At 69.3% G+C, this 110451-nt stretch carries 104 protein-coding genes and 1 pseudogene; 51 read left to right on the forward strand and 54 right to left on the reverse strand.

Going from position 1 to position 110451, the window contains the following annotated elements; all coding sequences use genetic code 11:
• Window positions 1–113 precede the first annotated feature (113 nt).
• On the reverse strand, window positions 114–1427 hold the full coding sequence (locus SGCZBJ_RS11545; RefSeq protein WP_101718152.1) for a M20/M25/M40 family metallo-hydrolase: 1314 nt from the start codon (window positions 1425–1427) through the stop codon (window positions 114–116).
• A gap of 151 nt (window positions 1428–1578) precedes the next feature.
• Between SGCZBJ_RS11545 and SGCZBJ_RS11550 the strand changes: the two genes are divergently transcribed.
• Window positions 1579–2085, forward strand: coding sequence for a hypothetical protein (locus SGCZBJ_RS11550; protein WP_101718153.1), 507 nt, complete (start codon window positions 1579–1581; stop codon window positions 2083–2085).
• A 38-nt stretch (window positions 2086–2123) separates the two neighbouring features.
• On the opposite strand, the gene SGCZBJ_RS11555 is transcribed toward SGCZBJ_RS11550, so the two are convergent.
• The 4 genes from SGCZBJ_RS11555 to SGCZBJ_RS11570 all read right to left on the reverse strand — a co-directional run bounded on the left by SGCZBJ_RS11555 (window position 2124) and on the right by SGCZBJ_RS11570 (window position 9072).
• On the reverse strand, window positions 2124–2849 hold the full coding sequence (locus SGCZBJ_RS11555) for a response regulator (RefSeq protein ID WP_165799306.1): 726 nt from the start codon (window positions 2847–2849) through the stop codon (window positions 2124–2126).
• An 8-nt stretch (window positions 2850–2857) separates the two neighbouring features.
• A complete protein-coding gene (locus tag SGCZBJ_RS11560; protein ID WP_101718155.1) occupies window positions 2858–6097 on the reverse strand; it encodes an autotransporter outer membrane beta-barrel domain-containing protein in 3240 nt (1079 codons plus the stop codon).
• Window positions 6098–6519: 422 nt separating this feature from the next.
• The gene (locus tag SGCZBJ_RS11565) at window positions 6520–8040 is read right to left on the reverse strand and encodes an aldehyde dehydrogenase (NADP(+)) (protein ID WP_101718156.1); all 1521 of its coding nucleotides are present in this window, start codon (window positions 8038–8040) and stop codon (window positions 6520–6522) included.
• 111 nt (window positions 8041–8151) lie between these two features.
• Window positions 8152–9072 carry a Gfo/Idh/MocA family protein gene (locus SGCZBJ_RS11570; RefSeq protein ID WP_101718157.1) on the reverse strand — a complete coding sequence of 307 codons (921 nt, stop codon included), beginning with the start codon at window positions 9070–9072 and terminating at the stop codon, window positions 8152–8154.
• Window positions 9073–9521: 449 nt separating this feature from the next.
• Between SGCZBJ_RS11570 and SGCZBJ_RS11575 the strand changes: the two genes are divergently transcribed.
• Complete coding sequence (locus tag SGCZBJ_RS11575) at window positions 9522–11321, forward strand: IlvD/Edd family dehydratase (RefSeq protein ID WP_101718158.1); 1800 nt, start codon at window positions 9522–9524, stop codon at window positions 11319–11321.
• 485 nt (window positions 11322–11806) lie between these two features.
• On the opposite strand, the gene SGCZBJ_RS11580 is transcribed toward SGCZBJ_RS11575, so the two are convergent.
• The 3 genes from SGCZBJ_RS11580 to SGCZBJ_RS11590 all read right to left on the reverse strand — a co-directional run bounded on the left by SGCZBJ_RS11580 (window position 11807) and on the right by SGCZBJ_RS11590 (window position 14097).
• Entirely contained in the window at window positions 11807–12967 is a 1161-nt protein-coding gene (locus SGCZBJ_RS11580) for an MFS transporter (protein WP_101718159.1), read from the reverse strand.
• Between the two features lie 77 nt (window positions 12968–13044).
• The gene (locus SGCZBJ_RS11585) at window positions 13045–13590 is read right to left on the reverse strand and encodes a helix-turn-helix transcriptional regulator (protein WP_101718160.1); all 546 of its coding nucleotides are present in this window, start codon (window positions 13588–13590) and stop codon (window positions 13045–13047) included.
• 45 nt (window positions 13591–13635) lie between these two features.
• Window positions 13636–14097 (reverse strand): Lrp/AsnC ligand binding domain-containing protein, encoded by a 462-nt coding sequence (locus tag SGCZBJ_RS11590; RefSeq protein ID WP_101718161.1) that lies wholly within the window; start codon window positions 14095–14097, stop codon window positions 13636–13638.
• Between the two features lie 443 nt (window positions 14098–14540).
• Here SGCZBJ_RS11590 and putA point away from each other — a divergent pair, with 443 nt between their 5' ends.
• The 5 genes from putA to SGCZBJ_RS11615 all read left to right on the forward strand — a co-directional run bounded on the left by putA (window position 14541) and on the right by SGCZBJ_RS11615 (window position 21066).
• A complete protein-coding gene (putA, locus tag SGCZBJ_RS11595; protein WP_101718162.1) occupies window positions 14541–17630 on the forward strand; it encodes a bifunctional proline dehydrogenase/L-glutamate gamma-semialdehyde dehydrogenase PutA in 3090 nt (1029 codons plus the stop codon).
• Between the two features lie 37 nt (window positions 17631–17667).
• A complete protein-coding gene (locus SGCZBJ_RS11600; protein WP_101718163.1) occupies window positions 17668–17925 on the forward strand; it encodes a ribbon-helix-helix protein, CopG family in 258 nt (85 codons plus the stop codon).
• On the forward strand, window positions 17922–18203 hold the full coding sequence (locus SGCZBJ_RS11605; protein WP_101718164.1) for a type II toxin-antitoxin system RelE/ParE family toxin: 282 nt from the start codon (window positions 17922–17924) through the stop codon (window positions 18201–18203). Before SGCZBJ_RS11600 ends, SGCZBJ_RS11605 begins: the two co-directional genes overlap by 4 nt.
• A 57-nt stretch (window positions 18204–18260) precedes the next feature.
• The gene (locus tag SGCZBJ_RS11610; RefSeq protein WP_101718165.1) at window positions 18261–19649 is read left to right on the forward strand and encodes an alpha/beta hydrolase family protein; all 1389 of its coding nucleotides are present in this window, start codon (window positions 18261–18263) and stop codon (window positions 19647–19649) included.
• 85 nt (window positions 19650–19734) lie between these two features.
• A complete protein-coding gene (locus SGCZBJ_RS11615; RefSeq protein ID WP_101718166.1) occupies window positions 19735–21066 on the forward strand; it encodes a glycoside hydrolase 5 family protein in 1332 nt (443 codons plus the stop codon).
• Here the strand turns inward: SGCZBJ_RS11615 and SGCZBJ_RS11620 are convergent.
• The 4 genes from SGCZBJ_RS11620 to SGCZBJ_RS11635 form a co-directional block, all read right to left on the reverse strand.
• Window positions 21063–21419, reverse strand: coding sequence for a hypothetical protein (locus SGCZBJ_RS11620; protein WP_205685375.1), 357 nt, complete (start codon window positions 21417–21419; stop codon window positions 21063–21065). The two genes, SGCZBJ_RS11615 and SGCZBJ_RS11620, sit on opposite strands and share 4 nt — an antisense overlap.
• A 118-nt stretch (window positions 21420–21537) precedes the next feature.
• Window positions 21538–21657 carry a cytochrome bd-I oxidase subunit CydX gene (gene cydX, locus SGCZBJ_RS11625; RefSeq protein ID WP_058347708.1) on the reverse strand — a complete coding sequence of 40 codons (120 nt, stop codon included), beginning with the start codon at window positions 21655–21657 and terminating at the stop codon, window positions 21538–21540.
• Window positions 21658–21673: 16 nt separating this feature from the next.
• A complete protein-coding gene (cydB, locus tag SGCZBJ_RS11630) occupies window positions 21674–22816 on the reverse strand; it encodes a cytochrome d ubiquinol oxidase subunit II (RefSeq protein ID WP_101718168.1) in 1143 nt (380 codons plus the stop codon).
• 13 nt (window positions 22817–22829) lie between these two features.
• Window positions 22830–24398, reverse strand: coding sequence for a cytochrome ubiquinol oxidase subunit I (locus SGCZBJ_RS11635; protein ID WP_101718169.1), 1569 nt, complete (start codon window positions 24396–24398; stop codon window positions 22830–22832).
• Window positions 24399–24522: 124 nt separating this feature from the next.
• On the opposite strand from SGCZBJ_RS11635, the gene cydD reads away from it, so the two are divergent.
• From cydD to fixJ, 4 genes are read left to right on the forward strand one after another with little or no spacing between them, the layout of a single operon-like run.
• Entirely contained in the window at window positions 24523–26166 is a 1644-nt protein-coding gene (cydD, locus tag SGCZBJ_RS11640) for a thiol reductant ABC exporter subunit CydD (RefSeq protein WP_101718170.1), read from the forward strand.
• Window positions 26163–27809, forward strand: a complete 1647-nt coding sequence (locus tag SGCZBJ_RS11645) for an amino acid ABC transporter ATP-binding/permease protein (RefSeq protein WP_101718171.1) — start codon at window positions 26163–26165, stop codon at window positions 27807–27809. The genes cydD and SGCZBJ_RS11645 overlap by 4 nt, the downstream gene beginning before the upstream one ends.
• 5 nt (window positions 27810–27814) lie before the next feature.
• Entirely contained in the window at window positions 27815–29308 is a 1494-nt protein-coding gene (locus SGCZBJ_RS11650) for a PAS domain S-box protein (protein ID WP_101718172.1), read from the forward strand.
• Window positions 29308–29910, forward strand: a complete 603-nt coding sequence (fixJ, locus tag SGCZBJ_RS11655) for a response regulator FixJ (protein ID WP_101718173.1) — start codon at window positions 29308–29310, stop codon at window positions 29908–29910. Before SGCZBJ_RS11650 ends, fixJ begins: the two co-directional genes overlap by 1 nt.
• A gap of 31 nt (window positions 29911–29941) precedes the next feature.
• Here the strand turns inward: fixJ and SGCZBJ_RS11660 are convergent, their stop codons facing one another.
• The 3 genes from SGCZBJ_RS11660 to SGCZBJ_RS11670 form a co-directional block, all read right to left on the reverse strand.
• Window positions 29942–30361 (reverse strand): hypothetical protein, encoded by a 420-nt coding sequence (locus tag SGCZBJ_RS11660; RefSeq protein WP_101718174.1) that lies wholly within the window; start codon window positions 30359–30361, stop codon window positions 29942–29944.
• Window positions 30358–31209 carry an aldose 1-epimerase gene (locus SGCZBJ_RS11665; protein ID WP_101718175.1) on the reverse strand — a complete coding sequence of 284 codons (852 nt, stop codon included), beginning with the start codon at window positions 31207–31209 and terminating at the stop codon, window positions 30358–30360. Before SGCZBJ_RS11665 ends, SGCZBJ_RS11660 begins: the two co-directional genes overlap by 4 nt.
• A gap of 82 nt (window positions 31210–31291) precedes the next feature.
• A complete protein-coding gene (locus SGCZBJ_RS11670; protein WP_240621488.1) occupies window positions 31292–31921 on the reverse strand; it encodes a YitT family protein in 630 nt (209 codons plus the stop codon).
• Between the two features lie 229 nt (window positions 31922–32150).
• Here SGCZBJ_RS11670 and infC point away from each other — a divergent pair, with 229 nt between their 5' ends.
• Both infC and SGCZBJ_RS11680 read left to right on the forward strand, forming a co-directional pair.
• A complete protein-coding gene (infC, locus tag SGCZBJ_RS11675; RefSeq protein ID WP_101715116.1) occupies window positions 32151–32672 on the forward strand; it encodes a translation initiation factor IF-3 in 522 nt (173 codons plus the stop codon).
• A 66-nt stretch (window positions 32673–32738) separates the two neighbouring features.
• Window positions 32739–33479, forward strand: a complete 741-nt coding sequence (locus SGCZBJ_RS11680; RefSeq protein WP_101718176.1) for a 2OG-Fe(II) oxygenase — start codon at window positions 32739–32741, stop codon at window positions 33477–33479.
• Here SGCZBJ_RS11680 and SGCZBJ_RS11685 read toward each other — a convergent pair whose 3' ends face one another.
• Both SGCZBJ_RS11685 and SGCZBJ_RS11690 read right to left on the reverse strand, forming a co-directional pair.
• Window positions 33480–34472: a GlxA family transcriptional regulator gene (locus SGCZBJ_RS11685; protein WP_101718177.1), complete on the reverse strand. Its 993-nt coding sequence runs from the start codon at window positions 34470–34472 to the stop codon at window positions 33480–33482.
• A complete protein-coding gene (locus SGCZBJ_RS11690) occupies window positions 34469–35014 on the reverse strand; it encodes a cysteine hydrolase family protein (protein WP_101718178.1) in 546 nt (181 codons plus the stop codon). Before SGCZBJ_RS11690 ends, SGCZBJ_RS11685 begins: the two co-directional genes overlap by 4 nt.
• 217 nt (window positions 35015–35231) lie before the next feature.
• Between SGCZBJ_RS11690 and SGCZBJ_RS11695 the strand changes: the two genes are divergently transcribed.
• The 10 genes from SGCZBJ_RS11695 (at window position 35232) to SGCZBJ_RS11740 (ending at window position 43681) form a co-directional block, all read left to right on the forward strand.
• Window positions 35232–35420, forward strand: a complete 189-nt coding sequence (locus SGCZBJ_RS11695; RefSeq protein ID WP_058347695.1) for a hypothetical protein — start codon at window positions 35232–35234, stop codon at window positions 35418–35420.
• A 40-nt stretch (window positions 35421–35460) separates the two neighbouring features.
• Entirely contained in the window at window positions 35461–36267 is an 807-nt protein-coding gene (locus tag SGCZBJ_RS11700; RefSeq protein ID WP_101718179.1) for a transglutaminase-like domain-containing protein, read from the forward strand.
• Window positions 36268–36326: 59 nt separating this feature from the next.
• Window positions 36327–37547, forward strand: a complete 1221-nt coding sequence (locus SGCZBJ_RS11705; protein ID WP_338065456.1) for an MFS transporter — start codon at window positions 36327–36329, stop codon at window positions 37545–37547.
• Window positions 37548–37694: 147 nt separating this feature from the next.
• On the forward strand, window positions 37695–37895 hold the full coding sequence (rpmI, locus tag SGCZBJ_RS11710) for a 50S ribosomal protein L35 (RefSeq protein WP_018061454.1): 201 nt from the start codon (window positions 37695–37697) through the stop codon (window positions 37893–37895).
• Window positions 37896–37910: 15 nt separating this feature from the next.
• Complete coding sequence (gene rplT, locus SGCZBJ_RS11715; RefSeq protein WP_101718180.1) at window positions 37911–38267, forward strand: 50S ribosomal protein L20; 357 nt, start codon at window positions 37911–37913, stop codon at window positions 38265–38267.
• A 122-nt stretch (window positions 38268–38389) separates the two neighbouring features.
• Window positions 38390–39463, forward strand: coding sequence for a phenylalanine--tRNA ligase subunit alpha (pheS, locus tag SGCZBJ_RS11720; RefSeq protein WP_101718479.1), 1074 nt, complete (start codon window positions 38390–38392; stop codon window positions 39461–39463).
• Window positions 39463–39834 (forward strand): hypothetical protein, encoded by a 372-nt coding sequence (locus SGCZBJ_RS11725; RefSeq protein ID WP_101718181.1) that lies wholly within the window; start codon window positions 39463–39465, stop codon window positions 39832–39834. The genes pheS and SGCZBJ_RS11725 overlap by 1 nt, the downstream gene beginning before the upstream one ends.
• On the forward strand, window positions 39831–42269 hold the full coding sequence (gene pheT / locus SGCZBJ_RS11730; RefSeq protein ID WP_101718182.1) for a phenylalanine--tRNA ligase subunit beta: 2439 nt from the start codon (window positions 39831–39833) through the stop codon (window positions 42267–42269). Before SGCZBJ_RS11725 ends, pheT begins: the two co-directional genes overlap by 4 nt.
• A gap of 88 nt (window positions 42270–42357) precedes the next feature.
• Entirely contained in the window at window positions 42358–42630 is a 273-nt protein-coding gene (locus tag SGCZBJ_RS11735) for a GNAT family N-acetyltransferase (RefSeq protein ID WP_101715107.1), read from the forward strand.
• A 172-nt stretch (window positions 42631–42802) separates the two neighbouring features.
• On the forward strand, window positions 42803–43681 hold the full coding sequence (locus SGCZBJ_RS11740; RefSeq protein WP_101718183.1) for a 3-hydroxybutyryl-CoA dehydrogenase: 879 nt from the start codon (window positions 42803–42805) through the stop codon (window positions 43679–43681).
• An 88-nt stretch (window positions 43682–43769) separates the two neighbouring features.
• On the opposite strand, the pseudogene SGCZBJ_RS26520 reads toward SGCZBJ_RS11740, so the two are convergent.
• From SGCZBJ_RS26520 to SGCZBJ_RS11760, 4 genes and pseudogenes are all read right to left on the reverse strand, one after another.
• Window positions 43770–44078 (reverse strand): annotated as a pseudogene (locus tag SGCZBJ_RS26520) (type II toxin-antitoxin system VapC family toxin); the annotation flags it as partial.
• A 101-nt stretch (window positions 44079–44179) separates the two neighbouring features.
• Complete coding sequence (locus tag SGCZBJ_RS11750; RefSeq protein WP_101718185.1) at window positions 44180–44377, reverse strand: hypothetical protein; 198 nt, start codon at window positions 44375–44377, stop codon at window positions 44180–44182.
• A 110-nt stretch (window positions 44378–44487) separates the two neighbouring features.
• Complete coding sequence (gene feoB, locus SGCZBJ_RS11755) at window positions 44488–46371, reverse strand: ferrous iron transport protein B (protein WP_165799319.1); 1884 nt, start codon at window positions 46369–46371, stop codon at window positions 44488–44490.
• On the reverse strand, window positions 46368–46679 hold the full coding sequence (locus SGCZBJ_RS11760) for a FeoA family protein (RefSeq protein WP_101718187.1): 312 nt from the start codon (window positions 46677–46679) through the stop codon (window positions 46368–46370). The genes feoB and SGCZBJ_RS11760 overlap by 4 nt, the downstream gene beginning before the upstream one ends.
• A gap of 199 nt (window positions 46680–46878) precedes the next feature.
• Between SGCZBJ_RS11760 and tipF the strand changes: the two genes are divergently transcribed.
• The 6 genes from tipF to SGCZBJ_RS11790 all read left to right on the forward strand — a co-directional run bounded on the left by tipF (window position 46879) and on the right by SGCZBJ_RS11790 (window position 52103).
• Window positions 46879–48147, forward strand: a complete 1269-nt coding sequence (gene tipF, locus SGCZBJ_RS11765; protein WP_101718188.1) for a flagella assembly cyclic-di-GMP phosphodiesterase TipF — start codon at window positions 46879–46881, stop codon at window positions 48145–48147.
• A 133-nt stretch (window positions 48148–48280) separates the two neighbouring features.
• Window positions 48281–49003 carry a methylated-DNA--[protein]-cysteine S-methyltransferase gene (locus SGCZBJ_RS11770; protein ID WP_101718189.1) on the forward strand — a complete coding sequence of 241 codons (723 nt, stop codon included), beginning with the start codon at window positions 48281–48283 and terminating at the stop codon, window positions 49001–49003.
• Window positions 49000–49686 carry a 2OG-Fe(II) oxygenase gene (locus tag SGCZBJ_RS11775; protein WP_101718190.1) on the forward strand — a complete coding sequence of 229 codons (687 nt, stop codon included), beginning with the start codon at window positions 49000–49002 and terminating at the stop codon, window positions 49684–49686. The genes SGCZBJ_RS11770 and SGCZBJ_RS11775 overlap by 4 nt, the downstream gene beginning before the upstream one ends.
• Window positions 49687–49803: 117 nt before the next feature.
• Window positions 49804–50664 carry a TIGR01459 family HAD-type hydrolase gene (locus SGCZBJ_RS11780; protein ID WP_101718191.1) on the forward strand — a complete coding sequence of 287 codons (861 nt, stop codon included), beginning with the start codon at window positions 49804–49806 and terminating at the stop codon, window positions 50662–50664.
• A 60-nt stretch (window positions 50665–50724) separates the two neighbouring features.
• Entirely contained in the window at window positions 50725–51147 is a 423-nt protein-coding gene (locus SGCZBJ_RS11785) for a MaoC family dehydratase (protein WP_101718192.1), read from the forward strand.
• Window positions 51148–51161: 14 nt separating this feature from the next.
• Window positions 51162–52103: a bifunctional riboflavin kinase/FAD synthetase gene (locus SGCZBJ_RS11790; protein ID WP_101718480.1), complete on the forward strand. Its 942-nt coding sequence runs from the start codon at window positions 51162–51164 to the stop codon at window positions 52101–52103.
• A gap of 177 nt (window positions 52104–52280) precedes the next feature.
• Here SGCZBJ_RS11790 and SGCZBJ_RS11795 read toward each other — a convergent pair whose 3' ends face one another.
• Window positions 52281–53585 (reverse strand): acyl-CoA dehydrogenase family protein, encoded by a 1305-nt coding sequence (locus SGCZBJ_RS11795; RefSeq protein WP_101718193.1) that lies wholly within the window; start codon window positions 53583–53585, stop codon window positions 52281–52283.
• Window positions 53586–53752: 167 nt separating this feature from the next.
• Between SGCZBJ_RS11795 and SGCZBJ_RS11800 the strand changes: the two genes are divergently transcribed.
• From SGCZBJ_RS11800 to SGCZBJ_RS11810, 3 genes are all read left to right on the forward strand, one after another.
• Window positions 53753–54343, forward strand: a complete 591-nt coding sequence (locus tag SGCZBJ_RS11800) for a GNAT family N-acetyltransferase (RefSeq protein WP_101718194.1) — start codon at window positions 53753–53755, stop codon at window positions 54341–54343.
• 157 nt (window positions 54344–54500) lie between these two features.
• Window positions 54501–55802: a hypothetical protein gene (locus SGCZBJ_RS11805; protein ID WP_101718195.1), complete on the forward strand. Its 1302-nt coding sequence runs from the start codon at window positions 54501–54503 to the stop codon at window positions 55800–55802.
• Window positions 55803–55937: 135 nt separating this feature from the next.
• Window positions 55938–57134 (forward strand): hypothetical protein, encoded by a 1197-nt coding sequence (locus tag SGCZBJ_RS11810; RefSeq protein ID WP_101718196.1) that lies wholly within the window; start codon window positions 55938–55940, stop codon window positions 57132–57134.
• Between the two features lie 3 nt (window positions 57135–57137).
• On the opposite strand, the gene SGCZBJ_RS11815 is transcribed toward SGCZBJ_RS11810, so the two are convergent.
• Complete coding sequence (locus SGCZBJ_RS11815; protein WP_101718197.1) at window positions 57138–57539, reverse strand: VOC family protein; 402 nt, start codon at window positions 57537–57539, stop codon at window positions 57138–57140.
• Between the two features lie 99 nt (window positions 57540–57638).
• A complete protein-coding gene (gene mutL / locus SGCZBJ_RS11820; RefSeq protein ID WP_101718198.1) occupies window positions 57639–59606 on the reverse strand; it encodes a DNA mismatch repair endonuclease MutL in 1968 nt (655 codons plus the stop codon).
• A gap of 145 nt (window positions 59607–59751) precedes the next feature.
• Here mutL and SGCZBJ_RS11825 point away from each other — a divergent pair, with 145 nt between their 5' ends.
• Complete coding sequence (locus SGCZBJ_RS11825; RefSeq protein WP_338065452.1) at window positions 59752–60750, forward strand: TraB/GumN family protein; 999 nt, start codon at window positions 59752–59754, stop codon at window positions 60748–60750.
• A gap of 26 nt (window positions 60751–60776) precedes the next feature.
• Window positions 60777–61742 carry a TraB/GumN family protein gene (locus SGCZBJ_RS11830; RefSeq protein ID WP_101718199.1) on the forward strand — a complete coding sequence of 322 codons (966 nt, stop codon included), beginning with the start codon at window positions 60777–60779 and terminating at the stop codon, window positions 61740–61742.
• A gap of 10 nt (window positions 61743–61752) precedes the next feature.
• Here the strand turns inward: SGCZBJ_RS11830 and SGCZBJ_RS11835 are convergent, their stop codons facing one another.
• Window positions 61753–62835, reverse strand: coding sequence for a S1C family serine protease (locus SGCZBJ_RS11835; protein WP_101718200.1), 1083 nt, complete (start codon window positions 62833–62835; stop codon window positions 61753–61755).
• A gap of 80 nt (window positions 62836–62915) precedes the next feature.
• Entirely contained in the window at window positions 62916–63938 is a 1023-nt protein-coding gene (locus SGCZBJ_RS11840) for a hypothetical protein (protein ID WP_101718201.1), read from the reverse strand.
• A gap of 301 nt (window positions 63939–64239) precedes the next feature.
• On the opposite strand from SGCZBJ_RS11840, the gene SGCZBJ_RS11845 reads away from it, so the two are divergent.
• Complete coding sequence (locus SGCZBJ_RS11845; RefSeq protein ID WP_101718202.1) at window positions 64240–64767, forward strand: methylated-DNA--[protein]-cysteine S-methyltransferase; 528 nt, start codon at window positions 64240–64242, stop codon at window positions 64765–64767.
• Here SGCZBJ_RS11845 and SGCZBJ_RS11850 read toward each other — a convergent pair.
• The 3 genes from SGCZBJ_RS11850 to SGCZBJ_RS11860 all read right to left on the reverse strand — a co-directional run bounded on the left by SGCZBJ_RS11850 (window position 64735) and on the right by SGCZBJ_RS11860 (window position 66399).
• Window positions 64735–65499 (reverse strand): TlpA family protein disulfide reductase, encoded by a 765-nt coding sequence (locus SGCZBJ_RS11850; protein WP_133149237.1) that lies wholly within the window; start codon window positions 65497–65499, stop codon window positions 64735–64737. The two genes, SGCZBJ_RS11845 and SGCZBJ_RS11850, sit on opposite strands and share 33 nt — an antisense overlap.
• Before the next feature lie 69 nt (window positions 65500–65568).
• Entirely contained in the window at window positions 65569–66006 is a 438-nt protein-coding gene (locus SGCZBJ_RS11855) for a DUF4345 family protein (RefSeq protein ID WP_101718204.1), read from the reverse strand.
• Window positions 66007–66399 (reverse strand): VOC family protein, encoded by a 393-nt coding sequence (locus SGCZBJ_RS11860; protein ID WP_101718205.1) that lies wholly within the window; start codon window positions 66397–66399, stop codon window positions 66007–66009.
• Between the two features lie 217 nt (window positions 66400–66616).
• Between SGCZBJ_RS11860 and groES the strand changes: the two genes are divergently transcribed.
• The 5 genes from groES (at window position 66617) to SGCZBJ_RS11885 (ending at window position 70876) form a co-directional block, all read left to right on the forward strand.
• Complete coding sequence (groES, locus tag SGCZBJ_RS11865) at window positions 66617–66907, forward strand: co-chaperone GroES (RefSeq protein ID WP_058347663.1); 291 nt, start codon at window positions 66617–66619, stop codon at window positions 66905–66907.
• A gap of 63 nt (window positions 66908–66970) precedes the next feature.
• Entirely contained in the window at window positions 66971–68614 is a 1644-nt protein-coding gene (gene groL, locus SGCZBJ_RS11870) for a chaperonin GroEL (RefSeq protein WP_101718206.1), read from the forward strand.
• Window positions 68615–68780: 166 nt separating this feature from the next.
• A complete protein-coding gene (locus tag SGCZBJ_RS11875) occupies window positions 68781–69635 on the forward strand; it encodes a TonB family protein (RefSeq protein WP_101718207.1) in 855 nt (284 codons plus the stop codon).
• Window positions 69636–69666: 31 nt separating this feature from the next.
• Entirely contained in the window at window positions 69667–69978 is a 312-nt protein-coding gene (locus SGCZBJ_RS11880) for a hypothetical protein (protein WP_101718208.1), read from the forward strand.
• Between the two features lie 214 nt (window positions 69979–70192).
• A complete protein-coding gene (locus SGCZBJ_RS11885; RefSeq protein WP_101718209.1) occupies window positions 70193–70876 on the forward strand; it encodes a Fe2+-dependent dioxygenase in 684 nt (227 codons plus the stop codon).
• Window positions 70877–71020: 144 nt separating this feature from the next.
• Here SGCZBJ_RS11885 and SGCZBJ_RS11890 read toward each other — a convergent pair whose 3' ends face one another.
• From SGCZBJ_RS11890 to SGCZBJ_RS25380, 4 genes are all read right to left on the reverse strand, one after another.
• Window positions 71021–72550: a tryptophan halogenase family protein gene (locus SGCZBJ_RS11890; RefSeq protein WP_101718210.1), complete on the reverse strand. Its 1530-nt coding sequence runs from the start codon at window positions 72548–72550 to the stop codon at window positions 71021–71023.
• Between the two features lie 38 nt (window positions 72551–72588).
• The gene (locus SGCZBJ_RS11895) at window positions 72589–74127 is read right to left on the reverse strand and encodes a tryptophan halogenase family protein (protein WP_101718211.1); all 1539 of its coding nucleotides are present in this window, start codon (window positions 74125–74127) and stop codon (window positions 72589–72591) included.
• Window positions 74128–74293: 166 nt separating this feature from the next.
• The gene (locus SGCZBJ_RS11900) at window positions 74294–77437 is read right to left on the reverse strand and encodes a TonB-dependent receptor (RefSeq protein WP_101718212.1); all 3144 of its coding nucleotides are present in this window, start codon (window positions 77435–77437) and stop codon (window positions 74294–74296) included.
• A gap of 171 nt (window positions 77438–77608) precedes the next feature.
• Entirely contained in the window at window positions 77609–77962 is a 354-nt protein-coding gene (locus tag SGCZBJ_RS25380) for a hypothetical protein (RefSeq protein WP_133149238.1), read from the reverse strand.
• Between the two features lie 142 nt (window positions 77963–78104).
• Between SGCZBJ_RS25380 and SGCZBJ_RS11905 the strand changes: the two genes are divergently transcribed.
• From SGCZBJ_RS11905 to SGCZBJ_RS11920, 4 genes are all read left to right on the forward strand, one after another.
• The gene (locus SGCZBJ_RS11905) at window positions 78105–79142 is read left to right on the forward strand and encodes a LacI family DNA-binding transcriptional regulator (RefSeq protein WP_101718213.1); all 1038 of its coding nucleotides are present in this window, start codon (window positions 78105–78107) and stop codon (window positions 79140–79142) included.
• 56 nt (window positions 79143–79198) lie between these two features.
• A complete protein-coding gene (locus tag SGCZBJ_RS11910; protein WP_101718214.1) occupies window positions 79199–81466 on the forward strand; it encodes a beta-glucosidase family protein in 2268 nt (755 codons plus the stop codon).
• A gap of 258 nt (window positions 81467–81724) precedes the next feature.
• Window positions 81725–82468: a hypothetical protein gene (locus SGCZBJ_RS11915; protein ID WP_101718215.1), complete on the forward strand. Its 744-nt coding sequence runs from the start codon at window positions 81725–81727 to the stop codon at window positions 82466–82468.
• Between the two features lie 29 nt (window positions 82469–82497).
• Window positions 82498–82893, forward strand: a complete 396-nt coding sequence (locus SGCZBJ_RS11920; RefSeq protein WP_101718216.1) for an OsmC family protein — start codon at window positions 82498–82500, stop codon at window positions 82891–82893.
• Window positions 82894–83100: 207 nt separating this feature from the next.
• Here the strand turns inward: SGCZBJ_RS11920 and SGCZBJ_RS11925 are convergent, their stop codons facing one another.
• Genes SGCZBJ_RS11925 through petA form a run of 3 tightly spaced genes read right to left on the reverse strand, consistent with a single transcriptional unit; the run spans window position 83101 to window position 85831 of the window.
• A complete protein-coding gene (locus SGCZBJ_RS11925; protein ID WP_101718217.1) occupies window positions 83101–83955 on the reverse strand; it encodes a cytochrome c1 in 855 nt (284 codons plus the stop codon).
• Between the two features lie 5 nt (window positions 83956–83960).
• The gene (locus SGCZBJ_RS11930; protein WP_101718218.1) at window positions 83961–85280 is read right to left on the reverse strand and encodes a cytochrome b; all 1320 of its coding nucleotides are present in this window, start codon (window positions 85278–85280) and stop codon (window positions 83961–83963) included.
• A gap of 5 nt (window positions 85281–85285) precedes the next feature.
• On the reverse strand, window positions 85286–85831 hold the full coding sequence (gene petA / locus SGCZBJ_RS11935) for a ubiquinol-cytochrome c reductase iron-sulfur subunit (RefSeq protein WP_101718219.1): 546 nt from the start codon (window positions 85829–85831) through the stop codon (window positions 85286–85288).
• Between the two features lie 201 nt (window positions 85832–86032).
• Between petA and SGCZBJ_RS11940 the strand changes: the two genes are divergently transcribed.
• On the forward strand, window positions 86033–86509 hold the full coding sequence (locus SGCZBJ_RS11940) for a tRNA (cytidine(34)-2'-O)-methyltransferase (protein WP_101718220.1): 477 nt from the start codon (window positions 86033–86035) through the stop codon (window positions 86507–86509).
• Window positions 86510–86629: 120 nt separating this feature from the next.
• Here the strand turns inward: SGCZBJ_RS11940 and SGCZBJ_RS11945 are convergent, their stop codons facing one another.
• From SGCZBJ_RS11945 to prmC, 8 genes are all read right to left on the reverse strand, one after another.
• Entirely contained in the window at window positions 86630–87208 is a 579-nt protein-coding gene (locus SGCZBJ_RS11945) for an OmpA family protein (protein WP_101718221.1), read from the reverse strand.
• Between the two features lie 430 nt (window positions 87209–87638).
• Window positions 87639–90224 carry an ATP-dependent chaperone ClpB gene (clpB, locus tag SGCZBJ_RS11950; RefSeq protein ID WP_101718222.1) on the reverse strand — a complete coding sequence of 862 codons (2586 nt, stop codon included), beginning with the start codon at window positions 90222–90224 and terminating at the stop codon, window positions 87639–87641.
• A gap of 100 nt (window positions 90225–90324) precedes the next feature.
• Entirely contained in the window at window positions 90325–91074 is a 750-nt protein-coding gene (locus SGCZBJ_RS11955) for a M48 family metallopeptidase (protein ID WP_101718223.1), read from the reverse strand.
• A gap of 197 nt (window positions 91075–91271) precedes the next feature.
• Entirely contained in the window at window positions 91272–91865 is a 594-nt protein-coding gene (locus tag SGCZBJ_RS11960; RefSeq protein WP_101718224.1) for a DUF4893 domain-containing protein, read from the reverse strand.
• A gap of 63 nt (window positions 91866–91928) precedes the next feature.
• Window positions 91929–92267, reverse strand: a complete 339-nt coding sequence (locus tag SGCZBJ_RS11965) for a response regulator (RefSeq protein ID WP_101718225.1) — start codon at window positions 92265–92267, stop codon at window positions 91929–91931.
• Window positions 92267–93298: a sensor histidine kinase gene (locus tag SGCZBJ_RS11970; protein WP_101718226.1), complete on the reverse strand. Its 1032-nt coding sequence runs from the start codon at window positions 93296–93298 to the stop codon at window positions 92267–92269. Before SGCZBJ_RS11970 ends, SGCZBJ_RS11965 begins: the two co-directional genes overlap by 1 nt.
• Before the next feature lie 85 nt (window positions 93299–93383).
• Entirely contained in the window at window positions 93384–94514 is a 1131-nt protein-coding gene (locus SGCZBJ_RS11975; RefSeq protein WP_101718227.1) for a DUF4167 domain-containing protein, read from the reverse strand.
• 252 nt (window positions 94515–94766) lie between these two features.
• Complete coding sequence (gene prmC / locus SGCZBJ_RS11980; RefSeq protein WP_101718228.1) at window positions 94767–95636, reverse strand: peptide chain release factor N(5)-glutamine methyltransferase; 870 nt, start codon at window positions 95634–95636, stop codon at window positions 94767–94769.
• Window positions 95637–95736: 100 nt separating this feature from the next.
• Here prmC and SGCZBJ_RS11985 point away from each other — a divergent pair, with 100 nt between their 5' ends.
• Both SGCZBJ_RS11985 and SGCZBJ_RS11990 read left to right on the forward strand, forming a co-directional pair.
• Entirely contained in the window at window positions 95737–95991 is a 255-nt protein-coding gene (locus SGCZBJ_RS11985) for a type II toxin-antitoxin system ParD family antitoxin (protein WP_101718229.1), read from the forward strand.
• Entirely contained in the window at window positions 95988–96278 is a 291-nt protein-coding gene (locus SGCZBJ_RS11990; protein WP_101718230.1) for a type II toxin-antitoxin system RelE/ParE family toxin, read from the forward strand. Before SGCZBJ_RS11985 ends, SGCZBJ_RS11990 begins: the two co-directional genes overlap by 4 nt.
• Here the strand turns inward: SGCZBJ_RS11990 and SGCZBJ_RS11995 are convergent.
• Entirely contained in the window at window positions 96275–97039 is a 765-nt protein-coding gene (locus SGCZBJ_RS11995; RefSeq protein ID WP_101718231.1) for an MOSC domain-containing protein, read from the reverse strand. The two genes, SGCZBJ_RS11990 and SGCZBJ_RS11995, sit on opposite strands and share 4 nt — an antisense overlap.
• Window positions 97040–97125: 86 nt before the next feature.
• On the opposite strand from SGCZBJ_RS11995, the gene SGCZBJ_RS12000 reads away from it, so the two are divergent.
• Both SGCZBJ_RS12000 and SGCZBJ_RS12005 read left to right on the forward strand, forming a co-directional pair.
• Complete coding sequence (locus SGCZBJ_RS12000; RefSeq protein ID WP_101718232.1) at window positions 97126–98373, forward strand: YihY/virulence factor BrkB family protein; 1248 nt, start codon at window positions 97126–97128, stop codon at window positions 98371–98373.
• 155 nt (window positions 98374–98528) lie between these two features.
• On the forward strand, window positions 98529–99056 hold the full coding sequence (locus tag SGCZBJ_RS12005; protein WP_101718233.1) for a GNAT family N-acetyltransferase: 528 nt from the start codon (window positions 98529–98531) through the stop codon (window positions 99054–99056).
• 145 nt (window positions 99057–99201) lie between these two features.
• Here the strand turns inward: SGCZBJ_RS12005 and prfA are convergent, their stop codons facing one another.
• Window positions 99202–100263 carry a peptide chain release factor 1 gene (gene prfA, locus SGCZBJ_RS12010; RefSeq protein WP_101718234.1) on the reverse strand — a complete coding sequence of 354 codons (1062 nt, stop codon included), beginning with the start codon at window positions 100261–100263 and terminating at the stop codon, window positions 99202–99204.
• A 194-nt stretch (window positions 100264–100457) separates the two neighbouring features.
• Here prfA and SGCZBJ_RS12015 point away from each other — a divergent pair, with 194 nt between their 5' ends.
• Window positions 100458–100985, forward strand: coding sequence for a DUF1993 domain-containing protein (locus tag SGCZBJ_RS12015; protein ID WP_101718235.1), 528 nt, complete (start codon window positions 100458–100460; stop codon window positions 100983–100985).
• Window positions 100986–101038: 53 nt separating this feature from the next.
• On the opposite strand, the gene SGCZBJ_RS12020 is transcribed toward SGCZBJ_RS12015, so the two are convergent.
• The 4 genes from SGCZBJ_RS12020 to SGCZBJ_RS12035 form a co-directional block, all read right to left on the reverse strand.
• Window positions 101039–101881 carry an alpha/beta hydrolase gene (locus tag SGCZBJ_RS12020; RefSeq protein WP_101718482.1) on the reverse strand — a complete coding sequence of 281 codons (843 nt, stop codon included), beginning with the start codon at window positions 101879–101881 and terminating at the stop codon, window positions 101039–101041.
• A 59-nt stretch (window positions 101882–101940) separates the two neighbouring features.
• Window positions 101941–102417, reverse strand: coding sequence for a molybdopterin-binding protein (locus SGCZBJ_RS12025; protein ID WP_101718236.1), 477 nt, complete (start codon window positions 102415–102417; stop codon window positions 101941–101943).
• A 55-nt stretch (window positions 102418–102472) separates the two neighbouring features.
• Window positions 102473–102712, reverse strand: coding sequence for a hypothetical protein (locus tag SGCZBJ_RS12030; RefSeq protein ID WP_101718237.1), 240 nt, complete (start codon window positions 102710–102712; stop codon window positions 102473–102475).
• 68 nt (window positions 102713–102780) lie between these two features.
• Window positions 102781–103449, reverse strand: a complete 669-nt coding sequence (locus SGCZBJ_RS12035) for a LysE family translocator (RefSeq protein WP_101718238.1) — start codon at window positions 103447–103449, stop codon at window positions 102781–102783.
• A 96-nt stretch (window positions 103450–103545) separates the two neighbouring features.
• Between SGCZBJ_RS12035 and SGCZBJ_RS12040 the strand changes: the two genes are divergently transcribed.
• Window positions 103546–104928, forward strand: coding sequence for an aminotransferase-like domain-containing protein (locus tag SGCZBJ_RS12040; protein WP_101718239.1), 1383 nt, complete (start codon window positions 103546–103548; stop codon window positions 104926–104928).
• Between the two features lie 9 nt (window positions 104929–104937).
• Here SGCZBJ_RS12040 and SGCZBJ_RS12045 read toward each other — a convergent pair whose 3' ends face one another.
• The 4 genes from SGCZBJ_RS12045 to ptsP form a co-directional block, all read right to left on the reverse strand.
• The gene (locus tag SGCZBJ_RS12045) at window positions 104938–105501 is read right to left on the reverse strand and encodes a YajG family lipoprotein (RefSeq protein WP_101718240.1); all 564 of its coding nucleotides are present in this window, start codon (window positions 105499–105501) and stop codon (window positions 104938–104940) included.
• 99 nt (window positions 105502–105600) lie between these two features.
• The gene (gene ispG, locus SGCZBJ_RS12050) at window positions 105601–106740 is read right to left on the reverse strand and encodes a flavodoxin-dependent (E)-4-hydroxy-3-methylbut-2-enyl-diphosphate synthase (protein WP_101718241.1); all 1140 of its coding nucleotides are present in this window, start codon (window positions 106738–106740) and stop codon (window positions 105601–105603) included.
• Window positions 106741–106813: 73 nt separating this feature from the next.
• A complete protein-coding gene (locus tag SGCZBJ_RS12055; RefSeq protein ID WP_101718242.1) occupies window positions 106814–107896 on the reverse strand; it encodes a helix-turn-helix domain-containing protein in 1083 nt (360 codons plus the stop codon).
• Window positions 107897–108052: 156 nt separating this feature from the next.
• The gene (gene ptsP, locus SGCZBJ_RS12060) at window positions 108053–110317 is read right to left on the reverse strand and encodes a phosphoenolpyruvate--protein phosphotransferase (RefSeq protein WP_101715050.1); all 2265 of its coding nucleotides are present in this window, start codon (window positions 110315–110317) and stop codon (window positions 108053–108055) included.
• Between the last annotated feature and the right edge of the window lie 134 nt (window positions 110318–110451).

A 110451-nucleotide genomic window follows, 5' to 3' on the forward strand; every position in this document is an offset into this window, starting at 1 on the left:
GGGAGGTGTCCGCGAAGCGGACGGAGGGGGGCCGTTTTCAGCTCTCGAGGCGTCGGAAAGTCTCCCCCCACCGATCGCTGACGCGATCGCCTCCCCCACAGGGGGAGGTTCGACTACTCCACGCCCGCCACGGCCAGCAGCGCGGCCAGGCCCACCTGCATGCCCTTCAGGGTCGGGGCCTTCTCGATGTCGATCCATTCGTCCAGGGCGTGGGCGCGGCCGCCCTTGCCGCCGGCGCCGATGGTGATGGCCGGGACGCCCAGGCTCATGGGCAGGTTGGCGTCGGTCGACGAGGCCTCGTGCTCGGGCGTGAAGCCCAGGGCCGAGATCGCCGCCGCGGTCGCCGTGACGATGGTCGCCTTCGGATCCGTGCCCCCGGCCGGGCGCTCGCCGATCACCTTGGCGTCGTAGGAGACTGCCCCCGGCTTGGTCGAGCGGGCGGCGTTCTCGCCGGCCACGGCCTTGTCGAGGATGCCGATGAAGGTCTGGTCCAGCTTGGCCAGTTCGGCGGCGCTTTCCGAGCGCATGTCGAACTCCAGGAAGATCTGGTTGGGGATCGAGTTCACCGAGGTGCCGCCGCCCACCACGCTGGCCGAATAGGTGGTCTTGGGATCGGCCGGCGGCTTGACGGCATAGAGGTCGACCACCGACTGGGCCATGGCCGTCATCGGGTTGACCACGCCGAACGCGCCGTAGCTGTGGCCGCCCGGGCCCTTGAAGGTGACGCGATAGCGCTTGGAGCCGACGCCGCGGTCTACGATCCGCGACGGATCCGAGCCGTCCATCGAGAAGAAGGCGCTGATCCGGCCCTGGTACTTGCCCTTGGTGAAGAGGTGCTTGACCCCGCGCAGGTCGCCCGGCCCCTCCTCGCCCACATTGCCGACGAACAGGATGTCGGCCTTGGTCTTGATCTTGGCCGCATCCATGGCCCGCACATAGGCCAGCAGCACGGCCAGCGAGCGGGTGTCGTCGCCGATGCCGGGGGCCGAGAGCTTGGTCCCCTCGCGCTTGACCTTCACGTCGGTGCCTTCGGGGAAGACGGTGTCGAGGTGGGCGGCGATGACCACGAACGGACCCTTGCCCTTGGTCGCCGTCCCGGCCCGCACGCCCATGACGTTGCCCTCGGCGTCCATCTCGACGTCGGTCAGGCCCACGGCCTTGAGCATCTCCAGATAGGCCTTGGCGCGCTGCTCTTCCTTGAACGGCGGCGCGGGGATCTCGGTCAGGGTGACGATGTCGGCGACGGTGCGGTCATAGTCGGCGTCCAACTGCCTGACCGCGGCCTTGAAGCCCGGGCCGCCGACGATCTTCTGCACGGCCTTGACCGAGGTGTCGGTCTTCTCGGCGGCGTCGGCCTCGGGGCCGTAGAGGGCGCCGGCCGCGAACAGCGAGGCGGCGAACAGCATCGAACGCGACAGACGGCGCATGGGCGAAGGCTCCGATTCCAGGTGGCCCCGACCAGAACGGCGCGGCCGCCTGCTTGGCAATCCCCAAATGATCTGGCGACCTCCTCTGGACGAACGCTGCTCGCGACCCGACATTGACCCTTCGTAAGCCACCCCGTCCGGAACCCACGCCATGGCACATCTCAAAGCCGCCGCCGCGCTCGCGGGCCTTGGCCTGCTGCTGGCCGCCGCCCCCGCCCTGGCTCAGGCCCCCGCGCCCGCCACCGGCCCGCTGGGCGTGGCCGGCAAGTGGACGCTGGACCTGTCGCGCTCGCGCTTCAACGAGGCCCTGACCGGGACCGCGCCGATCAGCGGCGAACTCGACATCACCAAGGACGACGGCAAGGCGATCGCCTGGACGCTGGTCGAGGAGGACGACGAGGGCGTGGCCGCCATCCAGTTCGCCGACGCGGCCATGGACGGCTCGCCGACCCGGGCCGTGGTCAACTTCAACTTCGTGACCCTCAGCGTCGAGCGCACCGGTCAATCCAGCGTGGCGGTGATGACCCACGGCCAGACCGGCCGGCGCCAGAGCATGCGCGTCGGCGTCACCGCCCCCGACACCATCCTGGTCGAGCAGGACATCGACGGGAAGCCGGGCCCGCCGGACCAGAGCCTGGTCTTCGTGCGGAAGAAGTGACTTGGAACCTCCCCCACAGGGGGAGGTTCCTCGGGCATCTAATCCGCGTGCACCCGGTCGACCCGCGGCGCGAACATGTAGCCGGCATGGCGCACGGTGCGCACCATCTGGGCCCCGCCCTCGGCGCGGCGCAGCTTGCTGCGCAGGCGGCTGATGGTGACGTTGATCTGCTGCGGCGGGGCCTTGCTGCGGGCCTCGGGCGGGCCCTGCTGCAACTGGTCGCGGGTCAGGATCTGCTGGGGCTTGGCCACCAGGGTCCACAGCACCAGGAACTCGGCCGAGGACAGGTTCACCGAGTCGCCGCGCGGGTCGAACAGCTCGTGGGTGGCCACGTTCAGCCGCCAGCCGCTGAACTGGTAGACCGGCGGGGCGGCCACCGGCTCGGGCGCCCGCCAGGCCTGGCGGCGACGCACCGCGGCGCGGATGCGGGCGGCGGTCTCGCGCGGCCGGAACGGCTTGGCGATATAGTCGTCGACGCCCATCTCCAGGCCCACGACGACGTCGCTCTCGTCATCGACGGCGCTGACCACCACCACGCCAGGCGCGGGATTGAGGCGGCGCAGCCGCGCGCAGACCGACAGGCCGGCCTCGTCTGGCAGCAGGATGTCCATGACGACCAGTTCGATCTGGGTGCGGCCCAGGATCTGGTCCATCTCGCGGGCCGAGGCGGCCTCGAGCACTTCCAGGTCGAACCGGCCCAGCAGGGCGCTGATGGCGGCGCGGGAGTCGACGTCGGGGTCGACGATGAGCAGGCGGGGTCTCACGGGCGTTCTCAGAACATCGCCCGGCCGACGAGCCGGGCCGAATAACGGGTCTGGCGACGCGAGGCCTCGGCCCCGCCCTCCAGGGCGAAATAGGAAAGGTCGGAGCCGGCGCGCAGGGCCAGGTTCAGCGTCACCGCATCGGTGCGGGCGGCGTTGCCCAGGATCGTGAACGGCGTGCCGCCGGAGTACCAGGCCGTGGTGTCGGCGTACTTGCCGGCCAGGGTCTTGCGATAGCCGACGCGGACCTCGGGGCGGACCCAGACCTCCTTGCCGAACTCGCGGCCGAAGGCGACGCCGATGTCGCCCGACAGGTTGTCGAACTTGCGCGAGGCCACCGTCTGGTCGAAGCCCTCGCCGCCGCCGTGCTCCTTGCGCTCGCCTTCCCACAGATAGACGTAGTCGAGGCGCGCCTCAGGGCGGATGTAGTTGCGGCCGAACTTGTGCTCGTAGCCGACGCCGGCGAAGGCGTTGGCGGTGAAGCCGTTCCACGAGGCGGTATTGGTGATCGAGACGTCCGAATAGCCGTCGCTGTCGACGTCCTCGCTGATGAAGCTGCGGTCGCCGTTGAAGCGGATGTAGCCGAGGCCGCCGCCGAGGTTGAAGCGCCAGCCGCCGACCGACCGGCGCCAGTAGGTCCCGGCCTGGAACAGCGAGGCGGTGGTCTCCTCGCCGACCTTGGCGGCGGTGTCCTTCTCTTCGATGCTGGCGAAGGCCAGCGTGACGCCCAGGGCGCCGCCGGCGTCGCCCATGGCCTCATAGCCGGCGACCAGGCCCGTGGCCTTGGTGTCCGAGCCCAGGTTCTCGCCGTCCTCGATCCGCACCAGGCTGTTGATCTCCTGCACCCAGACGCTGTCGGGGCCGTAGCGGTCCTGGCCGTCCGGGCGGATGGCGGTCGAGGCCGAGATCTGCTGCTGCACCGCCTGCAGGGTCGAGAACATCCCCTCGCCGGTGCTGGGCAGCATCTGGTTGTAGAGATTGTAGAAGCCGTCGCTGCTCGACTGGCTCAGAAAGGCGCTGGCGATGTCCTCGTTGGCGCTCAGCGCGGCGAAGGTCGCGTCATAGGCAGCGGTCTGGCCGGTGGTCATGCCGGCCTCCGCGGCCGTGCGGCGGCGCACGTCGATCAGGACGTCGTTGTCCTGGGTGCGGGCCGCGGCGACATAGAGGTAGGGCGCGTCGCCCAGCAGGTCTTGGTCGATCTCGCCGGCGGTCAGCGTCCCGGCCGAGATCACCTTGAAAGTGCTGGCGTCGGTCAGGAGGTTATTGAAGACGAGGCCCAGATTGGCGCCGCTGGCGATGGTGGCGGTGTCAACCACCAGCTGGGTCGAGGTCCCGGCGTTGGGATCGACCGTGAACACCAGGGTGCTGTCCGAACCCAGGTTCAGGCTGGTGGCCTTGATGGTGTCGGTGTTGGTGATCAGCAGGCCGCCGTTGCCGACGTTGATCGTGAGCTTGCCGTCACTGTCGTAGAGGCCGCCGATCGCATAGGCCGTGCCGTCGATGTTCAGGGTGTCGGCGCCGTCGCCGAACGACATGTCGCCGTACAGCGTGCCGTTCAGCAGGTTCAGGGTGTCGTCGCCCGATCCCAGCAGCACCTGGCCCACGATCGAGGGCTCGTCGGCGTCGTCCACGCCGTCGCCGTCGGTATCGGTGTCAGCCACCCCGTCGTCGCCGTCGTCGCCGTCGTTCACCCCGGTCTGGGTGATGGTGACGCCGGTCGTGTTGGCCTTCAGGTTGATGGCGATCGCCTTGCCGGTGACCGTCTCGTTCGTGGCGTCGGTGTCGCTGTCGTCGGTGTCGTAGTCGTCGTCGGTGGCGACCACATAGGCGGCGATCGCGCCCGTGTTGGTGATGCTGGTCAGAGTGCCGGAATTGTCGACGATGGCGTTGGCGTTGCCCGTCTCGCCCGACAGGGTGGCGACGATGCTGCCGCTGTTGACGACCGAGTTCATGGTCGCCCCGGCGTCGATCAGCAGGGCGTAGGCGTTCGAGCTGCCCTCGGCCTCGACCGAACCGCTGAGCGCGCCGCTATTGTTGAGGATCGAGGCGATGGCCCCCGAGGTCAGATGCAGGCCCATGGCGTCGGCCTCGTAGGCGCTGGCCGAGATCGAGCCTTCCAGGTTGATCCCGTTGGTGACCAGGGTCTCGTAGCCGGCCGAGCCGCCGATCTGCACGCCCGTGGCCGTGACGCCAGCGTGCACGCCGTACGCGCCGACCGAGCCACGGATCACCAAGCCGTAGTCGTAGATCCCCTCCCCGGCCGAGCCGAGGGTGACGGCCTGGCTGTCGGAGCCAATCTGGATCGCCGGCGCGCCGCCATAGACGTAGACGGCCGCCGTGCCCTCGTCGCTGTCGGTGACGCCGTCGCTGTCCTCGTCGTCGGAGGTGTCGTCGTTGGTGTCGGTGGGCGGGGCGTCCAGCACCAGGCCCTTGGAGACGTTGCTGGTGATCTTGATGGCCGAGCCGCCCTGCAGCAGGTCGTCGGCGTCCAGCAGCGCCTCGTCGTCCGGATCGGTGTAGCGGCTGGTGTAGCGATAGCCGGTGGCGGTGATCGTGCCCTGGACGATGACCGAGCCGTCGACCTCCCCGTCGACCGCCAGGCCGACGCTATTGGCGCCCAGCACGCTGATCGAGCCGTCGCTGACGATGTCGCCCGTCACCTTGGCGGTGTTGCGGACGCCATAGCCGTTGTCGCCGGTCACCGAGATCGAACCGGAATTGAGGATGTCGCCGATCACCGACGATTCCAGCATGATCCCGCCCGAGCTGTTGCCCTCGATGGTGATCGTGCCGGTGTTCTCGATCGTGCCGGTGTAGTCGCCCGAGCCGGTCAGACGGACGCCGTAGCGGTTGGTCCCCAGCGCGAACTGGCCGTCATAGTCGCCGTCGCTGTCGCTATCGACGTAGTCATAGTCCTCGGTCAGGCTGATCGTGCCGCCGTTGGTCACCGTCGAGGTGACGCCGCCGTTGATCAGGACGCCCGTCGAATTGGAGACGTCCGTGCTCTTCAGCGTGCCGTTGTTGGTCAGGGTGTTGCTGCTGTCGACCGTCGCGATCGCGCCTTCGGACGCATAGGTGATCACCCCGTCGGTGGTGACCTTGACGTCGTCGGCCGCGCCGCTGGCGGCCGTCGAGGTGGCGATCGGCGTCGTGCGGCTGCTGCTGGTGACTTCCGTCTCGGCGGCCGCTTGGGCGGCGTGCAGCAGCATCGGCAGGGCGGCGGCCGAGAGGATCAGAAGCTTACGCGACATGGAGGACCCGCTTGAAGGAACCTCCGAGGCTTAGGGGCCCTGCATGGCCCAGGCGTGTCTCGCAAATTTCCGCGCGGCTACGGCGAGCGCCTCACCGATACACTTCCGTTTCAAAGCGGCCGGAAGGTTGACGCCAGCGTTCAGGCTCGCCCGCCAAGTGTTACGCCCGATGGGCGAAACCGACGATTTAGACGTCGTCGCAAGAATGTTCACGGCGGAGCGGCCGCGTCCAAGCCCCCGATTCCGCGATCGGCGATGATGGCTCCATCGACCAAGGAGCCCCGCCATGGGCAAGGTGCTGATCCCCGCCTCGTGTCTCGCCTTCAGCGTCTGGCTGCTGGCCGAGCGGCTGTTCTGACAAAGAAAAAGCGCGCGGGATTTCCCCCGCGCGCTCTCCGTTGATCCCGAGGGATCGGTCTTTCTTACAGCACGCCGTCGATGGCGCGCTTGATACCCAGCGGGTTGGCTTCCTTCAGCGCCGCCGGCAGCAGCACGTCGGGCAGGTCCTGGTAACAGACCGGACGCAGGAAGCGCTCGACGGCGCGGGTGCCGACCGAGGTCGAGCGGCCGTCCGAGGTGGCCGGGAACGGGCCGCCGTGGACCATGGCCGGAGCCACTTCCACGCCGGTCGGCCAGCCGTTGGCCAGGATGCGGCCGGCCTTGCGCTCGAGGATCGGCAGCAGGCCGCGAGCGGCTTCGGCGTCTTCCGCGTCGAGGTGCAGGGTGGCGGTCAGCTGGCCTTCCAGGCCTTCCAGCAGGCCGGCCAGGGTGGCGACGTCCGGGCAGCGGACGATCACCGACGACGAGCCGAACACTTCGTGGCTGAGGGCGGGGTCGGCGGCGAAGGTCTCGGCCTCGACCACGAACAGGGCGCCCTGGCCCTGGTTGCAGCCTTCGCCGACCAGGCCGCGGGCGGCCACGGTGACGCCGGGACGCGAACCCAGCTTCTCGACGCCCTGCTCGTAGGCGCCGAAGATGCCGGGGGTCAGCATGACCTGCGGATGGGCGCCGGCCAGGGCGGCCGAGGCCGAGGCCACGAACTTGTCGAAGTCCGGACCGGCCAGGGCGAAGATCAGGCCCGGGTTGGTGCAGAACTGGCCCGAACCCATGGTCAGCGAACCGACGAAGGCCGCGCCCAGGGCCTCGGCGCGGGCGGCCAGGGCGTGCGGGAACAGGATAACCGGGTTGACGCTGCTCATCTCGGCATAGACCGGGATCGGCTCGGGGCGCTCGTTGGCGATCTTCATCAGCGCGACGCCGCCGGCGCGCGAGCCGGTGAAGCCGACGGCCTTGATGCGGCTGTCACGGACCAGGGCGCCGCCCAGCTCGTGGGTCTGGCCGGTCAGCAGGGTGAACACGCCGGCCGGCAGGCCCGCCTTGTCGACGGCCTTGCTGATGGCCGCGCCGACCAGGGCGGCGGTGCCGGGGTGAGCCGGGTGGCCCTTGAACACGACCGGGCAGCCGGCGGCCAGGGCCGCGGCGGTGTCGCCGCCGGCGGTCGAGAAGGCCAGCGGGAAGTTGCTGGCGCCGAACACGGCGACGGGGCCAAGGCCGATGAAGCGCTGGCGCAGGTCGGCGCGCGGCAGCGGCTTGCGCTCCGGCAGGGCCGGGTCGATGCGCGCGCCCAGGAAGTCGCCCTGGCGGACGGTCTTGGCGAACAGGCGCAGCTGGCCGGTCGTGCGGCCACGCTCGCCTTCGAGGCGCGGACGCGGCAGGCCGGTCTCGGCCATGGCGCGCACGATCAGGTCGTCGCCGATGGCTTCGATCTCGGCGGCGACGCCTTCGAGGAAGGCCGCGCGGGTCTCGAGATCGGTCTCGCGATAGATGTCGAAGGCGGCGTTCGCGGCGGCCAGCGCCGCCTCGATCTGCTCCGCGGTCGGTTCGGGGAAGACCTCGCCGAAGTGCTCGCCGGTGGCGGGGTTCAGGCTGCGGAGTTCAGTCATGGGCGGGCGCTCGCGTTGTGGCGGACGGGAATGGCCCGCATATAGGCCGTTCCGCGTCCGGTTGTCAGTCCAATGTTAGCGCAACCAATGCTTAATTTGCATGGGTATGGGCTATTCGATGAAGGCCGGCGCCGTAACCCGTTCGCCCAGCAGGAACGCATCCGCCACGTGGCGCAGCGGGCTGACGTCGACGTCCGAGCCGCCGGCCGCGATCAGGCGGGCGAAGGCGTCGTAGAGGCCCGGATATTCCTCGTCCGGCCCTTCGTGCTTCAGCTCACCATCGACCCACAGGCGCGAACCGCCATGCGACAGCTTCAGCTCGCCGCCGTCGGTGTCGATGATGATGTCCCAGCTCTGCTCGCCGGTCTGCAGGAAGTCGAAGTCGGCCTGGACCGGCGCGCCGGTCACGGTGCGGAAGGTCAGTTGCGCCTCGACCGGCGACTGGCAGTTCTCCGGCACATGCAGCGTCGCCTTCTCCAGGAAGAAGGCCGGCAGCACGACGGTGGCGATCGACAGGGCGTTGATGCCGGGGTCGAAGACGCCCAGGCCGCCGGCCTGCCAGATCCAGGTCTGGCCGGGGTGCCACACGCGCACGTCTTCCTTCCAGTTGATCTGGACCGACTTGATGGTCTTGCCCGACAGCCAGGTCTGGGCCGGGGCCACGGCGGTGGCGTAGCGCGAGTGCCAGGTGGTCTGCAGGGTCACGCCCTTGGCCTGGGCGGCGGCCTTCAGGTCCTCGACCTCGCTCAGCGTCGCGCCCGGAGGCTTTTCCAGCATCACGTGCTTGCCGGCGTCGATGGCCTGGCGGGCGATCGTGTGGCGCACCTGCGGCGGGGTGCACAGGGCGACGGCGTCGAACTGCACGTCCGAGGCCAGCAATTCGGAAAGGTCGGTGAAGTGCGGGACGCCGTCGACGCCGGCGCTGCGGCTGGCCACGGCCGCCAGTTCGAAGCGCCCGTCCTTCTCCATGGCCGGCAGGTGCTGGTCGCGGGCGATCTTGCCCAGGCCGACGATGGCGATGCGGATGGTCATCTGGACGGACACCTGACGATGGCTCGGGCCGCGCCGCGCGACCTCTGTAAGATTAGTCCGACAAATAACGCCCTCCCCGCCCCTGTCAAACAGGACCGCGAAAACGGGCCACTAACGCCGTCCGCAAGGAACCTCGCCCTGGCCGCGCTGGCAAGAACCGGCTTGCCCGCTCGACCTCGGCGCGTAATGGTCCTACATATTCCGCGTTGGGCGAACATCGTCGTGGATGGCGCGGCTCGTCGACCAACGATAGAATGTGAGCGCTATCATCGGCGTTCAAGCGCTCTTTCGCCTCTTGCGATCGGCTCGCAAGACCTTGAAGGCGTGTGACGTTTCCGCGCCATGGCGGTCGTTGACGCTCCGCCCTCGCCGGTATAGTCAGACAAATAGTATAAACCTCGCCCGGCGAGGCGATCCGGTTGGATCGATCGAGGAAAAACAGGACCGACATGACCACCAAGTCCGCGCCCAGCACCCTTCGTTCGCGGGCCTGGTTCGACAATCCCGACAACGTGGACATGACGGCGCTCTATCTCGAGCGCTATCTGAACTACGGCCTGACGCTTGAAGAGCTGCAGTCGGGCAAGCCGATCATCGGCATCGCCCAGACCGGTTCGGACCTGTCGCCCTGCAACCGCCACCACCTGGTGCTGGCCGAACGCGTGCGTGAAGGCATTCGCACCGCCGGCGGCATCGCCATCGAGTTCCCGGTCCACCCGATCCAGGAAACCGGCAAGCGCCCGACCGCGGGCCTGGACCGCAATCTCTCTTACCTCGGCCTGGTCGAGACCCTGTACGGCTATCCGATCGACGGCGTCGTGCTGACCATCGGCTGCGACAAGACCACCCCGGCCTGCCTGATGGCCGCCGCCACCGTGAACATCCCGGCCATCGCCCTGTCGGTCGGCCCGATGCTGAACGGCTGGTACAAGGGCGAGCGCACCGGCTCGGGCACCATCGTCTGGAAGGCCCGCGAGATGCTGGCCGCCGGCGAGATCGACAACGCCGGCTTCATCAAGCTGGTGGCTTCGTCGGCTCCCTCGACCGGCTTCTGCAACACCATGGGCACGGCGACGACGATGAACTCGCTGACCGAGGCGCTGGGCATGTCGCTCACCGGCTCGGCCGCCATCCCGGCCCCCTACCGCGACCGCCAGGAAAACGCCTACCTGACTGGCCTGCGCATCGTCGACATGGTCAAGGAAGACCTCAAGCCGTCCGACATCCTGACCCGCGAGGCGTTCCTCAACGCCATCGTCGTCAACTCGGCCATCGGCGGCTCGACCAACGCCCCGATCCACCTCAACGCCCTGGCCCGCCACGTCGGTGTCGAACTGACCGTCGACGACTGGCAGGAGAAGGGCGAGGACGTGCCGCTGCTGGTCAACCTGCAGCCGGCCGGCAAGTACCTGGGCGAGGACTACTACCACGCCGGCGGGGTGCCCGCGGTCACCGCCCAACTGATCAAGCAGGGCCTGATCCACGAAGACGCCATGACCGTCTCGGGCCAGACCATGGGCGACGCCTGCCGCGACGCGACCATCGAGGACGCCGACGTCATCCGCACCTTCGACAACCCGCTGGTCGAGCGCGCCGGCTTCGTGGTCATGCGCGGCAACCTGTTTAACTCGGCGATCATGAAGACCAGCGTGATCTCGGGCGAGTTCCGCGACCGCTACCTGTCGAACCCCGAAGACCCGGACGCCTTCGTCGGCGACGCCGTGGTGTTCGACGGTCCTGAAGACTACCACCACCGCATCGACGACCCGTCGGTCGGCATCACCGAGAACTCGATCATGTTCATGCGGGGCGCCGGTCCCGTCGGCTACCCCGGCTCGGCCGAGGTGGTGAACATGCGGGCCCCCGACTACCTGATCAAGCGCGGCGTCAAGCAGCTGCCCTGCATCGGCGACGGCCGCCAGTCGGGCACCTCGGGCTCGCCGTCGATCCTCAACGCCTCGCCGGAAGCCGCCGTCGGCGGCGGCCTGGCGCTGCTGAAGACCGGCGACCGCGTCCGCTTCGACCTGCGCAAGTCGCGTGTCGACGTGCTGATCAGCCCCGAGGAAGTGGCCGAGCGCCGCAAGGCCCTCGAGGCCGCCGGCGGCTACAAGTACCCGGAAAGCCAGACCCCGTGGCAGGAAATCCAGCGCGCCATCGTCGGCCAGATGGAAACCGGCGCGGTGCTGGAACCGGCCGTGAAGTACCAGCGCATCGCCCAGACCAAGGGCCTGCCGCGCGACAGCCACTAAGGCTTCGGCAGCACTGAAATGAAGAAGCCGCCCGGGGCGACCCGGGCGGCTTTTTCGCGCCCTGGATCGTCATGCTCCCCGGAACCGGGGCCCGACCTCTAGCGACCGCGCCCCAGTGAGCAGACGCCATCAGTGTCCGCAATGGGCGGGAAGCGGAAATCAGATCCCTCTCTCATGGAGAGAGGGAGGGGCCCGCGCCGCAGGCGTGGGAGGGTGAGTGGGTAGGCGAAGCCCCTGGACGATCTCAGCGCCGTTGCGGGCGACCGGCCGGCACGCCGGCTGAGGGTGTAACCACTCACCCTCCCATCGCTACGCGATGGGTCCCTCCCTCTCTCTAAGAGAGAGGGATTCCGGACGGCGCCAACTTCCGCAACGGGTCGTGAGCCGAAAGAGCGGATGGGGCGGATCGTCGACGATCCGCTTGCACTTCCCGTGCGGGCGGAAACAGGGGTTCTCGCCACGGGGACGAGAATGACGGAAGAATATTAGACGGCCTCACGCGCCATCCGCTCAGCCGCCAGCATCGCCGCCAGCATCGCCACGGCCAGGATCGCGATGAGCGGCCCCAGGGCCTCCCAACCGAACCGGCCGACGACGAGACCGCCCAGGGGCGGGCCGATCAGCGCCCCGCCGGCCCCGAACTGGGTCAGCAGGCCGTTGGCGGCGGCGATGCGCGGACCGTCGGTCCCGCCGGCCAGCGCCGGCAGGCGGGCGAAGACCAGGGGCGAGGCGATCCCGCTCAGCAGCACCACCAGGAAGGCGACGCCGGCCACCAGCAGGGCCTTGGCCGACAGGAAGACGAAGGGCGCCACCACCGCCGTGGCCAGCAACGCCGGGACCACCACCCGCGTCATGCGCCGCCGGTCCAGCGGCGCGGCGTGCAGCAGGCGGATGGCGATGGCCGAGCCCGGCAGGGCCGCCAGCGAGACGAGGCCGGTGGCGATGCTGGCGCCGGCGACGCCCGCACCGGCCTTTTCGATCAGGAAGCTGGGCAGCAGCATGGTCAGGGCGCAGATGAAGACGGTGTAGAGGCCAAAGCCGAGGGTCAGCACCCAGGCGGCCGGCGGCGGCAGGGCGATGCGGGCGCCGTCCGACAGACCCTTGGGCTGGCGCAGGGCGACCAGCAGGCCCAGCGCGCACAGCACCGCCCACACCAGCATGGCCCCGCGCGGACCGCTCAGCGCCATGGCGAAGCCGGTGACGCCGCTGCCGACCGCCACGCCCACGGCCACGAAGGTGCTCCACAGCGCCAGGGCCGGCCCCCGCGCCTTGTCGGAGGCGACGGCGGCGATCATGGTCGGGGCGGCGATGACCACCAGCAGATAGGCCACGCCCTCCAGCGCCCGGGCGGCGAACAGCACCGCGACATTGGGCGCGAAGGCCTCGACCAGGCTGGCCGCCAGCAGGCCGACCAGGCCGATCGCCATGAAGCGACGGCCGCCGAACCGTCCCAGGGCCAGGCCCGCGACGATGCCCAGGCTGGCCCCGCCGATCTCCAGCAGCGACACCAGGAGACCCGCCTGGGCCAGCGACAGGCCAAGCTCCTGGCGCAGCACCGGGACCAGCACGGCGATCTTGGGAAGCTGGGCGGCGGCCAGCACGCCGATGAGCCACAGGGCGATGATGTTGGACCAGGAACGCAGCATGGCGCCGCCCTAGACCGATGCGCCTTCGCGCGACACGAAAAACTTATGCGTGGGCGCGCCCGCCCGCTGGAAGATCGTCAGTCAATGGTGGTGGTCAGCCGGCCCACCCGACCGTCGGCCAGCGGGATCGTCTCCCATTGCAGCAGGCCGGGCACGACCGGAATCTCCGGGCTGCCGTTGCCGCCGGTCTCGAAGCGCACCTGCTGGTAGGGCCGCTCGAACCAGCCCGACCGCGCCAGCCCCGCCTCGGCCTGCGCGATCTCGGGACTGGCGAAGCGCCACAGAGAGTCGCCGAGATAGTCGCTGGCGTCCACCTGCCACGAGGCAAGCCGCGAGGGCGAGGCGGCCAGCAGCCGATGGGTGGCGTCGCACACCAGGTGCACGGCCTGGGACGAGGTCTCGACCAGCCGCCGGATCGCCGCGTCGCTCCCCTCGCCCGCCCGCGCGGCGATCAGGGCCGCGATCCGCTCACGATGGACCTCGTCGGGCTCGTGCTCGCCGCTTTCCCAGCGCGACACCGTGCCCTGCGAAACGGCCAGCATCTGCGCCACGGCGCCCTGCTTGACGGCGTTCAGCCGCCGAAAGCGCCGCAGAGCCAGTCCGATGGGCAGGTCGTGGATCATGGGTGTCAGTTTAGCGGGAATGGGCGAGCATGGGGAGCCGGCGCCTCAGAGCGGCAGCTGCACCGTGCTCTTGACCTCCTCGAGCACCGCATAGGTCCGCGTCTCGCGCACGCCCGGCATCTTGACCAGGATGTCGCCCAGGAAGCTGCGATAGGCGTCCATGTCGCGCACGCGGGCCTTGATCAGGTAGTCGAAGCCGCCCGCCACCATGTGGCACTCCAGCACTTCCGGCGCGCGGCGGATGGCGGCGGCGAAGTCATCGAACACCTCGCCCGTCGTGCGGTCCAGCACCACCTCGACGAAGATCAGCAGGGCGCGATCGACCTTGGCCGGATCCAGCAGCGCCGCATAGCCGGTGATGAAGCCGCGCTCGCGCAGGCGCCGCACCCGGTCGAAGGTGGCGGCCGGCGAAAGGTTGCAGCGCTTGGCCAGCTCGGCGTTGGTGATCCGCCCATCGGCCTGCAGCACGCGCAGGAGCCGGCGGTCGGTGTCATCTAGAGCGGACATGGATTTTCGTCACTTTCAGCGAAGATTGTTCTGATAATAGCGATAACAAACAAAGCACCTTCGGCGCGAAGAGGACTAAACCCTCAATCGTCCTAGCGAAGCTTCCCCCACGCCGCATCCCCCAGTCGGCGCGCTTCGCCAAGGGCCTCCCGCTCGGCGGGAAAGCTCGCCACGCATCCCCCAGCGTCGGCGACGAGCGGAAGGGACGCGCGAGTCCCCCCGAGACGCGTCCCTTCCAGTGCTCCCCTTCCCCTCCTAAGCTAACGTCCTGGGCTTGACGCCCACGCGCCGCGACGCCCTGTCGCGGGGCTTTTTGAACGCCTGGAGCAGACAACGTTTTTCGACGTTTACGCCGAACAGGATACGGAAGCCAGAGCCAACAAACGAAGCACCTTCGATCAGACCCAGGCTAATCCGACGATAAATCATTAGCGAGGCGCATCATGGCCGATTGGGACTCCCTGGACGACGGCAAGTACCGTGACGAGAAGGCGGTGATCGCCGACCTGCTGGCCGCGGGGCCTCTGTCCAGCGAGGATCGCGCCGCCGTCCGCGCCGAGGCCGAAGCCCTGGTGCGCGGCGCCCGCCGCTCCGTGCGCAAGCAGGGCGTGGTCGAAAGCTTCCTGCAGGAGTTCAGCCTGGGCACCCGCGAGGGCCTCGCTCTGATGTGCCTGGCCGAAGCCCTGCTGCGCACCCCCGACGACGAGACCCGCGACCGCCTGATCGCCGAAAAGATCGGCTCGGCCGACTGGGCCAGCCACCTGGGCGGCTCCGATAGCCTGTTCGTCAACGCCTCGACCTGGGGCCTGATGCTGACCGGCAAGATCGTCGAGCCCGACGATGAGGCGCAGAAGGACCTGCCGGCGTTTATCAAGAAGATCGCCGGCCGCCTGGGCGAGCCGGTGATCCGCGCCGCCGTCGGCCAGGCCATTCGCATCATGGGCGAGCAGTTCGTGCTGGGCCGCACCATCGAGGCGGCCATCAAGCGCGCCGCCAGCGAAGACACCATGTGCTCGTTCGACATGCTGGGCGAAGGCGCCCGCACCGCCGCCGACGCCGCCCGCTATGAAAAGTCCTACGCCGACGCCATCGAGACCGTCGGCAAGCTGTCGAACAAGGCTGGCCCCGAGGCCGGCCACGGCGTGTCGGTGAAGCTGTCGGCCCTGTGCCCGCGCTATGAGGCCACGCACGAAGACCGCGTGTGGGAAGAGCTCTATCCCCGCACCCTGCGCCTGGCCCTGATCGCCGCCAAGTACGACATCAACTTCACCATCGACGCCGAAGAGGCCGACCGCCTGGCCCTGTCGCTGAAGCTGCTCGACAAGCTGTGCCGCGAACCGGCCCTGGGCGAGTGGAAGGGCCTGGGCCTGGCCGTGCAGGCCTACCAGAAGCGCTGCGGCGAGGTGATCGCCCGCCTGAAGGCGCTGTCGGAAGAGACCGGCCGCCGCCTGATGGTGCGCCTGGTCAAGGGCGCCTACTGGGACAGCGAGATCAAGCGCGCCCAGGTGGCCGGCCGTCCGGACTATCCGGTCTACACCACCAAGCCCGCCACCGACCTGTCGTACCTGGTCAACGCCAAGGCCCTGATCGGGGCCGCGCCGCACCTCTACGCCCAGTTCGCCACCCACAACGCCCACACCCTGGCGGCCGTGGTGCGCATGGCCAAGAACGCCGGCGTCCGCATCGAGCACCAGCGCCTGCACGGCATGGGCGAGGCGCTCTACAAGGCCGCCGACGACCTCTATGACGGCATCACCCTGCGCGCCTACGCCCCCGTCGGCGGGCACGAGGACCTGCTGCCCTACCTGGTCCGCCGCCTGCTCGAGAACGGCGCCAACACCAGCTTCGTGCACGCCCTGCTCGACGAACGGGTGCCGGTCGAGAAGGTGGTCACCGACCCGATCGACGTGGTCGAGGCCCATCCCGACCGCCACGCCAAGATCCCCACGCCGATCGACGTCTATGGCGAGGGCCGCAAGAACAGCGCGGGCCTGGACCTGTCGACCCGCGCCGACCGCTTCCGCCTGTCGGCCGCGGTGACGGTGCTGGACGCCGCCCCACTGCAGTCGGGCCCGCTGGTCGGCGGCAAGATGGAAGCCGGCGGCCCGCCGCTGCCGGTGGTTTCGCCCGTCGACGCCGGCCGCGTGGTCGGCGCCGTTTCGGAAGCCCAGCTGCCCCAGATCGACAAGGCCTTCAAGCTGGCCCGCGCCGCCCAACCGGCCTGGGACCAGGCCGGCGGCCCGGCCCGCGCCAAGGTGCTGCGCGCCATGGGCGACGCCCTGGAAGCCAATATCGAGCGCCTGATCGCCATCCTGTCGCGCGAAGCCGGCAAGACCCTGTCGGACGGCATCGCCGAGGTGCGCGAGGCGGTCGACTTCTGCCGCTACTACGCCGTGCTGGCCGAAAAGCAGTTCGGCGAGCCCGAGGTGCTTAAAGGCCCGGTCGGCGAGACCAACACCCTTGGCCTGGCCGGTCGCGGCGTCTTCGTCTGCATCAGCCCGTGGAACTTCCCGCTGGCCATCTTCACCGGCCAGATCGCCGCGGCCCTGGCCGCCGGCAACGCCGTGGTCGCCAAGCCGGCCGAGCAGACGCCGATCATCGCCTATGAGGCGGTGAAGCTCTATCACGCCGCGGGCCTGGATCCGCGCTTGCTGGCCCTGCTGCCGGGCCGCGGCGAGACCGTCGGCGCGGCCCTGACCGCCCACGAGGATCTGGACGGCGTCGCCTTCACCGGCGGCACCGACACCGCCTGGCGGATCAACCAGACCCTCGCCCGGCGCCAGGGCCCGATCGTGCCGTTCATCGCCGAGACCGGCGGCCTCAACGGCATGTTCGTCGACACGACGGCGCAGCGCGAACAGGTGATCGACGACGTCATCGTCAGCGCCTTCGGTTCGGCCGGCCAGCGCTGCTCGGCCCTGCGCCTGCTGTTCCTGCCGACCGACACCGCCGACCACATCATCGAGGGCCTGAAGGGCGCCATGGACGCCCTGGTCGTCGCCGATCCGGCCGACGCCTCGACCGATGTCGGCCCGGTGATCGACGCCGACGCCAAGGACGCGCTCGAAAAGCACCTGGCCCGCCTCAAGCACGAGGCCAAGGTGCTGCATGCGCTGGAGACCCCGGCCGGCGGCACCTTCTTCGGCCCGGTCCTGGCCGAGATCCCCGCGGCCGACTTCCTCGAGCGCGAGGTGTTCGGCCCGATCCTGCACGTGGTTCGCTACAAGCCCGAGGACCTGGAACAGGTGGCCGGCGCCCTGGCGGCCCGCCGCTACGGCCTGACCCTGGGCGTGCACTCGCGCATCCAGGCCTTCGCCGACGAGGTGGTGCGCCTGGTTCCGGCCGGCAACGCCTACATCAACCGCACCATGATCGGCGCGGTGGTCGGCGTGCAGCCGTTCGGCGGTGAGGGCCTGTCGGGCACCGGCCCCAAGGCCGGCGGCCCCCACGCCCTGCTGCGCTTCGCCGTCGAGCGCGCGCTCAGCGTCAACATCACCGCCCAGGGCGGCGACCCGGCGCTGCTGAATCTCTGATCTTGACCTCTCCGGCCATGGGCGAGACCCTTCGTCCATGGCCGACGGCTTCGACATCCATATTGAACCTGAGCAGGCCGCCCGATTGAGGGCGGCGGCCGAGCGGCTGGGCGTTTCGCCTTCCGAGTATGCGAGGGAACTGATCGAGGCCGGGCTAGACGACCTGCCGCCCAGGACGATCGATCCCGATCCCGCCATCGACGAGGCGATCGCCGACGCCGTCGAGGCCGGCGAGGAAGAAACCATCTCCCTAGAGGAGTTTCGCGCCCAGCTTCGCAGCTTCGGCCGTCGGTGACCTACAAGGTCGCGGTCACCCGCCGAGCGAGCCGGGACGCCGCACGACTGGATGCTCACCTTAGAGCGCGAAACCCACGTGCAGCCGACAAACTGAGCGACCAAATAGCCCAAGCAGCCACAAGCTTGGAAGAGAGCCCTCTTCGCGGCCGCGCCGTCGGCGCGACCATTCGCGAGATCAACATCCCCTTCGGTCGCAGCGCCTACATCGTTCGCTATCGCTTCAAAGGCCGGCACGTGACCATCACCCGGATCTGGCACGGCCTGGAGCAGCGGTAGACGGCCGCTCGCCGACATGCACAATCTCCGGTGCAGTTTCTCGGGGAGCTTCAAGCCATGCGTTTCCTGCCGTCCGCCGTGATCGCCGCCGCCCTGCTGGCGCCCGCCGTCGCCGCCGCCCAGGTCGAGCCGCTGGTCGGCGAGTGGTACGGGACCTTGCAGGCGGGACCGACCAAGCTGCCGCTGGTGTTCCACGTCCAGGCCGACGGAACGGCCAAGGTCGACAGCCTGGCCCAGGGCGCTATGGGCCTGAAGGCCACGGCCAGCCTCGCCGACGGCAAGGCGCGCCTGACCCTGATCTACCCCCCGGCCAGTTTCGAAGGGCAGCTGTCGGCCGACGGCAAGAGCCTTACCGGCCAGTGGCTGCAAGGCGGCGCCAGCCTGCCGCTGGCCATGAGCCGCACCCCGCCGGCGGCAGCCCCGGCCAATCGCCCGCAGACGCCCAAGCCGCCATTCCCCTATCGCGCCGAGGAGGTGTCGTACGTCAATCCGGCCTCGGGCCTGAAGCTGGCCGGGACCCTGACCCTGCCGCCGGGCGAAAGCCCCTTCCCCGTCGCCCTGCTGATCACCGGCTCGGGCGTGCAGGACCGCGACGAGACCCTGTTCGAGCACAAGCCCTTCCTGGTGCTGGCCGACGCCCTGACCCGCAAGGGCGTGGCCGTGCTGCGGGTCGACGACCGCGGCGCCGGCGGCTCGGAGCGCGGCGAGCTGAAGGCCGCCACCAGCCTGGACTTCGCCACCGACGTGGAGGCGGGCGTGGCCTTCCTGCGCGGCCGCAAGGACGTCGATCCGGCGCGTATCGGCCTGATCGGCCACAGCGAAGGCGGGCTGATCGCCCCGATCGTCGCGGCCAAGGACCCCAAGATCGCCTTCGTGGTGCTGATGGCCGGCACCGGCCTGCCGGGCGCCAAGGTGATGCAGAGCCAGAGCCGCGACATCGCCCTGGCCGGCGGCGCCCCGCAGGCGATGATCGACCAGCAGGTCAAGCTGATCGCCAAGGTCAGCGACATGGTCATCGCCGAGCCGGACGCCAGCAAGCTCAAGCCCCGCCTGGCCTCGCTGCTCGCCGAGCAGGGCATGCCGCCCGAGGCGGCCGAGGCCGGGTTCGGGCGCTTCGCCACCCCATGGTTCAAGACCTTCCTCGGCCTCGATCCGGCCGGCTACCTGAAACAGGTCAAGGCGCCGGTCCTGGCCGTCAACGGCGAGAAGGACGTGCAGGTCTCGGCCGCCGAGAACCTGCCGGCCATCAAGGCCGCCCTTGCCGGCAACAGGGACGTGACCATCCTGCCGCTGCCGGGCCTGAACCACCTGTTCCAGACGGCCACGACCGGCGCGCCTTCCGAATATGCCGAGATCGAGGAGACGCTGGCGCCGTCGGCCGTGAACGCGATCGTCGACTGGACCGTGGCCCACGCCGCCAGGCCCGCCCAAAAGCACGCCGATTAACTTCATCAATTTTATTTAATCGCTGGACCGCGCCCGCCAGGCTCCGCTAACGTCCCCGCAAATCACAAGTGGGGAGACACCGGGAATGCTTTCGCGACGCGCGATCCTGGCCGCCGGCGCGGCCGGCCTGACGACGGGCCTGGCCGCCCTTCCGGCCCTGGCCGCGACCCGCAAGGGCTTCGTCAAGGTCGAGAACGGCCGCCTGAGCCTCGACGGCAAGCCCTATCGCTTCGTCGGCGCCAACCTCTGGTACGGCGCCTGGCTGGGGGCCCCGGCCGCCTTCGGCGACCACGCGCGCCTGGCCCGCGAACTCGACAAGCTGCAATCCCTGGGCGTCACCAACCTGCGCGTCCTGGGCGCGGGCGAACGCTCGCCGGCCAAGGTGGCGATGGACCCCACCTTCCGCGGCCCGGGCGAGGACTACGACCAGACCCTGCTGACGGGCCTGGACGTATTGCTGGCCGAGATGGGCAAGCGCGGCATGAAGGCCGTCATCTACGTCAACAACTTCTGGGACTGGTCGGGCGGCATGCCGGCCTATCTGAACTGGACCGGCAACGGGACCTGGTTCCAGCAGGGCGACCCGGCCCACCCCTGGCCCGCCTTCGCCGACTACTCGGCCCGCTTCTATGCCGACGAAAAGGCCAACGACCTCTTCCGCCACTATGTGAAGACCCTGGTCGGCCGCACCAGCACCGTCACCGGCAAGCCCTATCGCGACGATCCCACGATCATGGCCTGGCAGCTGGCCAACGAGCCGCGCCCGGCCGGCAGCGAGGAATTCGGCAAGGCCAACCGCCCCGCCTACGACGCCTGGATCGACGGCACCGCCCGCTTCATCAAGTCGATCGACGCCAACCACCTGGTGTCCAGCGGCAGCGAGGGCGACATGGGATGCCTGGGCAGCGAGGCCTGCGTGGTCGAGAGCCACAAGACCCCCGCCATCGACTACCTGACCCTGCACGTGTGGCCCAACAACTGGAGCTGGATCTCGATGACCGACCAGCCCGCGACCTACGAGGCCGGAGCGGCCCGGTCGCGCGACTACATCCGCCGCCACATCGCCCTGGCCAAGTCCATGGGCAAGCCGCTGACCATCGAGGAGTTCGGCCTGATCCGCGACGGCCGCGCCTTCGCGCCCGGCTCGCCGGTCACCTTCCGCGACCGGTTCTACAGGATGGTGTTCGACGAGGTGGAGGCCGACATGAAGGCCGGCGGCCCGACGGCGGGCGTCAACTTCTGGGCCTGGAACGGCGAGGGCCGCGCCCAGCACGCCGACGCCTGGTTCAAGAAGGGCGATCGCTCTTACGTGGGCGATCCCCCGCAGGAAGAGCAGGGCCTGTTCGGCGTATTCGACGCCGACGCCTCGACCCTGGCCATCATCCGCGACCACGCCAAGGCGGTGAAGGCGCTCTAGCGTCCTATCGCCCGCCTCAACCAGGTCCAGGCGCCGCCCTTGCGGTGATCCCGCGCCACGCTGGCCTCGAAGTCGTGGCGGGCGTCGATCGCCCGGCGCAGCACCTCGCGGTGGGCGTCGAGCATGCGCTCGTAGGCCTTGAGCGTCTGCGCGGCGTCGGCCACGCGGGCCATGTCGAGGTCGAGGCCCGCCAGATAGGCCTCGGGCAGCCTGCGGATGTCGAAGTCGCGCCCGCCGCCCTCGGCGTCGTGGTCGGGCGCCAGGGCGTACCACCAGGTCAGGGCCCGCCCCCCCTTCCAGCTGTGATAGATCCTCACGCCGTCGTGGCTGAGCATCAGCTTGCGCCTGTTCACCATGAGTCCTCCTGGAGGACGATCTGGCGGCGCCGTTTGCGACAGCCGCAACCACGCAACGCAAAACCGCCGCCCCGGGGCCGGGACGGCGGTCAGCGCTTTCACGCGGTCGGCGAGATCAGGGTTCGGAGAGACCCGTATCGCCCTCGTCGGTCAGGTTGAACTCGTACCAGACGCCGTTGAGGACGCCGAAGGCGAGGGCGAGGCCAAGGCCGAGAACCCAGGTGAAGTACCACATGATCCAGGTTCCTTTCTCAGTAGAGGGCGGGGTCGGTCTTAAGGGCGGCGCTGCTCGTGCGGCCCCACAGCACCCGGTAGACGAAGGCCGTGTAGGCCAGCACCACCGGCATCAGCACCACCACCACGACCAGCATGATGAACAGGGTCGTGTGGCTGGACGAGGCGTTCCACACCAGGAAGCTGGAATGGGCGTCGACCGTGCTGGGCAGGATGAACGGGAACATCGACAGGCCGCTGGTGGCGATGATGCCCGCGGCCGAGGCTGAGGAGCCGCCGAAGGCCAGGCCTTCCTGCCGCTTCCACAGGCCGAAGGTCGCAAAGGCGGCCCCGACGAAGCCCAGCACCGGAGCGATGGTCATCCACGGATAGCGGCCGAAGTTGTCGAACCAGGCGCCCGGCGCGGCGACGACCGTGGCCCGCAGCGGATTGGACGGACCGGCCGGATCGACCACCCCCTCGACCCGGAAGCCCAGGCGCATGGCCAGCAGGCCGCCCAGGGCGAACAGCACGATGCTGGCGATCCCGGCGACCAGGCCGAACTTGCGGGCGCGGTCGACGATCGGGCCCTTCTCGGCCTTCACCGCCAGCCAGGCCGAGCCGTGCAGCACCAGCATCGCGGTCGACAGCAGGCCGCAGACCAGGGTGAAGGGCGTGAACAGTTCGAAGAAGTGGCCGTGGTAGGTGCTGCGCAGGTCGCTGTCGAGGTGGACCGGCACGCCTTGCAGAACGTTGCCGACGGCGACGCCGAACACCAGGGCCGGCACGAAGCTGCCGACGAACAGCGACCAGTCCCAGAACGAGCGCCACTTGGCCTCCGGCCGCTTGGACCGATACTTGAAGCCCACCGGCCGCATGATCATCGCCGACAGCACCAGGAACATGGCCAGGTAGAAGCCAGAGAAGCTGGCGCCGTACACCATCGGCCAGGCCGCGAAGATCGCCGCCCCGCCGGTGATGAACCACACCTGGTTGCCTTCCCAGGTCGAGCCGATGGTGTTGATCACCGTGCGCCGCTCGTCGTCGTTGCGGCCGATGAAGGGCAGCAGGGCGCCGACGCCCATGTCGAAGCCGTCGGTCAGGGCAAAGCCGATCAGCAGCACGCCCAGGAGGCCCCACCAGATCAGGCGGAGGGTCGGGTAGTCGAGGGGGAGTTCCATCTAGCTGTCTCCTTTAGGCGACGGCTTCGGCGACGACAGGCGCGCCGGATTCCGGGGGGAAGGCGTCCTGTTCGGCGAACGGGCCCTTCTTGATGGTCTTCAGGATCAGCCCGACCTCGACCACCGCCAGGGCGCCATAGAGCAGGGTGAAGCCGACGATGCTGGCGATCAGCTGGGGAACGCTGAGGCTAGAGGGCGCCAGGAAGGTGGGCAGGACCCCTTCCACGGCCCAGGGCTGACGCCCGACCTCGGCCAGCACCCAGCCCAGCTCCGTGGCGATCCAGGGCAGCGGGATGGCCAGCACCGCCAGGCGCAGGAACCACTTGGTCTCGTGCCTGCGCAGGGTGACCAGCACGAAGGCGGTGGCGAAGAGGGCGATCATCAGGAGGCCTGTGCCGGCCATGATGCGGAAGGCCCAGAACATCACCGGTACGTTGGGCACGGTGTCCCAGGCGGTCTTGGCGATCAGCTCCTTGGAGGCCGTGCGCGGGTCCTCGACGTGGCGCTTGAGCAGCAGGGCGTAGCCCAGGTCGCGGCGGTTCGCCTCGAAGACGCCCCGGGCGGCCAGGTCCTGCGGATTGGCCTTCAGCTTCTCCAGCGCGTCATAGGCGACGACGCCGCGCTCGATGCGATCCTCGGCCGTGGCCACCAGTTCGAAGATGCCTTCGACCGGCTTGTCGACGCTGCGGGTGGCGATCAGGCCCAGCACGTAGGGGATCTTGATCTCGGCGTGGGTCTTGCGATCGGCCAGGCTGGGGATGCCGATGGCGGTCAGGCCGGCCGGCGCGGGCTCGGTCTCCCACATGGCTTCCAGGGCCGCCAGCTTCATCTTCTGGTTGTCGGTGAGGGCGTAGCCGCTCTCGTCGCCCAGGACGACGACCGACAGGGCGGAAGCCAGGCCGAAGGCGGCCGCGACGGTCATCGAGCGCTTGGCCACGCCCGTCCACCGGCCCTTGAGCAGGTAGAAGGCCGAAACGCCGAGCACGAAGACGGCGGCGATGGTGTAGCCGGCGCTGACCGTGTGCACGAACTTGGCCTGGGCCACCGGGTTGAAGATCACCGCCTTGAAGTCGGTCACCTCCATCCGCATCGTGTCGGGGTTGAAGGCCGCGCCCACCGGGTTCTGCATCCAGCCGTTGGCGACCAGGATCCACAGGGCCGACAGGTTGGTGCCCAGCGCCACCAGGAAGGTGACGAGCAGGTGGGTCACCGGCTTCAGCTTGTCCCAGCCGAAGAACATCAGGCCCACGAAGGTGGCTTCCAGGAAGAAGGCCATCAGGCCCTCGATGGCCAGCGGGGCGCCGAAGATGTCGCCCACATAATGCGAGTAGTACGACCAGTTCATGCCGAACTGGAATTCCATGGTGAGGCCCGTGGCCACGCCCAGGACGAAGTTGATGCCGAACAGCGCGCCCCAGAACTTGGTAACCGTGCGCCAGATCGGGCGCTTGGTCATGACGTAGACCGCCTCCATGATGAACAGCATGAAGGACAGCCCCAGCGTCAGGGGCACGAAGAGGAAGTGGTACAGGGCCGTGAGGGCGAACTGCAGGCGGGATAAATCGACGACGGCGGGATCCATGCGTAGCTCCGGTGTCGGACGGCGATCGGTCGCGCCGCACGAGCATCTCGCCTTAGGCGTGTTTCCGATAGGGGTCTTTGATGCGGATCAAGGCCTTTGCACGATGGAGCGCTAAAGCCTGGCCATGACCGTTCGGACCCCCGTCGAGACCGAGATCCTCACGCTCGCGCGCCCGTGGCTGCGAAGCTTGAACAGGACAACCTCCGCGTTCAGCCGCGCCGCGGCCGCCTGGCGGCTGGCCGACGTGGCCGGGGCGGCCGGCTTCGCCGCCGGCCTGGCCTTCGGGATCGACGCCCTGACCCGAAGCCTGGCCGAAGCCCTGCCCTTCCTGGCCCTGGCCCTGGTCTCCGCCCTGGCGCGCGGCTTCCTGGCGGCCAAGGCGGCCCGCGCCGGGGCCGAGGCGGCCGCCCGGGCCAAGGCCCACGCCCGCCGCCAGGCCGCCGCATCGCTGCTGGCCCCCGGCGCGCCGCGCGGCGGGGCGGCCGTCACGGCAGTGATGGACGGCGTCGAGGCGCTGGACGGGCACTTCTCGCGCTTCGCCCCGGCCCGCAGCGCCTCGGCCGTCGCGCCGCTGCTGCTGATCGGCCTGACCGCCATCGCCAGCCCGGTCTGCGCGGGGATCCAGCTCTTCACCCTGGCGCCGTTCATCGCCGCCATGGCCCTGGCCGGCATGGCCGCCGCCGACGCCTCGCGCCGGCAGTTCCTGGCCCTGGAGCGGCTGTCGACCCTGTTCCTCGACCGCGTGCGGACCCTGCCGGTGGTGCTGGCCTTCCAGGCCGAGAGCCGGGTCACGGCGGGCCTGGCGCAGGCCGCCCACGACCTTTCCAGGCGCACCCAGGCGGTGCTGCGGGTGGCCTTCTTCTCGTCGGCGGCGCTGGAGTTCTTCGCCGCCCTGTCGGTGGCGCTGGCGGCGGTCTATTGCGGCTTCAACCTGCTGCGCCTGCTGCCCTTCCCCGTGCCCGAAACCCTGGACCTGAAGCGGGCCTTCTTCGCCCTGGCCCTGGCGCCGGAGGTCTACGCCCCGATGCGCCGGCTGGCCGCCGCCTATCACGACCGCCAGGCCGCCGAGACGGCCGCCCTGACCCTGGCCCGCCTGCCCGTCCCCGCCCCGGCCGCCGCGCCGCTCGCCATGCCGGGCGCGCCGGAGATCCGCTTCGAGGGCGTGGGCGTGACCTATCCGGGCGGCGGGGCGGCGGTGTTCAACGGCCTGGGCCTCGTCGCCCCGGCCGGAAAGATCACCGCCCTGCTCGGCCCCAGCGGCTGCGGCAAGACCACCCTGCTGAACCTGCTGACCGGCCTTGCCCCGCTGAGCGCCGGCGAAGTGCGCGTGGGCGAGGCCAGGCTCTCCGAGGCCGGCGCCTTCGCCGCCGACCTGGCCTGGGCCGGACAGTCGCCCCTGCTGCTGGCCGGAACCCTGGCCGACAACCTGGCCCTGGCGCGCCCCGACGCCTCGCGCGACGACCTGAAAGCCGCCGCCCGCCGCGCGGGCCTGTCGGACCTGCTCGACCGCCGCGGCGGTCTCGATGCGCCCCTGGACGAACGCGGCGGCGGCCTGTCGGGCGGCGAGCGCCGGCGCTTGGGGATAGCCCGAGCCCTGCTGAAACCCGCGCCGATCCTTCTGCTGGACGAGCCGACGGCCGATCTCGACGCCCAGGCCGAGGCGGCGATGATCGCCGCCATACGGCTGGCCGCCGCCGGCCGCACGACCCTGATCGCCACCCATTCCGAGGCCCTGGCGGCCGTCGCCGACCAGGTGGTGCGCCTGTGAGCAAGAGCCCGCTTTCCAAGCTCGTCGCCGAGCAGCGTCGCCGCCAGGCCGCTCCCCTGATCACCGCCGCGATCGCCGCCGCCGTGGTCGGGGCCGGCTCCACCGCCCTCCTGGGCCTGTCGGGTTGGTTCATCACTGGCGCGGCCCTGGCCGGCGTCGCGGGCCTGGCTGCCGCCCAGGCGTTCAACGTGCTGCTGCCCAGCGCCACGATCCGCCTGCTGGCCATCCTGCGCACCGTCGCCCGCTACGGCGAGCGCCTGCAAGGCCACGCCGCCGCGCTGGACGCCCTGGCCGCCATCCGCCCCCGCCTGTTCGCCGCCCTGGCCGCCGCCCCGCCGCGCGAGGCCCTGGCGATCTCGCGCGGGGAAGCCGCCGCTCGCCTGGTGCAGGATGTCGACGCCGTCGAGACCCGCTTCGTGCGCCTGTCCGCGCCGTGGGGCGCCGGCGCGGGGATCGGCATGGCCGTGGCCCTGGCGGCCCTGGCCGGGATCGGACCGGCCTTGGCCATACTGGTCGCCGTCGCCGCTCACCTCGTCCTCGCCCGCATCCTGACCCGACGGCTCAGCGCCCCGGCCGGGGCGGCGATCCAGGCGGCGGCGGGGGAACTGAAAGAAGCCCTGGCCGCCTTCGCCGCCGCCGCGCCGGAACTGAGGGTCTATGGCGCGGAGGGACCCGCCCTCGACCGCATCGCCGTGCTCGGCGGCCGACTGGACGCCCTGAAGGTCCGCGCCGCCCGGGCCCAAGGGATCCTCGGCCTGTCGGAAGGGGCGCTGACAGGCCTGGCCGTCGCCGCCGTGCTGGCCCTGGCCGCCCCGGCCTCGGCCCCGCTGGCGGCCCTGGCCGCGCTGGCGGCCGTCATGGCCATCGAGGCCGCCGCCCCGATCGCGCGCGCCTTCGAGCAGGACGGCGGGGCCGAGGCGGCCGGCGAGCGGCTGGACGCCCTGCTGCGCCATACGCCCCAGGAGGCGCCGCCGGCCAAGGCCGGCCGCCCCGCCCTGCGCCTGCAAGGCCTGGATCTGCCCCCCGGCGCGCGCCTGGCCCTCACCGGCCCCACCGGCTGCGGCAAGACCACCCGGCTGGAACAGCTGGTCGGCCTGCGCTCGGCCCCCACCGGCGCCTTCGCCCTGGACGGCCAGGATGGGGCAAGCCTGCCGCCCGCCGCCCTGCGCCCAGCCTTCGCCTATGCGCCGCAGGACGCCGCCCTGCTGGCCGGCACGGTGCGCGAGAACCTGAAGCTGGCCGCGCCGGCGGCCACCGACGAAGCCTTGTGGGACGCCCTCGACGACGCCGTCCTGGCCGACCGGGTCCGCGCCCTGCCCCAGGGCCTGGACGCCTGGGTGGGCGAGGCGGGCGAGCGGCTGTCGGGCGGCGAGCGCCGGCGCCTGTCGCTGGCCCGCGCCCTGCTGCGCGACGCCCCCTGGCTGTTGCTCGACGAGCCGACCGAGGGCCTCGACGCGGCCACCGAGGCCCAGGTGATCGCGCGGCTGGACGCCCGCCTGCGCCGGACCGGGCAAGGCCTGGTGCTGGTCAGCCACCGGAAGGCTCCGCTGGCGCTCTGCGAACGGACACTGGCGGCGGAAACGGTGTCGCGCCCCGCCGGGTCGGTTATAAGCCGGCCCATGACCGAACCGGCGAAGCCTTGAGGCCCATGGCCGCTCCCCCGCGTGCTCCCGGCCCGCTGCACAGCGAGCTGCGCCCCGGCGTGTTCCTGGCCTCAGCGACGATGATCGCCGCCTGCGCCCTGCTGTTCTTCGCCCTGCCCAGCCGCTACCCCGCCCCGGCCGCCTTCCTGCTGTTCGTGCCGGCGGTGCTGGTCAGCGCCGCGCTCGGCGGCCTGGCGCCCGGCCTGATCTCGACGGTCGCGGCCTCGGCCATCGTCTGGTTCCTGACCTTCTCGCCGCATCCGGATCAGGCGACGGCGGTGTCGAGCATCGTGTTCCTGATGATCGGGGTGGGCATGTCGATCGGCGGCGGCTGGTTCCATGCCGCCCGCCATCGCACCGTGGCCATGACCAGCCACCTGCGCTCGATCCTCGACACCGTGCCCGACGCGGTGGTCGTCATCGATCCGCGCGGGATCATGACCTCGTTCAGCCCGGCCGCCGAGCGCCTGTTCGGCTGGACCGCCGCCGAAACCGTGGGGCGGAACGTCAGCATGCTGATGCCCGAGCCGCACCAGAGCGCCCATGACGACTATCTGTCGCGCTACGAACAGACCGGCGAGAAGCGGGTGATCGGCGTCGGCCGCGTCGTCACCGGCCTGCGCCGCGACGGCACGACCTTCCCCATGGAGCTGGCCGTCGGCGAGACCAAGGGCCCGACCCGCGCCTATACCGGCTTCATCCGCGACCTGACCGAGCGCCACGCCACCGAGGCCCGCCTGCAGGAGCTGCAGGGCGAGCTGGTCCACGTCTCGCGCCTGACCGCGATGGGCGAGATGGCCACCACCCTGGCCCACGAGTTGAACCAGCCGCTGTCGGCCATCGCCAACCTGCTGACCGGCTCGCGCCGGCTGATGGACCGCGGCCGTCCCGAGGACCAGGCCAAGGTCCGCGACGCCATCGACCGCGCCTCCGACCAGGCGCTGCGGGCCGGCGACGTGATCCACCGCATGCGCGAGTTCGTGCGCCGCGGCGCCACCGAGCGCGATGTCGAGAGCCTGTCGGAACTGGTCGACGACGCCCGCGCCCTGGCCCTGATCGGCGTGCGCGAGGGCCAGGCCGAGGTTCGCATCGCCCTGGACGAGGCCTGCGACGCCGTCTTCGCCGACCGGGTGCAGATCCAGCAGGTGCTGGTCAACCTGATCCGCAACGCCCTCGAGGCCATGGACGGCCAGGCCGTGCGACGCCTCACCGTCGCCAGCCGCCGGCTGGAGGACGGCAAGGTCGAGGTGTCGGTGGCCGACACCGGCGCCGGGGTCGACGACGAGTTCCGCGAGCGCCTGTTCCAGCCGTTCATGACCACCAAGGCCGAGGGCATGGGGGTGGGCCTGTCGATCTCGCGTTCGATCATCGAGGCCCACGGCGGCCGCATCTGGGCCGACGCCAATCCGGGCGGCGGCACGGTGTTCCGCTTCACCCTGCCGCCCGCCCCAACCCCGACCAAGACCCGCACGCCCGCAGCCGACCAGGAGACGATTTGATGAGCGACGCCGTTGTGCACGTGGTCGACGACGACGCCGACGCCCGCGACTCCCTGGCCTTCCTGCTGGAGACGGCCGATTTCCGCGTGCGCACCTACGCCAGCGCCCTGGCCTTCCTGTCGGACCTCTCCGAGGTCGAGCCCGGCTGCGTGATCACCGACGTGCGCATGCCCGGCATGACCGGCCAGGAGCTGGTGCGCCGCCTGAAGGCCGAGGGCTCGGCCCTGCCGGTGGTGATGATCACCGGCCACGGCGACATCCCCATGGCCGTCGAGGCCATGCACGACGGCGTCGTCGACTTCATCGAAAAGCCGTTCTCCGAAGCGCGAATCCTGGCGGCTCTCGAACGCGCACTGGCCGCCGCGCCCCAGCCTGCGGTCAGCAACGACCAGGCCCAGGTGCTGGCCCGGATGGAGACCCTGTCCGAGCGCGAGCGCCAGGTGCTGGACGGCGTCGTGGCCGGCCACCCCAACAAGATCATCGCCCGCGACCTGGGCATCAGCCCGCGCACGGTCGAGATCTACCGCGCCAAGCTGATGAGCAAGATGCACGCCGACAACCTGGCGGCCCTGGTGCGGATGACGCTATCGGTGCGGAACTGAAGACCCTCTCCCCGAAGGGGGAGGGTCGAGCCTACGCCCCGACCGCCTTCCTCACCTGTACGCTCAGCGCATCCGTGATCAGCGGCTTGTGGGCGACGCCGGCCCAGAGGGCGTCGGTGACGGTCAGGTCGACGGGACCTTCGGCCACCAGCACGGCGGGGGTGCGCACGCCCTTGCCGCGCAGCGAGGCCAGGGCCAGCAGGTCGACGTCCAGCACCAGGCAGTCGGCGGCGATCAGTTCGGCCAGCGGGACCTCGGCCACCCCGGCGAAGGCGCGCGGCCAGTAACCCTCGGTCTCCAGGGCGAAGGCCAGGGCCTCGCGCAGGGCCTCGTCGGGCTCGACGATGATCACCAGCGGGCGAGCGGGCGAAGGGGCGCACATGGCGCCATTCAAGCCGGTGTCGGTCCAGCGCGCCTTGATACGGCGCAAATCGAGCAGGTCGGCGATCATGCGGTCGTCAGGGTCATCCAGACCGACGCCTTCTCGCCCGGGGCCAGGGCGACGATGCCGGTCTCGCCTTCACCGAACGGGTCGGGACGGCTGGAGGTCGGCTCGACGCAGACGAAGTCGGCGCCCGGCGGCGAATAGACATGGGCCCAGCGGCAGTTGTCCGAGGCCTCGATGATCGTCGAGGTTCCTTCCGGGGCAGACAGCACGGCCTTGCCGCCAAAACCCGTCCAGCAGTTGTCGATCAGGCTGTCTGCGGCGGTCGGCGCGCCCGCGGTCCAGTCGCGCATCCACGGTCCCTGGTGGTGGACGGTCGGCAGGACGTCGGCGTCGACCATCCAGACGCCGTCGACGTCCATCTTCAGCGCCTCGCCCGGGCGAGCGGCGAAATAGGGATGCAGGCCAAGGCCGGCCGGCATGGTCTCGGCGCCCGTATTGGTCACCGACAGCTCGATGCGCAGGCCTTCGTCGGACAGCACCAGGATCTGCTCGGCGCGGTAGGCCCAGGGCCAGTCGGACGGGGCGTGGTCGTAGGTCAGCACGGCGCGGGTGTCGGACAGGCCCGTCACGGTCCAGGCCCCGCGCCAGCCCTGGCCATGCAGCGGATGCGGATGGCCGCCGAGGTTCGGGGCCAGCGCCACCTCGCGCCCCTGGAAGGCGAAGCGGCCATTGGGGATGCGGTTGCAGAACGGCACGAGCGGGAAGCAGCCGACGTTGAGGGCGTCGGTCGCGCCTTCCGGCGTTGGGCGCAGCACGTCGCGGCCGTCGAACACGAAGCGACCGATCGAACCGCCCACCTCGGGCAGCAGTTCGACGCGGGCGCGGGCGGTCGCCAGGACGGGACGGGTCATGCGGAACTCCTGGTAGCGCTAACGCACGCTACGTCGCGCGTCGTATGCCAGCTTGGCCCCACAGGGGCAATGAACATGGCCGTCAATAGCCGGCGTAGCGGCCCGGCTTGTGGTTGGCGATGATGACGATGCTCAGCGCCACGGCCGACAGGACCGACAGCAGCAGCTTGTCGAGGCTGACAACCATGAAGGCCGCCCCCACCACCAGGACGTCGGTCCCCATCTGCACCTTGCCGGCGCTGATCCCGTGCTTTTCCTGCAACCACAGGCCCAGCACGCCAATGCCGCCGACCGAGGCGCGGTGGCGCGCCAGGGCGAGAATGCCCATGCCGATGATGGTGCCCCCGAACACCGCCGCGAAGATCGGGTCCACGCCCTTCAGCTTCAGCCAGTGCGGCAGGGCCAGGGTCAGGCTGGTCAGGGCCACGTTCACCGCCAGGGTCTTGAACGCGAAGGTCCAGCCCAGGGCCCGCTGGGCGAAGATGTAGAACGGCAGGTTCAGCACGAAGAACACCACCCCTACCGGCCAGCCGCCGAGATAGGAGACGATCAGGGCGATCCCGGCGATGCCGCCGGTCACGAGGCCGGCGGTCTTCAGCAGGGTCAGGCCCACGGCGATGAAGCTCGTGCCGATCAGCAGCGCATGGACATCTTCGATGATCGTGTGGCGCGTGGCGGGCATGGGCGAAATGGAGGCGGCGGCGGCGTTCAAGGGCGTCGAATCGTCGTCTGGAGGGATGGGAAACGGCCGCCCGTCCCGATCACGTTCCCGCCCTGTCGCCCCTTCCGCCGCCGATCCTCGGCCGCGTGGAACGTTCTTGTCGCGCCAGACGCTTGATAGCGTCCGTGTCTAGCGTCATATATCATCTCAACGCGACGCCCCATGGGCGCCGCGCGAAATCCTCTACAACAATTCCGGAGCCGCCCCTATTCGCCGTCCCATGCAAGCGCCGCCCGTCAAGGATGGACCGCGTATCAATGATGAAATCCGCGTCCCCCGCGTGCTGCTGATCGACCAGAACGGCGAGAAGCAGGGCGAGATGCCGACCGCCTCCGCCATGGAAGCGGCCGAAGAAGCTGGCCTGGACCTGGTTGAAATCGTTCCGAACGCGAACCCGCCTGTCTGCAAGATCTTGGACTACGGCAAGTTCAAGTTCCAGGAGCAGAAGAAGAAGAACGAGGCCCGCAAGCGTCAGAAGGTCGTCGAGCTCAAGGAAATCAAGCTCCGTCCGAACATCGACAAGCACGACTATGACGTTAAGGCCAAGTCGATGTTCCGCTTCTTCGAGGAAGGCGACAAGGTGAAGGTCACCCTGCGCTTCCGCGGTCGCGAAATGGCGCACCCGGAACTCGGCATGAAGCTGCTGCAGCAGGTCAAGGCCGACTTCGACGAAGTCGCCAAGGTCGAATACGAGCCTCGCATGGAAGGCCGCCAGATGATCATGATCCTGGCGCCCCGCTAAGCTTAGGCCCTATCTTCGAAGACGCCCCGGCCTCGCCGGGGCGTTTTTCGTTTCTGGTTCGCCCCGATGTCACAGCCCGCCGCCAAGCAAGCTCCCCTCTCCCTCGACCCCGGTCTGACGCCCAAGGCCTGGCGCGGGGCCTTCTCCGCCAACGGCCGGCTGCACTTGCCAGGGTTCCTGACGGCCGACTCGGCTTCGCGCCTGCACGCCGCCCTGGCCATCGACACGCCCTGGAGCGGCGTGGTCGGCGTGGGGACCAAGCTCTGGAACCTGCCGCTGAACGGCCCCGGCGCCCTGTCGGCGGCCGACGACGCCGCCCTCGACCGCCAGGTGGCCGAGGAGACCCGCGCCGGCTTCGGCTTTCGATTCGACAATTTCCGGGTCAGCGACGAGGTCGAGGCCGGCAGGCGCGAGGGCCGACTGCTGGAAGCCGCCTACGACCTGATCAACGGCGAGGCCTTCCTCGGCTTCGTGCGCGACCTGACGGGCGATGATCGCCCCGAATACTGCGACTGCCAGGCGACGCGCTATCGACCCGGCCACTTCCTGACCGAGCACGACGACCACGCCGACGGCAAGAACCGGCTCTATGCCTACGTCCTGAACCTGACGCCGCAGTGGCGCGGCGACTGGGGCGGCCTGCTGCTGTTTCTCGACGGCGACGGCCACGTGGCCGAGGGCTACACGCCCAGCTTCAACGCCCTGAACATTTTCCGCGTGCCGCAGAAGCACGCCGTCAGCTACGTCACGCCGCAGGCGGCCGGGCCGCGCCTGTCGCTGACCGGCTGGATCCGTACGCGCGGCTGATCAGCGCGCCGCCCGCGCGGTCTTGGGCGGGGTCGGGTTGTGTCGTCGCCAGACGCGGCGCAGTTGGCGGGTCGAGGCGAAGCCGGCCCGCTCGGCGACGCTTTCCATGTCCAGCCGGGTCGCCGACAGCATCTCGCTGGCCAGGGCCAGCCGCAGGCGGTTGACGTAGTCGGTCAGGTTCATGCCGGCATGGGCGTTGAACAGCCGCGACAGGTGGCGCGGACTGGCGGCCGCCAGATCGGCCAGCATCTCCAGGCTCCAGTCGCGGGTCGGGTCGGCGGCGACGGCGTCCTGCACGCGGTGGACGGCCGGGTGTACGTGGTTGCGCCCCTCCAGCCAGGGCGACAGCTGCGGATCGGCGGGCCCGCGCCGCAGATAGACCACCATCTGGCGGGCGATCGACACCGCCAGGGCCGGCCCGCGCAGCCGCGCGACCAGATGCAGCATCATATCGACGCCCGAGGTGACGCCGGCGCTGGTCAGCCGCTCGCCGTCCTCGACGAACAGCCTGTCCTCCAGCACCCGGGCGCTGGGCGCCAGGCGCGTCAGGTCCTCGATGCAGACATGGTGGGTGGTGCAAGCCTTGCCGGCCAGCAGTCCCGCCCGCGCGGCCAGCAGCGCGCCCGAGCAGATGCAGGCCAGGGTCACGCCCGGTCGCACCACCCGGGCCAGCCAGCCGACGATGGCGTCCTCGTCGGCGGCGTCCTGGTCCGTCGGGCCGGGACCGCCCAGCACCTGGTCGACATTGCCCGAGACCACGACCATCGCTCCATCGGGCAAGACCTCCGGGAGCGGCGCCAGGCCGGCCAGCGCCAGGCCGACCGAGCTGTCGATCGTCGACCTGGCGGCGACATAGCGGACGGAGAAGCCCGGCGCGCCAGGCTCCATCGCCGCCCGCCGCAGCACCTCCATGGGTCCGGCCACGTCGAGCAGCAGGGTGCGCGGCGGCAGGACGACATAGACGGGGATGACGGCGGGCGACGGGTCGGTCATGCGGCCTCGAGAGCCTCCTCCACGGTGGCGATGCGGGCGAAGCGCTCGTGCAGCACCAGTTCGGTGCGGGCCTTGATCTCGTCGACGGTAAAGACCCGGCCATGGCGGTCGGTCATGTCGAAGGTCAGGGTGGCCTCGGTGACGTAGTCGACGGCGAAGCCCAGATCCGAGGCGTGACGGGTGGTGGTCTCGCAGCACTGCTCGGTGCGGATGCCGCTGACGATGACCCGGCCGATACGGTTCTGGATCAGCCAGACCAGCAGGCCCGTGCCGACCAGGGCGCTGTGGCTGGGCTTGTGGAAGGTGACGTCGGGCGCCAGCGACAGCCCCTCGACCGTGCGTACGTGACCCGAGGCCAGGCTGAAGATCCCCTCGGCCTCGACGTGCAGGATCTGCACGACCGGCAGGCCCTTGGCCTTGGCCCCATCGATCAGCGCCTGCTGGCGCTCGAGGTAGGCGCCGGCGATCGCGGGGTCCCACGAAGCCCTCTGGCGAAAGGAGTCCTGGGCGTCGACGACGATCAGGGCGGTGGCGGCGGACATATTCGGTAGCTCCGTGGCGATGAAGATGCCGCAGGCTAGGCCTCGGGTTCAAGCGGGATAAGCGAGGCGACGGACGAAGAACGGACAGAAAAAGACATTCATGGTTCAATGCGCTGAAGGCCTTGCCCAGCCCCGAATTCGCAATCACCCCGCCTCATCCCCATATGATGCGCGTGAAGCCCGCCCTGGACTTTGCCTTCGGCAGGAGCTTCCCCCCTTGAGACATCCCTTTCGCGCGCCGGAGTACCGCGCGCTCGCCGCCACGGCCCTGGAGGCCGCCGGCGCAAGTTCGCTGCCCCACGTCCAGGCCAAGCACGAACAGGCCGCCCGCACGTGGAGCGAACTGGCCGACGCCGAGGACGCCCGCATGGCGGCCCGGGCCCAAACGCCGCCGTCGGGCGTTTAGGGACGCCGCCCTCACGCTGTCCTCCTTTGGAACCCGCGCCATGCGTCTCTCTATCGACTGTCGCCTGCGCTACGACGTGCGCGCGCCCACGAGCTTCATCCTGGCGATCCAGGCCGCCGACGGCGCCGATCAGGACGTTCACGACGAGACCATCCTGCTGCCCCCGGGGATCACGGCGGATTTCTTCGTCGACGCCTTCGCGGGCAATCGCTTCATCCGCTTCCTGGCCCAGCCCGGACCGCTCGACATCGGCTATGTCGCCGAGGTCGAGCGGCGCTCGGTCGTCGACCAGCGCGACTTCATCGGCGGCGAGGTGGTCAACGACCTGCCGCTCACGGTGCTGCCCTATCTCAATCCCAGCCGCTACTGCCCGTCCGATCGCCTGACCGCCTTCGCACGCCAGACCTTCGGGACCCGCCCCCAGGGCCTGGGCCAGGCGCAGGCGATCACCGACTGGATCGCCGCCTCGATCGCCTATGAGGCCGGAACCAGCAGCGGCGCCACCAGCGCCCTCGACACCCTGGTCGATCGCGTCGGCGTGTGCCGCGACTTCGCCCACCTGGGCGTGACCCTGTGCCGGGCGCTCGACATGCCCGCGCGCTTCGTTTCCTGCTACGCGCTGGATCTGCGGCCGGCTGACTTCCACGCGGTGTTCCAGGTCTATCTCGGCGGCGCCTGGCGCACCTTCGACCCGACCCGCCGCGCGCCGCTGGCCGGCCTCGTCCCCATCGGCTTTGGCCGCGACGCCGCCGACGTCGCCTTCGCGGCGACTTTCGGCGACGCCCGCTTCGAGGCCAAGTCCATCGCCATCCGGCAGTTGGAAACATCCTCCGCACCCGGAAACTGAAATTTCAGTCGCTTTTTCGGACCATCGGGCGTAGAGGAGCCGCCTTGAAGGTTCCCGTCATGCCCATGCCTGCTGCTCCGGCCACGCCGCCGGCGCCCGTCCACAGTTCCCGCGCCCTCTATGTCCTGCTGCTGGTGGTGTTCATCAACCTGGTCGGGTTCGGCCTGGTGATCCCGCTGCTGCCCTTCTACGCCAAGGCGCTGAACGCCAGCCCCTGGCAGGTGACGGCGCTGTTCTCGGCCTATTCGCTGGGCCAATTCCTGGCCGAGCCGTTCTGGGGACGCCTGTCCGACCGCATCGGCCGCCGGCCGGTGCTGATCGTCACCATCCTGGCCAACACCGCCTCCTACGTGGCCCTGGCCTTCGCCCCGACCATCGCGGCGGCCTTCGTCATCCGCTTCCTCAGCGGCGCGGCCAGCGGCAACATCTCGACGATCCAGGGCTACATGGCCGACGTCACCCCGCCCGAGAAGCGGGCCGCGCGCATGGGCCTGCTGGGCAGCGCCTTCGGGGCCGGCTTCGTGGTCGGCCCGGCCCTGGGCGGCCTGCTGGCCCATCCGGACGCCGGACGGCTGGGCTTCCAGCTGCCGTTGCTGGTGGCCGCGGGCCTGGCCGCCACGGCCGCCCTGGGCGTCTTCCTGTTCGTGGTCGAGAGCCGCGCGCCCCGCAAGGACGCCCCGCCCCCGCCGCCCCGTCGCGAGGCCCTGAAGGCCGCCTTCGCCCATCCGGTGCTGTCGCGGGTGCTGATGGTCACCTTCGTCTCCACCGCCGCCTTCTCGGGCATGGAGGCCACCTTCGGCCTGTGGACCCAGGCGCGGTTCGACTGGACGCCCCAGCAGGTGGGCCTGTGCTTCGCCGTCATCGGCGTGGTCGCCTCGCTGGGCCAGGGCGTGCTGACCGGACGCCTGGCCCGTCGATTCGGCGAGCCCAAGGTGCTGACCGCGGGCCTCTTGATCATCTGCGTCTCGATGGCCTCGACCCCGTTCGTGCCCAGCGCCGCCTACGTGCCGCTGTTCGTGGGCTTCACCGCCTTTGGCCAGTCGCTGGTGTTCCCGTGCATCGCGGCGCTGATCTCGCGCGCCACCCCGCCCGACCAGCAGGGCGCGATGCTGGGCCTCAACATGGCCAGCGGCTCTCTGGCGCGGATGAGCGGCCCGATGCTGGCCGGTCCGCTGTTCGGCCTGGCCACCGGCGCGCCCTACTGGGTGGGCGCCCTGCTGACGGTCCCGGCCGTCGTGCTGGCGGTGACCGTGGGCCGCCGGGCCAAGGCCGCGCCCTGATCGGACTTAAGAGTCCGTCGGGCCTTGCTTTTCTCCCGGGGCTCCAGTATTCACCCCGCCTTTCCGGAACCGCCTGGCCAATTTGGCATGCCATGGCGGTTCGTCTCGCTATCCAGAGGACGGGGCCGTTAAACGCTCCGACGCGAAATGCCTAAGCTGAAGACGAAGTCGGGCGCCAAAAAGCGCTTCAAGATCACCGCCACGGGCAAGCTGAAGGCCGGCGTCGCCGGCAAGCGCCACCGCCTGATCGGCCACAACGGCAAGTACATCCGCCAAAACCGCGGAACGAAGGTGATGAGCGAGGCTGACGCCAAGACCATCCGTTCGTACCTGCCCTACGGCCTTTAAGAGGAGCGCTGACACATGGCTCGCGTTAAACGTGGCGTCGTCGCCCACGCCAAGCACAAGAAGGTTCTTGAACAGGCGAAGGGCTTCTACGGCCGCCGCAAGAACACCATCCGTACGGCCAAGGCCGCGGTCGACAAGGCCGGTCAGTACGCCTACCGCGACCGCAAGGTGCGCAAGCGCGCCTTCCGTTCGCTGTGGATCCAGCGCATCAACGCCGGCGCCCGCACCGAAGGCTTCACCTACTCGCAATTCATCCACGGCCTGGACGTGGCGGGTATCGTGATCGACCGTAAGGTCCTGGCGGACATCGCCGGCAACGACGCCGTTGCGTTCAAGGCCATCGCCGACAAGGTTCGCGCTGCCCTGGCCTAAGGACATCTGAGCCTCACCGCTCACCTATCCTTTGAAAAGCCCTTCGGCGCGAGCCGGAGGGCTTTTTGCTGTGCGTTATCCGGTTCCACCAAGCGTCAAAACCGCCTAGACGGATGCCCGTCATGACCGATCTCAACACCCTCGAATCCGACGTCCTGGCCCAGGTGGCCGGCGCGGCCGACCTTTCAGCGCTCGACGCCGTCCGCGTGGCGGCCGTCGGCAAGACCGGCTCGATCTCGGGCCTGCTCAAGACCCTGGGCGCGATGAGCCCCGACGAGCGCAAGGAACGCGGCGCGGCGATCAACGCCCTGCGCGACCGCGTGCAGTCGGCCATCACCGAGAAGAAGGCTTCGCTGGAAGCCGCCGAGCTCGACGCGCGCCTCGCCCGCGAGACCCTCGATCTCACCCTGCCCGGCCCCTACCGCCGCAAGGGCTCCGTCCATCCGACCATGCAGGTCATGGACGAGATGGTCTCGATCTTCGCCGACATGGGCTTCGCCGTCGCCGAAGGTCCCGACATCGAGGACGACTTCCACAACTTCACGGCCCTGAACTTCCCCGAGAAGCACCCGGCCCGCGAGATGCACGACACCTTCTTCTTCGAGCCGAAGGAAACGGGCGAACGCATGCTGCTGCGCACGCACACCAGCCCCGTGCAGGTGCGCACCATGGTCTCGCAGAAGCCGCCGATCCGCATCATCGCGCCGGGCCGCACCTATCGCTGCGACAGCGACGCCACCCACACGCCGATGTTCCACCAGGTCGAGGGCCTGGTGATCGACAAGGGCATCCACATGGGCCACCTGAAGTGGACCCTGGAGACCTTCATCGCCCGGTTCTTCGAGACCGACGCGGTGACGACCCAGTTCCGCCCGCACCACTTCCCGTTCACCGAGCCGTCGGCCGAGATGGACGTGCAGTGCGACCGCTCGGGCGGCGAGATCAAGATCGGTCAGGGCTCCAGCTGGCTCGAGATCCTGGGCTGCGGCATGGTCCACCCGAACGTGCTGCGCGCCTGCGGCATCGATCCGGACGAGTACCAGGGCTTCGCCTTCGGCATGGGCGTCGATCGCCTGGGGATGCTGAAGTACGGCATGCCGGACCTGCGCGACATGTTCGCCTCGGACAGCCGCTGGCTGGCTCACTACGGCTTCTCGGGCTTCGCCGCGCCGAACCCGGCCTCGGGGCTGTCGTGATGAACGCCCCGCGTCCGACCATCGACGGTTCGGCCAAGGTCTTCGAGAACCTGGAGATCTCGCTGATCGACCTGTTCCGCGCCCAGCTCCAGGGCGGCGTGAACATGGTCAGCGGCCGCACCTTCAAGAACTGCCGCCTGCACGGGCCGGTGGTGATGCTGGCGCTCGAAGGCGTGACCTTCGACTCGACCAACTTCGGCTTCCACGGCGGAGACATCGCCAACCTCGTGCTGCGCCCCGCCGGTGAAAAGGTCATCGGCGCCCTACCTTTCAAGGATTGCGCCTTCATCGGCTGCCAGTTCTTCGCGGTCGGCTTCACCGGCCCCGAGACCTTCCTGCAGCAGATCCTGGCGTTGGAAACCACGCAATGAAGTTCACCCTTTCCTGGCTCAAGGATCACCTCGACACCGAAGCGACCGCCGCCGAGGTGGTCGCCGCCATGACCATGGCCGGCCTCGAGGTCGAGCACGTCACCGACCCGGCCGCCAAGCTGGCCGCCTTCAGCGTCGCCAAGATCGTGGAGGCCGTTCAGCACCCGAACGCCGACCGCCTGCGCGTCTGCCAGGTCGACACCATCGACGGCCGCAAGGAGATCGTCTGCGGCGCCCCGAACGCCCGCGTCGGCCTGACCACCATCTACGCCCCGATCGGCGCCTACGTGCCCGGCCTGGGCGTCACCCTGGTCGAGAAGCCCGTCCGCGGCGTCGTCTCCAACGGCATGCTGTGCTCGGGTTCGGAACTGGAGGCCGACGACGGTTCGGAAGGCATTCTCGAGCTGTCCAGCGACCTCGCGGTCGGCACGCCCGCCGCCGTGGCGCTGGGCCTGGAAGCCGTTATCGACTTCGAAGTGACCCCCAACCGCCCCGACTGGCTGGGCGTCGCCGGCATCGCCCGCGACCTGGCCGCCGCGGGCCTGGGCAAGCTGAAGGACCTGTCGATCGCCCCGGTCCCGGGGACCTTCCCCTGCCCGATCACGGTCGCGGTGGACGGCGAGGCCTGCCCGGTGTTCTCCGGCCGCCTGATCAAGGGCGTCAAGAACGGCCCCTCGCCCAAGTGGCTGCAGGACCGCCTGAAGGCCATCGGCATCAATCCGAAGTCGGCCCTGGTCGACATCACCAACTACGTCTCCTACGACCGCGCCCGGCCGCTGCACGTCTATGACGCGGCCCTGCTGTCGGGATCGAAGATCGTGGCGCGCTTCGGCCATCACGGCGTCCATGGCGACGAGCACCTGATCGCGCTCGACGGCAAGACCTACGAGCTGACCCCCGCCATGAGCGTCATCGCCGACGCCGAAGGCGAACGTCCGATCGGCATCGGCGGCGTCATGGGCGGCGAAAGCACCGGCTGCTCGGAAGCCACCGTCGACGTGTTCCTGGAAAGCGCCTGGTTCGAGCCGATCCGCATCGCCCAGACCGGCCGCGACACCGGCATCAACAGCGACGCCCAGTACCGCTTCGCCCGCACGGTCGACACCGGCTCGGTGGTTCCGGGCCTGGAGCTGGGCACGAAGCTGATCCTGGAGCTGTGCGGCGGCGAGGCCTCGGACGTGTTCGTGGCCGGCGAGGCTCCGGCCGCGCCGGGTCCGATCCTGTTCGACCCCGCCTATGTGCAGGGCCTGTCGGGCCTGGACATCGCCCCCGAGAAGAGCCTGTCGATCCTGCAGGCCCTGGGCTTCAAGATCGAGCCGCCCAAGGATGTGCCGGTCGCCGAGTTCGCCACCCATGCCGAAAGCGTGGTCTGCGTGACGCCGCCGACCTTCCGTCGCGACGTGCATGGCAAGGCCGACCTCGTCGAAGAAGTGGCCCGCATCGCCGGCTTCGGCGCCCTGCCCTCCACGCCGCTGCCGGAAGTTCCACGCGCCGTCGGCGGGATCCTGACCGCCCGCCAGGCCCGCGCCCGCACCGCCCGTCGCGCCCTGGCCGCGGCCGGCTACGCCGAGGCCGTGACCTGGAGCTTCACCAGCCGCGCCACCGCCCAGCTGTTCGGCGGCGGCGGCGCCGAGCTGGTGCTGGCCAATCCGATCGCCTCGGAACTGGACTGCATGCGCCCCTCGGTGCTGCCCAACCTGATCGAGGCGGCCGGCCGCAACGCCCGCCACGGCTTCGCCGACGTCGCCCTGTTCGAGGTCGGCCCGGTGTTCCTGAGCGACGGTCCCAAGGACCAGCGAACGGTGGTGGCCGGCATCCTGGCCCCGCGCCCGCCGCGCGCCTGGGACAAGCGCCCCGCCGAGGACGTGTTCACGATCAAAACGGACCTGATGAACCTGCTGGAGGAGATCGGCGCGCCGGTGGCCTCGCTGCAGACCGCCCAGGGTTCGGCTTCGGCCTGGTGGCATCCCGGTCGCTCGGCCCGCCTGCAGCTGGGCCCCAAGGCCGTCGTCGCCGAGTTCGGCGAACTGCACCCGGCGGTGCTGAAGGCGCTGGACGTGGCCGGCCCGGTCTACGGTTTCGAGATCGTCCTGGAGGCGATCCCCGAGCCGAAGAAGAAGGCCGTCAAGACCAAGGCGGCGTTCACGCCGTCGGCCCTGATGCCGCTGACCCGCGACTTCGCCTTCGTGGCCGAAAAGGCCAAGGCGGCCGGCGACCTCGTGAAGGCCGCGGCCGGCGCCGACAAGGCCCTGATCGCCTCGGCCCGGGTCTTCGATGTCTACGAGGGCCCCGGCGTGCCGGAAGGCTCCAAGTCGGTGGCCATCGAGGTGCTGGTCCAGCCGCGCGAAGCCACCCTGACCGACGCCGAGATCGAGGCCCTGTCGGCCAAGGTCGTCGCCGCGGTCGAGAAGGCGGGCGGCAAGCTCCGCGCCTAGGCTTGAAGCCACGCGCTTGAACGCCATGTGAGGGGCGAAGGTGATGCTGCGCTGCATCCACCTTCGCCCCTTTCGCGTTTCAGGCCCCATGAGCGACGATCTCTTCAGCCACAACCCCGCCAAGAGCCGCTACGAGCTGGAGGTCGACGGCCTGATCGCCTTCGCCGACTACCAGCGCAGCGGCCATCGCCTGGTCATCCCGCACGTGGAGGCCGATCCCGCCCTGCGCGGCACCGGCGCGGCCGGACGCTTGATGACCAAGGTCGCCGAGGTGGCCCGGGCCGAGGGCATGCGGATCACCCCGCTGTGCTCCTACGCCGCCGCCTGGCTGCGGCGGAACGACCCCGAACTGATCGCCTGAGCGGCCTCGCCAGGCGGATAGTTTCAGATCGCCGCCCAAACTGGCGCCTCGTGAACGTTTGCAACGCAGCAAAGCCTTGTCGAGCGTGCGGCTACTCGTGCTAGAACTTTCGTGACGGTCCAGCGCGCCCTGCCGGGAGCCTGCGCGACCGTGAGCGAAGGCTTGGATTTTCATGGTTGATATCAAGACGGTCGGCGTGATCGGCGCCGGCCAGATGGGTTCGGGCATCGCCCATGTCTGCGCGCTGGGCGGCTATGACGTTCGCCTGCACGACATCTCGCGCGAGCGCATCGACGCGGGCCTGGCCCTGATCGAAAAGAACCTCGCCCGCCAAGTGGCGCGCAACATCATCGACCAGGACGCCGCCGACGCCGCCCTGGCCCGCATCACCGCCGCCGAGGCCATCGAGACCGTCGGCCAGACCGATCTCGCCATCGAGGCCGCCACCGAGAACGAAGAACTCAAGAAGGCGATCTTCCGCAGCCTGCAGCCGCACCTGAAGCCCGACACGCTGCTGGCCTCGAACACCTCGTCGATCTCGATCACGCGCCTGGCCTCGACCACCGACCGGCCCGAGCGTTTCATCGGCTTGCACTTCATGAACCCCGTGCCGCTGATGAAGCTGGTCGAGATCATCCGCGGCATCGCCACGGACGTGCCGACCTACGAGACGGCCGTGGCCTTCGCCAAATCGCTGGGCAAGATCACCAGCAACGCCGAAGACTTCCCCGCCTTCATCGTCAACCGCGTGCTGGTGCCGATGATCAACGAGGCGATCTACACGCTGTACGAGGGCGTCGGCACCGTCGAGGCCATCGACACCGCCATGAAGCTGGGCGCCAACCATCCGATGGGCCCGCTGGAACTGGGCGACTTCATCGGCCTGGACACCGTGCTGAGCATCATGAACGTGCTCTACGAGGGCCTCGCCGACAGCAAGTACCGCCCCTGCCCGCTGCTGGTGAAGTATGTCGAGGCCGGCTGGCTTGGCAAAAAGACCGGCCGCGGCTTCTACGACTACCGCGGCGAGGTCCCGGTCCCGACGCGCTGAGGCGTCGGGCTACCAGAGGATCGGAACGTCGTAGGCACGCACCTCCTCGTCTACAGTGGCCAAGAGGAGGTCGCCCCCTCTTCGCCTGCGCGACCAGGATGCGATCCCACGGATCACGATGATGGTCGGGTAACGCGGCCGCGGCAGCGCAATCACCCGGTAGAATCGGCAGCCAGGACAGCCCCTGGTCCTGCACCACCTTTTCAAGATCTACTGGCATGCGTTCGAGGGACGCTCCACGCGCCCTCAGTCGCTTGTAGAGAACCTCGTATATCGACACCGCGCTGACAAAAATCTCGTTGTTCAGGTCGAGCATTGCCCCGGCTACCGCGGGCGAAAGCTTCGCTTGATCAGTCAGGCTCCAGATCAGGACGTGGGTATCGATCAGTAGCCGCATTTCAGCCCCCTAAGTCGAGCTGAAGGCTATCAAACAGGCCCACCTAAGCCCCAAGGATACGCGGGACTTCGCGGGAACCGCTCGGGCTCGTCTGAGCTTCGCTATGTCCGAGGAATTATCGGGGCGTCCATCAGGGCTTCGATTTCCGGATCCGGGCGGATGAAAAGATCATCCGGGAGATCCAGCTTGAGGTGTTCCCAAGCCCCCAACCGGCGCTGCGCCTTGGGCTCTTCGAGCCCTTTCGGCTTTTTCTCGACTTTCACCGTAGCGATGATCCTGCCATCGCGGACGAGCGTCATGTCTTCGCCGCGTCGATTACGGCCAGGAGTTCGTCAAGGCTGTTTAGCTTGGCGATGTCGAACTGGATCGTCATGGGCGAAGTCTAACACGGCCTCGCCCGTCCGACGACTCACCCCGCCCCCAGCGCCACGGCCGTGTGGTAGACGACGAAGGCCGCCAGATAGGCCAAGCCGACCATGTAGAAGAACATGACGGTCGGCCAGATCCAGCTGTTGGTCTCGCGCTTGACCACGCCCAGGGTGGGCATGCACTGCGGCGCGAAGACGTACCAAGCCAGGAAGGCCAGAGCGGTGGCCAGCGACCACTGCTGCGACAGCAGGGTGCTGAGCGCATCGTGGGAGTCGGCGTCGCCGCCGACGGCGTAGACCGTGCCCAGCACCGCCACGGCCACTTCGCGGGCGGCCATGCCGGGGATCAGGGCCACGGTCATCTGCCAGTTGAAGCCGATGGGCTCCATGACCGGCGCGATTAACTTACCCACGCGGCCGGCGATGCTGTAGTCGATGGCCGGCCCGGTCGCGCCTTCCGGCGGATAGGGGAAGGTCGACAGCACCCAGACCAGCACCATCAGCGGCAGGATGATGCGGCCGGCGCGGTTCATGAAGATCTTGGCGCGGGTCCAGAGGTTCAGCGCCACGTTGCGCGGCTCGGGCCAGCGGTAGGTCGGCAGCTCCATCATCAGCGGCTCGGCCGCGCCGCGCCAGAAGATGCGGCGGATGATGGCCGAGACCAGCAGGGCGAAGACGATGCCGGTCGCGAACAGGCCGAACATCACCAGGCCTTGCAGGTTGAAGACCCCCGCCACCGTCTCGCGCGGCACGAAGGCGCCGATGATCAGGGTGTAGACCGGCAGGCGCGCCGAGCAGGTCATCAGCGGCGCGATCAGGATGGTGGTCAGGCGGTCGCGCTTGTTGTCGATCACCCGCGTCGACATGATCCCCGGGATGGCGCAGGCGAAGCTCGACAGCAGGGGGATGAACGCCCGCCCGTGCAGGCCGGCCACGCCCATCAGCTTGTCCAGCAGGAAGGCCGCGCGGGTCATGTAGCCGCTGTCTTCCAGGATCAGGATGAAGAAGAACAGCACCAGGATCTGCGGCAGGAACACCAGCACGCTGCCCACGCCGGCGATCAGGCCGTCGGCGATGAAACTGGCCAGCAGGCCCTCTGGAAGATGTTCGGAGACCAGCCCCGCCAGGGCCGCGAAGCCGGCGTCGATGGCGTCGGCCGGCACGGTCGCCCAGGCGAACACCGACTGGAAGACGGTGAACATCAGGGCCGCCAGGATCAGCAGGCCGGCCACCGGGTGCAGCAGCACCGCATCGATCTTGCCGGTCAGGGTGTCGGGACGCTCGGGCGGACGCACGCAGTCGCGATAGATGCGCTGGGCCTCGCCGTGGGCGGCGCGGATCTCGGCCGCGCTCGGCTCGCGCCAGGTATTGTCGCCGACGTTCGAGTGGGTCAGCGTCAGGGTGTCGACCTGGGTCAGCAGCTCGTCGAGACCGCGCTTGCGGGTGGCCACCGTGGTGACGATCGGCGCGCCGATCTCGCGCGACAACTGTTCCAGGTCGATGCGCAGGCCCTGGCGCTGGGCGATGTCGAACATGTTGAGGGCCAGCACGAACGGGCGGCCCACCTGCTTGAGCTCCAGCACCAGGCGCAGCACCAGACGCAGGTTGGTGGCGTCGGCCACGCAGACCAGCACGTCAGGGGCGGTCTCGCCCGACAGGCGGCCGAGCACGGCGTCGCGGGTGACCACTTCGTCCGGGCTGCGGGCGCGCAGGGAATAGGTGCCCGGCAGGTCGAGGACGCGGATCGTCCGGCCGCCCGGCGTGACCAGCTGGCCTTCCTTGCGCTCGACGGTGACGCCGGCGTAGTTGGCGACCTTCTGGCGGGCCCCGGTCAGGGCGTTGAACAGCGCGGTCTTGCCGGAATTCGGATTGCCGACCAGCGCGATGCGCGCGGGCCGGATAGCGGTGTCGGTCAAAGCGTCTATCCGTCGAACTGAACGGTCACGGCGCGCGCCTCGCGGCGGCGCAGGGCCACGCGGGTGTCGTCCACCCGCACGGCGATGGGGTCACGGCCGAACAGGCCTTCCTGCAGGATCTCGATGCGCGCACCCTCGACGAAGCCCATCTCGAGCAGACGGCGCTCCAGCTCGTCGGGCGCCACGGCCTCGGCCGCGCCGGTCTCGCCGCGCACCGCGACGATGACGCCGGTCTCGCCGCGCGCGGCCGTGCTCAGGGCGCGGGTCGGCGCGTCGGAAGCAAGGGCGTCATCGGCGGTGAAGACGGCGTCGGACATTCTTGAGCCTCGCGGCGAAAAGTTGCGAACGATTATCAGCCCCAACCGCCACTGTCGATGAAAGATGCCCCTTAAGAACGCCGGTCGCGGAAAAAACTAACAGGCATGGCGCGGCGTAATGGCCCAGCCGCGTTAATCTATTCGACTCAAGGCCGCACAGGTTGCATTAATTTTTGCAAGCGATTCGTAGGGACTCGAAATGCGAAGGCTCAAGCTGGCTCTGCTGACCGGCGCCTATCTTTGCCTGGCTCTTATCGTCTCCCTGCTGCTGTGGCGCATGGGGGCGACCCCGGCTGTCGGCCTGTCGGCCTTCATCGGGACGCTCGGCCTGTGCTTCGCGTTCCACGGCATCATCGGCGGCATGTTCGACAACGCCCAGCTGAAGCTGGACATCGAGACGGTGCGCGAGGCCCACGGCATCCTGGTCGAGCAGATCGAGAAGATCGACGCGCGCATGACCAGCCTCGTGGAAAGCGTCGCCGAGGACGCCGAGAAGCGCTCGGCCGAGCTGACCAGCGAGGTCCACCAGCTCGAAGACCTGATGCAGCGCATGAGCGAGCGCCTGGAAAGCCAGCTGACCCACCAGGTCGCGGCCGCCCGCCACGACGCCCGCGGCCGTGGCGCCGCCGCCCCGGTCAACGCCGTGCTGGAAGCCGTCCAGGACGCCCTGGCCGAAAACCGCGTCGACCTCTACCTGCAACCGGTCGTCAGCCTGCCCCAGCGCCGCACCGTCTTCTACGAAAGCTTCTCGCGCCTGCGCGACGAGACCGGCCGCGTGATGATGCCGGCCGAATACCTGGCCGTGGCCGAGCCCGAGGGCCTGATGACGGCCGTCGACAACCTCTTGCTGTTCCGCTGCGTGCAGATCGTGCGCCGCCTGGCCAAGCAGGACCGCAAGGTCGGCATCTTCTGCAACATCTCGCTGGCAAGCCTGGCCGACGAGACCTTCTTCCCGCAGTTCCTCGAGTTCCTGCAGGGCAACAAGGACCTCGCCGGCTCGCTGATCTTCGAGCTGGGCCAGACCGCCTTCAACCAGCGCGGCCCGGTGGAAGCCCGTCACATGGCCCGCCTCGCCAGCCTCGGCTTCCAGTTCAGCCTCGACAAGGTCGTGGACCTGGATCTGGACTTCCAGGACCTGGCCCGCGCCGACGTCAAGTACGTCAAGGTCGGCGCCCAGCTGATCCTCGACCAGCTGGAAGAGCAGGACGGCAAGCTGGTGCTCAGCTCCCTGCCCGATCTCAACGCCGCCGACTTCGCCGCCCTGATGCGCCGCTACGGCGTCGAGGTGATCGCCGAGAAGGTCGAGGCCGAGCGCCAGATCGCCGAAATCCTCGATCTCGACATCGGCTACGGGCAGGGCCACCTGTTCGGCGAGCCGCGCGCCATCCGCGACGCCGTCCTGGCCGAGACCGATCCGCCGGCCGACTTCGTCCAGGCCCCGCTGCGCCGCCGCGCCGCCAACTGGTAGACCGCCTTTCAATTTCGAACTTCGACCGCCGCCGGGGCCCGCTCCGGCGGCGGTTTTCGTTTGACCGCAAGCATCGGAATGACGCGCGACGGCAACGGCGCGATCCTGTCGGCAGATCCGAAAGGAGACCGACATGACCCCCATCTACCTGACCGACGACAAGCGCTGGGCCGCCATCGAACGTCGCGACCGCGCCGCCGACGGCGCCTTCTTCTGCGGCGTGCGCACCACCGGCGTCTATTGCCGCCCCAGCTGCGCGGGCCGTCCGCTACGTCGCAACGTCGCCTTCTACGAGACCCGGGAAGCCGCCCGCGCGGCCGGCCTGCGCGCCTGCCTGCGCTGCCGCCCCGACGAGCCGATCGAGACCCTGGCTTACGGCTTGGGCGACACGCCGCTGGGTCTGGCCTTGGCCGCGAGTTCCAAGGCGGGCCTGGCCCTGCTGGTCCTCGGCGACGACCGCGTGGCGATGGTCGAGGACCTGGCCGCCCGCTTCCCCCGCGCCCAGTTGATCGAGGATCAAGACAGCGTCGCGGCGGCCCTGGCCGCTCTGAGCGCGGCGATCGAGGGCAGCGCGGGCGCCGGCCTCGCGCTCGACGAACGCGGCACCGAGCTGCAGCGCGCCGTCTGGAAAGCGCTGCGTGACATCCCCGCCGGGTCCACGGCCTCCTACGCCCAGGTCGCCCGCGCCATCGGCCGGCCCGAAGCCGTGCGCGCCGTGGCCCAGGCCTGCGGCGCCAACCCGCTGGCGGTGCTGACGCCCTGCCACCGCGTGGTGCGCTCGGACGGCGGCCTTTCCGGCTATCGCTGGGGCGTCGAACGCAAGAAGGCCCTTCTGGAGCGGGAGCGCGCCGCTTGAACCTGGACTGGACCCGCATCGCCGCCGAACTCGACGCCCGGGGCTGGACCCTCACCGGCCCGGTCCTGACGCCGGAGACCTGCGCCAGGGCGGCCGCGCTCTATGCGCAGGAGGCGCCGTTCCGCAGCCGGGTGGTCATGGCCCGCCACGGCTTCGGGCGCGGCGAATACAAGTACTTCGCCTATCCCCTGCCCGAGGTCGTGCAGAAGCTGCGGGCGGGGCTCTATGCGCCGCTCGCCCAGATCGCCAACGGCTGGATGGCGCGGCTGGGCGAGGACGGGCGGTTTCCGGAGACGCTGGACGGCATGCTGGAGCGCTGCCACGCGGCCGGCCAGGCTCGGCCCACGCCGCTGCTGCTGACCTATGACCCCGGCGACTACAACTGCCTGCACCAGGACCTCTACGGCGAGCACGTCTTTCCGCTGCAGGCGGCCTTCCTGCTCGACCAGCCGGGACGCGACTTCGAAGGCGGCGAGTTCGTCATCGTCGAACAGCGGCCCCGCCAACAGTCGGCCGCCCAGGTCGTGCCCCTGGCCCAGGGCGAAGGCGTGATCTTCGCCGTGCGTGAACGGCCGGCCGAGGGAACGCGCGGCGTCCACCGCCGCATCCTGCGCCACGGCGTCAGCGAGGTGCGCAGCGGAACCCGTAGGACGCTGGGCGTCATCTTCCACGACGCGACGTGAGGCGCGAACCCGTTGCTGGATCGCGCCCGCACACCATATGAGCGGGCGCGCGGTCCTGCGGGATGGCCGGCGCGACGCCATTGACGCTCCCGCCTATGACCGGTACCCGCCCAATCCATGATCGACTTTCCCGCCGGCCTCTCCGCCCTGACCGACCGCTACGACGTGGTGCTCTGCGACGTCTGGGGCGTCATCCACAACGGGGTTCGCAACTTCCCCGAGGCCTGCGAGGCGCTGGAGCGGTTCAACAAGGACCACGGGCCGGTGGTGCTGATCTCCAACGCCCCGCGTCCGTCGCAGGACGTGCTGTCCCAGCTGGACGGCCTGAAGGTGCAGCGCGAGGCCTGGAGCGCCTTCGTCACCAGCGGCGACGCGACCCGCTCGCTGCTGACGCCTCGTGCGGGCGAGAAGGTATGGAAGATCGGCCCCGAGCGCGACGCGCCGCTGTGGGCCGGCCTCGACCTGACGCTCGCCGGCTGCGAGGACGCCGACTTCATCCTGTGCTCGGGCCTCTATGACGACGAGGCCGAAACCCCCGAGGATTATCGCGACCGCCTGAAGGTGGCCGCCGACCGCGGCCTGCTGTTCATCTGCGCCAACCCCGACCGGGTGGTGCAGCGGGGCGACAAGCTGATCTTCTGCGCCGGCGCCCTGGCCGACCTCTATGAAGAACTGGGCGGCAAGGTGGTGATGGCCGGCAAGCCGTTCGCGGCGATCTATGATCTCGCCCTCGCCGAAGCCGAGCGCCTGAAGGGCGGCCCGGTGGACCGCTCGCGCGTGCTGTGCATCGGCGACGGCATCATCACCGACGTCCTGGGCGCCGAGAACCAGAAGCTGGCCTGCCTGTTCGTCGCCAAGGGCATCCATGGCGACAAGGCGCTGGGCCCCGACGGCCTGCTGGCGCCCGAGGCGGTGGCCAAGCTGCTGGCCGCCGAGAGCGTCGGCGCGACCCACGCCATCGCCGATCTGGTCTGGTGAAGACCGCTCGGCGCGCTACAAAACCCCAACGACAATCATAAGAACGCAGGATCGGGGATCATGCAGGGTCTCTTTCTCGAGGACTTGACCGTCGGCCAGGCCGCCGAATTCAGCCGCACCGTGGGCGAGGCCGACATCCAGGCCTTCGCCGACGTCACCGGCGACACCAATCCCGTCCACCTCGACGCCGACTACGCCGCCACGACCAGCTTCGGCGAGCGCATCGCCCACGGCATGCTGTCGGCCGGCTACATCTCGGCGGCGCTGGGCACCACCCTGCCCGGCCCGGGCGCGGTCTATCTCTCGCAGTCGCTGAACTTCAAGCGGCCGGTGCGCATCGGCGACACGGTGGTGGTCAAGGTGGCTGTCACCGCCATCGACGAGGCCAAGGGCCGCGTGACCCTGTCGACCACCTGCATCGTCGGCAGGAAGGCCGTAGTCGACGGCGAGGCCGTGGTCCTGGTTCCGAAGAAGGGCGCCTGAGCATGGATCAGCGCGTGCGCCTGAAGATCGTCCACGGCTGGAAGGACGTGCCGGCCGAAGAGAAGGGCGCGGCCGTCGCGCTGGGCAATTTCGACGGCGTGCATCGCGGCCACCAGCAGGTGATCGCCGAGGCCGCCAAGGCGGCGCGCGAGCTGAAGGTCCCGCTGGGCGTGGTCACCTTCGACCCGCACCCCCGGCGCCTGTTTCGCCCCACCGAGCCGGCCTTCCGGCTGATGACCATCGAGCAGCAGGCCCGCCTGCTGAGCGATCTGGGCGTCGACTTCCTCTACCTGCTGCCGTTCGACTTCGAGATGGCGACGCTGGACGACCGCGCCTTCGCCGAGCGGGTCCTGCACCAGGGCCTGGGGATCCGCCACGTTGCCGTCGGCTTCGACATCTCGTTCGGCAAGGGCCGCACCGGCAGCCCCCAGGCCATGAAGGCCTATGGCGAGGAACTGGGCTTCTCGGTCTCGGTCGCCGAACCGGTGGCCAATCGCGACGGCGAGAAGTTCTCGTCCACCGGCGTACGCGAGGCCCTGCGCGCCGGCCATCCGGAGGAAGCCGCCCGGATCCTGGGCCGCCCCTTCGCCATCGAGGGCGTGGTGCGCCGCGGCCAGCAGCTGGGCCGCCAGCTGGGCTTTCCCACCGCCAATGTCGAGATCGTCGACTATGTGGTGCCCAAGCTCGGCGTCTACGCCACCCGCACCCGCCTGCCCGACGGCCGGGTGATCCCGGGCGTCGCCAACCTCGGCAACAACCCGACCACGGGGGAGGTCGAGACCCGGCTGGAGACCTGGCTGTTCGACTTCGACGAGGACCTTTACGGCCAGGTCATCGAGACCCAGCTGATCGCGTTCCTGCGTCCGGAGCTGAAGTTCGACAGCATCGAACTGATGATCCAGCAGATCCGCTGCGACGAGACGCAGGCCCGGGCGATCGTGGCTCCGCAGTTTTAGACCCGATAGCCGCTCCACAAGGAACCGCCCTTGCGGGGGAGGCGATCGCGAAGCGATCGGTGGGGGGGTGTGAATGCAGAAAAGGCCGGCGCGGCGGAAGCTGAAAACTTCCCCCCACCGGCCTTCGGCCGCCTCCCCCACAGGGGGAGGTTCCTCGACGGTCGATCCGCTACCGGATCAGCGGATCCCCGGCACCTGCAGCGCCGCTTCCCGCTCGGCCTTCTGGGCGTAGGCGAGATCGCCGTACTTGGCGTACTCCATCCGGGCGATGGTGCGGCAGTGCACCTCGTCGGGGCCGTCGGCCAGGCGCAGGGTGCGGATGCCGGCATAGAGCTTGGCCAGGCCGTAGTCGGTGGTGACGCCGCCGCCGCCGTGGGCCTGGATGGCGTCGTCGATCACCTTGAGCGCGATGCGCGGGGCGGCGACCTTGATCATCGCGATCTCGAGGCGTGCGGCCTTGTTGCCGGCCTTGTCCATCATGTCGGCGGCCTTCAGGCACAAGAGGCGGCACATCTCGATGTCGATGCGGGCCTCGGCGATGCGCTGCTCCCACACCGAATGCTCGGAGATGTACTTGCCGAAGGCCTTCCGGGTCATCAGGCGCTTGACCATCTTCTCCAGCGCCACTTCCGCCGCGCCGATGGTGCGCATGCAGTGGTGGATGCGGCCGGGACCAAGGCGGCCCTGGGCGATCTCGAAGCCGCGCCCCTCGCCCAGGATCAGCCCGTCCTCGACCGGCACGCGCACGTCCTTCAGGATCACCTCGGCATGGCCGTGCGGGGCGTCGTCGTAGCCGAACACCGGCAGCATGCGCACCACCTCGATGCCCGGCGCGTCCAGCGGCACCAGCACCTGGCTCTGCTGCTGGTGGGTCGAGGCGGTCGGATCGGTCTTGCCCATGACGATGGCGACCTTGCAGCGCGGGTCGCCCACGCCCGAGGACCACCACTTGCGGCCGTTGATGACGTAGTCGTCGCCGTCACGCTCGATGCGGGTCTCGATGTTGGTGGCGTCCGAGCTGGCCACCGCCGGCTCGGTCATCAGGAAGGCCGAACGGATCTGGCCGTTCATCAGCGGCCGCAGCCAGCGCTCCTTCTGCGCCAGCGTGCCGTAGCGCATCAGCACTTCCATGTTGCCGGTGTCGGGCGCCGAGCAGTTGAAGACCTCCGACGCGAAGCCGATCTTGCCCAGCTGTTCGGCGATCAGGCTGTATTCGAGGTTGGTCAGTTGCACGCCCTCGAACTGGAACGTGTCGTCGACATGGGTCTGGCCGCTGTGCGGCGGCATGAAGAAGTTCCACAGCCCCTCGGCCTTGGCCTTCTGCTTCAGGTCCTCCAGCACCTGGACGACCTTCCAGCGCTGGTCGGCGGGAACGTCCATCTCGGCTTCGTAGACGGGGACGGCCGGACGCACGTGCGCGTCGATGAAGCCGTTCACCCGGTCGAGGAATTCCCGCTGGCGGGGAGAGATGTCGAAGTCCATGGCGTTCCCGATCCCTGGTTCAAACACTTGTTTGAAGCATATGTAGCACCGAGTTGACGGGCGCGGCAAGCGGGCGTTGCGGCCGCTTTGAACGTTCGCGTCGTCTTGCGCCCGGATGGTCGCCAGACGGCTTGCCAGCCGCCCGCTCCTGGCGGAAAACACCGGTCATGAACCTGACCATCAAGCCCCTCGAAGGCCGCTACGTCCGGCTGGAACCGATCACCCCCGACCTGCGCGACGAGCTGCGCGGCGCCATCGACTGTGATCCCGACAGCTGGGAGATCATGTCGGTCAACGGCTGCGGCGAGGGCTTCGAGGACTGGTGGGGCGCGCTGCTGGGCGAAAGCGACCGCGGCGAGCGCGTCGGCTTCGCCATCCGCCGCAAGTCGGACGGCAAGATCGTCGGCACGTCGAGCTATCTGAACATCCGCCGCCTGCACAAGGGCCTGGAGATCGGCTCGACCTTCCTGCACCCCGACGCCCGCTCGGGCCCCGTGAACCCCGAATCCAAGCGCCTGCTGCTGGGCCACGCCTTCGACGCCGGCGTCATCCGGGTCGAGTTCATGATCGACGTGCGCAACGCCCGCAGCCAGGCCGCGGTCGAGAAGCTGGGCGCCACCAAGGAAGGCGTGCTGCGCAGCCACAAGATCACCTGGACCGGCCACGTGCGCGACACGGCCGTGTTCTCGATCACCGATTTCGACTGGCCGGGCGTCAAGCAGCGCCTGGAGTTCCGCCTCAGCGAAGACTTCGTCTAAAGCTCGCGGCGACCGGGAAAACCGGGGTGTCGCGAGCGCCACAGGCGAAAGCGATTGCGACACCCTGCCGCACCTATACCTGAGCAATACATAAAAAACCACCGTTATCCTTCTCTCGTAAGGATTTCGCCAAGCATTGGCGGTCAAATTGACGGCCATGACGGCCATTGCCTGCCTGCGTATCCTGCTCACCGCCGCGGAGACGGCGGGCGCCAGCGTTCCCCCCGCCCATGTGGAGGCGGCCGCCGACCTCTATCTCAAGCACCGCTGGAAGCACCCGCGCCGCTACGGCGTCGTCGCGCCCCTGGCCTTCGTGCTGGCCGACACCAAGGCCGAGCGTCTCGATCCGGAAGAGATGCAGGCCCTGGCCGTCGAGCTGGAGACCTCGCTGTTCCCCGGCCGCAAGAGCGGCCAGGTCTGCCTGATGACCTTCGAGGGCGACGAGAACGCGGTGCTGCAATTCGCCAGCCTGTCGCAGGGCGACCTGGCCGGGCTGATGGCGGGTCGCGGCTATTCCGGCGCCCCGGGCCATGTGCAGGTGATCACCGCCGAAGAGATTCGCGCCGTCCCCAGCGCCCCGCCGGAAGCGCGGCCCGCGCCGCAGGCCAAGCCGGCCGCGACCACCGCGCCGATCGAGACGCCGCCCAAGGCCAAGCCGGCGCCGGCCAAGTCCGCCGCGCCGGTCCGCCCGGTCGCCGCCGTCCCGCCGCCCAAGCCGGCCGCGCCGGCCGCGCCGCCCAAGCCGGCCGCGCCGGCCGCGCCGCTGACCACCGGCTGGCGCGCGATCTACCACCTGCCCACCGAAAGCGTCGTTGGCGCGGTCCTGGGCCACAAGGCCGACCTGGCCGCCCCGCGTCCGGAAGAGGATGGCGAGTTGCTCGCCCGCGACCTCACCGGCCTCAACGACGCCCAGTTCGGCTTCCCGACGGTCAAGACCGGCGAAGGCGCCCTCTTCCTGCCGCTCAGTTTCTGGAACCTGACGACCCCGGCCTCGCAGGAGGCCTACAAGCGTCGCCTGTCGCGCTATCCGCTGGACCTGCAACCGCGCCTGGGGGCCACCGTCTACGACACCCCGCGCGAGCCCTCGATGGGCCTGCTGCAGCAGATCCGCGCCTTCCTGCAGGGCTCGTTCGCCTATATCGACCTCTGCATCTCCGATCCGAACTTCCCGGTGAACACCCTGCCGGGCGACATCGCCTCGAGCATCACTCTGGAGCTGCGCGACGAGCCCGACGCCGAGCGGATCAAGGCCATCGCCCTCTTCGCCTCGCGCCAGTCGGTCTACCGCGCCAAGGGCGTGCACCAGGGCGTGCTGGGCGTGCGCAACGCCAAGGAACTGGACGCCTGCCGCGCCGCGGGGCTGGCCTATGTAACCGGCCTGGCCGTCAGCGCCCTGCTCGACAAGCCGCCGGCCCTGGGCGCCAATCCGGCCGACACCCTGCCGCTACAGGCGGCTTAGGGGTCATTTGGCGTGTGGCGGACGCCGAAACCGCTGGCACCTTCGGTTGCCACGCCTTGGAAAACCAGCGTTCGCGACGCTGGGTCGCAGCCGACCTATAACGCGTGATAACCACCGCTGCGCAACCTGGGCGGCATGACCGCCATCGCCTGCCTGAAGGTCTTCGTCGGCGAAGACCCCGTCGAGACCGAGCGTAACGCCGCCCTGATCGCCAAGGTCGCCGGCGACTACCTGAAGGGCGCGTGGCTGGCCCCGCGCCGCCACGGCCTGGTCGCGCCGTTCTCGTTCGTACTGGCCGATCCGCGCGCCACGCGGCTCGACGCCCGCGAACTGCAAGCCCTGGCCCGGGCGCTGCAACACAAGCTGTTCGGCGACGACGACGACGGCGAGATCGTCATGCTGATGTTCGAGGGCGACCAGCACGAGGTGATGCGCTTCGCCGGCCTGCCGCCCCGCCAATTGTCGCTGCTGCTGGCTGGCGAGGAAGACGCCTCGCTGGCCGGACGGGTCTGCCGCATCACCCCGCGCGACGTCCGCTCGGTCATGCCCTTCGGCGGGCCGATCGCCGGCGTGCCGACCATGGAGGCCCTGGCCCGCCTGTGTCCGCGCCCGCCGCCGGCCCGGGTGGCCTGGCGCGGCGTCTATCACGTCGGCCGCGAACTGTTCGTCGGCAATGTCGGGGTCTGGCGCGAAGCCGGGCTCGCCGGGCGTCCCTACGAGATCTATGTCGACGGCCAGCGCCAGCAGCATGACCTGGCGATCCTCAAGGCGGCGATCGCCGCCATCGGCCCCAACTCGGGGGTCACCTACCTGCCGATCGGCTTCTCCTCGGCGCTGAAGCCCTCGCTGCGCGCCGAACTGGAAGCCTGCCTGCGCACCCTGCCCCGCGACCTGCGCGGACGGCTGGCGGCGGGGGTCTACGGCGTGCCGCGCGCGCCATCGTTCGTGGCCCTGGGCCAGATGAAGGCGTTCCTGGACCCCTATTTCAGCCGCGTGGACCTGCGCATCAGCGATCCGGCCTTCAAGGTCGACGACCTGGCGCCAGGCCTGGCCGCCAGCGTCACCTTCACCCCCGAGGGCGAGGTCGAGGCCAGCCGCATCGCCGCCATCGGCCGCTTCCTCAAGGACGCTCCGGCCTATCGCCGCCGCCAGGTCTGGCAGGGCGTCAGCGACCTGCGCAGCCCCCGCGAACTGCTCGCCGCCCTCGACCAGGGCGCCCCGTTCGTCAGCGGCCCGATGATCACCGACCTCCTGGAAGCCCCGGTCAACGTCACGCCCTACGCCAAGGGCCAGCTGCCGCTCTACGGCTGGACGGCCGAGGCCGCGGCCTGAGCCCTATTCGTCCCAGGTCAGCACCACGCTCTCGACCGAGCGCTCGTGCGGGCCGTGATAGACCGCCTCGATGTTGTTGCCGTCCGGGTCCAGCAGAAAGGCGGCGTAGTAGCCTGGATGATACTCACGCTCGCCCGGCCCGCCGTTGTCGCGGCCGCCGGCGGCCAGGCCCGCTTCGTGGAAGCGCTGCACCGTTTCGCGGTCCTTTGCCTGGAAGGCCAAGTGGATGTGCGTCGCAGGCTCTCCGACATCGACCCACATCTCGTCGGCGTAGAAGTATTCCCCGCCGTCCACGACGGGCACGCCGATCACCTCGAGCACGGCGGTGTAGAACCGCCTCATGGCCGCGAGGTCCTGGGTGCGCAGCTGGATATGGTCGATCATGCGACCGCGGTGCATCTGCATGGGCATCTCCTGTAGCCGGACGGAAAACGCCCCGGCGAAACGCCGGTTCGGCTCTGCTTGGCTACAGGAGGCCGCGCCGCGGCCTGTCAGCAGGATGCCTCAGCGCCGCCCGAACAGCTTCTCAATGTCCGACAGCTTCAGCTCCACATAGGTCGGCCGGCCGTGGTTGCACTGGCCCGAGTGGGGCGTGGCCTCCATCTCGCGCAGCAGGGCGTTCATCTCGGCGGCGGCCAGGCGGCGGCCGGCGCGGACGCTGCCGTGGCAGGCCATGGTCGAGCAGACTTCCTCCAGTCGCTCCTTCAGGGCCAGGGCCTGGCCGTTCTCGGCCAGGTCGTCGGCGATGTCGCGCACCAGCCCCGCGGCGTCGGCCTTACCCAGCAGGGCCGGCGTCTCGCGCACCAGCACCGCGCCGGGACCGAAGCTCTCCAGGACGAGGCCCAGGGCCGACAGCTCCTCGGCGCGGGCCACCACCCGCTCGGCCTCGGCCGGATCCAGCTCGACCACCTCGGGTAGCAGCAGGGCCTGGCGGGCGACGCCGCCGGCCTCCATCTCGTGCTTCATGCGCTCGTAGACGAGGCGCTCGTGGGCGGCGTGCTGGTCGACGATGACCACGCCGTCGCGGGTCTGCGAGACGATGTAGGTCTCGTGCACCTGGGCGCGGGCTGCGCCCAGCGGGAAGTCGATAGGGTCGAAGGGCTGGGCCGGCGGCTGGTCCTGACCGGGATAGGCCACGGTGGGCGGGGCGTCATAGTCGCCATAGGCCGCCTCGCGCACGGCGTCGGCGACGCCGCCTCCGAAGCCCCCGCCCATGCCCCCGCCGAGCGTCTGGTAGGCCTCTTCCGGCCGCGCCTCGTGACGGGCCGAGACGTCGGACAGGCCGGGCAGGTTCATTGCCTGCATGGAGAGGGGGCGCTGGGTCGGCGGCGTCCAGCCGCCCTCGCGCCAAGCCGAGAAGCCGGCCGGAGACGGGCCCGGCTGGTAGCCCGGGAACACGCTCTGCGGCCGGATGCTGTCCAGCGCCTGTGCGGCCGTGGTGGTAGAGGCGCGGTGGCCGGCGCCCGCCAGGGCGTGGCGCAGGGCGCCGACGATCAGGCCGCGCACCAGCGACGGATCGCGGAAGCGCACCTCGGCTTTCGCAGGGTGCACGTTGATGTCGACCTCGGTCGGGTCGAGCGTGACGTAGAGCGCCGCGCTGGGGTGGCGATCACGCGCCAGGAAGTCGGCATAGGCCGCCCGCAGCGCGCCTTGCAGCAAGCGGTCGCGCACCGGCCGGTCGTTGACGAACAGGTACTGGTGGGCGGCGTTGCCGCGGTTGTAGGTCGGGAGCCCTGCGAACCCCGACAGGCGCACGCCGTCGCGGACCTGGTCGATCTCGAGCGCATTGTCCTGGAAGTCGCGGCCCAGCACGGCGGCCAGGCGCGCCAGACGCCCCTGCGGCCCCGGATGCTCGGGCGGCAGGCGCAGGATGCGACGGCCGTCGATGTCGAGCGAGAAGCCCACCGACTCGTGGGCCATGGCCTGGCGCTTCAGTTCCTCGGTGATCGCCAGGGCCTCGGCGCGCTCGGACTTCATGAACTTCAGGCGCGCAGGCGTGGCGTAAAACAGGTCGCGCACCTCGATACGGGTGCCATGGTCGCCGGCGAAGGCGGCGGGCGCAACGTCGTCGACGCGGCCGCCCTCGACCAGGATCGACCAGGCCTCGCGCTGGCCCTTGGCCCGCGAGCTGATCTGAAGGCGCGCCACCGAGCCGATCGACGGCAGGGCCTCGCCCCGGAAGCCCATGGTGTGGATGCGCAAGAGGTCCCACAGGCCCTCGTCGTCGGGGGCCAGCTTGGAGGTGGCGTGGCGCTCGATGGCCACCGGCAGTTCCTCGGCGCTCATGCCGCAGCCGTCGTCGGCGACCATGATCCGGGTCAGGCCGCCGCCATGGGCCTCGACCTCGATGCGGGTGGCGCCGGCGTCGATGGCGTTGTCGACCAGCTCCTTGATGGCGCTCGCGGGCCGCTCGACCACCTCGCCGGCGGCGATGCGGTTGACGGTCTCGGGCGGCAGGCGACGGATCGGCATCGAAATCGGACTTTCAGCGCAGCCGGGCAGCGCGGGCGAGCCCTGCATTGCGGCGACTTAATTTGACCGCCCCGGTTGAGAACGGTTCAGCTTGCGGCGACCCGTCATCCTAGAACGATTCCAGACCCGCCGAGGACGAGAGATAGTGATCCGCCGCATAGCCGCAGCTCCCGCCGTCGCCGGTTTTCTCCTCGCTCTCTGCGCTGGCCCTGCTCTCGCCCAGCAGGCGGTCGACGCCTCCGGGCCGATCGACCTTAATCGCGTCGACCCCAACGAGAACCTGGTCGAGGAGCTGGTGGTCAACGCCCGCCTGCCGGGGCCCGCCTGGTGGAAGGTCAGCGACGGCGACACCACCGTCTACGTGCTGGGCGTACCGGCCATGGTTCCCACCGACACCAAGGCCGACGAGTCCGTGCTGCGCCGCCGCCTCGACGGCGCCAACGTGCTGATCATGGGCCAGGAGGCCGACGTCAGCGTCGTGCGCCTGATCGCCCTGGCCGTGGGCGGCCGCAAGCTGTTCGTATCTGAACAGCCGATGCGCCAGACCCTCTCGCCCGAGCTGCGCGAACGGCTGGAGGCCCGGCTGAAGGTCATGAAGCAGAAGCCGGACTCCATGGACGACACCAAGCCCGCCTTCGCCGGCTTCATGGTCGCCAACAGCCAGGACGGCAGCGTGTCGATCAGCGTGGGCGGCGTCACCGACCGCATCCGCGACATCGCCAGGAGCCAGGACCTGGCCAAGCGTCCCCGTATCCAGAACCTGCCCGGCTACAGCCTGGTCGACGCCATCAAGGCGCTGGCGACCGCGCCGCAGCCGTTGCAGACGCTTTGCCTCGACGCCGGCCTGCGCCAGGCCGAGAGCGGCCAGGGCGGGATCAAAGACACCGCCAGGCGCTGGTCGGAGGGCCAGGTGCGCGACGTGGTCGCGGCCGATCGCGGCTTCCAGCGCTGCCTGGACTCCACGCCCTCCATCGCCCGCGAACTTCGCGAGGGCCGCGACGATGCGGTGGAGGCCATCGAGGTCGCCCTGAAAAAGCCGGGAAAGGCGGTTGCCGTCATCGAACTGCGTTCGCTGCTGGCACGAGACGGCGTCCTCGACCAGCTGCGGGCCAAGGGGTTCAAAGTCACGACGCCGGACGAATGATCCGGCGCCGATCAGGGGGAAACATCATGCGTAGGCGCCTGGCGGCCATAGCCGCGCTCACGGCCTTGATCGCCGCCTCTTCCACCCACGCCCAGGCGCCGCCGGAAACCCTGGTGATCGACGACCCGGAGGCCAACGTGGTCGAGGAGCTGGTGGTCAACGCCAAGCTGCCCGGCCCGGCCTGGTGGAAGGTCAGCGACGGCGACACCACGGTCTACATCCTGGGCGTTCCGGGCGCGGTCCCCAAGGGCATGACCTGGGACACCTCGGTCCTCGACCGGCGACTGGACGGGGCCTTTGCGCTGATCACGCCGCCCCAGGCCCGAGCGGGCCTGACCGACCTGCCGGCCCTGCTGTCGATGCGCAGCAAGCTGAAGGCAGAGCGCCCCCTCGATCAGGTCGCGCCGAACCTGGCTCCGCGCCTTGCCAGGGCCTGGGCGGCGACAGGCCACAAGGACGACGGCTGGAAGGACTGGAAGCCGCTGGGCGCGGGCCTGATGCTGGCGGGCTACGCCGTAAAGAGCAGCGGCCTGACCAGCGCCGAACCCGAAAAGGCGATCGAGAAGCTGGCCCGCAAGCACAAGGTCAAGGCGAAGCCGGCCGCCGTCTACAAGGCCATGCCGATGATCAAGACCCTGGTGAAGCAGCACTCGGAAGAAGCCGGCCTGATCTGCCTGGAGGGCGTGATCGACGAGGTCGAAGCCGGCCCCGAGCCGGTGCGCCGGGCCGCCCGCGCCTGGGCCAACGGCGAGGTCCGCGCCGCTGTCCACGCCCCGCGCCAGGGCCAGCGCTGCGTCATGGCCTTGCCTGGCATGGCCGAGGAGTTCCGCCGTATGTCGGCCGCCCAGGTCGAGGCGGTGTCTCAGGCCATGAAGACCCCCGGCAAGGCGGTGGCGGTGTTCTCGCTGCGCGGCCTGGTGGCCGAGGACGGGGTGTTTCAGAAGCTGCGCGAGCGGGGCTTCAAGGTGACCACGCCCGACAGCGCCAGCTAGCCGCCGCCTCCTACCCGCCCCTGCGCCTCAGGCGCGGCGTGATGGTCGTGGTCATCAGCCGGCCTTCGCGGATCAGGGTGAAGGGCGTGGCCACGTCGATGCAGGCGTGGTCCAGCGCCCGCAGCAGGTCGTCGAGGCCGGTCAGCGGCCGCTCGCCGGCCCTGACCAGCAGGTCGCCGGCCCGCACGCCGGCCCTGGCGGCGGGACCGCCCGGGTCGGCCTGGGCGACGAACACCGCATAGCCCTGGGTGACGCCGGTCGAGCGGGCCAGCAGCGGCGGCAGCGGCGCCTGCTGGGCGACGACGCCGATCGAGGCCCGCCGCACCTGGCCATGGGCCAGAAGCTCGCCGATCACGAAGCGGGCGGTGTTGGCCGCCACGGCGAAGCACAGGCCCGGATAGCCGGCGATGACGGCGGTGGCCACGCCCACCACCTCGCCGTTCGAGGCCACCAGCGGCCCGCCGCTATTGCCGGGATTGAGCGCCGCGTCGGTCTGGATCAGGTCCTCGATCAGCCGGCCGCGCTCACCGCGCAAGGACCGGCCGAGCGCCGAGACCACGCCGGTGGTCACGGTAGCCTCGAACCCCAGCGGCGCGCCGATGGCGATCACCAGCTGACCGCGCCGCAGCGCCTTGGAGTTCCCCAACCGCACCACGGGCAGGTCGACGGCCTGGTCGATCTTCAACAGGGCGAGATCGGTGTCGGGATCGTCGCCGATGCAGCGGGCCGTCAGGCTGCGCCCCTCGGCGGTGACCGCCACGAAGCGGCGCGCGCCCTGCACCACGTGGCTGTTGGTCAGGACGATCCCGCCCTCGGCCACCACGAAGCCCGAACCCACGCCCTGCACATTGGCGTCGTCCAGCATCGGGTGGATGCGCAGGACGCTTGGCCCCACCGTCTCGACGGCGCGGACCACGGCGTTGGAATAGGCGTCCAGCAGGTCGCCCTCGTCGACGCGGGGCGGCGCGGGCGGCGGACCGCTTCCTGCGTCGAACACGAACTGGGCCTCGGCCGGCCAGGCCAGGATCTCGCGGGCCCGCATCGGACACGGCCGCCTGGCCCTCGCGAACAGCTCGTACTTGCGCGCCTTCATCCCCCGCCCCCCGACGGCAATTGGCGGCCACCGCCGGGGGACAAGGTTAACGACGGCGGCGCTTGCCGATCAAGCCCGGCTCATTGCGGAGCCTGGGCGATCGTGGTGGGGCCCACGCTCGCCACCGGGATCAAGAAGCCCGCCGGCCTTGGCGGCGGCGAAGGCGGCGCAACCGCCGGCGAGGCCAGGCCGGCGCCGGCCGCGTCGTTGACGCACTGGGCGGTGTCGATCATCGCGTGCTGGCCCAGGCAGAAGACGTCCTCGTAGTGCGGTCCAGCGACGGCCAGGCACTGGTAGAGGTTCAGCTTGGCGATCTTCATGCAGAAGCTGGCCTTCTTCTCGCTCAGCACCGGCGCCAGGCGAGCCACGTCGGCGTCGCCCGCCGCGTCGAGCACGGCCAAGGCCGCCAGGGCCGCCGACCGCACCGTCACCGGCGTGAACGCCCGGCCGCCCTCGGCGAAGCCGCCGCCCGCGCCGGTGGCGGCCTGGATCAGGCGCCCGGCGTCTTCCTGGCCGGGCGCGAACACCGTCGCCGACAGCTGCTTGACCCGCGCCAGACGCCCGGCGGTGTCGGCCACCGCGCCCTTCGACCAGGTCTCGCGCTGGATGTCGTAGGCCGACTGCTTGACCGCCTTGCCGGCCACCGCCAGCGGCGCGCCGCGCCCCTGCAGGGCCATCTGCGCCCGCGCGGCGGCCAGGCCCACGCCCTCGATCTCGACCACGCTCTCGGGCGAGGCCAGAAGGCGCTCGACCAGCGCCTCGCGCGAGGTCTGGCGGGCCGCCTCACGCACGCCGTCGATGAAGGCCGGCTCCTGCAACGCCGCGATGGCGCCATAGGCGATCATGCCCGTCTCCAGTTGCTCGGCCTTGTAGGCCGAACCGGCGACCAGGGCCCGAGCCACGCCGTCGCCGTTGGTGAACACCGCCGGCGAGATCGACCCCGCTCCTCGTGTATAGGTCTCGAAGGCGCTGGCCGCGGCCACCACGTCCCCGGCCAGGCTGACGCCCGGCGCCTCACGTTCCTGGCGAGCGCTCGCCAGACCGCCCATGGCCAGGACAGCTGCCGCCGCGCCCGCCACCATCCAATGCTTGTTCCACGCCATGCCCGAAAGCCTCCCGACTACGGGCGTATTGGGCGGCGAACGCGGTTGCCGAGATCATAATCGCCATGGCGAATCGGCCGTTAACTTCTGTGTATTCGATCAGTTTTCGCGCGCAAAATGTCGCACCCATCATGGCTAAGCTGACTTAAGTTCGAGACACGACAAATCCATCTGACGCAATGTCGGGAACACAACTCTCTGGAACACACAAGACACGCGACCATAGAACGAACTCGACAATAATCGCCAGCTCCGCAAGAAACGGGCGGACGGCGAAAGCGGCGCGACGCATAGTGTCGCCATGCCGACTCCCACGCCTGCCCGCCTGTTCCTGGATCGCGCGCCCAGCCCGATCGGCGAACTGCTGCTGGTCAGCGACGCCGACGCTCGGCTGCGGGCGGTCGACTTCCACGACTACGAGCCGCGGATGCTGCGCCTGCTGGGCCTGCACTACGGCGCGGTCGCGCTGGAGGCGGCCGCGGCGCCGGACGCGACCCGCTCCGCGCTGGCCGCCTATTTCGATGGGGACCTCGCCGCCCTGGCGACCATTCCATGGACCACCGGCGGCACCGCGTTCCAGCAGGCGGTGTGGCGCGCCCTGGGCGACGTAGCGCACGGAACCACCATGACCTACGCCGCGCTGGCCGCGCGCATCGGCAAGCCGGCGGCGGTGCGCGCCGTCGGGGCGGCCAACGGCGCCAATCCGCTCAGCATCGTCGTGCCGTGCCACCGGCTGGTCGGCGCGAACGGCGCCCTCACCGGCTACGGCGGGGGCGTCGAACGCAAGGCCTGGCTGCTAGCTCACGAGGGGGCGCGAGCGCGCGTCTGAACCGCCGGCGATCTCGCCGCGCGACAGCGCCTTCATCAGCGCCTCGCCGTCGGGCGCCGCCCACAGGGTGCCGATCTTGGCGATGTCGGCGGCCGTGACCTTGCCGCCCTCGCCGGTGGCCTGGACCATGCCGTTCATCGGCGCGCCGAACTGGCGAGCCAGCACCCGCCCGTCGGCGGCCACCAGCAGGTTGCACGGCAGCCCCGGACGAGCCGGGCCGTTCGGCGTCTCGTGCACGGTGAGCGCCTGGAACAGGCCCTTGGAGTCGGCTCCCCGGTCGATCACCGGCGCGAACACGCCGGCCTTGTGCTTCTTGAGCAGGAAACCCGCCTCGGCCGCCGTGATCGGCTCGCGCGGCGAGGTCAGGATCGGCAGGATGCGGAAACTCCGGCCGCCGAACTTTTCCTGCAACATCGCCAGGTCGCCCAGTTCGTGCAGGCAGGGCGCGCACCACGGCGCCCACAGCGAGATCAGGGTCAGGCCCTGCTGCAACTTGAGCGGCGCGACGCCGTCACGGCGCTCGACATTGACCGCCGGGACCGCCAGCCCCGCCGGCGGCTCACGAAACGCCCTGGCCATGCGGTTGTTGCGCAGGGCCGGCGTGTCGAGCGCCTTGGCGGGATCGCCCAAAACCGGAACCCTCTTCTGCGCCCCGGCCGCGCCCGCGCCAGCCCCTAGGCCCGTCAGGGCCGCCGCGCCGACCATCGCCGAACGCCTCGTCCACGTCGCCATCCCGCTCTCCGTTGCTGAAGCTCCCGGGCGCAATCTCAAGTGGAACAGCGGCGCTTTTGCGGCGAAGCTTCAGACCAGCATGCTGCCGCCGACGCGGTGCAGCGGCAGGCTGCCCTCGTTGAAGAACGGCAGGGCCAGGGTGATCCCCATCAGGATGTCCAGCACCACGCTGCCATAGTTGAAGCGCCCGCCGGCCTTCTGCAGCAGCATCGAGACCAGCCGCCCGAAGGCCGCGCCGAACCAGGCGACGGCCAGCACCAGGGCCATGGCCGCCCCGGCGCTGGACTGCCATCCCAGGAACAGGGCCGCCGCCCCGTGCGAGGCGATCAGCAGGCCGCCGAACGCGCGCCCCTCGGTCAGGGCGGTGTTGCGCCCGCCCTCCTGCTCGCTCTTCAGCCCCGCCAGGCCCAGCATCGAGTCCGGCCTCGCCAGCACCAGCCCGCCCAGCACGCCGCCGATGACGCAGGCGATCACGGCCAGGATCAGCGACAGGGCGTAGCTCGACATTCAGTCCTCCGAAACGGGCGTGTGGCAGACGGCCTCGACATTGAACCCGTCCGGATCCAGCACGAAGGCCCCATAGTAGTGTTCGTGGTAATGAGGGCGAAGTCCGGGCGGGCCGTTGTCGCGACCGCCGGCCTTCATCGCCGCCTCGTAGAACGCGTCGACCTCGGCCCGGCTCCTGGCCGAGAAGCAGACGTGCAGCTTGCCGCTGGTCTTGCCGCCGCCCGAGATCCAGAACTGCGGCCGCTGGGCGCCGTAGCCGACCACGTCGATCCCGCCGGTGTATTCCTTGGGCACGGCGTACAGGCGCGAGACGCCGAGCGGCGCCAGGGCCGCGTCGTAAAAAGCCGCCGACCGCTCGAAATCGGCGACGTCGAACCCCATGTGGTCGAACATCGAGAACTCCTCCCAGAAACGCGCGCCATTCACCGGGCCAATTAACCGGGCCAATTAACCGGAATCGCAAAAACTTCGCGGCCGCCGTCCTTGACTCCCCAGGGGGCGGCGCCTAACTCGTGACCGGCGTTGGCACTCGATGGGAGCGACTGCTAACAGCGACGCTCCCTCGGCCTACGAAAGCCTTTTACAGAAACCGTTCCGACGGAGAAGACACATGAAGTTTCGTCCCCTGGGCGACCGCGTCCTCGTGAAGCGCGTCGAAGAAGAAACCAAGACCAAGGGCGGGATCATCATCCCCGACACCGCCAAGGAAAAGCCCCAGGAAGGCGAAGTCGTCGCCGTGGGCCCTGGCGCCCGCAACGACAAGGGCGACATCGTCGCTCTCGACCTGAAGGCCGGCGATCGCATCCTGTTCGGCAAGTGGTCGGGCACCGAAGTGAAGGTCGACGGTCAGGACCTCCTGATCATGAAGGAAAGCGACGTCCTGGGCGTGGTCGAAGCCTAATCGGCTTCCCCTCCAGACCGCTGACCTCTCCAGAAATTTCTCAGATTTAGAAAGGCATCCGCAATGGCCGCCAAAGACGTCTACTTCTCCTCCGACGCGCGCGACAAGATGCTGCGCGGCGTCAACATCCTCGCCAACGCCGTGAAGGTGACCCTCGGTCCGAAGGGCCGCAACGTGGTCATCGAAAAGTCGTTCGGCGCCCCGCGCACCACCAAGGACGGCGTCTCGGTCGCCAAGGAAATCGAACTGGCTGACAAGTTCGAGAACCTCGGCGCGCAGATGATCCGCGAAGTGGCCTCGAAGACCAACGACAAGGCTGGCGACGGCACCACCACCGCCACCGTCCTGGCTCAAGCCATCGTCCAGGAAGGCCTCAAGTCGGTCGCCGCCGGCATGAACCCGATGGACCTGAAGCGCGGCATCGACAAGGCCGTCCTGATCGCCGTCGAGGACATCAAGACCTCGTCGAAGAAGGTCACGACCAACGCTGAAATCGCTCAAGTCGGCACCATCTCGGCCAACGGCGACAAGGAAGTCGGCGAGATGATCGCCAAGGCGATGGACAAGGTCGGCAACGAAGGCGTCATCACCGTCGAAGAAGCCAAGACCGCCGAAACCGAACTCGACGTCGTCGAAGGCATGCAGTTCGACCGCGGCTACCTGTCGCCGTACTTCATCACCAACGCCGACAAGATGGAAGTTCAGCTCGAAGAGCCGCTCATCCTGCTGTTCGAAAAGAAGCTGTCGTCGCTGCAGCCGCTGCTGCCGGTGCTGGAAGCCGTCGTCCAGTCGGGCCGCCCGCTGGTCATCATCGCTGAAGACGTCGAAGGCGAGGCCCTGGCCACGCTGGTCGTCAACAAGCTGCGTGGCGGCCTGCGCGTCGCCGCCGTCAAGGCTCCGGGCTTCGGCGACCGCCGCAAGGCCATGCTGGAAGACATCGCCATCCTGACCGGCGCTCAAGTCGTCAGCGAAGACCTCGGCATCAAGCTCGAGAACGTCTCGCTCGACATGCTGGGCCGCGCCAAGAAGATCCAGATCACCAAGGACGACACCACCATCGTGGACGGCGTCGGTGAGAAGGACGCGATCGAAGCCCGCATCGCCCAGATCAAGCGCCAGATCGAAGACACCACGTCGGACTACGACAAGGAAAAGCTGCAAGAGCGTCTGGCCAAGCTGGCCGGCGGCGTTGCGGTCATCCGCGTCGGCGGTTCGACCGAAGTCGAAGTGAAGGAAAAGAAGGACCGCGTTGACGACGCCCTGAACGCGACCCGCGCGGCCGCCGACGAAGGCATCGTCCCGGGCGGCGGCACCGCCCTGCTGAAGGCTTCGAAGGCCCTGGCCGGCGTGGTCGGCGAAAACGACGACCAGACCGCCGGTATCGCCATCGTCCGCCGCGCCCTGCAGGCCCCGATCCGTCAGATCGCCGAGAACGCCGGCGTCGAAGGCTCGATCGTGGTCGGCAAGATCCTGGAAAACGACAGCAGCTCGTTCGGCTTCAACGCCCAGAGCGAACAGTATGTCGACCTGGTCGTCGACGGCGTCATCGACCCGGCCAAGGTCGTCCGCACCGCTCTGCAGAACGCCGCTTCGGTGGCCGGCCTGCTGATCACCACGGAAGCCGCCATCGTCGAAGCCCCCAAGAAGGGCGGCGGCGCTGCTGCTCCGGGCGGCATGCCGGGCGGCATGGGCGACATGGACTTCTAATTTAGAAGTCTGCGTCAGCTCAGCTGAACAAAGAGAAGGGCGGAGCCGCGAGGCTCCGCCCTTTTTCTTTGCCGATCACGCGGAGCCGTCACCTCGCGCTCGCACCCAGGTTGCTCCAAAGGCCAAGCTCCACTAGCAACGAGCCCTGGAGTCGGGGGACGGGTGAATGAGTTTTCTGATCGCAGCGCTGGCCTTGGCGGCGGCGACTGCCGCCAGCGTGGATACGGACTGCCCCGCAGGCGGCGATCCATCGATTCCCAAGGTCCGGGCCGACTGGAAGATCCCGCTGTCGCCCGACAACATCATGTGGGCCTATCCGCCCCAGGCCGCGGCCACGCGCCAGGGCGGCCGGGTCGTCATCCAGTGCACGGTCGACACCCAGGGCAAGGCCAGCGAGTGCTTCGTCGTCTCCGAGACCCCGCCCGGCATGGGCTTTGGCGAAGCCGCCGTCAGCCTGCGCCCGCTGATGGAGTTCACCCCTGAAATCCGCTGCGGCCGGCCGACCCCGACAACGGTGTCGATCCCCATCACCTTTTCGCCGCCCATGGAGGAGAAGGTCGTCTCCGGCCCCATGCCCGCCCTGACCGACCAGTTGCTCGGCCGCCGGCTGGCGCTGGCCCTGCGCATCGGCGACGAGGTCGAGACCGAGATGATGGTCTATGGCAGCTCCATGCTCAATCGGACCGACAAGCCCGTCCCCGCCGAGCAACGGCGCGCCGTGTACGACATGTTGCAGGAGGCCCGGCCCAAGGCGCGGCAGATCATGGTCGAGGCCGCCGGCCGCGCCCTGGCCCGTGAGATGAGCTCTGCCGACCTCGAAGCCGCCGTCGCCTTCTACGAGGGACCGGTGGGCCAGTCGCTGATCAGGGCCCGCGCGACCTTCCGCTATCAGGACGGCAACGAGGCCCAGGCCGCCGTCGTAGCGATCCGCAACCTGCTCGACACCCAGTTCTGCGTGATCACCGGCATCTGCAAGGACGACGGCCCCGCGCACGACGGCGGCGACGACGGGGGTAATTGAACGACGGCCGCCGTCCCGCTACATCCGGCCCATGTTCCGCCAACGCCCCGACGCCGACATGATCCCCCAGGGCTGGGTGATCGCCGTGATGGTCGAGGTTCCGGGCGAGCGCGTTCCCGTCCCGCACTACTTCGCCGTCGGCAAGGCCGACCGGGCCCTGGCCGAATGGGCGGCGACCGACCTGGCCCAGCAGGCCGGGACCATCGCCTCCAGCCCGGTCGACGGCCGCGAGCCGGTCGACGCCATGCGCCAGATCCTCGCCTACCGCATGCGCGAGCTGGGCCTGAAGACCGGCGAGGCCCGGGCGCTGGGCGACAAGTACCCGAGGCGGTGGTTGTTCTGAGATCCTCCCCCTGAAGGGGGAGGTGGCCCAAAGGGCCGGAGGGGGAAGCGGCTTCTGAGCCGCCGCAACAACTTCCCCCTCAGTCGCTCCGCGACAGCTCCCCCTACAGGCGAGCGTCTTCGCCCTTACGCAATCTTCTGCGAGGCGTTCGCATTGCCGCGCGCGGTCTCAGGGCCTAAAGCCTGAGCACAAGACGACTTAGGGCCGCCCCGCCATGATGCTGCAAATCCCCGACGTGCTGAGCCCCGACGAAGTCGCCCACTGCCGGGCGGTCATCGACGCGGCGCCGTGGGTCGACGGCAACGCCACCTCGGGCTTCCAGGCAGCCATGGCCAAGAACAACCAGCAGCTGCCGCAGGACGGCCCGGCCGCCCGCGAGGTTGGGGCGATCATCGTCCAGGCCTTGCAGGCCAACCCGCTGTTCGTCTCGGCCGCCCTGCCCCACACCATCCTGCCGCCGCTGTTCAACCGCTACGGCGAGGGCATGGGCTTCGGCGACCACGTCGACAACTCCATCCGCCGGAACCCCGCCACGGGCGCCCAGATCCGCACCGACCTTTCGGCCACCCTGTTCCTGAGCGATCCCGACGACTACGACGGCGGCGAACTGGTGGTGGACGACACCTATGGCAGCCACCTCGTGAAACTGCCGGCCGGCTCGCTGATCCTCTATCCGGCTTCGAGCCTGCATCACGTGACCCCGGTCACGCGCGGAACCCGCACCGCCAGCTTCTTCTGGATCCAGAGCCTGGTGCGCGACGACGCCAAGCGGGCCCTGATGCTGGACATGGACGTCTCGATCCAGCGCCTGGCCGGCCAGGTCGGCCAGGCCGACCCGTCGGTGCTGTCGCTGACCGGGACCTACCACAACCTCCTGCGGATGTGGGCCGAGGTGTAACGATCCTCCCCCCGTGGGGGAGGTGGCGCGAAGCGCCGGAGGGGGGACGTTTTCAGCTTCCGCCGCGCTCGGTCGTCCGAGGAACCACTCCCCCCACCGATCGCTACGCGATCGCCTCCCCCACAGGGGGAGGTTCCTCGAATTCTACCCCGCCTTCTTCAGCAGCGCCTCGGGCACCGGCGCCGGGCAGTGCTGGCGCAGGAAGTCGCCGTGGCTGGGCAGGGTGTCGACCAGCTCGCTGAGCATCGGGGCCGACTTGTCGAGCAGGCCCTTCACCACCCCGGCCGGCAGGGTGTCGACCAGCTGCTGATAGCGCTTGGGCCGGATGCCCATGCCCTCCATCACCGACTGCCAGCTGGGGGCGCGGAACATGTCGTCGACGCCGTCGCGCAGCACGCCGCTGGCCTTGAACAGCTCGATCCGCTCGCGCAGGCTCTCGGGCGGCGTCACCTGCTGGTAGGCGCGCCAGAACGGCGTGTCGTCGCGCTTGGTCGTGAAGTAGTGCAGCACGATGAAGTCGCGGATCTCCTCGTAGTCGACCTGCATGCGCCTGTTGTACTCGGCCGCCAGCACCGGATCGCAGTCGCGGTCGGGGAAGAACCGCAGCAGGTAGTCGACGCCGCGATAGATCAGGTGCAGGGCGGTCGACTCCAGCGGCTCGATGAAGCCGCCGGCCAGGCCGATGGCCACGCAGTTCTTGTTGAACAGCTGCTTGCGCATGCCGGTCTTGAACGGCACCAGCCAGGGATCGCGCACGGCCTCGCCCTCGACCTGGCTCATCAGCGTGGCCAGGGCTTCGTCGTCGCTGCAATACTGGCTGCAATAGACGTAGCCGTTGCCGGCCCGGTGCTGCAGCGGGATGCGCCAGCGCCAGCCGGCGTCCTGGGCCTGGGCCAGGGTGTAGGGGTGCGGGTCCTGGATGTTGGCGGTCTGCACCGCGATCGCCCGGTCGTTCAGCAGCACGTCCGACCAGTCGAGGAACTCGGTGCCCAGGGTCTTGCCGCTCAGCAGCGAGCGGAAGCCAGAGCAGTCGATGAACAGGTCGCCCGAGGCCTCGCGGCCGTCCTGCAGGATCACCTTCTCGATGAAGCCGTCGGGGCGGGTGGCCACGTCCTTGACGATGCCCTCGGTGCGCTTGACGCCGCGGGCCTCGGCGAACTTGCGCAGGAATTTGGCCAGCAGGGCCGCGTCGATGTGCACGGCGTAGTTGGCGTTGGCCAGCATGGTGCGCGGGGCCATGGCCGGCGACATGAACTTCCAGCGGTCGGCCATCACCGAGGCCGGGGCGAAGTCCTGCAGGCTGGACGGATGTCCCTCGGCCTTGCCGCGCAGCCAGACCTGATAGAACTCGTGCACGTCCACCAGGCCGCCGATCAGGCCGAACGGGTGGTAGTAGACCTCGCCCTTCTTGCGCCAGTTCTCGAACCGGATGGCCAGCTTGAAGGCGGCCTGCGTCTCCTGCATGAACTCCTTCTCGTCGATCCCCAGGCTGCGGATCAGCTGGAGGAAAGGCGGGATGGTGCTTTCGCCGACGCCGATGATGCCGATCTGCTCGGACTCGATCAGCTCGATCTCGCAGGGGCTGTCCTTGAGATAGTGGCTGATCATCGCCGCCGTGATCCAGCCGGCCGAGCCGCCCCCCACGATCACGATCTTCCGCAGATTATTGGCCATCGGCCGCCTCCCGTACGCTTGTCTCTTGTCGTTCTTGTCTATTCGGCCGCCGCCGGCGCCTGGCCGACGTAGCGGCGCAAAAAGTCGCCGTGGGTTGAGGCCTGGGCCACCGCCCGCGCCACCCCCGCCCGCATCTGGTTCAGGCTGGCGGCCAGGGCCGCGCCGTCGATCCCGTCCAGCGCCGGGTCCCAGCCGCCCGGCAGGATGTCGAAGCCGGCGAAGATCGCCAGCCAACTGGGCGGCTGGAACATCTCCCAGCGGTAGCGGGCGATGTGCCCGCGCGAGCGGAACAGCTCGACCTTGCGGGCCAGGGTCTCTGGGACGTCGGCGTCGCGGGTCGTGCGCCAGAACGGCGTGTCGCCCCGCTGGGCGGCCTTGTAGTGCAGCACCACGAAGTCGCGCACCCGCTCCATCTCGCGCCTGGACCAGTCGTTGAACTCGTCGACCACGGCCGGGTCGAAGCTCCGGTCGGGGAACAGCGCCTTGAGCTTCTCGATGCCCGTCTCGATCAGCGCGATCGAGGTGCTTTCCAGCGGCTCGAGGAAGCCCGACGCCAGGCCCAGGGCCACGACGTTGCGGTTCCACACCTTCTTGCGGCGGCCGGGCGTGAAGCGGATCAGGCGCGGCTCGTGCAGCAGGCGGTCGGGCACGGCCGCGACCAGCTCGGCCTCGGCGGCCTGGTCGTCGATATGCCGGCTCGAATAGACATAGCCGTTGCCGTAGCGGTGCTGCAGCGGGATGCGCCAGCGCCAGCCGGCGCTATGGGCCGTGACGTCGGTATAGGGCGGCGGCTCCGCGCCTTCCGGAGGCTGGCTCTGCACGGCCAGCGCCCGGTCGCAGAACAGCCACTGCGACCAGTCCTCGTAGCCGGTCTGCAAGGCCTCCTCGATCAGCAGGCCGCGGAAACCCGAGCAGTCGATGAAGAGGTCGCCCTCGATGCTTTGCCCGGTGTGCAGGTCCAGCGAGGCGACGAAACCGTCCTCTGGGCGCAGGTTGACCTTCACGACCTTTGCGTCGATGCGCCTGACGCCGTTGGCCTCGGCCACGCGGCGCATCAGCTGGGCGAACAGCGCCGCGTCGAAGTGCAGGGCCCAGTCGAACACCGACAGGCTGGACGGCGGATTGGCCGCCGGCACGGTGAACTTGCCCGCCGCCGCCAGGCTCGCGCCCAGCGAATACTCGCCCATCTCGCCAACCTCGGCGACGCTGCGGGCCTTCAGCCAGTAGTGCTGGAAGGGCACGCCGTTCAGGTCCTGGCCGTACAGGCTGAAGGGATGGATGAAGGCCGAGCCCGGCGCCATCCAGTCCTTGAAGCGGATGCCCAGCTTGCACGTGCCCTGGGTGGCGCGCAGCACCTCCAGGTCGTCCAGGCCCAGAGACTGGTAGAAATTGCGGATGGTGGGGATGGTCGCCTCGCCCACCCCGATCGTGCCGATCTCGGAACTTTCGACCAGGGTGATGTCGATCGGCGCCTTGCCGAAGTGGCGGCGTAGGCTCGCGGCCGCCATCCAGCCGGCGGTGCCCCCGCCGACGATGACGATGCTGCGGATGCGCCCGTTGCGGACGTCTTCGCTCATGGCCGGTCCTCCCCGAACCGGAAAATCGACGCCGGAAGGCGCCGATGGCCGAACCGGAAAACTGGCGCCCGAAAGCGCCGTTGAATAGCTGCTTCCCCAAACAAAAAGAGCCGCCGTGACGACCCCGAAGGGCCGCCACGACGGGCGCAGGGAGGAAGGCTTCAGATCACCACTTGGCGCGGAGACCGATCGTGTAGCGGGGCTCGAACTCGTTCTGCGACGAGTACTGTTCCTTGCCCTTGGCGAAGCGCAGGTAGTAGTCCTCGATCTCGCCGGTGACGTTCGAGCCGTTGAAGTAGACCGTCACGTCCTTGCGGACGTCGTAGCTGACGTTGACGTCCACGTAGCCGGTCGAGCCCTGGTAGATCGGGATCACCCGCTGGCCGCCGCCGCCCATGGTGCCGGACAGGCGGTCGGTGCGGTAGTTGTAGGCCACGCGCGCCTGCAGCTTGTCGTCCTGGTACCAGCCGACCAGGTTGAACTGGTGCTTGGAGTTGTCGAAGAACGGCAGCTTGTCGCCCTTCAGGTCCAGACGCGACTCCTCGCTCGGCGAGTAGGTGTAGTTGGTGTCGACGCCGAAGTTCTTCAGGATCGGCACGTCCGGGATGATGTCGGTGAAGGCGATCTTGGCGCCCAGTTCGACACCCGAGACCTCGCCGCCGTCGCCTTGCAGCGGCAGCGACACGTCGACCTCGCGGCGGATCACGCCATCCTGGTCGGGGAAGCTGCCCTTGATGGTGCCGCCGGTGACGAAGCTGTCGATCTTCAGCTTGAAGGCCGAGATGTTCAGCATCGAGGCCCGGCCGAAGTAGTACTCGATCGCGCCGTCGAAGTTCTGCGAGCGCCACGGGTCGAGGTTCGGGTTGCCCGAGGCGCTGGCCCCGGTCACGCAGCGAACGTTCGGCATGGTCGCGCCGCAGTCGGCAGTGAAGATCGACAGACCGCCGCCGTAGCTGCCCAGGTCGAGCGGCTGCATCGTCTTCGAATAGGCGAAGCGCAGCTTGATGTTGTCGGTCAGGTCGTAGGTGGCGTTGAACGACGGCAGCCAGTCCGTGTACTTGCGACGGGTAACCGTGTCGCCGGCGTCGGCGTTGGTGTCGCCGTAGTTCATGACGTCGCCGGTCAGGTTCTGCTTCACCAGCAGTTCCGTCTGGATGACGCGCAGGCCGAAGTCTCCCGACAGCTGGCCGATCTCGAAGGCGCCGGCGCCGTAGGCGCTCTGTTCCTTCAGGTCGACGTCGTAGGTCTGGCCGGGCACCTGCACGCGCACGGCGTCGCCGAACACCTTCTTCTGGAAGGCCAGCACGTCGTCGAAGTCACGCGGGTCGATGGCCCAGAAGCCGGGCATGCCCTTGGTGACGCCGCCCAGGTTGTTGACCCAGATGGCGTTGTTGTAGGTCGTCAGCTTGGTCGGACGGTTGACCGTATAGCCCTGGAACTCCGGCACGCCGGTGATCGGGTTGGGCACGAACTCGCCAGCCTGGCACTGGTTCTGGTTCATGACGACGTCGATGGCCTTCCACTGGGCCATGCAGCCGCCGGCCGGCACGGGCGTGCCGTTGGCCTGCACCGCGCCGGGAACCCCGCCGTAGAAGCCTGAGAACAGGTGGAACTGCTCGACGCTGACCGAACGGTCGCTCTGGCGGACGCCGGCGTCGACCTTGGTGATGAAGCCCAGGAACTTCTCGTCGAACTTGTAGTGGCCGTCGGCGCGGAACACGTTCATGTCCGACTCGACTTCGTTATTGCCTTCCGACGAGAAGGCGCCGATCGCGTAGCTGTCCTTGTTGGCCATGTAGTCGCGCAGGGTCTTGCCCGCGCCCAGGCCGCCCGAGATCGGCGTGTCGAAGCCGCTCCACACCGGGCTCTTGCCGCTGATGTCGTAGTGCAGCTGCGGGTTCTGGCCGTAGCCCAGCGGGTTCGGGTTCAGGTAGCAGCCGCCGGCCGAGCCGGTGACGGCGTTGCTGCGCTGGCTGGCCGGATACTGGTCGCAGATGGCCTTCGGATAGAAGGTGCCGCGGGTGCGATCCTGGGCGTTGCGGAACAGGTTGAAGCGGTCAGGCGCGTACTGCCAGTTGGACAGGTCGCCCTGGGCCTGGCCGTTCATGCTCAGGCGGTCGCCGTTGGCGCGGATGGCCCGAACTTCCGAGGTGAAGTTGCCGCCGTTGTCGTACTTCAGTTCGAGATTGTAGTTCTTGCTCTCGGACTTGGTGACGCGGTTGACGGTGAACGAGTTCACCCACCAGGCGTCGATGTCGTACTCGCTGACCGCCAGCCACGGACGGCCGTTGCCGCCGATCGGGGCCGGGCCGGGCGGCGGCGCGCTGACGCCGGTCTGCTCGAAGTCGGTGGGACGGGTCCAGTTGCCGAAGGCGCCGCCGTCCCAGCGGTTGGAGATGTTGATGCCGGCGGCGCGGTTGTACTCGTCGAGCTTGGCGTAGAAGCCCTCGGCCACCAGGGTGAAGCCCTCGCCCAGGTCGGCCTCGAACGACACGTTGACGCCGGTGCGCTTGCGCTCGACGACGCGGTTGAAGCTTTCGAAGCCGTGCGGCGACAGGAAGTTGTTCGGGTTCGAACCGCCCCAGTCGTTGTTGCCCGACAGCGAGACGGCGCCCGAGAAGTTGTTGCCCAGGTTCGACTTGCTCTGCGCGGCCGAGACCAGCAGGCCGACGCGGTCGTTGCGCCAGCTGGCCAGGATATTGGCCAGGTAGTCGTCTTCCTTGCTGCGGTCGCCGCGCTGGGCTTCGGCCGCGCCGGCGAAGGTGAAGCCTTCCTGCATCTGGAACGGCCGGCGGGTGCGCAGGTCGATGGTGCCCGAGATGCCCGACAGGGCGTTGTTCGGGTCGGTCGACTTGTAGACCAGCACCTGGTTCATCAGCTGCGAGGGCACGTCCAGCAGGTTGGGCTGGGCCGAGCCCATGTTGCCCGCGCTGAGGTACTGCTCGCCGTTCAACAGGGTGATGACCTGGGCCAGGCCCCGGATGTTGACGGTGGCGCCTTCGCCGGCGTTCCGCTGGATCTGGATGCCCGGGATGCGCTGCAGCGAGTCGGCGATGGTGACGTCGGGCAGCTTGCCGATGTCCTCGGCCGAGATGGCGTCGACGATCGAGGCCTCGCGGCGCTTGACGTCGACCGACTTCAGCTGCGAGCCGCGCACGCCGGTGACGACGATCTCCTCGACCGCGGTTTCCTCGGTCGAACCGGCGGTCTGCGCCAGGGCGGATGTGGTGATGACGGCCTGCGACGCGCCGGCCAGAAGGGCCAGGGTCAGGCCGCGAGTCCAGACGGACTTGCTACGTGGTGTGGTCAAATCGATCGCTCCCCAATGTCTTGTTCTTGCGTTCGGGCCGCGACGCCTTTTGACGCCGCGGTGGGTCTCGAGCCGGGCCTCGACCTTCACGCCAGCCTGCTTCGGCGGTCGTGACCCGGTGATTGTCCTGTCGGCGACCCCCGGCGCCGGAACGGTGCTGCGATCCGGCCCTCAGACGCCGGTCACGGTGGCAACATTCCCAAATGTCCCCGGCAAGTCAACAAGAATGTCAACGTTGTCATTTTCGGAAATCAGCGGATTTCGAAGCGTCGCCACGACGAGGCGGCGCGCCGCTTCACTAAACCGACACTGGAATTTCATGTTGTTTTTATTGAATATTTTTAACAACCCCGCCGCATCCAAAACCTGAAAGACAGCGCTGACAGCTACCCAGGCGCGAGCCGCACGCAGGATGTCCGCGAAGGACAGACCGACGTCATTTTTCGATCGAAGGGGAATCGGAAGCGGTTCCAGAGCAACCACAATGACCCGACGGACACCTGCAATGACCCGATAGATGTCCACAGCGAAGACATTTCTTGACCCGAATTTGTCCCATCGCATGACAAGCCGGTCGAGCTGCGGTATGGCTGACTCCGGGAGCCGCCGCGCCGCCCCTGCCGGGGAATGCGCGCCATGCGGCCGAGTCGGGTGCGGGTCTTCACGAATGACGACGATTCACGATGTGGCCAAACGGGCGGGGGTCTCCGCCAAGACCGTCTCGCGCGTGATGAACGACCACGCCAGCGTCACCACCAAGACCCGCGACAAGGTCCGCGAGGCCATGGCCGCCCTCGGCTACCAGCCCAGCGCCGTGGCCCGTCATTTCCGCGCGCAAGGCGCCTCGGCCGTCGGCGTGCTGATGGGCGACCCCAGCGGCGGCTATCACACCCGCACCCACCACGCCCTGCTGCTGGCCTGCCTGGAGACCGGCCGCCACCTGACCGTGGAGCTGTTCGATGGTCCGGTGGTCGGCTGGCACGAGCGCATCCGCGCCTTCATCGAGGACGGCGGCATCCGCGAAGTCATCCTGCTGCCGCCCGAATGCGATTTCGGTCCGCTGAAGGCGCTGATGCGCGAGCTCGACGTGCGCTGCGTGCTGATCTCGCCGACCACGCCCGATCCCAACTTCCCGGCCATCGCCATGGACGACCGCGCCGCCGCCCGCGAGGTGGTCGAGCACCTGTTCAGCCTGGGCCACACCCGCATCGGCCATATCGCCGGCCATCCCGACCACGCCGCCAGCACCCACCGCCGCAACGGCTTCTTCGAAGCCTACGCCGCCGCCGGCCTGCCGCGCCCGGCCCCGGAGCTGATCGTCGGCGGCGAGTTCACCTTCAAGACCGGCATGGACGCGGCCAAGCTGCTGCTCGACATCGACGAGCCGCCGACCGCCATCTTCGCCGCCAACGACGACATGGCCGCCGCCACCTGCATGGAGGCACAGCGCCGAGGCCTGCGGATCCCCGACGACCTGTCGGTGGTCGGCTTCGACGACGCGCCGATCGCCGGCGTCATCTGGCCGACCCTGACCACCATCCGCCAGCCGTTCGAGCCGATGGCCCTGCGCGCCCTGCAGACCTTCGCCGCCTGGAACAGCAGCGACTCCGGCATCCGCCCCAGTCCGTTCCTGGCCCAGCACACGCTGGTCGTGCGCGAATCCACCGGCCCCGCGCGCAAGCGGCTACCGGGGAAGTCCGGCTGACAGACGACGAAACAACCGCCGGTCCGCCGGCCAAGATCATACGAGTGGGAGGTAGAATGAACTCGCGTCTCTGGCGCGCCAGCGCCCTGGCCCTGACCATCGCCACAATGGGCGCCCCCGCCCTCGCCCAGGGCCATGCCGGCCACGCGGGCCATGGCGCGCCCGCCGCCGCCCCGGCCAGCCAGCCTTGGCTGGATCCCAAGCTCGACGCCGACACCCGCGCCGACCTCGCCGTCAAGGCCATGACCCAGGACGAGAAGCTGACCCTGGTCTACGGCTACTTCGGCGCCGACATGAAGCCGAAGTATACGCGCATCGAAGGCTCGCTGCCCGGCTCGGCCGGCTACGTGCCGGGCCTGCCGCGGCTGGGCATCCCGGCGCAGTTCGAGACCGACGCCGGCATCGGCGTGGCCACCCAAGGCAGCGCGGCGGAGTTCCGCGAACGCACCGCCCTGCCCTCGGGCATGGCCACCACCGCCACCTGGAACCCGGCCCTGGCCGAGAAGGGCGGCGCGATGATCGGCAAGGAGGCCCGCGACTCGGGCTTCAACGTCATGCTGGCCGGCGGCGTGAACCTGGTCCGCGAACCGCGCAACGGCCGCAACTTCGAATACGGGGGCGAGGATCCTCTGCTGGCCGGCGTCATGGTCGGGGCCCAGATCAAGGGCATCCAGTCCAACCACATCGTCTCGACCATCAAGCACTACGCCCTGAACGCCCAGGAGACCGGGCGCTTCGTGGTCGACAGCAAGATCGGCGACGCCGACGCCCGCACCTCCGACCTGCTGGCCTTCCAGATCGCCATGGAGGCGTCGGACCCGCATTCGGTGATGTGCGCCTACAACCGCGTCAACGGCCACTACGCCTGCGAGAACGACTGGCTGCTGAACAAGGTGCTCAAGCAGGACTGGGGCTACAAGGGCTACGTGATGTCCGACTGGGGCGCCGTGCACTCGGGCGCCAAGTCGGTCAATGCCGGCCTCGACCAGGAATCGGCCGGCGACGCCTTCGACAAGCAGCCCTTCCTGGCCAGCGTGCTGAAGGCCGATCTGGCCAGCGGCGCGGTCAGCCAGGCGCGCCTGGACGACATGGCCCGCCGCATCGTCCGCTCGCTGTTCGCCAGCGGCGCAGTCGACCACCCGGTGAAGATCGCGCCCATCGACCTGGCCGCCAACGGCAAGGTCAGCCAGGCCGACGCCGAGGAAGGCATGGTCCTGCTGAAGAACGACAAGGGCGTGCTGCCGCTGGCGCTGAAGGCCCAGAAGATCGCGGTGATCGGCGCCTATGCCGATGTCGGGGTGCTGTCGGGCGGCGGCTCGTCGCAGGTCTATCCGGCCGGCGGCCGCGCCGTGCAGGGCCTCGAGCCCAAGACCTGGCCCGGCCCGGTGATCTACTATCCGTCCTCGCCGTTGAAGGCCCTGCAAGCTCGCGCGCCCCAGGCCAAGTTCACCTACAACGACGGCAAGGACGCCGCCGCGGTCGCCAGGCTGGCGGCCGACAGCGACCTCGTCCTCGTCTTCGCCGACCAATGGACCACCGAGTCGGAAGACGTGCCGTCCCTGGCCCTGCCCAAGAACCAGGACGCCATGATCGCGGCGGCCGCCAAGGCCGGAAAGCCCACCGTCGTCGTGCTCGAGACCGGCGGCCCCGTGACCATGCCGTGGCTCAAGGACGTCGGCGCGGTGCTGCAGGCCTGGTTCCCGGGCACAAGCGGCGGCGAAGCCATCGCCCGCGTGCTGACCGGCGAGGTGGACGCCTCGGGCCGCCTGCCCGTGACCTTCCCGGCCAGCGAGGCCCAGCTGCCGCGCCCCAAGCTCGACGGCGACCCCAAGAAGCCCGACGACCTGTTCGCCGTCGACTATTCGATCGAGGGCGCGGCCGTCGGCTACAAGTGGTTCGACAAGAAGGGCCTCGAGCCGCTGTTCCCGTTCGGCCACGGCCTGTCCTACACCAGCTTCGCCTATTCGGACCTGAAGACCTCGACTGCCAATGGCCAGCTGACGGTGGCCTTCAAGGTGACCAACACCGGCAAGCGGGCCGGCAAGGACGTGCCCCAGGTCTATGTCTCGCCCAAGGCCGGCGGCTGGGAGGCTCCGCGCCGCCTGGCGGGCTTCGAGAAGGTCGAGCTCGCCCCCGGCGCCAGCAGGACCGTGACCCTGGCCGTCGATCCGCGCCTGCTGGCCACCTGGGACGAGAAGGCCCACGGCTGGACGGTGGCGGCCGGCGACTACGAGGTGCAACTGGGGGCGTCGTCCGCGGCGATCTCGGCGCGGTCCACAGCGGCGGTCGCGGCGCAGAGCGTGCCGGTGGGGCTGCGGAAGTAGAACCCTCCCCCTGAAGGGGGAGATGGCCCGGAGGGCCGGAGGGGGAAGCGGTTGCTGGGACGCCGCTGTCACTTCCCCCTCAGTCGCTTCGCGACAGCTCCCCCTTCAGGGGGAGCATCCTGGAGAACGGGCCGGAGGGGGGCGGGCGCGCAGGCGTCCGCCCTCTTTCCGTTCAAGCCATGCGCGATGCGAGTGGCTAGTGCTGCGTCAGCCACCCGACGCTTTCCACCCCCGCCCCGACCGCTCTAGTCTGCTCCCATGCGCGCTCCGCTTCTCGCCCTGGCCCTCACGCTCGCGACCGCCGCCACCGCGCGGGCCGGCGAGACCGCCTGCTGGTTCGAGAACGGCGCGGTCGTCGCGCCCGCCGCCATCGGCGACATGAGCGGCGACTTCGTCATCGACCTGTCGGCGCCGCACACCCTGCTGCACAACACCAAGGCCCAGGCCGGCGGCTTCGAGACGACCGATCTTTCCCTGCCTGTCCGCCTCGCCGGCCAGGCCCTGCCGGCCCAGCCGGTGACGGTGGTCGACCTCGACTATCGCGGCGTCGGCTTTGTCGCCCCCATCGCAGGCGTCATCGGCGCCGACATCCTGGCCCGCTACACGGTGGTGATCGATTTCGCCCCCTGCCGCCTGCGGCTGGAGCCCGCCGACGGCCTCTCGCGCCCCTCGGGGCCCTTCCTGCCGGTCGAGATGGTCGGCGGGGTGCCGACGGTGCGCGCCAGCGCCTCCGACGGCTTCTCGAGCGTCCAGGGGCCCTTCGCCCTCGACACCGCCTCTGGCGGCGCCCTGCGCGCCCGTGGACCGGCCGACGGACCGCGCCAGACGCCAGCCGGCACGGTGGCGGGCCTGGCCTTCGACGGCCGGCTCTATCCCCGCGCCCGCGCCGTGAAGGCCGGCGACCTGCCGCCCGGCGTCGTCGGCGCCCTCGGCGTCGAGGTCCTGGCCGGGGGCCGCCTGCGACTGGATCCCGCCGCCCACGCCCTGTGGCTGACGCCCTAGCTCACTTCTTCCCTGTACGGAGTTTCCCCATGGCCTCGCGCGCCCACGCCGTCACCGCCGATCCGCGCCACACGATCCTGCTCGACGTCAACGGCCACAAGCTGGTCGGCGACGAGCCCCCGGCCCTGGGCGGCCAGGACGCCGGCCCGCCGCCCTTCGGCTTCGTCCTGGCTGGCCTGGCGGCCTGCACCGCCACCACCCTGCGCATGTACGCCGACCGCAAGGGCTGGGGCGAGGTGACCATCGAGACGACGCTGACGCTCGACACCCACGGCGACAAGCCGCGCATCGACCGCAAGGTCTCGGCCACGGGCGCCCTGGACGAAGCCGCCATCGCCCGCCTGCGCGACGTGGTCGAACGCACGCCCGTGACGCTGGCGCTGAAGGGCGGGTTCACGATCGACACGGTGCTGGACCGGGGGTGATCGGCAAGATGCTCCCCCTGAAGGGGGAGCTGTCGCGAAGCGACTGAGGGGGAAGTGGCTGCTGCCTTTAGAGGTGAGCCGACCCCATCAGGAACTTCCCCCTCCGGCCCTCCGGGCCACCTACCCCTTCAGGGGGAGGATCTTGGAAAACAAAAGGGCCCGGCGTCGCCGCCGGGCCCTTCTTCATTTCCGGTTCGAACAGGCCGCTCAGTGCGACTCGTTCTTCCAGACCTTGCGGTAGCTCGCATAGAGCAGGCCGGCGAAGAGGATCAGGTAGATCATCACCGCGAAGCCCGTCTGCTTGCGCTCTTCCAGCTTGGGCTCGGCGGCCCACATCAGGAAAGCCGAAACGTCGCGGGCCTGCTGGTCGACGGTGGCCTTGGTCCCGTCGTCGAAGGTCACGCCGCCCTCGGTCAGCGGCGGGGCCATGGCGATGAAGCCGCCCGGCGGGATGTGGGCGTGATCACCGCTCCAGTACGCGGCCAGGTCGCCCGGCATGTACGGGTTGTAGTGTTGGCCCGGACCGACCTTCAGGCCCGCCGGCGGGTTCTTGTAGCCCGTGACGATGGCGTGGATGTAGTCCGGACCGCCGGTGCGGGCCTTGGCCAGCAGCGACATGTCCGGCGGGAAGGCGCCGCCGTTGCTGGCGCGGGCGGCGGCCTCGTTCGGGAACGGCGAGGGGAAGCGGTCGGCGCTGGTGGCCGGACGCTTGATGGCGTCGCCGGTCTCGGAGTCGATGTCGGCGACCTCGAACTCCTTGGCGATCGCCTTGACCCACGGGTTGTCGTTCGAGTTCGGGTACTTCTCGTTATAGAACGGGCCGCCCTTGTCGCCGAGGTTCCGGAAGCTGACCAGCTTCATGGAGTGGCACGACGAGCAGACCTCGCGATAGACCTTGTAGCCGCGTTGCAGCTGGGCCTGGTCGAACTTGCCGAACGGGCCGTTGAACGACCAATGGATCTTTTCCGGTTCCAGCGGATGACCGGCGGCCAGGGCCGGGGCGGCGGCGAACGACGCCATCAGACCCGCGACCGCTGCGATGACGGAGAGTTTGCGCAGCATCGGGATCAGCCCTTCATTTCAGGCGCGGCGGTCGCTTGCTCCGGCGCGGACACCGGGTGCGACAGGACGGGCGAGGCGATGGAGTCCGGAACCGGCAGGGTCTTCTCGACCAGGCCCAGCACCGGCAGGATCACCAGGAAGAACGCGAAGTAGTAGAGCGACGCGAACCGGCTCAGCCACACGAAGCTGTTCAGGTCGGAGTCGATCAGGATGAAGGTCTTGAAGTGACCCAGCACCGGATCGTCCGGCAGCTTGGCGCCGCAGAGGCCCAGGATGCAGCAGACCACCACGAAAATGATGAAGTACAGCTTGGCGGTCGGGCGGTAGCGCATCGAGCGCACCTTCGAGGTGTCCAGCCACGGCAGGGCGAACAGGCAGGCGATGGCGCCGAACATGGCCAGCACGCCCGCCAGCTTGTCCGGAACGGCGCGCAGGATCGCGTAGAACGGCAGGAAGTACCATTCGGGCACGATGTGCGCCGGCGTCACCAGCGGGTTGGCCTCGACGTAGTTGTCGGCGTGGCCGAGGGCGTTGGGCAGATAGAAGACGAAGGTCGCGAAGAGGATCAGGAAGACGCTCATCGCGAAACCGTCCTTCACCGTCGCGTACGGCGTGAAGGGCAGGGTGTCGGCCTTCGACTTGGGCTCGACGCCGGTCGGGTTGTTCTGGCCGACCACGTGCAGGGCCCAGATGTGCAGGATGACGACGCCCGCGATCATGAACGGCAGCAGGTAGTGCAGCGAGAAGAAGCGGTTCAGCGTGGCGTTGTCGACGGCGAAGCCGCCCCACAGCCAGGTGGTGATCGACGGGCCGACCAGCGGCAGGGCGCCGAACAGGTTGGTGATCACGACGGCGCCGTGGAAGCTCATCTGGCCCCAGGGCAGCACGTAGCCCATGAAGGCCGTGGCCATCATCAGCAGGTAGATCACGCAGCCCAGGATCCACAGCACCTCGCGCGGCGCCTTGTACGAGCCGTAGTAGAGGCCGCGCAGCATGTGGACGTAGACGGCGATGAAGAACATCGACGCGCCGTTGGCGTGCATGTAGCGGATCAGCCAGCCGTAGTTCACGTCGCGCATGATGTGCTCGACGCTGGCGAAGGCGTGGTCGGCGCTGGGGGTGTAGTGCATCACCAGGATGATGCCGGTGATCAGCTGGCTGGCCAGGCACAGCGACAGGATGCCGCCGAAGGTCCACCAGTAGTTCAGGTTACGCGGGGTGGGGTAGTCGACGAAGCTGTCGTAGCCCAGGCGCACGATCGGGAGACGGGCGTCGAGCCAGCGCTCGAAACCGGTCTTCGGCTGGTAGGTCGAATGTCCGCTCATCTGGCTTACCCGATCTTGACCTTGGTGTCGGACAGGAACTCGTACTCCGGAACCGCGAGGTTCAGCGGGGCCGGCCCCTTACGGATGCGGCCCGACGTGTCGTAGTGCGAGCCGTGGCACGGGCAGAACCAGCCGCCGTAGTCGCCGCCGCCGAAGGTGGGCACGCAGCCCAGGTGCGTGCACGAACCAATCAGCACCAGCCATTGGGCCTTGCCCGGCTTCACGCGGTCGGCGTCCTTCTGGGGATCCTTCATCGACGCGCCGTCGTCGGCGACCGCCTTCTGGATTTCGGCCGGGGTGCGGTTGCGCACGAAGAGCGGCTTACCCCGCCACTTCAGCGTCACCTGCTGTCCGTCGGCGACCTTGGTCAGGTCAAACTCGGTCGAAGCCAGAGCCAGCGTATCGGCCGAAGGGTTCATCTGGTCGATGAACGGCCAGGCAAGCGCCGCTGCGCCGCCGGCTGCGGCGGTGATCGCGGCAATGTAAATGAAATCGCGTCGGCTGGGATCGGACCCAGGCCCTTTCGTTGCGCCCTCGGCGGTGTCGGCCACCTTGTTCCACCCTTTGAAATCCGTCCGACCGCGAACGGCCAGACCAGGAAATGCGCCATTCGGCGCGATATCTTTACCTCGACCCGCGAGCGGATCTTCGCCACAAGGGGCACGCTCCCTATCGGATGGGCGAACAGAGTTCGCAAGCCCTATTCGATGTGCAGCAATGCCCCTACTAGCCCCATGGTTGGTTTCGTTAGAATGCGTCTCGCGCTTTTTCAACCCGGCATTCCCCAGAACGTGGGCGCGGCGATTCGGCTTTCGGCCTGCCTGGATGTCGGTCTCGACGTCATCGAGCCCTGTAGTTTTCCCTTGGACGACAAGAGCTTGAAGCGCGCGGCCCTCGACTACGGCCCGCTCGCGCACCTCACGCGGCATGATTCGTGGGAGACCTTTCTGAAGGCGCCGGAGCGCGCCCACGGGCGCCTGGTGCTTTTCACCACCCGCGGCGAGCAAAGCTTCCACGACTTCGCCTTCCAGGCCGGCGACACCCTGCTGTTCGGCAACGAGAGTCGCGGCGCGCCGCAGGAGGTGCACGACGCCGTCGGCGCCCGGGTGGTGATCCCGCTGCGGTCGCAAGCCCGCTCGCTGAACGTCTCGGTGACCGCCGGCATGGCCCTGGCCGAGGCTCTTCGCCAGACGGGCGGCTTCCCGTCGCTGAGCACGCTGCAGACGTAAAAAAGGCGGTCCCGTTTCCGGGACCGCCCAAGTTGAACCATCGGCGCTCGGATGCGAGCGGCGGGCAAGGTGTGGAGTCTTCGCCCGCGCTCGTCGTCCCTAGCGGCCAAGCCTCGCGGCTTAGGCCAGCACCATGATCACGACCCGGCGGTTTTGCGCCCGGCCTTCGGTGGTCTCGTTCGGGGCCACGGGATCTTCCGCGCCGTACGAGATGGTCGCCATGCGGTTCAGGGCCACGCCCTGGCGCGACAGGAACTTGCGCACCGCGTCGGCGCGGCGCTGACCGAGCTTTTCGTTGTAGCCGCTCTCGCCGGTGGCGTCGGTGTAGCCCTGGATTTCCAGGTACACGTTCTTGTTCTCTTCCTTCAGCTTGGCCGCGAAGTCCGCCAGGCGCTGCTCGGCCTCGGGGGACAGGGCGTCCTGGTCGGTCGGGAACTTCACGGAGTCGTCCGAGAGCACCATCGAATACATGAACTTGCCTTCGGCGAGCTTGCCGGCGGCGGTCGCGCGATCCAGGGCTTCGCGGGACGTCTTGTCGAGTTCGGCGATCTGGGTGTCGTGACCGTCCACCCGCGTGTTCACCGCTCCGACCTGGGTATTGACGTACTTCTTCGTCGCGCAGCCGCTGACCGCCAGGCCCCCAGCCACCAGCGCGACGACCGTCGCCATCTTCAAGCTGCCTTTGACTTGGCCGATCATTGTTCGCATCTTCTCCTATTGATCCAAAGAAAGCTTGACCTTGGACCTACGCACTCGTCCGGGTCGTTCAGCTTTCGCATTACGAAACCGTCAGGTGACAGAGGCGAAAAATAGGCGTGTTCTTGTCGTGATTGGCGCCGCTTGCAGCCTATGCTCATGGTCACTCTATTGACCGCGCGCGATCGTTCGAACCGCGATTTGGTTCCATAAATTATTTTCAGTTCGAAGAGGATTTTTTGAGGGGCGCGGACGCTCCGTGAGCCCTCGACTCGGGCTCTGGGGCGGTCCCGAGGGAATCGGGAAAGCGGCGCCGGCGGCCAGGATATACGCCCGGCTCACCCTCTAGATGTAGGGAGCTTTCGCGCCACCGCAAACGAAAAAGCGCGCCCGGCGGACCGGAGCGCGCTTCTCGTCGAATTCAGGCCAAGGCCTATTGCAAGGTCGCCCGGCCGAAGGACAGGCCGGCGTCGTCGGCGCCGACGGCGATCACGCCGCCGTCCTCCAGTTCGCCCGCCAGCAGCCTGCGGGCGATCGGGTCGACCAGCTCCTTCTGGATCACGCGCTTGAGGGGGCGCGCGCCATAGACCGGGTCGTAGCCCTTGTCGGCCAGCCACTGCAGGGCCTCGGGCGCCAGCGCCAGGGTCATGCGGCGATCGGCCAGCAGCTTCTCCACCCGCCCAAGCTGGATGCGGACGATGTCGCTCATGTTCGAGCGGTCCAACCGCTTGAACAGGATGATCTCGTCGATCCGGTTCAGGAACTCCGGTCGGAAGTGGCCGCGCACCGTGGCCATGACCAGCGGGCGAACCTCTTCCACGTCGGCCCCGTCTTCCTGGTTGGCCAGGAACTCGGCGCCGAGGTTGGAGGTCATGATGATGATGGTGTTGCGGAAGTCGACCGTCCGCCCCTGCCCGTCCGTCAGACGGCCGTCATCCAGCACCTGAAGCAGCACGTTGAAGACGTCCGGGTGGGCCTTCTCGATCTCGTCGAACAGCACGACCTGGTACGGGCGGCGACGGACAGCTTCCGTCAGCGCCCCGCCCTCGTCGTAGCCGACATAGCCGGGAGGCGCCCCGATCAGGCGGCTGACCGAGTGCTTCTCCATGTATTCCGACATGTCCATGCGGGTGATCGCATGCTCGTCGGCGAACATGAACTCGGCCAGGGCCTTGGTCAGCTCCGTCTTGCCCACGCCCGTCGGGCCCAGGAATAGGAACGAGCCGATCGGCCGCGTGGGATCGTGCAGGCCGGCGCGGGCCCGGCGGACGGCGTCGGACACGGCCTCCAGGGCCTCGTCCTGGCCGACCACGCGCGAGCGCAGGGCGACCTCCATCTGCAACAGCTTCTCGCGCTCGCCCTCCAGCATCTTCTCGACCGGCACGCCGGTCCAGCGGCTGACGACGGCGGCGATCTGCTCGGCGTCGACCACCTCGGGGGTCAGCGCCTTGTCGCCGTTCTCGCCGGCCTCGGCGTCGGCCAGGCGCTTTTCGAGCGCCGGGATCTCGCCGTACTGGATCTGGCCGGCGCGGGCGAAGTCGCCGGCGCGCTGGGCGTTGGCGAGGTCGGCCCGCAGGCGGTCGAGGGCTTCACGGGCTTGCGCCGCGCCGCCGACCTTGTCCTTCTCGGCCTTCCAGCGGGCGGTCATCTCGTCCGACCGGAATTGCAGGTCGTCGATCTCGACCTCCAGGTTCTCCAGGCGCTGCTTGGAGGCGGCGTCGGTTTCCTTCGACAGGGCCTCGCGCTCGATCTTCAGCTGCACCAGGCGACGGTCGATCTCGTCCAGCTCTTCCGGCTTGCTATCGATCGCCATGCGCACGCGGCTGGCCGCCTCGTCCACCAGGTCGATGGCCTTGTCGGGCAGGAAGCGGTCGGCGATGTAGCGGTTGCTCAGCGTCGCGGCGGCCACGATGGCGGAGTCCGAGATGCGCACGCCGTGGTGGACCTCGTACTTCTCCTTCAGGCCGCGCAGGATCGAGACGGTGTCCTCGACCGTCGGCTCCTGCACGAACACCGGCTGGAACCGGCGTGCGAGCGCGGCGTCCTTCTCGACGTGCTTGCGGTACTCGTCCAGCGTGGTGGCGCCCACGCAGTGCAGCTCGCCGCGCGCCAGGGCGGGCTTGAGCAGGTTGGAGGCGTCCATCGCCCCGTCGCTCTTGCCCGCGCCGACCAGCGTGTGCATCTCGTCGATGAACAGGATGATCGAGCCCTCGGCCGCGGTCACCTCGGCCAGCACGGCCTTCAGGCGCTCCTCGAACTCGCCACGATACTTCGCGCCGGCGATCAGGCTGCCCATGTCGAGCGACAGCAGCTTCTTGTCCTTCAGGCTCTCGGGCACATCGCCATTGACGATGCGCTGGGCCAGGCCTTCGACGATGGCGGTCTTGCCCACGCCCGGCTCGCCGATCAGCACCGGGTTGTTCTTGGTGCGGCGCGACAGGACCTGGATGGTGCGGCGGATCTCTTCGTCGCGGCCGATCACAGGGTCGATCTTGCCGTCCCTGGCAGCGACGGTCAGATCGCGGGCGTAGCGCTTGAGCGCGTCATAGCCTTCCTCGGCGGTGGCGCTGTCGGCGGTGCGGCCCTTGCGCAGGGCGGCGGCGGCGGTCTCCAGGCTCTGGGCTGAGACGCCGGCGTCCTTCAGCGCCTTGGCGCTCTCGGCGCCGTCCTTGGCGATGGCGACCAGCAGGCGCTCGGTGGTGACGAAGGCGTCGCCGGCCTTCTTGGCGCCGTCCTCGGCGGCCGCGAAGACCCGGGCGGTGTCGGGCTTCATGTAGAGCTGGCCGCCGGCGCCGTCGACGCGCGGGTTCTTGGCCAGGATCGCGTCCACGGCGGCGTCGGCCGCGTCGGGGCGACCGCCGGCGTTGGCGATGATGGTGCGCGAAAGCCCGTCCTTTTCTTCCAGCAGCACCTTCAAGAGGTGCTCGGGCCCCAGTTGCTGGTGACCGCGGGCCAGGGCCAGGCTCTGCGCGGATTGCACGGCCTGCTTGGCGCGGTCGGAATAGATGTCGATCTTCAAGTCAGCGTCCCCTTCATTAGGCGGATCATGTCGGGTCGCCTCGAATGAGCACGGCCCGACCTGTCAGGGGATGTAGTGTGGCCCTAGAGCCACACAAGGCTCACCAGCCCTGGCTCGCCAGATAGTTTTCCAGCGCCTGGATGCGGGTTGCGTCCGACGGGTGGGTCGAGGCGAACTCGGGCCGGCCCGAGCCGCCCTGGGCCTGCATCTTGCGCCACAGGGCCACGGCCTCGCGCGGCCGGTAGCCGGCGCGCTGCATGATGTCGACGCCGATGCGGTCGGCCTCCAGTTCGTGCTTGCGCGAGAACGGCAGCAGGAAACCCATCTGCGCCCCCGCCCCGCCCAGCGAGGCCACGGCCCGGCCGCCGTCGCTGCCCCCGCCCCCGGCCGCGGCCTGGGCGATGGCAAGCACCAGCTGGGTGCTCATCTGCTGCGAATAGCGCTCGGCGGCGTGGCGGCCCAGCACGTGGGCGGCCTCGTGGCCCAGCACGGCGGCCAGCTGGTCGTCGTTGTCGACCAGGCGCACCAGGCCCGAATTGACGCCGATATGGCCGCCCGGCAGCACGAAGGCGTTGGGGGTGTCGTTGTCGAACACCACGTAGTCCCACGGCCGGTTGGCCAGGCCCGCGGCCTCGATGATCCGCTGGCCGACGGTGGTGACCCGGGCGTTCATCCGCGCGTCCTTCGACACCTTGCTGGTCCGCAGCGTCTGCTCCCAGGCCTGCTCGCCAGACCGCGCGAGGCTGGCCTCGTCGACCATGGCGAACTGGTCGCGGCCGAGCTCGGCGTTGTAGGCGCAGCCCGAAAGCATCAGGCCGGCGATCAGGACCAGCGACGGACGAAGGCGCATGGACGGCTCGCGTTATTGTTGTCGAGGGCCCGACTTAAGGCGCGTGGACAGGCCCTGGCAACAAGATCCTCCCCCTCTGGGGGAGGTGGCCCGAAGGGCCGGAGGGGGGAAGTTCTCAGCTAGCTAGACGCCGGAATTCATCCTCCCCTCTCCGTCGGCTTCGCCGACACCTCTCCCACAGGGAGAGGACCTCGAGGTCACCGCTTCAGCTCGAGGATGTCGAGCTTCGACTCCTGCTTGGGCCAGGGCATGACCAGGCGGTAGCGGTTGGGACCGACCCGCTCGAACACCCCGGCCTGGTCGCGCTCGGGATCACGGCGGTAGGTCGCCCGGCCCTCGCGGTCGCCCCAGGCCACCGCGCCCAGGAACACCAGGCGCCGGTCGCTGTCGGGATAGAGGTTGCCGGCCTGGCGCTGGGAACCCGTGGTTTTCTCCAGCATGAGGTCGCCGCCCGGCGTCAGCTCCACCCGGCAGCGGAACCAGCCATAGGCCACGTAGGGCAGGCCCCGTCCGCCCGGGCTGCCCAGCTTGATCGTGCGGCATTGATAGTTCCCGGGCGTCGGCTGCGGGCGCGGCAGGGCCGCGCGCGGCTCGACCAGCGCGCCCAGCGCCCGCAGGTCGCGGGCATGGCCGCCGCGCCGGGCCTCGGACAGCGCGCCTTCCCAGGCCGAGTTCAGCCGCTCGATCCGCTGCATGTCCTCGCGCGTCGCATCGAGCCGCCAGTCGCCCGAGGCGGCCAGCACGGGCGTTGCGGCCAGGAAGGACAGAGCGAAGGCGGCGATGGCGCGCATGGACGGCTCCTAAGGCGACGTCGAAGGAGCACAGGTAACTCGCCAGAGGCCGGAGGGTTCGCCTCAGCGGGCGGCGGCGATGGTGCGGGCCAGTTGCCGGGGATCGACCGGCTTGCTGAGGATCGGGGCGTCGCGCAGGTCGGGGCGCACGCCCTGGTCGCCATAGCCGGTGACGAAGGCGAAGGGCACGCCGCGCTCGCGCAGCACGTCGGCGGCCGCGAAAGAGGTGCCGCCGTCGAGATTGACGTCCAGCAGGGCGAAGTCGACAAGCTCGCTTCGCGCCGCCTCCACCGCGGTCTCGGCCGAGACCGCCGGACCGGTGACGTCGCAGCCCAGGTCGGTCAGCAGGTCCTCGACCAGCATGGCGACCATGATCTCGTCCTCGACGATCAAAACCCGCATCAGGCGGCTCCCCTGGCCGGTGCCGGCTGGGCCGCCGGACGGCGGCGGATGCGGGCGACGATGGTGCAGACCACGCCCTCGGGCGGATAGTCCAGCGCCGCCTCGCCGTCGAGCTCCAAGGCCAGGCCTCGGGTGATCAGGCGGCTGCCGAAGCCCTGGCGCTCTGGAGGTGACACCGGCGGTCCGCCGGCCTCCCGCCACAGCAGGCGCAGCCGCTCGTCGTCGCCCTCGCCTTCCCGGCTCCAGACCACCCGCACCTGACCCGTCGACTGCGAAAGCGCCCCGTACTTGGCGGCGTTGGTGGTCAGTTCGTGCAGGGCCAGCGACAGCGACAGCGCGGCCTTGGGCGACAGCCGCACAGGCGGACCGCTCAGCTCGAAGCGCGAGGCGTCGCCGTAGGAGTCCACCAGGCCGGCCATGATGTCGTGCAGGTCCGCGCCGTCCCAGCTTTCGCGGGTCAGGATGTCGTGGGTGCGGGCCAGGGCCAGCAGGCGGGTGGTCAGCGACTCGCGCGCGTCGCCCAGGTCGGCGGCGTTGCGCAGGGTCTGGCCGGCCACCGACTGCACGGTGGCCAGGGTGTTCTTGACCCGGTGATTGAGCTCGTTGACCAGCAGCCGCTGCAGCTCCTCGGTCCGCTTGCGCTCCGTGACGTCGCGCATGACGCCGGTGAAGAACCGCCGCCCGCCCGATCGCCATTCGGCGATGGAAAGCTCGAGGGGAAAGGTCGACCCGTCCTGCCGCCGGCCGAACACCTCGCGGCCGATGCCGATGATCCGGCGCTCGCCGGTGCGGCGGTAGGTGTCGAGATAGCCGTCGTGAGCCGCGTGATGCGGCTCGGGCATCAGGCCCTTGACGTTGGATCCGATCATGTCGGAGGCCGCATAGCCGAACAGGCGCTCGGCGGCGGGATTGAAGGCTTCGATACGGCCGTGCTCGTCGATGACGACGATGGCGTCCACCGCCGTGTCGACGATGGCGCGATAGCGGGCCTCTTCGCCCGCGCCGCCCGACTGTGTTCCACGCCCGCCCATGGCTGGCTCCCCCTGTGGTCCAGAGGAGCCTAGCCTAGGGGTTGATCCGCCGCCAAGTCCTCGCGGCGGATCGTCACGCATGTTCTCAGGCGTCTTCCGACTCGGGAGCCGGAGAATCGCCGCCTTCGAAGCTGCGCGGGGCGCGGCGACGACGGGGCTTCTTGACCTCTTCGCCGGCGCCCTCGGGAGCCGGAGCGACGGGGATCTCGGCCGCCGGGGCGGCTTCGGCCTTGGGTTCGGGGGCCTTGGGCTCGGCGGCCGGCTTGGGCTCGGACTTGCGGCCCAGGAACGCCGGGGCGTTGCTGACCGCGCCGTCCTGGCCGCGCAGCACCGGCGAGCTTTCGCCGCCTTGCGCCTCGCCGCCCAGCGGGGCGGCTTCCGGCTCGATCACGGCCAGCGGATCGCGGTCGCCACGGTCGCGATCGCGGTTGCGGTCACGATCGCGGTCACGGCGCGAGCGGCGGCCTTCGCGAGCCTCGCCCTGGAACTCGCCGCCTTCGGCCGCCGGGCGGTCGTCGCGCGGCTGGCGCTCTTCGCGCGGACGGTCGTCACGAGGACGGTCATCACGGGGGCGATCGTCACGGTCGCGGAAGCGGTCTTCGCGCGGGCGGTCGTCACGAGGCCGATCGTCGCGGGGACGGTCGTCACGGGGACGATCATCGCGGTTGCGGTCGCGGTCGTCGCGGTCGCGCCAGCGGTCGCGTCGGCCTTCGCCCTGCTGACCATCGCGATCACGATCGCGGTTGCGGTCACGGTCGCGGTTCTCGAAGCGGTCGCGGTTGCGGTCGCGGCGTTGCTCGCCCTGGCCTTCGCCGCCCTCGCCGCCTTCAGCGCCCTCGGCGGGCGTCTCAGCGGCCGGCGGGGCCTCGGGGGCCTCTTCCGGCTCGGCCTCGAAGTCGATCTCGTAGGCCGAATAGGCGTCCTTGCCGATGATGTCGCTGACCGGGCGATTCGGCTGGATGGCGCGCAGGACGCGGAAATAGTGCTCGGCGTGCTGCAGGTAGTTCTCGGCCAGCACCCGGTCGCCGGACGACGAGGCGTCGCGGGCCAGCTGCTGGTACTTTTCGTAGACGCTCTGGGCCGCGCCGCGGACCTTCACGCCGTCGGGACCGTTCGAATCGAAGGCCCGGTTGGCGTTGTGCTGCTGCGGCTTGCCACCACCGCCCCCGCGGTTGTTGCGGCCACGCTGGCGCTTCATGCCCTTGAAATCTCTCATCTTCTTCTAAACCTGTCCGATCTGGACACTTTAGCCCGATCGGTATTCGGTCTCTTGAGACTGGGTGCGCCCGTCTCGGGCTCGCCTTCGATGTTCTTGAGACCTGGGTTTCCGTAGAGTCTCCGTCCGGATCGGGCGCGGCTTTCGGCCTCGTCGGCCGTTCGCGCCTGCCGGATGTGTCTAGCGGCCGTCGAAACGACCGCTCTTCCCGTCACCCGGCGATTTGGAAGGAGACCCTTTCCGTCTACCGCCTCACGCCGGCGTTTCCAAGGGGTTTTTGAAGCCCGTGACAACACGGTCGTGGGTGGACAGATCCTTGACCGTCCGAACGTTCTGGGCGCCGGCCGCCTTGAACAGGATCTCGACGTCGGCCGACTGGTCGAAACCGATCTCGACGCAGAACAGGCCGCCAGGCTTGAGCACCCGCAGGATCTCCGGCGCCAGGGCGCGATAGGCGGTCAGGCCGTCGGCGCCGCCATCCAGCGCCAGACGCGGCTCGTGGTCGCGCACTTCCGGCTCCAGGGTCTCGATGTCGGCGGTGGGGATGTAGGGCGGATTGGAGACCACCACGTCGAACGAGGCGTCGCCCAGGCCCGTCGTCCAGTCGCCGCGCATCAGGGCGACGCGGCCGTCGAGGTCCAGGTTGGCGGCGTTCTCGCGAGCCACGGCCAGGGCCTCTTCGGAGATATCAATCCCCAGCCCCTTGGCGCCCGGGCGGTCAGCCAGGATCGCCAGCAGCATCGAACCCGAGCCGACGCCCAGGTCCAGCATGTTGAAGGCCATGGTCTCCGGGAAGGCCTTCAGCACCTCGTCTACGATGACCTCGGTCTCGGGACGCGGGGTCAGGACGTCCTTGGTCACCGACAGCAGGATCTTCCAGAAGCCCTTGCGGCCGATGATGTGGCTGACCGGCTCGCGGCGGGCGCGGCGCTCCAGGTACTCGTCCAGCGTGGCCAACTGCTCGGCGCTCAGCTCGCGATAGGGGTCGGTGATGATGTCGGTGCGGCTGACGCCGGCGGCGACTTCCAGCATCAGGCGCGCGTCGATGGCGGGCTGATCGATGCCGGCTTCCTTCAGGCGCTCCTTGGCGCCGTTCCAGGCTTTGACGAGAGTAAGGGTCATGGCGGCTCCAATAACGCGTAGCGGCCCCAAACGCGAGATCGAGGACGAGATTGCGGACGGATACCAAGAATTGGTATGCTGAGTCTTGGAGGAGCCTGCTATGAGCAAGAACACCTCGGTAAGCCTCGGGCCTCACTTCCAGGACTTCATCGAAACACAGGTCGCCCAAGGCCGCTATGGCTCGGCCAGCGACGTGATCCGCGCCGGCCTGCGGCTGCTGGAAGAGCACGAGGCCAAGCTCGAAGCGCTCAGGAACGCGCTGGCCGAAGGCGAGGCCAGTGGGTTCATGGAAGAGCCGTTCGACTTCGACACCTTCATCGCCGAACTCGAAGCCGAGGCCGAGCAGGAGAAATGAGCGGCTACCGGCTGTCATTCCTGGCCCGCCGCGACATCGACGACATTCGCGCCTATTCCAAGGCGCAGTGGGGACCGCGCCGAGCAGCAGCCTATCTGCGTGACATCCAGCGCGCCTTCGATCTCGTCGGATCACATCCCGCAGCCGGGCGGCAGGACGAACGTCTCATCTCTGTCTATCGACGACATACCGTAGGATCTCACGTGATCTTCTATCGGTCAGCCTCGCAGATGACGCTCATCGTCCGGATTCTGCATCAGCAAATGGACCCGAGCTCGCACCTCTAGTCCTCGACCGCCACCGCATCGCCCTGCCCCACCGCGCCGCCGGCGGTGACGTTCAGGTAGATGCCGCAGAAGGTGTGGCCGTAGTTGTCGAACAGGGCCTTCACCACCTCGATGTCGCGCTCGGCGGTGACCGGATCGACGTGGGTGGCGGCGCAGCGGACGATGGGCTTGAGCACCTGCGCCGTCGCATCGCCGACCCGCACCGTCCTGCCCGTCCAGCCGTTCTCGACCCAGGCCGGCCAGCCCTCGACATAGAGGTTGGCCCGGAAGCGCAGCGGATCGACCGGACGGCCGATCTTTTCGGCGAGGTCGCGCACGCTGGCCAGGTTCACGATCGAGACGAAGCCCTGCTTGCTGTCCATGAACCGGTGCGCGCCCGGTCCTTCCAGCACCCGCAGGGGACCTTTCGCCTCGTCGCCGAGCAGGGCCGCCAGCCAGGCCTCGAAACCGCGCCGCCCCTCGTCGCTGGAAAGATCGCCTAAGAACGGCGCCAGCCCCTCGGCCGAGGCGGTCAGCACGCCGCTGGCCTCGTCATAGGCGGTGTGGGCCTTGGCCACCGCCGGGATCTTGGCCAGCACCGTGAACTTCATCTTCGACAGGTGCGACGGCGCGTCGGTGTCGAAGCCGCTGGGGCCGTCCTCGACCGCATAGAGACGGTCGCAGGGAAAGCATGCGCCCGCCTCCAACGTCGCCGTCGAGAGCCGCTCGGGCGTGAACCCCTTGACGGGATGGCGGTAGAGCGAGGCGACCTGGGCGTGCATGGCGGCAAGGTGGTCGCGCGGATCGAGCTTTGCAAGGCGGGAACACCGCGGGCTCTGACGGATTTGACCTCCAGGGAGGCCTGCTCATGACCGACACCACGCCGCGACGCCCGGTAAGGTCGTGGCTGGCCTCGCGGCCCTATCACCTGGCGCCCTGGATCCTGCTGCTGGCGGTCGCCCCCTTCGCCTTTCCCAAGCGCCTGGAGCCTGAGGTCGAGCCGCACGCCCCGCCGCCGGGCCTGTCGGAAGACCGTGTGCTGCCGCCGCACGAATTCGACCAGGCCGAGCCCCGGCGCGGCCGCGCCGCGCGCCATCCGCACGGCATTCCGCTGCTGGGCTGGCGCGACATCCTCTGGCGCACGGCGCGCGAGATCAGCGTCGACAAGCTGCCGTCGGTGGCCGGGGGCGTCACCTTCTACACCCTGCTGGCCCTGTTCCCCGCCATCGGCGCCTTCGTGTCGCTGTACGGCCTGTTCGCCGACGTGGCGGCGGTGGAGAAGCAACTTCAGGAGATGGCCACCGTCTTTCCGGCCAGCGTCGTCCAGATCGTCGGCGAGCAGATGCTGCGCCTGGCCAGCCAGGAGGGCGGCAAGCTGGGCGTGGCCTTCGTGGTCAGCCTCTTGCTGTCGATATGGAGCGCCAACGCCAGCATGAAGGCGCTCTTCGACGGCCTGAACGTCGCCTATGACGAGGACGAGAAGCGCAATTTCGTGGGCAAGACCCTGCTGACCTACGGCTTCACCCTCTGCGCCCTTCTCTATGCGGTGTTCATCGCCGCGGTGCTGATCGCCATGCCGATCGTGCTGGAGCGCTTGGTCCTAGGCGCGATCTCGGCCTTCTGGATCCCGCTGCGCTGGCTGGCCGTCTGGCTGGTGACGGCCCTGGCCTTCGCCATGCTCTACCGCTTCGCGCCCTGCCGGGCCCGCCCGCGATGGCGCTGGGTCGTGCTGGGGGCGCTGTTTGGCGCGGCGGCCTGGCTGGTCGGCTCGCTGGGCTTTTCGATCTACGTCAACCGCATCGCCCACTACGACGCCACCTACGGACCGCTGGGCGCGGTGATCGCCTTCATGGTCTGGGTGTGGTTCTCGATCATGACGGTGCTGGTCGGGGCCGAGCTCAACGCCGAGATCGAGCACCAGACCGCCCACGACTCCACCACCGGCCCCGAAAAGCCGATGGGCGCACGCGGCGCGGCCATGGCCGACACCGTCGGGCTGGCCTTCCATCCCTGGGAGATGATCAAGCGCGAAGCCGGCACGGTGAAGCGGATCGGCGGCCGCTACTGGGGGCATGCGACGCGGCTGGGCAAGAAGGCGCCGCCGCCAGAACAGTGATGCGAAATCCTCGTCCTTCGACAAGCTCAGGATGAGGATTTCGAATGTACCGCCACGCCGAAATTGAACCTCACCCTGAGCCCGTCTAAGGGCGAGGTTCACGCAGGACGACGACCGCTTGGCAAGCTCGCCGACGCATGGCTTAGCTCGCCGCCATGATCTTCGCCCCTGCCGCCCCGTCCGAACACGACGCCCTCGTCGCCCTGGTCAATTCAGCCTATCGCGGCCAGGGGGCCCAGGCCGGCTGGACCACCGAGGCCGGCTATATCGACGGCCAGCGCATCGACCTCGAAAGCCTGCAAGCCGACCTCGCCGCAGCGCCCCAGGCGCTGATCCTGACCGCCCGCGACGACGCCGAGGGTCCGATCCTCGGCTGCGTCTGGCTGGAACCGGCCGACGCCGAGGTCTGGTACCTGGGAATGCTGACCATCCGCCCCGACCTGCAGGACCGGCAGATGGGCCGCACCCTGCTGGCGGCGGGGGAAGCCTACGCCAAGGAACGCGGCGCGGACCGCATGCAGATGACCGTGGTCCACATCCGCGACACCCTGATCGCCTGGTACGAGCGCCGCGGCTACGCCCTCACGGGCGAGACCCGCCCCTTCCCCCACGGCGACGACCGCTTCGGCAAGCCGCTGCGAGACGATCTGGCGTTCGTGGTGATGGAAAAAGTACTCGGCTAACGAGACCCTCTCCCTGAAGGGAGAGGTGTCGGCGAAGCCGACGGAGAGGGAAGTCGGTGCGAAACCGACCCAGTCAGCGGAAGCTGAGAACGTCCCCCTCCGGCCCTTCGGGCCACCTCCCCCAGAGGGGGAAGATCTTCAGATCCTAATCTTCCAGGCTCGCCAGGCGCGCGGCCTGGTCTTCGGCGATCAGCGGGTTGATCACGTCGTCCAGGGCCTCGCCCTCGATCACCTTGGCCAGGTTGTAGAGGGTCAGGTTGATCCGGTGGTCGGTGACCCGCCCTTGCGGGAAGTTGTAGGTGCGGATGCGCTCGGAACGGTCGCCGCTGCCGACCTGGCTCTTGCGGGCGTCGGAGCGGGCGGTGTCCAGCGCTTCGCGCTGCATGTCATAGAGCCGGGCCTTCAGGTTCTTCATCGCCCGGGCGCGGTTCTGGTGCTGGCTCTTTTCCGACGAGGTCACCACCACGCCCGTGGGCAAGTGGGTGATGCGTACGGCCGAGTCGGTCTTGTTGACGTGCTGGCCGCCGGCGCCCGACGAGCGGTAGGTGTCGATCCGCAGATCGCTTTCCTTGATCTCGATCTCGACGTCCTCGGCCTCGGGCAGCACCGCAACGGTGGCGGCCGAGGTGTGGATGCGTCCTTGGGCTTCGGTTTCCGGCACGCGCTGCACGCGGTGCACGCCGCTCTCGAACTTCAGCCGGCCGAACACGCCGTCGCCGGTGATCGAGGCGATGATTTCCTTGAAGCCCCCCATCTCGCCCTCGGAGATGCTGTCGACCTCGACGCGCCAGCCCTGGTTCTGGGCGTAGCGCTGGTACATGCGGAAGAGGTCGCCGGCGAACAGGGCCGCCTCGTCGCCGCCCGTGCCCGCGCGGACTTCCAGGATCGCCGAGGCGTTCTCGTCCTTGTCCTTGGGGGCCAGCATCAGAGCCAGCTCCCGCTCCATGACCGGCAGCTTCTCGTCCAGGGCGACGATCTCGTCGCGGACCATGGCGGCCATCTCGGGATCGGCCGCCATCTCGTCCAGCTCGGCGCGCTCGGCGCTCAGCTTGGCCAGGCGTTCGACGGCCTCGGCCACGGGCCGCAGCTCGGCGTGCTCCTTGGAGAGCTTGACGATCTCGGATCCGTCCGTCGCGGCGCCCATGCGAGCCTCCACTTCGCGGAAACGGTCGAGAACCTGGTCGAGGCGGGCCTGGGGCAGTCGCAAGGGAAGAGATCGCACGGCTGAAGGATGGGCCGGTCTCTCTAGGCCTTTTCGGGGGGGAATGGAATGGAGGCGCGGCGGGGCCGTCGACTGCTGACACCCACCGTCATCAGTATCGTTTGAAAACTGACCAAGGTACGATTAGCTAGACTTGGAGGGGCCGCGCGGCCGCCCGGGAAACGCTGCAAGGAAACGCCATGTCTCTTTCGATCCACCACGTCACGGCCACCGCCGTCACGCGCGGCCTCAACACGCTGGCCCTCCTGCTTCACAAGGCCAAGGCCCACGCGGAAGCGGCCGGGACTGACCCGGACGCGTTCGTCCAGGCCCGCCTGTACGACGACATGCTGCCGCTGGCCGGCCAGATCCAGCGCGCCTCCGACGCGGCCCGCGGCGCCATGGCCCGCCTGACCGGCCTCGTCGCGCCGTCCATGGCCGACGACGAGACCACCCTGGCCCAGCTTCAGGATCGCGTGGCCCGCACCCTGGACTACATCCGCAGCGTTCCGGCCGAAGCCTTCGAGGGGGCGGAAACCCGCGAGGTGGTGTTCGCCGCCGGCCCGTTGACCCTGGGCTTCAACGGCCTCGATTACCTGCTGGAGTTCGCCCTGCCGAACTTCCAGTTCCACGTCGTCACCGCCTACGACATCCTGCGTCACCATGGCGTGCCGCTGGGCAAGCGGGCCTACCTGAACCTCGGCGCGGAACGCGTGCGGACAGCCTGAACCGGCGAGGAGCCGCCGTCCGCCCCAACTAGGCGCGGACGGCGGTCACTGCATCAGCGCGTCTTCCAGTCCGCCAGGGCCGTCGAGCCCTGCGCGGCCAGCACCGCCTCGGCGGCCTTGTCGCCCAGCACCTTGGCCTTCAGGAAGGCCACGCTGAGCGCCGAGGACTCGGCGAAGCCCGGCGCCTCGGGGTGATAGGCCAGGCCATGGCCGATCCCCTTGCCGACCCACAGGTACTTCTCGCCGGGCGCGCTGGTCTCGAACGGATAGAGGTGCTCATGCCAGTCGGCGATCATGCCGGGCAGCACGTCCTGGTCGCCGGTGATCATCATCGCGGGCTTCTTGACGCTGGCGTACGAGGTCGGGCCGACCAGGCCCTTGATGACGCCCGGGCTGGAGAAGCACAGGGCGGCCTTGGTGCGCGGGTCCTGGGCCGGGATCATTCCCTCCATCGCCCCGGCGCGGATCAGCGACATCAGCGAGCCGTAGGAGTGGCCGGCCGAGGCCATAGGCAGCCCCGGCGCGGCCTTCTCGGCATAGTCGGTGGCGGCCGCAAGGTCGGCCAGGCGCAGCGAGAAAGCCGCGCGCAGGTCGTAGTCGGCGCGCTTGGGGTGCTTTTGGGAATCGACGTGCAGCGGCGCGACGATCATGAAGCCGGCCTGGTTCCACAGGTCGAGCAGCGCCTTGTACGGCGCCGGCCAACCGCCCGCCCCGTGCGAGAAGATGACGATCCCCTTGGGCGCGTCGGGACGCAGGATGGTCAGTTCGACGTCGCGATCGCCCACCTTGAGGGTGGTGGTCGAGATCGCCGTCGCGGCGCGGGCCAGCGCCGGCGCGGCCGCGAAGGCCAGGGTCGCGGCCAGCAGGCCGCGGCGGTTCAGGATAAGCTTGGTCACGAAAAGCCCCACTATCGTTTGGCGCGCAAGCTTCTGCGGTTCGCCCCGATTGTCCAGGCTCAGAAGGCCGGTTTGACCTCGATCGTGGTCACCTGCCTCGCAGAGCGCGACGGCTTGAGGTCGCCGTCCACAACGACGCGGTACGGGCCCTCCCGGGCGTCCAGCGGCGCCCCGTCCTTATGGTCGGCGATGACGACAGGATTGGTGCGATAGAACGGGTCGGTCTCGGCCAGCGACAGGATCGAGACATAGCCGTCGGCGGCCTTCACCAGCACCACCTGGTTCAGATAGCGCCCCATCAGCCGGTCGCCATGCACCACGCCGGCCTGGACCAGCGCCGCGTTCAGCAGCGCGCCTTCGTAGACGGCGCTCTTGCCGCCCTCGACCATGGTCGCCTTGCCGCGCGGCAGGGCGGCAAGGTCGGCCGGGGTCAGGACGATGCTGTCGCGCCCCTGGACAGTGACCTTCAGGTCCTGAGCCAGGGCGGCGGGGGCGAGCGCCAGGACGGTTGCGGCGAAGACGGCGGCGAGGCGCATGAAAGAAGCTCCGTGAACGGCAGCGATCTGACCCCCGCCCGCGCTCGGACGCAAGTCAGCCCTGGCGGTCGACCTTGAGCCGGTCGAGCTTCTCGTCGATCCGCGCCAGAAGGGTCAGGCAGTAGCCCAGCGCCAGAAAGATCAGGAACTTGTCGAGGCCGCCGGCGTCGGGAAAGCGGTCGGGGCTGAGGTCATGCAGCGTCTTCTGCGCGGCGCAGACCGCGGCGTAGATAAAGCACATCGCGCCGAACAGCCTGGCGAAGCGCCGAAATATCCTCTCGCCCACGTCCGGCATGCGAATCCCCCATCACTTGCGGACCTGCAACCTGCGTCAGAGCAAGGTGATGGTCGAGCTTGGAAAGCTCAGCCCCGCCAGCCGAACACCAGCGGCTTGGACGCCAGGGCGAGGTCGCGGGCCGGAGCCTTGGCCCCATGACCGCCGAACAGGGTCGGGTACAGCGACACCACCAGCAGCACGGCCATGGTCACGTTGAAGGTCCGCAGGATCGCGGGCCGGTCGAGGAACCGGCGCAGGGCGACGCCGAACCCGGCCCAGGCGGCGCTGCACGGCGCGCCGACCAGCATGAACAGGCCCGCCAGCAGCGGTACGACCATGACCCCGCCGCCCTCCGGCGCATAGGTGGTCACCGCGCCCAGCGCCATGGCCCAGGCCTTGGGGTTGACCCACTGGAAGGCCGCCGCCGCCCAGAAGCCCATGGGTTTGCTCCCTGCCTCGCGGTCGGAGACGCCTTTCGCCGTGCCGATCTTCCAGGCCAGCCACAGCATGTAGACCGCGCCCGCCCAGCGCAGGATCTCGTGCAGCACCGGCCAGGCCTTGAACACGCCGCCGAGGCCGAAACCCATGGCCAGCACCATGACGCCGAGACCCAGGCTGATCCCCAGGATGTGCAGGATCGTGCGGCGGAAGCCGAAGTTCGCGCCCGAGGCCAGCAGCATCATGTTGTTCGGGCCCGGCGTGCCGGCCGTGGCGAAGGCGAACAGCACGAAGGCGAGGATCAGTTGCGGCGTCATCGGGACCTCCCTGGCGGAATGTCACGGTGATGATTTCGATTGATCCATGAGTCAAAACTTATATTGATACAGTGACAATCTAGACGGACCGCGCTCATGACCGCTCCCTGGACCCCCGCCCTGCCCGACGGCGACGCCCCGATCTACGAGCGGCTGGTCGAGGCTTTGCGCGCCGACGTCGAGTCCGGCGCCCTGCCCGCCGGAACACGCCTGCCACCGCAGCGCGACCTGGCCCACCGCCTGGGCCTTGGCCTGGGCACGGTCACCCGGGCCTATGTCGAGGCCGAGAAGGCGGGGCTGGTCAGCGCCCATGTGGGGCGCGGCAGCTTCGTCAACGCGCCGGGCGCGATCGCTAGTCCGCGCCGCCGCGAGGGGCCGATCAACCTGGCCCAGAACGTCGCCCTGAACTGGCCGGCGGCGCGGGTAATCGGCGAGACGATGCAGCGCCTGCGCCGGCGCCCCGACCTGGCCGACCACCTCGACTACGCCCCCGCCGCCGGGCTGGAACGCCACCGCCGCGCGGCCGCCGCCTGGCTGGCCCGCAGCGCCGGCTTCGAGACCGCCGACTGGACGCGCCTCGTCTGCTGCGCCGGCGCCCAGCAGGGCCTGGCCCTGGCCTTCGGCGCGGCCGTGCGCCCCGGCGACGTGGTGCTGTGCGAGGCCTCGACCTTCCATGGGGTCAAGGCCCTCGCCGCCCACGCCGGCTATCGCCTGCAGGGCGTGGCCATGGACGACGAGGGCGCGATCCCCGAAGCCCTGGAAGACGCCGCCAGGCGCACCGGCGCCCAGGTCGTGGCCCTGCTGCCGACCCTGCAGAACCCCACGGGGCGGATCATGTCGCTGGCCCGGCGCGAGGCGATCGTCGCCATCGCTCGCCGCCTCGACCTTACGCTGATCGAAGACGACATCTACGGCGCCTATGCGCCGGGCGCGCCGCCGCCCCTGGCCATGCTGGCGCCCGAGCGCACCTTCCACGTCTCGGGCGTGTCCAAGACCCTGGCCCCCGGACTGCGCGCTGGCTTCGTGATCGCCCCCGACGACGCGGCCCTGGAGCGGATCCTCGATACGATGCGCGCCATCGCCTACGCCCCGCCGGGCTTTGGCATGCTGATCGCCGGCCAGTGGATCGAGGACGGTACGGCCGGCGCCATCCTGGCCGAGATCCTGGAAGAGACCGCCGCCCGCGTCGCCCTGGCGCGGTCCGTGCTGGGGAACGCCCTGGCCAGCCCCGCTTCACCCACCGTTCCGCACCTGTGGCTGCCGATGAGCGAACTGGAGGCCGAGCGCCTGGCCGGCCGCGCCCTGCGCGGCGGCGCCGAAGTGACCCCGCCGGCCGCCCCGATCGTCTCGCCCGGCCTCGTCACCGGCGTGCGGCTGGCGCTCGGCGCGGCCGCCGATCGGGTGGAGCTGGAAACCGGCCTGCGCATCGTCGCCGCCGCCCTGACCGACGTCGACGAGCGCTCTCGGCCGGTGATCTGATCCGGCGCGCTAGCGGACCGCCAGCGCCCGCCCGAAGGCCTCGTCGGCGAACAGCGCCTTGAAGTCATCGGCCAGGGCGTCGCTCAGGGTCGCCGCCGCGTTCTTGCCGCTGGCCACCTGGATCGGCCGCTTGGCCCGCGCCTTCAGGTCATGGCTGTAGATCGCCCGCCCCTCCGGCGAGATCACCGACACCGCCAGGTCGACATCGGCCTCGGCCTTGCCGACCATGAAGCCGTTGCTGAAGCGGGCATGGAAGACCGCAACCCTGACCTCGACCCGCGGCCCGCCATCGCCCAACCCATAGCCGCGCTGGCGCAGCTCGGCCGACAGCGCCTCGCGCACGACCTCGGCCACCTCGCGCTCGGCGCGGATCGCCGCCATCTCCATGCCGTAGCCGTTGATCTTGGTGGAGATCCGATCGCGGTCCTTGGCCCGGGCGTCGATCGCCGTGACGGTGACGAGGATCCCTTCGGCGCCCGGAACCGGCCCCGCCGCGGCCGGCGTATAGACGATCGGCACGACGTCCTCGGTCAAGGCGCAGGCCGACAGCATCGCGGCCAGCGCGACGATCACGATCGTTCTCAAGGCGGACACCCCCGAACGCCCGGCAAGATGCAGGCGTCGCGCGAGCGTTAGAAAAATGCAGCCCTAAGTCAATATCGAGAGGAGACTCTACTCGGCCGCGATCGCCTCGGAGTCCTTGGCGGCCTGCAATTCGGCGGCCTTCTTTTCCACGAGCTCGACGATGTGGTCGATCATGCCGTCGTTGGACTGCTTGTGGTCGGGCTTGCCGGCCATGTAGACCATGCCCGCCCCGGCCCCGCCGCCGGTGAAGCCGATATCGGTCATCAGGGCCTCGCCCGGGCCGTTGACCACGCAGCCGATGATCGACAGCGACATGGGCGTCGAGATGTGAGCCAGGCGCTCTTCCAGCGTCTCCACCGTCTTGATGACGTTGAAGCCCTGGCGAGCGCAGGACGGGCAGGCGATGATGTTGACGCCGCGGTGGCGCAGGCCCAGCGACTTCAGGATATCGAAGCCGACCTTGATCTCTTCCACAGGGTCGGCGGCCAGGCTGACACGGATCGTGTCGCCGATGCCGGCCCACAGCATCGAGCCCATGCCGATGGCGCTCTTGACCGTGCCGGTGCGCAGGGCGCCGGCCTCGGTGACGCCCAGGTGCAGCGGGCAGTCGATGGCCTCGGCCAGCTGCTGGTAGGCGGCCACGGTCAGGAACGGGTCGGACGCCTTCACCGAGATCTTGAACTCGTGGAAGTCGTGGTCCTGAAGGATCCTGGCGTGGTTCAGCGCGCTTTCGACCATCGCCTCGGGGCACGGCTCGCCGTAGCGCTCCAGCAGTTCGCGCTCGAGCGAGCCGGCGTTGACGCCGATGCGGATCGAGCAGCCGTGGTCCTTGGCGGCGTTGACCACGTCGCGCACGCGATCGGGGCTGCCGATATTGCCCGGATTGATCCGCAGGCAGGCAGCGCCCGCCTTGGCCGCCTCGATGCCGCGCTTGTAGTGGAAGTGGATGTCGGCCACGAGCGGGACCTTCGCCTCGCGGGCGATGATCTTGAAGGCCTCGGTGCTTTCGACGTCGGGGCAGCTGACGCGCACGATGTCGGCGCCGGCCTCCTCCAGCTGGCGGATCTGGTTCAGCGTCGCGGCGGCGTCGCTGGTCAGGGTGTTGGTCATCGACTGCACCGAGATCGGCGCGTCGCCGCCGACCTCCACGCTGCCGACGCGGATCTTCCGCGACTTGCGACGCTCGATCATGCGCCAGGGACGGACGTGGGTGTGGTCTGCGGCCATGGCGCCAATCTAAGGGGTTTGGCGAAGGAACCCAAGGGCGTCACGCAAGCTTCGTGACGCCGCTCGGCAAGGATCAGCGGCGCGGCGTCGTCGCGGTCGCCGGAGCGGCGGCGGGCCTGCCAGGCGCGGGCGCGGCGGCGGGCGCCGGCGCCAGCTTCGACAGCTGGGTCTGCGGGGCCGACAGGCGGCCGGTCAGCACGCCGTTGGTGAACACGTCGATCGAGGTCGGCTCGGAGACGTCGGCCACCAGGCCCGGCGTGCGCGGGATGCGGAAGGCGTCGCCGGTCGACAGCCAGCGCGTGAAATAGACGTTCCCGTCGGCGCCGCGCACCGTCAGCGAGGTCGACTTGCGGGCCTGCAGGATCACGCCGGCCGAGTCGGCCGGGGCCGCGCCGTATATCGCGCCCTTGCCCTTGAACGGGGCGCCGAGGTTGGCGATCGCCTCAGGCGCGGCTTGGGCCTCGGCTTCCTTGCGGGCCTTGGCGGCGGCGGCCACGGCGTCGGCCGAGCCGCCGGCGGCGGCGGCGGCTTCCAGGCCGGGGGTCACGTAGGGCGCGGGCGTGGTCGATTCGGCCGGGGCCGGCAGCGGCGCGCCGAGCGAGACGGCGCCGCCGGCCTGGGCCGGAACGGAGGTCGCCGGGGCGGCGGGCGCGGCCTGCGAGGCCACCTGGGCCTTGGGCTCGGCGTCGTGGGTCATGGCGCGCTGGGCGACGTTCCACAGCACGATGGCGCCGCCGACCAGCAGACCGCCGGCCAGCAGCAGGCCAAGGCGCGGGTCGCGTTGGCGATGCACGCCGATTGGCGCGCGCAGCGGCTCGGCGTCGTCGTGGGCTTCCAGCTTGAAGCGGGCCACGGCCGCCTCGGGATCCAGGCGCAGCAGGCCGGCCACGGCCTTGATGTAGCCGATGGTGAACGGACGCGACGGCAGCTCGTCCAGGCGCATGTCCTCCAGCGCCTCGACATAGGCCTGGCGGATGCGCGTGGCGTCGGCCACGTCCTGCAATGTCATGCCATGGAACAGACGGGCGGCCCGCAGGGCCTCGCCCAGGTCGACGCCATGGTCGACCGACGGCTGCGCCGGCGGCGCGACCGTGTCGTCACGATCGCCTTCGGCGACCAGGCTCAAATGGCTCACCGTGCCCGTGTCGAGCGGCATGACGAACAGATCACCCCAGAAAATTCGCGTCGCACGAGAGTCCGACCGATTTGCGCCGACGCTAGCCGGCATTCGTTAACATTCAATTGTGGATATCAAAGTAAGTGGCCGGATTCAATGAGCTAAACTTAGCCGCAAGGTTAACCGGCCTTCAGTCTAGACGGCGACATAGAGCTTCCGGGCCAAGGTTTCGATCTCGCCCCGGAGAGACCCGCCGGAGCCCTTCAGCAGGGCCTCGACGTTACGCCGGGCGGCCTCGCGATCGCACGACAGCACCATCTGCTTGACCGGCCCTATACCCGCCGGAGGCATGGAAAGGCGGTCGAAACCCAAGGCCACCAAGGCGAAGGCCTCCAGCGGACGCCCCGCCATCTCGCCGCACACCGAGACCTGGGTGCCGGTGTCCTCGCAGGCCTGCTGGATGGTCTTCAGCGCCCGCAGGGCCGCTGGCGACAGCGGGTCGTAACGGTCAGACACCCGCGGATTGCCCCGGTCGGCGGCGAACAGGTACTGCATCAGGTCGTTGGTGCCGACCGAGACGAAGTCGGTCATCGGCAGCAGCGCGTCCAAATGCCACAGAAGCGACGGGGCCTCGACCATCGCCCCGACGTCGAGGCGCGCGGGCGCGGGCCGGCCGCGCTTCAGAGCCCAGGCCACCTCCTGGTCGACGAAGGCGCGGGCGGCGCGGAACTCGTCCACATTGGCCACCAGCGGGAACATGATCCGCAGCTCGCGGCCGTTGGCGGCCTTGATCAGGGCCCGGATCTGAAGGCGCAGCAGGGCCGGACGGTCCAGGCCCATGCGCACGGCGCGCCAGCCCAGGGCCGGATTATCCTCGCGCTCAAGCTCCATGTACGGCAGCAGCTTGTCGCCGCCCAGGTCGAGCGTGCGGAAGGTCACGGGCATGCCGTCGGCCGCCTCCAGCACCTTCTCGTACAGCGTCGTCTGGGCCTCCAGGCGCGGCATCTCCTCGGCGACCATGAACTGGAACTCGGTGCGGAACAGGCCGATGCCCTCCGCCCCGGTCTCGCCCAGGATGTCGAGGTCGACAGCCAGGCCCGCGTTCATCAGCAGGGTGATCTTGGAGCCGTCGCGGGTGAAGGCCGGCGTGTCGCGCAGGCGGGCGAACTCGGCCTTGCGCTGGGCGCGGACCTCCATCCGGGCCTTCAGCGCCTTGACCACGTCGGGGCGCGGCCGCAGCCAGGCCTCGGCCGTCTCGGCGTCGACCACCACCGGGTCGCCCTCGCTGACCCGGTCGCGCAGGCCGGCCAGGCGCCCCACGCACGGGATGTCGAGCGCCCGGGCCACGATGCCGGCGTGGCTTGCGGCCGAGCCTTCCTCGAGCAGGATGCCCTTCAGCTTGGTGCGGTCGTATTCCAAGAGATCGGCGGGGCCGAGGTTGCGGGCGATCAGGATCGCGTCCTCGGGCAGCTGGCGCACGGCGTGGACGTCGCCCGACAGGTGGCGCAGCAGCCGGTCGTTCAGGTCTTCCAGGTCGTGCAGCCGCTCGCGCAGATAGGGGTCGCGGGCCTGGCCCAGGCGGGCGCGATGCTCCGAACGCACCCGCTCCACCGCCGCCTCGGCGGTCAGACCCGAGCGCACGGCCTCCTGCAGGCCGCGATTCCAGCCCCGGTCGTGGGCGAACAGGCGGTAGGTCTCGAGCACTTCGTACGAGGCGCCGACCAGGCCGTGCTGGCCTTCCAGCATCTCGTCGATCTGGGTCTGCAGGGCCTCGATGGCGTAGGAGAGCCGGGCCTCCTCGGCCAGGGCGTCGTCCGACAGCAGCTGCTCGGGGGCCACCGGTTGCTCGTGCAGCACCGCCACGCCGTAAGCCAGGCCCTCGGCGAAGCGCGAGCCCTTCAGTCGCTCGGGCTTGTGCGGGGCCAGCTCGACGTCTTTCAGTTCGTCGGCGCCCAACAGTTCGCTGGAGCTGACCATCTCGGCCAGCACCATGGCGATGATCTGCAGGTCCTCGACCTCCTCGTCCTCGTAGACCCGCTCGGTGCGGTTCTGGACGACGAGCACGCCGATCGCCCGGCCGCCGCGCAGCAGCGGCACGGCCAGGAAGGCGTGATAGGGGTCTTCCCCCGTTTCCGGACGATACGAGAACTGCGGGTGGCTGGCGGCGTCCGACAGGTTCAGCGGCCGGCCCAGGCGCATGGTCTCGCCGACCAGGCCCTCGCCCGGCTTCATGCGGGTGACGTGGACGGCGTCGCGCGACAGGCCTTCGGTGGCGAACAGCTCCAGGTCGCCCGAGGCGCGGCGCAGATAGATCGAGCAGACTTCGGCCACCATCGAGATGGCGATGGTGCGCACCACCATGTCGAGCTTGGCCTGGGCGGGACCGCCGCCGGCCATGGCCTCGCGAATCTGGCGAAGCAGGCTTCTGGGTCCTCGAACGGCGATGCCGGGGCCTGCCATGTCGCCTGTCGTGCGCTCCCTTGGTTCCGACGTGTCGAAGCACGTCGTCCTCATGGGCGCTATAGCAGATTTCGCGCGCCGCACAGTGCGCGAGCACGGTTTTCCTTTACCTAAGGACGCAAAAAACGCCGCCC

The sequence above is a fragment of the Caulobacter zeae genome, assembly GCF_002858925.1.
Lineage (GTDB): Bacteria > Pseudomonadota > Alphaproteobacteria > Caulobacterales > Caulobacteraceae > Caulobacter > Caulobacter zeae.

What these genes read in the sequence shown, in the direction of transcription:
- SGCZBJ_RS11910 (WP_101718214.1), top strand. Translation starts at nt 79,199, where the DNA reads ATGAACTCGCGTCTCTGGCGCGCCAGCGCCCTGGCCCTGACCATCGCC.
- SGCZBJ_RS11990 (WP_101718230.1), top strand. Translation starts at nt 95,988, where the DNA reads ATGAGCGGCTACCGGCTGTCATTCCTGGCCCGCCGCGACATCGACGAC.
- SGCZBJ_RS11740 (WP_101718183.1), top strand. Translation starts at nt 42,803, where the DNA reads ATGGTTGATATCAAGACGGTCGGCGTGATCGGCGCCGGCCAGATGGGT.
- SGCZBJ_RS11735 (WP_101715107.1), top strand. Translation starts at nt 42,358, where the DNA reads ATGAGCGACGATCTCTTCAGCCACAACCCCGCCAAGAGCCGCTACGAG.
- SGCZBJ_RS11875 (WP_101718207.1), top strand. Translation starts at nt 68,781, where the DNA reads ATGAGTTTTCTGATCGCAGCGCTGGCCTTGGCGGCGGCGACTGCCGCC.
- SGCZBJ_RS11845 (WP_101718202.1), top strand. Translation starts at nt 64,240, where the DNA reads ATGCCGACTCCCACGCCTGCCCGCCTGTTCCTGGATCGCGCGCCCAGC.
- SGCZBJ_RS11940 (WP_101718220.1), top strand. Translation starts at nt 86,033, where the DNA reads ATGCGTCTCGCGCTTTTTCAACCCGGCATTCCCCAGAACGTGGGCGCG.
- SGCZBJ_RS11860 (WP_101718205.1), bottom strand. Translation starts at nt 66,399, where the DNA reads ATGTTCGACCACATGGGGTTCGACGTCGCCGATTTCGAGCGGTCGGCG.
- SGCZBJ_RS11600 (WP_101718163.1), top strand. Translation starts at nt 17,668, where the DNA reads ATGGCCGACGGCTTCGACATCCATATTGAACCTGAGCAGGCCGCCCGA.
- pheT (WP_101718182.1), top strand. Translation starts at nt 39,831, where the DNA reads ATGAAGTTCACCCTTTCCTGGCTCAAGGATCACCTCGACACCGAAGCG.
- SGCZBJ_RS12035 (WP_101718238.1), bottom strand. Translation starts at nt 103,449, where the DNA reads ATGACGCCGCAACTGATCCTCGCCTTCGTGCTGTTCGCCTTCGCCACG.
- SGCZBJ_RS11995 (WP_101718231.1), bottom strand. Translation starts at nt 97,039, where the DNA reads ATGCACGCCCAGGTCGCCTCGCTCTACCGCCATCCCGTCAAGGGGTTC.
- SGCZBJ_RS11680 (WP_101718176.1), top strand. Translation starts at nt 32,739, where the DNA reads ATGTCACAGCCCGCCGCCAAGCAAGCTCCCCTCTCCCTCGACCCCGGT.
- SGCZBJ_RS11960 (WP_101718224.1), bottom strand. Translation starts at nt 91,865, where the DNA reads ATGCGCGCCATCGCCGCCTTCGCTCTGTCCTTCCTGGCCGCAACGCCC.
- SGCZBJ_RS11945 (WP_101718221.1), bottom strand. Translation starts at nt 87,208, where the DNA reads ATGATCGGCCAAGTCAAAGGCAGCTTGAAGATGGCGACGGTCGTCGCG.
- ptsP (WP_101715050.1), bottom strand. Translation starts at nt 110,317, where the DNA reads ATGGCAGGCCCCGGCATCGCCGTTCGAGGACCCAGAAGCCTGCTTCGC.
- SGCZBJ_RS11915 (WP_101718215.1), top strand. Translation starts at nt 81,725, where the DNA reads ATGCGCGCTCCGCTTCTCGCCCTGGCCCTCACGCTCGCGACCGCCGCC.
- ispG (WP_101718241.1), bottom strand. Translation starts at nt 106,740, where the DNA reads ATGGCCGCAGACCACACCCACGTCCGTCCCTGGCGCATGATCGAGCGT.
- SGCZBJ_RS11610 (WP_101718165.1), top strand. Translation starts at nt 18,261, where the DNA reads ATGCGTTTCCTGCCGTCCGCCGTGATCGCCGCCGCCCTGCTGGCGCCC.
- putA (WP_101718162.1), top strand. Translation starts at nt 14,541, where the DNA reads ATGGCCGATTGGGACTCCCTGGACGACGGCAAGTACCGTGACGAGAAG.
- SGCZBJ_RS11970 (WP_101718226.1), bottom strand. Translation starts at nt 93,298, where the DNA reads ATGGGCGGGCGTGGAACACAGTCGGGCGGCGCGGGCGAAGAGGCCCGC.
- SGCZBJ_RS11570 (WP_101718157.1), bottom strand. Translation starts at nt 9,072, where the DNA reads ATGACCATCCGCATCGCCATCGTCGGCCTGGGCAAGATCGCCCGCGAC.
- mutL (WP_101718198.1), bottom strand. Translation starts at nt 59,606, where the DNA reads ATGCCGATCCGTCGCCTGCCGCCCGAGACCGTCAACCGCATCGCCGCC.
- prmC (WP_101718228.1), bottom strand. Translation starts at nt 95,636, where the DNA reads ATGACCCTTACTCTCGTCAAAGCCTGGAACGGCGCCAAGGAGCGCCTG.
- SGCZBJ_RS12000 (WP_101718232.1), top strand. Translation starts at nt 97,126, where the DNA reads ATGACCGACACCACGCCGCGACGCCCGGTAAGGTCGTGGCTGGCCTCG.
- rplT (WP_101718180.1), top strand. Translation starts at nt 37,911, where the DNA reads ATGGCTCGCGTTAAACGTGGCGTCGTCGCCCACGCCAAGCACAAGAAG.
- SGCZBJ_RS11660 (WP_101718174.1), bottom strand. Translation starts at nt 30,361, where the DNA reads ATGATCGCCGACCTGCTCGATTTGCGCCGTATCAAGGCGCGCTGGACC.
- SGCZBJ_RS11815 (WP_101718197.1), bottom strand. Translation starts at nt 57,539, where the DNA reads ATGCAGATGCACCGCGGTCGCATGATCGACCATATCCAGCTGCGCACC.
- SGCZBJ_RS12055 (WP_101718242.1), bottom strand. Translation starts at nt 107,896, where the DNA reads ATGCCGCTCGACACGGGCACGGTGAGCCATTTGAGCCTGGTCGCCGAA.
- SGCZBJ_RS11920 (WP_101718216.1), top strand. Translation starts at nt 82,498, where the DNA reads ATGGCCTCGCGCGCCCACGCCGTCACCGCCGATCCGCGCCACACGATC.
- cydX (WP_058347708.1), bottom strand. Translation starts at nt 21,657, where the DNA reads ATGTGGTACTTCACCTGGGTTCTCGGCCTTGGCCTCGCCCTCGCCTTC.
- SGCZBJ_RS11580 (WP_101718159.1), bottom strand. Translation starts at nt 12,967, where the DNA reads ATGCTGCGTTCCTGGTCCAACATCATCGCCCTGTGGCTCATCGGCGTG.
- SGCZBJ_RS11685 (WP_101718177.1), bottom strand. Translation starts at nt 34,472, where the DNA reads ATGACCGACCCGTCGCCCGCCGTCATCCCCGTCTATGTCGTCCTGCCG.
- SGCZBJ_RS11840 (WP_101718201.1), bottom strand. Translation starts at nt 63,938, where the DNA reads ATGGCGTGGAACAAGCATTGGATGGTGGCGGGCGCGGCGGCAGCTGTC.
- infC (WP_101715116.1), top strand. Translation starts at nt 32,151, where the DNA reads ATGCAAGCGCCGCCCGTCAAGGATGGACCGCGTATCAATGATGAAATC.
- SGCZBJ_RS11975 (WP_101718227.1), bottom strand. Translation starts at nt 94,514, where the DNA reads ATGAGAGATTTCAAGGGCATGAAGCGCCAGCGTGGCCGCAACAACCGC.
- SGCZBJ_RS11650 (WP_101718172.1), top strand. Translation starts at nt 27,815, where the DNA reads ATGGCCGCTCCCCCGCGTGCTCCCGGCCCGCTGCACAGCGAGCTGCGC.
- SGCZBJ_RS12025 (WP_101718236.1), bottom strand. Translation starts at nt 102,417, where the DNA reads ATGCGCCTCGCCGCCGTCTTCGCCGCAACCGTCCTGGCGCTCGCCCCC.
- SGCZBJ_RS11590 (WP_101718161.1), bottom strand. Translation starts at nt 14,097, where the DNA reads ATGTCCGCTCTAGATGACACCGACCGCCGGCTCCTGCGCGTGCTGCAG.
- SGCZBJ_RS11725 (WP_101718181.1), top strand. Translation starts at nt 39,463, where the DNA reads ATGAACGCCCCGCGTCCGACCATCGACGGTTCGGCCAAGGTCTTCGAG.
- rpmI (WP_018061454.1), top strand. Translation starts at nt 37,695, where the DNA reads ATGCCTAAGCTGAAGACGAAGTCGGGCGCCAAAAAGCGCTTCAAGATC.
- SGCZBJ_RS11760 (WP_101718187.1), bottom strand. Translation starts at nt 46,679, where the DNA reads ATGTCCGACGCCGTCTTCACCGCCGATGACGCCCTTGCTTCCGACGCG.
- SGCZBJ_RS11985 (WP_101718229.1), top strand. Translation starts at nt 95,737, where the DNA reads ATGAGCAAGAACACCTCGGTAAGCCTCGGGCCTCACTTCCAGGACTTC.
- SGCZBJ_RS11705 (WP_338065456.1), top strand. Translation starts at nt 36,327, where the DNA reads ATGCCCATGCCTGCTGCTCCGGCCACGCCGCCGGCGCCCGTCCACAGT.
- SGCZBJ_RS11925 (WP_101718217.1), bottom strand. Translation starts at nt 83,955, where the DNA reads ATGCTGCGCAAACTCTCCGTCATCGCAGCGGTCGCGGGTCTGATGGCG.
- SGCZBJ_RS11890 (WP_101718210.1), bottom strand. Translation starts at nt 72,550, where the DNA reads ATGGCCAATAATCTGCGGAAGATCGTGATCGTGGGGGGCGGCTCGGCC.
- SGCZBJ_RS11850 (WP_133149237.1), bottom strand. Translation starts at nt 65,499, where the DNA reads ATGGCGACGTGGACGAGGCGTTCGGCGATGGTCGGCGCGGCGGCCCTG.
- cydB (WP_101718168.1), bottom strand. Translation starts at nt 22,816, where the DNA reads ATGGAACTCCCCCTCGACTACCCGACCCTCCGCCTGATCTGGTGGGGC.
- SGCZBJ_RS11855 (WP_101718204.1), bottom strand. Translation starts at nt 66,006, where the DNA reads ATGTCGAGCTACGCCCTGTCGCTGATCCTGGCCGTGATCGCCTGCGTC.
- tipF (WP_101718188.1), top strand. Translation starts at nt 46,879, where the DNA reads ATGCGAAGGCTCAAGCTGGCTCTGCTGACCGGCGCCTATCTTTGCCTG.
- SGCZBJ_RS11905 (WP_101718213.1), top strand. Translation starts at nt 78,105, where the DNA reads ATGACGACGATTCACGATGTGGCCAAACGGGCGGGGGTCTCCGCCAAG.
- SGCZBJ_RS11560 (WP_101718155.1), bottom strand. Translation starts at nt 6,097, where the DNA reads ATGTCGCGTAAGCTTCTGATCCTCTCGGCCGCCGCCCTGCCGATGCTG.
- SGCZBJ_RS11550 (WP_101718153.1), top strand. Translation starts at nt 1,579, where the DNA reads ATGGCACATCTCAAAGCCGCCGCCGCGCTCGCGGGCCTTGGCCTGCTG.
- SGCZBJ_RS11545 (WP_101718152.1), bottom strand. Translation starts at nt 1,427, where the DNA reads ATGCGCCGTCTGTCGCGTTCGATGCTGTTCGCCGCCTCGCTGTTCGCG.
- SGCZBJ_RS12015 (WP_101718235.1), top strand. Translation starts at nt 100,458, where the DNA reads ATGTCTCTTTCGATCCACCACGTCACGGCCACCGCCGTCACGCGCGGC.
- SGCZBJ_RS11800 (WP_101718194.1), top strand. Translation starts at nt 53,753, where the DNA reads ATGAACCTGACCATCAAGCCCCTCGAAGGCCGCTACGTCCGGCTGGAA.
- SGCZBJ_RS11635 (WP_101718169.1), bottom strand. Translation starts at nt 24,398, where the DNA reads ATGGATCCCGCCGTCGTCGATTTATCCCGCCTGCAGTTCGCCCTCACG.
- SGCZBJ_RS11615 (WP_101718166.1), top strand. Translation starts at nt 19,735, where the DNA reads ATGCTTTCGCGACGCGCGATCCTGGCCGCCGGCGCGGCCGGCCTGACG.
- SGCZBJ_RS11805 (WP_101718195.1), top strand. Translation starts at nt 54,501, where the DNA reads ATGACGGCCATTGCCTGCCTGCGTATCCTGCTCACCGCCGCGGAGACG.
- SGCZBJ_RS11835 (WP_101718200.1), bottom strand. Translation starts at nt 62,835, where the DNA reads ATGAAGGCGCGCAAGTACGAGCTGTTCGCGAGGGCCAGGCGGCCGTGT.
- SGCZBJ_RS12005 (WP_101718233.1), top strand. Translation starts at nt 98,529, where the DNA reads ATGATCTTCGCCCCTGCCGCCCCGTCCGAACACGACGCCCTCGTCGCC.
- fixJ (WP_101718173.1), top strand. Translation starts at nt 29,308, where the DNA reads ATGAGCGACGCCGTTGTGCACGTGGTCGACGACGACGCCGACGCCCGC.
- SGCZBJ_RS11750 (WP_101718185.1), bottom strand. Translation starts at nt 44,377, where the DNA reads ATGACGCTCGTCCGCGATGGCAGGATCATCGCTACGGTGAAAGTCGAG.
- SGCZBJ_RS11895 (WP_101718211.1), bottom strand. Translation starts at nt 74,127, where the DNA reads ATGAGCGAAGACGTCCGCAACGGGCGCATCCGCAGCATCGTCATCGTC.
- SGCZBJ_RS11795 (WP_101718193.1), bottom strand. Translation starts at nt 53,585, where the DNA reads ATGGACTTCGACATCTCTCCCCGCCAGCGGGAATTCCTCGACCGGGTG.
- SGCZBJ_RS11955 (WP_101718223.1), bottom strand. Translation starts at nt 91,074, where the DNA reads ATGCGCCTTCGTCCGTCGCTGGTCCTGATCGCCGGCCTGATGCTTTCG.
- SGCZBJ_RS11770 (WP_101718189.1), top strand. Translation starts at nt 48,281, where the DNA reads ATGACCCCCATCTACCTGACCGACGACAAGCGCTGGGCCGCCATCGAA.
- SGCZBJ_RS11930 (WP_101718218.1), bottom strand. Translation starts at nt 85,280, where the DNA reads ATGAGCGGACATTCGACCTACCAGCCGAAGACCGGTTTCGAGCGCTGG.
- SGCZBJ_RS11575 (WP_101718158.1), top strand. Translation starts at nt 9,522, where the DNA reads ATGACCACCAAGTCCGCGCCCAGCACCCTTCGTTCGCGGGCCTGGTTC.
- groL (WP_101718206.1), top strand. Translation starts at nt 66,971, where the DNA reads ATGGCCGCCAAAGACGTCTACTTCTCCTCCGACGCGCGCGACAAGATG.
- SGCZBJ_RS12030 (WP_101718237.1), bottom strand. Translation starts at nt 102,712, where the DNA reads ATGCCGGACGTGGGCGAGAGGATATTTCGGCGCTTCGCCAGGCTGTTC.
- SGCZBJ_RS11565 (WP_101718156.1), bottom strand. Translation starts at nt 8,040, where the DNA reads ATGACTGAACTCCGCAGCCTGAACCCCGCCACCGGCGAGCACTTCGGC.
- SGCZBJ_RS11665 (WP_101718175.1), bottom strand. Translation starts at nt 31,209, where the DNA reads ATGACCCGTCCCGTCCTGGCGACCGCCCGCGCCCGCGTCGAACTGCTG.
- SGCZBJ_RS11780 (WP_101718191.1), top strand. Translation starts at nt 49,804, where the DNA reads ATGATCGACTTTCCCGCCGGCCTCTCCGCCCTGACCGACCGCTACGAC.
- groES (WP_058347663.1), top strand. Translation starts at nt 66,617, where the DNA reads ATGAAGTTTCGTCCCCTGGGCGACCGCGTCCTCGTGAAGCGCGTCGAA.
- SGCZBJ_RS11585 (WP_101718160.1), bottom strand. Translation starts at nt 13,590, where the DNA reads ATGATCCACGACCTGCCCATCGGACTGGCTCTGCGGCGCTTTCGGCGG.
- SGCZBJ_RS11885 (WP_101718209.1), top strand. Translation starts at nt 70,193, where the DNA reads ATGATGCTGCAAATCCCCGACGTGCTGAGCCCCGACGAAGTCGCCCAC.
- SGCZBJ_RS12040 (WP_101718239.1), top strand. Translation starts at nt 103,546, where the DNA reads ATGACCGCTCCCTGGACCCCCGCCCTGCCCGACGGCGACGCCCCGATC.
- SGCZBJ_RS11700 (WP_101718179.1), top strand. Translation starts at nt 35,461, where the DNA reads ATGCGTCTCTCTATCGACTGTCGCCTGCGCTACGACGTGCGCGCGCCC.
- SGCZBJ_RS11965 (WP_101718225.1), bottom strand. Translation starts at nt 92,267, where the DNA reads ATGCGGGTTTTGATCGTCGAGGACGAGATCATGGTCGCCATGCTGGTC.
- SGCZBJ_RS11880 (WP_101718208.1), top strand. Translation starts at nt 69,667, where the DNA reads ATGTTCCGCCAACGCCCCGACGCCGACATGATCCCCCAGGGCTGGGTG.
- SGCZBJ_RS11810 (WP_101718196.1), top strand. Translation starts at nt 55,938, where the DNA reads ATGACCGCCATCGCCTGCCTGAAGGTCTTCGTCGGCGAAGACCCCGTC.
- SGCZBJ_RS11690 (WP_101718178.1), bottom strand. Translation starts at nt 35,014, where the DNA reads ATGTCCGCCGCCACCGCCCTGATCGTCGTCGACGCCCAGGACTCCTTT.
- SGCZBJ_RS11830 (WP_101718199.1), top strand. Translation starts at nt 60,777, where the DNA reads ATGCGTAGGCGCCTGGCGGCCATAGCCGCGCTCACGGCCTTGATCGCC.
- SGCZBJ_RS11785 (WP_101718192.1), top strand. Translation starts at nt 50,725, where the DNA reads ATGCAGGGTCTCTTTCTCGAGGACTTGACCGTCGGCCAGGCCGCCGAA.
- cydD (WP_101718170.1), top strand. Translation starts at nt 24,523, where the DNA reads ATGACCGTTCGGACCCCCGTCGAGACCGAGATCCTCACGCTCGCGCGC.
- pheS (WP_101718479.1), top strand. Translation starts at nt 38,390, where the DNA reads ATGACCGATCTCAACACCCTCGAATCCGACGTCCTGGCCCAGGTGGCC.